Here is a 112,159-nt window from a genome sequence, read left to right as displayed (position 1 = left end):
CCAGGCCGGTGCCCTCCAGCGCGTCGGCCTCGATCGCGGCGTCGTAGCGGGTGGAGTTCATGTCTTCGGAGAAGCGGTCGAGGTCCTCGACACCGGCCTCGCGGGCGAAGTCGCGCAGCTTCTCGGGAGTGAGCTCGGGATGCCCTCGGTCGGGCGCGTCCGCGTGGACGGCGTCGACGAACTCCCAGAAGCGGTCCTGCTCGGCGGCGGCGTGCCCGGCCCTGGCGGCCAGTAACGACTGCTCACCGAAGATGGGCAGGTCCCGCCACTCCATCCGCAGCACGCCCGTCTCGACGTAGCGTTCGATGAGGGAGGGGGCGATGTCGCGGCTGAACTTCGCGCAGAACGGGCAGCGGTAGTCCTCGTACATGACCATGGTCACCGGTGCGTCCGGAGCGCCGAGCGCCATGGGGTCGCCGGGTTCGCGCCGGGGCAGGTCGGCCAGTGGGTCGGCGCCCGTCTCGGCGTTCGAAGCCTGCTGCCGGGGTTGCTGCGCGCCCGCGGCCGTGTCGTCGCCCGACCGTCCGTTGGCCAGGTAGATGATCAGCCCCAGGGCTGCCAGGACCAAAACGGCCACGAGGACGCCGTCGCGCTTGGACGTGTCCCGCCGCGTTCGTGCGGTCATCGGCTCTCCCACTCCACTCGAACCTGAACTACTATGCTGCTTAGTAAATCAGATCCCGAACGAGAGCGGAGACCCCATGGCCACCACGGTTCAACCGGCCCGGCGACACACCCGCAGATTCGTCCGCGCCGCCCTGATGGGCATGTTGACGCTGGTAGTGGTGGCAGTGCCGACCGACATCATCGACACGCCGGTCTTCTCCAGGGAGATTCCCGTCCGCTGGTGGGAGTACCCCGTCGTCGCGGCCACCGTCGTCCTCACGTTCACCTGGTTCGCGATTCAGGGACCACCACCGACCGACCGCGCTTCCCGGCGGCCTCTGGGGGGAGTGTTGCTGGCGGTGTTCGCGGTGGGCTGCCCGGTGTGCAACAAACTCGTGCTCGTCGCGCTCGGCACGTCCGGCGCGCTCGGTCTCTGGGCGCCGTTGCAGCCGTTCCTGGCGCTCATCTCGTTGGCGTTGCTCGCCCTGGCCGTTGTCCAGCGCCGCAGGCAGAGCGCCTGCGCCACCGGAGTCTGCGCCACGCCTCAGCCGACGACGGTCAGGCAGTAGAGAGTGACGAGCAGCGCGACGGTGGCGATGGACAGGATCGCGGGCACCGTGGTCAGGACCGCGGCGACCGCGTAGTCGGCTCGGACCGGCAGCCTCGGCGCCGGCAGGTGACCGCTCTCCAGCCACAACAACCGGGCGTCGACCGCGTCCCGCGACATGGCGAGCGCTGTGCGCGGCGCCTGCCCTGCCGACACCGACAGCAGAGCCGACCGGACCGGCCCCGGCCCGTGGCGCCGCGCGGCCGCCGCGTCGGCGGCCAGCTCCACCAGCACGCGCACCGCTCCGGGAGCCTGGCGGCACAACGGAACGAAGGGGAGCGCGGCGGCGACGATGTCGGCGGTCAGGACCAAGGCGTGATGCCGCCCTCGCAGGTGCGCCCGCTCGTGAGCCAGCACCGCCTCCCGCTCGCAGAATTCCAGTCGTTCGACACCGCGTGTCGCCACGATGGTGCCGTTCCGCCCGCCGACGCTGTAGGCGATCGGGGTCGTCTCCTCGAGCCACAGCACGGGACCGTCGGTACGGCCCAGCGACCGCAGCAGGGTCACGTGTTCCCGCCGGGACCGCCGGTGACGACGTACCCTCACGACCGCGACGGCGAGCGTCCGAGTGGTGAACGTCAGCAGGACCGCGGCCCCACCGAGCCGCATGACGTCGGCCCACACCACGTCACCGCGGGCGAGGAACACGTTCACGCAGCTGTCGGCCATGCCGATGAGACCGTCGAGCCCGGAACCACCCGGCAGCGCGAGCAGGAGGCCGGACACCGAGACGGCCAGCACCACCGCGAGCACCGAACCCGTCCAGCCGGCGAGAGCAAGTCCGGGGCGCAACCTGGGGGTGACCGCGATCCGCAGGTACGCGGGGGCGGCGACACCGATCACGACGGCCGCGGCCAGGAGTCCGAGAGCCAGTGTCACGACGACTTCCCCTTCCGCAGGGCGCGCCGCAGGATGTCCGACTCCTCGGGCGTCGCCGACTCGGCGAAGTGCAGCAGTACCTGCTCCGTGTCACCGCTGGAGTACAGGACCTCCCGCAGCAGGCGGGCGCCGACCTCCTCGCGTGACTCGGCCGCGGTGTACTCGTACGCGCGCCCGGCCTTGCTCCGTCGCACGTACCCCTTGCCGTGCAGGTTGTCCAGCACGGTCATCACCGTGGTGTAGGCCAGCGGCCTGCCCGTGTCCAACCGTTCGAGCACGTCCCGCACCCTCAGCGGTTCGTCCGCCGACCACAGAACGTCCATGACCTTGGCTTCGAGTTCCCCGAGCCCTCGCATACCGACCGTCCTTCCGCCGACTGCGATGATAGGGGCGCCCGTCAGTGCCGCCCGTAGGCCACGTAGCCGGGACCGTTTCCGGCGGTGCGTTCGGACGGCGTGGCTCCCGGCACCGGTGGCAACGGCGCGAGCAGCACGTCCGACGCGCCCGCCACCGGGACGGGCCAGTCGCCGTCGGACAGCGTGTCGCCGGTGCGGACGTCGACGGCGACCGAACGCCCGGCACGGGTGCCGTACCCCGTCCCCTCGTGAACCAGTGTGATCTCCAGTGACCCGACGCCGTCGTCGTCACGCCACAACTCCGTGCCGGTGCCGATGTCGAACGCGCGGGCCGTCCGGTACTGGTCGAGGCCGGAGGTGACGACCGTCCTCGTCTTGCGGTCCACGGTCGTCCGCAGCTCGGGCTGGTCACCCAGAGCCGCGATCAGCCTGCCGCTTCCGAGCTCGTGCAGGGCCGTCTCCCCGGTGTCGCCGTCCGGACGCGTCCAACGCAGGGCGACGACGTCACCGGTCGACGCCGTGGCGGCGTCGAGCAGCTCCACGTCGCGTGGACCGTCGCCGAACCCGGGTGGCGCCTGGAGCGTGCCGGAGTCCCACAACACGGCTCCCGTCGCGGTGTCGACGGCCGTGACCGTGCCGTTTCTGCCGAAGAGGCCGGTCCCGTGGTGCTCGTAGAGCGGAACCGCGTCCTCAGCGGGGGGCGGTACGGGGGCTCCCGAGTGGGCCGCGAGCATGACCCGCTCACCCTGGGCCCCACCGACGATCGACGGTGTGGCCTGTCCGAAGATCAGCCCGGGCCCGAGCATCGGCCCCGGCACCGGCGACGGCCCCCACAGCCGGCTGCCGTCGCGTACGTCGTAGGCGTTGGCCGTGGTCCGTGTGGCGATTTTGCCCTCCCGGTTGTCGGCGTCGCTCGCGAGCACCACCGCGGCCGCCGTCCCGGAGACGCTCGTCACCCCGTAGCCGACGCAGGAGGGATTCGTGCGCACGGCCCACCGCGTGCTCCCGTCCGCGGCCACGCCGGTGACGGACAGGTCGGCCTGGTCGTCGGTGGGGAACACCAGGCCGACGAACATTCCGCCGCCTGTTCGAGGGACGTCGTCGAACGGTGCCCTCCAGCGCGGTGTCTCCGCGTCCGGACCGGGACCTCGCACGTCGCTCGAAGGCGGTGTGGCCGGAGCCGACAGCGCCACCGGAGTCGGCGTCGGTAGGGCCTCCCCGGAAGGGGTACCGGTAGCACTGCCCAGTCCACCGCCACACGCCGTCAACGCTGCCGATGTCGCCAACACGGCGACGTACCTGATCCCGCGGTGCCGCATCACACCTCCCACATGGTTCTACTATGTAGTTTAGTAGATGCTGGTGCGGGGGAACGGCGGGCCTGCTCCCGTAAGGTGGCTCCGGTTGTCTCCTTCCCGGCTCCGTAGGCGCTCGCTGGGGCGGGGCCACTCGCGACGGGCGACAGACCTGCGAGGCCGTCGCAGGTGTCCGGGCGTCGGACTGGGAACGCGGCAAGGGGTCACCGTGGTCGGCGGCTGGGTGTGCCACGTCGCGCTGTCGTTCGGCGGGGTAGCAGGGAAAGCACGGTGCTCACCGCGAGGGCGGCCGCCAGCGTCAGATAGATGTCGTCGATCCCGGCCGCCACGGTGAGGGGCCCGATCGCCAGCGGGGTCGCGAACTGTGCCGCGAAGATCGTCGTGCCGGACAGTGACGTGGCAATGCCCCGGTGCTCGGGACTCACGGCGTCGGCCACCAGCACGGTCAGCGCGGGGAAGGCGATGCCCTGTCCGATTCCGAAGACCGCCGCACCGAGTGCCAGGAGCACGGGGTGCGCGGCCGTGCCCAACAGCAGGAAACCGCCCGCCCAGAGTGCCACCGACGTGCGGAGCAGCGTCGGGTACGACAGTCGTGCCCGTAGCCGCGCGTAGCCGAAACCGATCAGGCTCGCCGCCAGGTTCGCCGCCGCCGGGAACAGCGAGATCAGTGCTGGGGACGTCACCCCGGTCTCGTCGAGCCGGAGTGGCAGGTAGATCACTATGCAGTAGAGCAACACCGACAGTGCGGCCTGGAGGCCGAGGGCGGCGACCAGCCGCGGATGGTCGCGCAGCAGTGTCAGGGCGCGGCTCCGCGTTCGCGCGGGCGGCGTCGCGGTGCGGGGAAGGCACAACAACGTGGCCAGCCCGAGGGGAAGTCCCACGAGGTAGACGGCGAACGGCGCGTGCCACGTCAGCGTGCCGAGAGCGCCGCCCACCAGCGGCCAGACGATGCCTCCGAGTGAGGTGGCGCTCGATCGCCAGCCCATGACGCGGTCGCGGCGGGCGCCGGTGTAGAGGGTGGTCATGGCGACCGTGGTGGCCGAGAACAGCGCCGCGGCGCCGAGTCCGAACACGATTCGGCTCGCCATCAGTGCTGCATAGGAGTCGGTGACCATACCGACGGAGCCGGCGACGCCGTACACCAGCAGCCCGACGGCCAGCGGCATGCGGAACCCGTGGCGGTCGATCAGGCGGCCCACTACCGGGCTGGTCAGGGCGATCACCAGACTGTGCGCCGTCATCACGAGCCCGGCCGTGGTCGCGTCGAGGCCGAACTCGTCACGGACGGTGGGGAGCACGGGGCCGATCACGGCCCCCGCCAGCACGCTCAGGGTGGTGGCGAAGAGGAGGACGGTGAGCGCGCCCGGGCTGTCGGGTGGTGCGGTACGGCGGGTGGTCAGGACACCGGTCATCGGATATCTCCCCAGATTTGTTGGCTTTGCCAATGTTGACACAGCCAACGTTGGAACTGCCAACAGTTTTTACGGTCGGAGAGGGTCTCCTAGACTGCGAGGGTGCGTGAGGGACACGGTCTACGAGCGGAGTTGCTTCCTCCTGCGGAGTTGCGTGGCCGCATCAGCTGGCAGCTCGCCGAGGCCGGACGCAGGGCGCAACGGATGGTGGTGGACCGCCTCTCCGAAGCCGGGCTGACGAAGAACCACCACGGCGCGCTCGCGGTGTTGATCGAGGCCGAGGGCATCACGCAGGCCGATCTCGGACGACGGCTGGGGATCGACCGCAGTGACGTCGTCGCGATGATCAACGCGCTGGAGGAGGAGGGGCTCGTCCGGCGTACGCCGGACCGGACCGACCGGCGCCGCAACATCGTGGTGGCGACGCCCCGGGCGCACGAGGTGCTGGGCCGGGCGAGTGCCGTCGTCGACGAGGTCAACGAGATGTTGCTCGAAGGGTTGTCCGACGACGAGCGCGCCACGCTCCTCGCGTTGCTGACGCGCATCACCGGGATGCCCTGTCGGTGAGGGTGGTCAGCCCTTCGCCGGCGTGAGTCCGGCTTCCCGGAAGGTTTTCTGCTGTGCGGGTTCGAGCAGGAACTTCTGGAACGACTGGGCGGCGTGCTGCTGGGTCTCGTCGGAGTTCTCACTCGTCACCGCGAGGAACGGGTGATCGCCGTCCGGGCCGGAGGCGATGGTCAGCCCCGAAGAGCCGATCAGTTCCGGGCGTTGCCGCGCGAGGGCGTCGATCCGCTGCGGGGAGTCCGGTATCCAGGCCGTCGGGTAGCCGCCGATGGTATCGGGGTCGGCGGTTCCGGTGAGGGCGGCCTCGACGTCGGCCGACGGCGCGGTGCGGACCTCGACGTGGACGCAGTGTTCCCGGACGACGGTCTGAGCGCGGTTCCACCTGTCGGCGGCGCTCGTCACCGGGTCGTCGAGTGCGGGGTCGACCGTGACGCGAATGGTGGTGTCGCCCTGCTGGCAGCTCGCCGCTTGGGCCGCCGCGCGGCTTTCGAGCACGCCGTCGGCCCAGTTCCAGCCGAACCATCCGGCGACGAGGAGGCCGAGCAGTACCACGCACGCGATGGGCCACGCCGCGATGCCGCGTCGGCGGCCCACGGCCCGGTGAGTGCCGGTCGACGTCACCGAGGGCGCCGGTTCCTCCTGCTCCCGAACTCTGTGACGACCTCCGTGTCGCCCCATCTCACGTGACCCCCTCAGCGTCAACTCGGTAATTACTCCCCGTAGAAGAGATCAAAATGTTACCACCCTATCAGGGGGTGGTGTGATCAAAATGTGATCTGACTCAACACGAGGAGTGACCACCCTGGAGGGTAAGGAGGGAGCGGCAGAGTGTGATCAGCCGCTCTCGCAGTGGCCGTGCCCGGCGCGCGAACTCCGCCTGGGCCCGGGCGTAGGCGGCCCGCCCCTCGGCGGTCTCGATCGGGACGGGGGAGTAGCCGTAGTCCGAGAGGTCGTAGGGGCTGGCCCGCATGTCCAGCTCCCGGATGTCCGCGGCGAGAGCGAAACAGTCGCCGAGCAACTCCGAGGGAACGAACGGGTCGAGCTTGTAGGCGTGCTTGTACAGGTCCATGCCCACGTGGAGGCAGCCCGGCTGGTCGAGTTCGCGTTGACTCTCCCGGGTGGGGGTGAACCGGTTGAGCGGCCGTGCCTCCGGGGTGAAGAAACGAAACGCGTCGAAGTGACCGCACCGCACGTTCAGCGACTCCACCACCGCGTCGGTGCCCGAGTGTCCCAGCCTCAGCGGCACCTGCGCATGGCGCACCTGCTCCGGTGTCGTGCGGTAGACCATGGCCCATTCGTGCAGGCCGAAGCAGTCGACACGTGCCTGTCGTCCGTGCACGGCCTCCAGCAACGACAGGGTGTACCGGGCGGTGCGCGCCAGCCGGTCGGAGAAAGCCGAGGTGTCGAGCAGCACGCCGTCGGCCGTCTCCCGGTACCCGGGACGGTCGAGGAACCGGCGGGCGCCCGGGCCCGCGAGAACCACCGCGGGCCCGGGCTGCCACCGCTGCAGGCGCGCAGGTGGAAACGAGTAGTAGGTGAAGAGGAAATCCAGCACCGGGTGTTTCTCCCCGCGCGAACGGCGTTGCCGGTGCGGTTCCGTCCACGCCCGCATGCGGCGGGTGTGGACGGCCTCCCGGGCCCGCCACTCCTCCTCGGTGAGGACGTCGATCCCCGTCATGGCCTTCCCGCGATGTGCGTGCCGTCGCGCACGGTGCCGACGTACTCCTCCAGCAGGTCTTCCAGCGCCACGATGCCGACCACGCTGCCCTCGGCGTTGACGGCGATCGCGAGGTGGCTTCCCTCGCGGCGCATGGCCGACAGAGCCTCGTCGAGCTTGGCGTACAGGGCGAGCTGCGTCAGCCTGCGTGTCTTGGCGGAGGGCACCACCACGGAGGGGTCACCGTCGAGCTGGGCCAGGATGTCCTTGACGTGGACGTAGCTCGTCAACCTCCCGCCGGTGTCGCGCACCGGGAAACGCGAGAACCCGGTTGACGACACCGCCTGTTCGACGTCACCGACGGTGGGCCGCTCCGGTAGTGTCGACACCTCGTCCAACGGCACGAGCACGTCGGCGACGGTCTTCTCCACCGACGACAGGGTCTGGCTGAGCCTTCGGTGCTCCGACTGCTCCAGCAGCCCCTCCCTCCGCGACTCGCGCAGCAGCGCGGCCAGCTCGGCGGAGGTGTAGCCGGTTTCGACCTCGGCCTTGGGTTCGATCCTCCCCAGCCGCAGGATGCCGTTGGCGACGCTGTTGAGCAACCAGATGAACGGGTGTGTGATGCGCACCCAGGCCACGTGCAGCGGCACCAGCCACAGCGCGAGCCGCTCCGGTTCGGCGATCGCGAGGTTCTTCGGCACCATCTCGCCGATCAACACGTGCAGCAGCGTCAGCGCCACCAGCGTGACGGTGAAGGCGACGGCGTGCACCACGTAGGTCGGCAGCGGTATCCCGAGGGCGCTCACCGCGAGTTCGAGCTGGTGAGCCACCGCGGGCTCCCCGAACTGCAACAGCAGCAGGGAACAGACCGTGATACCGAGCTGGGCGCCCGCCAGCATCAGCGACACGTTCTTGCTGGCCTTGATCACGATCTTGGCGCGGGTCTTGCCCTGTTCGAGCAGGGCCTCCAGACGGTCCCGCCGGGACGAGATGAGCGAGAACTCGGCACCGACGAAGAAGGCGTTGGCGAGCAACAGCACCGCGATCAGCGAGATGGACAACCAGTCACTCATGAGGTCACCTCCCGGTGCCGCACGGTGACCTCGGCGATGCGGTGCCGGTCCATGCCGGTCACCTCCAGCCGCCAGCCGTCGATGTCGAGCGTGGCGCCGACCTCGGGGATCTCGCCGAGCCGGTCCAGCAGCAGGCCCGCGATCGTCTCGTAGTCACCCTCCGGCATCCGGAACCCCGTGGCGTCCAGCACCTCGTCGTCGCGGAGCTGCCCGGACACGACCCAACTGTCGGGGGTGAGCTGGTGCGACGCGGGTTCCTCGCGGATGTCGTGTTCGTCGCGGACGTCACCCACGATCTCCTCGACCACGTCCTCCAGCGTCACGAGTCCGGCCGTGCCGCCGTACTCGTCGACCACGAGCGCGAGCTGGAAACGGGAGTCGCGCAGCCGGTCGAGGACGGCGTCCCCGGGCAGCGACTCGGGAATGGTCGGCATGGGCCGCATCAGCGAGCCCACCGGGGTGGCCCCCCGTTCGGACGCCGGCACGGTGAACGCCTGCTTGATGTGCACGGTGCCCTGGACGTCGTCGAGATCCTCGCGGTACACCGGGAACCGGGACAGGCCGGTGCGGCGCGCGAGCGCCACCATGTCCGCGACCGTGTCGTCGACCTGCAGGGCCTCCAGCCGCACGCGCGGGGTCATCAACTCGCCCGCCGTGCGGTCGCCGAAGCGCAACGACCGGTCGAGCAGCTGGGCGGTGGACATGTCGAGCATTCCCGTCTCGGCGCTCGCGCGCACGATCGAGCCGAGTTCCTGCGGGGAGCGCGCCGAGCGCAACTCCTCCTGCGGCTCGACACCGAGTTTGCGCACGACCCAGTTCGCGCTGTTGTTCATCAGGTTGATGAGCCAGCGGAACAGCATCGAGAAGCGCGTGTGGTAGCCGGAGACGGCACGTGCCGTCTTCAGCGGCAGCGCCACCGCGAGGTTCTTCGGCACCATCTCGCCGATCACCATCGACAGTGAGGTGGCCAGCAACATGGCGACGATGAGCGAGGTACCGGCCGCGGCGGATTCGGACATGCCCAGCCCGGCCAGGACCGGGCGCACGATCCGGCCGAGCAGCGGCTCGGCCACGTACCCGGTGACCAGGGTGGTGAGGGTGATGGCGACCTGCGCACCGGAGAGCTGGAACGACAGCGTGCGGTGCGCCTTCAGAACGATTTTCGAGCGCTTGTCACCGACCTGTCGGACGTTCGACTCGACCGTGCTGCGCTCCAGCGTGGTGAGTGAGAACTCGGCCGCGACGGCCAGACCGGTTCCGACGGTGAGCAGGATGACGAAGCAGACGCCGAGAACTGTGAGCAGAATGTCCATCAGTGGACACCGCCGTTGTCACGGCAGACGGAGGGACAGCCGGGTTTGTCACCCGGCTCGGTACTGTCTCCGGGTGACTGCGCATCGCGCACGGGTGTGGTCACTCCTCCAAATCAGGTTGTGTTGAAGTGGCGCTATCTTAACCACGCTCAACGAGCGTCCGGGATGTTCTGTTCCTCATTCTCACCGGCACGCCGCTCGTCGGCAGCGGACGTGGTGCGGCCACGATGCCTGCGGACACTCTCCTCGACGACGTCGAGCACCGGTTCGAGGTCGTCGGCGGGCAGTCCCATGGCGAGGTGGGAGACCAGGCCTTCGAGCACGAGTTCGAGGTACGACGTAAGCACGTCGATGCCCACGTCGTCACGCAGGTTGCCCGCCTCCCGTTGCCACAGCAGGCGCCTGCGGGTCGCGGTGGTCAGTTGCTCCGAGCGTTGCGCCCAGCGAGCACGGAACTCCGGGTCGGTGCGCAGCCGCCGGGACACCTCGAGCCGGGTGCCGAGCCAGTCGGCGGGGTGCTCGCCGGTGTTCGACAGCAGGTCGCGCATGACCTGGACGAGCCCCTGTTCGGCGACGACGTCGGCCATCCGCCGGGCGTCGTCCTCCGCGAGGGCGAGGAACAGGGACTCCTTGTCGCGGAAGTGGTGGAAGATCGCTCCGCGGGACAGGCCGGTCGCCTCTTCGAGCCGCCGGACCGTGGCACCCTCGTATCCGTAGCGTGTGAAGCACACGCGGGCGCCGTCGAGGATCTGTCGACGGCGCGCCGCGAGATGGTCCTGGCTGACCCGTGGCATCCCACGATCTTGACACCGGCCCCCAGGGTTTGCAATCCGTACGTACGTACTGTGATGCTGCTCCCCTGGTCAGGGAATCGTGAGCACCTGATCAGGTGACGAGGGCGCCAGGTCCCGGGCCGCCACGAAGTCCCACGCCGTCCGCCGGGGCGGCACCCGCTCGGTGTTCCAGGCGGACAGTAGCAGCGCGACCTTCGCCTGCATCTCGTGGCGGAGTTTGGTGAAGGAGTCGGTCGGATCCGCCCCGACCTGTCCCAGGATCAGCCACCACGCCCACGCCGCGGCGCCCGCGTTGGCCACGAAGTCGGGAACCACCGGGACACCCCGTGCGGCGAGCATGGCCTCGGCCTCCGGCGTGGTCGCCGCGTTGGCCGCCTCGACGACGGCGGCGGCCTTCACGTCGTAGGAGTTGTCCGGGGTGAGCGCGTACGAGATGGCCGCGGGAACGAGGATGTCCGCCTCCGTGGAGACCACCGCCGAGCGCGGCAGGCGCCGGACGTGTTCGGGCACCCGGGTGCGATCGATCTCGCCGTAGGCGTCGCGGGCCGCGAGCAGCGCGGGCACGTCCAAGCCGTCCGGGTCGAGGAGCGTGCCCGCCGCGTCGGCGACGGCCACGACGCGCACCCCGGCCTCGTGCAGATACCACGCGGCGCCGCCGCCCATCGTGCCGATGCCCTGGACGGCCACGGTCGTGTCCTCGGGCGACCATTCCCACGCCGAAGCCACCCCGAGACACGCCTGCGCCACGCCGTAACCGCCGATGACGTCGCCGAGCAGCAGGCCGCCCGGAACGGGTGCGGCCAGCCCCGCGTGCACCCGGCGCAGCGTGCGTTCCGGATCGGCCGACCGCCGGATGGCCGCGTGGTACGACTGCCCGAGACCGAGTTCGGCGAACACCTCGTCGACGAGGTGCTGCGGCACCCCGAGGTCCTCGGCGGTCACCCAGTGCGCGTCGAGCCACGGGCGCATCGCCTGGCAGAACCGCGTCAGCACGCCGCGGGCGCGCGGGTCCTTGGGATCGAAGTCGATCCCACCCTTCGCGCCGCCGACGGGGAGATCGAACGTCGCCGTCTTGGCCGCCATGCCCCGTGCGAGGTCCTCGACCTCGGAGAGCGTGCAACCGGGGCGCATCCGCGTCCCCCCGGTCGCCAGACCCGATACCAGACTGTGCACGACGAGGTAGCCGTGCGCACCCGTCACCCGGTCGGTCCACGTCAACCGCAGCAGCGGCTCGTCGGCATGCTGAAGACCCACTCGACCCTCCTCGGAAACGCCCTGTCCGGTGGTTCGTGCTGTCCGCGCCGTGTCCGCGCGTACTCACAGGCTGCGGCCACATTCGCGGTCACGTCCAGTTAGGAACCGTGCACGATTCCGTTTACTGTTGGTGCATGGAGCTGTCGGTGCATCGGTTGCGGATGCTGCGGGAGCTGCACCGCCGGGGGACGGTCACCGCCGCCGCGGCGGCGCTGCACTACACGGCCTCCGCCGTGTCGCAACAGCTCGCACAACTGGAGCGCGACGTCGGTGCCAAGCTCTTCGAGCGACTGGGACGCCGGGTCCAACTCACCGAACTCGGCATGCTGCTGACCGAGCACGCCGAGGAGATCCTCGGCGCGGTGGAACGCGCCACCATGGCGCTGGAGGAGGCGCAGCAGACGCAGTCGGTGCGGCTGACCGCGGGAGTGTGGGCGTCGGTGGCCTCCGGCCTGTTGCCCACCGCGCTCGCCTCGCTCGCCGAGGACCACCCGGGCATCGAGGTCCGCACGCGCGAGCTGGCCCCGGAGGAGACGGCCGACGCGGTGCGGGACGGGGCGCTGGACTTCTCGTTCGTCATCGACTACACCGACGCGCCGACACCGTGGGACGCCGGGCTGGAACGGGTGGCGGTGGCCGTGGAGCGGCTGTACGCCGCGGTGCCCGCCGCCACCGCCCCGGCGAGCTCGGTGAGTTTGTCGGACCTGGCCGACCAGCCGTGGATCCTCGCGAGCCCGCGAAGCCACTTCGGCAGGGCGGTGCGCGTGGCGTGTCAGCGGTTCGGGTTCCAGCCCGCCATCGAGCACGAGGTCGAGGAACAGGCCACGGCGATGGCGATGGTGAGCGCAGGGCTGGGCGTCACCCTGGTGTCGGACCTGGGACTGACGCTGCGTCCGGCCGGGGTCGACATCGTGACGCTGGCGACCCCGGTGATGCGCACGGTGTCGGTGGCCTACCGTCGCGCGACCCAGCGCAGGCCCGCGTTGCGGCTGGTGATCGACGCCGTGCGGGCCGCGGCGGCCGAACTCGGGCTCGGTGCCTCGGCGACGGTTCCGGGCTGAACCAGGTTTCGCTCACCCGGAAGTGTCGTACCCCTTCGTTAGCGTTCGTGCTGGGTCCTCGACGCCGATGGGTGGGAGTGTGGGAATGACAGCGATACCCGTCGCCCGGCCGGGTCCTCGCGATCCGCGACGCCGCGACGTCCCCGACACGAGCACGGAGCCCGAGGAGATCGCCGCGCGAGTGGTCTCCGACCGGGCGGAGGGTGAGGCCTACGTCGCGTCGGTGTGTTTCAAACACGGTCCGCCGAGGCTGCTCGGCGTCGAGTTGGAGTTCACCGTCCACGACGTCGCCGACCCCGCCCTGCCCCTGTCCGCGACACGCCTCGCCTCCGCTCTGGGCCCCCACGCCCCGACCACCCTCGTCCCCGGCAGTCCCGCACTGCCGTTGCCGTCCGGCTCCACACTCACCCTCGAACCCGGGGGCCAGGTGGAGATCTCCACAGCCCCCGCCCCGTCGTTCCGGTCCCTCGTCGAGGTGGCCGATGCGGACCTCGCCCACGTCGGCGACCTCCTCGGCGCAGCGGGCCTGCGGTTGGGCTCGCACGGGATCGACGCGTTCCGCTCCCCGGCGCGGTTGCTGCCGACACCGCGTTACGCGGCGATGGAACGCCGGTTCGCCCCGCTCGGTCCCGGCGGCGTCACGATGATGTGCAGTACGGCGGCGATCCAGATGTGTGTCGACGTGGGTCAGGTGCACGAGGCGCCGCGCCGGTGGGCCGCCGCCCACGCGCTGGGGCCGGTGTTGCTGTCGCTGTTCGCGAACTCCCGGCGGCACGCGGGCGCCGACACGGGTTTCGCGTCGGCCCGCTGGCGGTCCGTGATGGACACCGAGCCGTGTCGCACCGTCGCCGAACAGCCCTGCGACGACCCGGCCGCGGCGTGGGCGCGGCGTGTGCTGGACACACCGCTGATGGTGCTGCGCCGTGACGGCGCCCGATGGGACGCCCCCGCCGGGCTGACGTTCGCCTCCTGGATCGAGGGACGTGGCCCCGGTGCCACGTTGCCCCGCCCCACCTTCGGCGACCTGGACTATCACCTCACGACGCTGTTCACTCCCGTCCGCCCGCACGGTTACCTGGAGATTCGCTACCTCGACGCGCAACCACCCGAGGGTTGGGTGCCGCCCGCGGCCCTGCTCGCCGCCCTCCTCTCCACACCATCCACTGTGGACTTGGCGCTGGAGCTCTGTGAGCCCGTCGCGGGACGGTGGGCCGACGCCGCGCGGTTCGGAACGGACGACGCGGCCCTCGGTGCGGCCGCCCGCGCCGTCGGTGAACTCGGTTGCGCCGCGTTGTCGAACCTGCACCTACCCGATCACACGATCGCCGACATCGCCGGTGCCGTCGAGCGCCGGTGGCGGCGGCGGGAAAGGGAGTGAAGCCCATGACCAGCGTCCACCGTGACGTCGACGACCGGATCGATTTCCGGGAGAGCTCCGACGGCGGGCCCCGTCGTCCGCTGCGGGAGCTGTCCGAACAGGACTTGAGAGCGCACACCGCCGAGGTGCTGGACCGGGCCCGTGGCCGGAGTGTCGCCCTGACCGACGCCGTGGACGACGAGGACCTCGTCAAACAGCACTCCAAGCTGATGTCACCCCTGGTGTGGGACCTCGCGCACATCGGGAGCCAGGAGGAGATCTGGCTCGTGCGTGACGTGGGGGGCCGCGAGCCGCTGCGCCCCGACATCGACGACCTCTACGACGCGTTCCAGCATCCCCGCGCCACGCGGCCGTCGCTGCCCCTGCTCGGGCCGTCGGAGGCCCGCGGTTACGTCGAGGAGGTTCGGCGCAAGGCGTTCGACGTGCTGGAGCGGACACCCCTTTCGGGCCGCGACGTGACCCGTACCGCGTTCGCCTTCGGCATGATCGCGCAGCACGAGCAGCAGCACTGCGAGACGATGCTGGCCACCCACCAGCTCCGCAAGGGCGACCCCGTGTTGCACGCGCCCGCTCCACCGCCCGCGCAGGTGCGCGACCTGCCCGACGAAGTCGTGGTCCCGGCGGGTTCCTTCGTGATGGGAACCTCGGTCGAGCCGTGGGCGCTGGACAACGAACGGCCCGCGCACGAGGTGTTCGTCGACGCGTTCGCCATCGACACCACCCCGGTGACGGGCGCGCGGTACGCGGAGTTCGTCGACGACGGCGGCTACGCCGACCCGCGTTGGTGGAGCGACGACGGCTGGGCGTACCGCAGCGAGCACGGAATCGTCGCGCCGCGGTTCTGGAGGCGCGAGGGCGGCCGCTGGTGGCGCACCCGCTTCGGTGTGTACGAACCGGTGCCGGACGACGAACCGGTGGTCCACGTCTCCTACCACGAGGCCGAGGCCTTCGCGGCGTGGGCGGGAAAGCGGCTGCCCACCGAGGCCGAGTGGGAGAAGGCGGCCCGGTACGACCCCGCCACGGGACGTTCGCGCCGCTATCCGTGGGGTGACGACGATCCCACGCCCGAACACGCGAACCTCGGGCAACGCCACCTCCGGCCCGCGCCGGTGGGGGCGTATCCGCGCGGTGTGTCCGCGCTGGGAGTGCACCAGCTCATCGGTGACGTCTGGGAGTGGACGAGCAGCGACTTCCGGCCCTATCCCGGTTTCGTCGCGTTCCCGTACCGGGAGTACTCCGAGGTGTTCTTCGGACCCGAGTACAAGGTGCTACGCGGTGGCTCGTTCGGCAGTGACCCCGTGGCGGTGCGGGGCACGTTCCGCAACTGGGACCTCCCGATCCGCAGGCAGATCTTCGCGGGCTTCCGCTGTGCCCGTGACGTACACCCCGGCGACGCCGGTGTGTAGGCACGTCGGGTACCTCGGACCGCCCGCGGCACCTGCCGGACCGGTGTTGCACGCGCCGCACTCGCTGGCGGTCCAGTCGTACGCGCCGAAGGACATGCGGGGCGGCGGCACGGTGAACGTCGACGGCTTCGGCATCGGCTGGTTCGCCGACGACGGCTACCCGACGCGATACCGCCGGGTCGGTCCGATCTGGACCGACCCCGCTCTGGAACGGCTGCTCCACCCGGTGCGGTCGGGTGCGTTCCTCGGCGCGGTGCGGTCGGGGACCGTGGGTATGCCCGTGACGGAGGGGGCGTGCGCGCCGTTCGCCGACGACGACTGGTTGTTCAGCCACAACGGGGTCGTGCTCGGTTGGCCGGAGTCCGTCGCCGGGCTCGCCGAGGAGTTGCCCGTGGTGGACCTGCTGCGCCTCGACGCGCCGACCGACTCGGCGTTGCTGTGGGCGTGGTTGCGCCACGCGCTGCGCGGGGGAGCCCACCCGGTCGACACGGTGACGGAACTGGTGCGCCGCGTCGCGGCCACGGCGCGGGGAGCGCGGCTCAACCTGCTGCTCGTGGGACGGACCGTGCTCGTGGCGACGGCGTGGTCCCATTCGCTGTGGGTGCGTTCCCCCGGAGCCGGAGTGCTCGTGGCCTCCGAGCCGTGCGACGAGGAGCCGGGCTGGCGGCCCGTCCCGGACGGCGGGCTCCTGGTGGCCCACACCACCGACGACGGCGCCTCGACGACGTACGAGGTCGGGAAGATCGCACAACCGGAAGAACGGAGCCAGGTGTGAGCGAGGTGTCGATCGACGTCCATCGCGACGGGGCGGAGGTGACCGAGGAACTGCGGCAGGACGTCCGTGAGGGGCTGTCGGCGGAGGTGAAGTGGCTGCCGTCCAAGTGGTTCTACGACGTCAGGGGCAGCGAGTTGTTCGACCGTATCACCACCTTGCCGGAGTACTACCCGACGCGCGCCGAGCGGGAGATCCTGCGGGCGCGCTCCGCCGAGATCGCGGCCGTGACCGGCGCGCGGACGCTCGTGGAACTCGGTTCCGGGTCGAGTGAGAAGACCCGGCTGCTGCTCGATGCGGGCACCGCCGGCGGGGCGCTGACCCAGTTCGTGCCCCTCGACGTGTCGGAGTCGGCGTTGTCGGCCTCGGCGGAGGCCATCGCCGCCGACTATCCGGGCCTGTCCGTTCGCGGTGTGGTCGCGGACTTCACCGAGCACCTGGACTTCCTGCCCGGCACGGCACCGCGGCTGGTGGCCTTCCTCGGTGGCACGATCGGCAACTTCCTGCCCGCCGAGCGGGCGAAGTTCTTCACCTCGGTGCGGTCGGTGCTGGCCGAGGGGGAGTGGTTGTTGCTCGGGACGGACCTGGTCAAGGACGCGGGCACGCTCGTCGCGGCGTACGACGACGCTCAAGGGGTCACGGCGGAGTTCAACCGCAACGTGCTGCACGTGCTGAGGACCCACCTCGGCGCGGACGTCGACCCCATCGAGTTCGACCACGTCGCTCACTGGGACGAACAGCAGGAGTGGATCGAGATGCGCCTGCGGGCTCGCCGCCCGCTGACGGTGAGGATTCCCGGCGCGGACCTCACGGTGCGGTTCGAGGAGGGCGAGTACGTGCGGACCGAGATCTCGGCCAAGTTCCGTCCGGAGGGCGTGCGCGCAGAGTTGGCCGACGCGGGTTTCGCGGTGCGGCACTGGTGGACCGACGCACAGCAGCGGTTCGGGCTGAGCCTGGCGCAGGTGCGCGACTGACATGTCCGCGCGCACGGCGACGGCGCGGTTTCTGGGCTCGCGCCGCTGGATCATGCGCCTGGCCCCGGCGATCGTGCGCGTCGACCGGCACCTGCATCGACTGACGGGCGGGCGCGTGACGCTGCTGCGGCTGGCGGGACTGCCGACGGTGCGGCTGACCACCGTGGGGCGTCGCAGCGGGGCACGGCGGGAAACGCAGTTGCTGTGCCTGCCGGTGCCGGGTGCTGTCGTGGTGGTGGGGTCCAACTGGGGCAGGCCACGCGACCCGGGCTGGGCGCACAACCTCCGGGCGCGACCCGACGCGGCGGTGACGGTCGACGGCCGGACCATCCCGGTGCGGGCGCGGGAGGTGAGGGGCGCGGAATACGAGCGGCTGTGGGAGCGGCTGCTGCGGTACTGGCCCGGCTACGGCGCCGAGCGCGAATGGGCGGGCCGGCCGCTGCCGGTGTTCGTGCTCGACCTCCGTCGATCAGCGTGACTCGCGGACGACTCGCGGCCGGGCGAAGTCGGTGTTGTCGATGACGACGTCGGCGAGCTGCTTCGGCCGCACCTCGCTCTCGTACAGCGCCATCGATGGCAGGTAGCGGTGGCGGTGCAGCGCCGTCGCGTCGGCCCCGGCCCACTCGGCGTCCCGTTCGGCGCCACGGCGCACGGAGAGCTCCGGGTCGATGTCCAGCCAGATGCGGAAGTCCCAGTGGCGGTCGATCTCGGGGCGGAACGCGAAGACGCCGTCGACGACCAGCACCGCGTCCGGCGGGGCCGTGGTCACGATCTTGGAGTGATCCTTCTGGGTCAGTGGGTCGATGCTGCACAGCACACACCGTCCCGTGCCGTCGGGCGCGGCGGGCTCCAGCAGGAGCCGGGTGACGGCGTCGTAGTCGTAGGCGTTGCGGTAGTAACCCTCGCCGGACTCGCGATCGTAGAGGTGGCGGTCCTTCCACGGCCGCTTGAAGTCGTCGAGGCACGCCCGCAGCACCGGCCGCCCGGCCCGAACGAGGTGTTCGGCGAGTTCGTGACCGAAACCGGTCTTGCCCGCTGCCGTCGGACCGTCGACGGCGACGCGCAGCCGGGTGGGGGCCAGCGTCAGGATGCGCTGGGCGAGGCGTTCCACCAACGCGCTTCGCTCGGGGGAGGCGGACGGTGGCGTGGGTTGCTGCCAAGTCGAAACCGAGAACTGCACGTCGGCCTGGGGAGTCATGTCCGGAAGCCTAAAGGCTGTCCTGTGAATGGCTTCGGGTGTGTTGGATGAGGTGCCCGGTCTGGCTCACTCGGTGAAGGTGAGGTTGTGCAGTCGGGCGGTGCCGAGTATGGCGTGGTGGGCGCCGTTGGCTTTGAGGCGGCAATTCTCATGCGGGGAAGGCGTGTTCGACGCGGGCGCGGACTGTGCGATGGGAGGCGTTGTGTTGCTGTTTCCAGGGCGGACAGTTCCTACAGACTTTGCAGTCGTCGCAGTCGGGCGGGGTATCGGCGTCGATGCCGACCTGGCGGTGGGTGGAGTACCGGTAGTTCTTCGACTGCTCGGTGGCGGTGTGGTCGCGGGTGGGCACCACGGCGACCAAGCGATGACCTTATCCAGAGGTTCGCTCGCCTGCAGACGTCGTCGCGTCCGCAGGCGAGCGTCACACCTCGAACCCTGCGTGCTTTCGTCGGAAACGACGGCTGAGCACCAGAGACAGCGGCCATGGAGCTGGAACGATTCGTTCGCTGGCCTAATCGGTGAATTCGACAGACTGCTGGCCGCTTTGAGCGCGAGGGCGTGGGCTCTCCGACATGCCAGCGATTGCGGACAGCTCCTACGGCCAGGTGGAAAGGGAGGGGCGTGAGCTGGGGACATGGTGTGCGTCCCCAGCGGCGAAGTTGTCGTGCCATTGCGTGGACGGTCCAAATGCGGTGCCGTCGGAGGTGGCTGTCCAGACGTTGGCGTTGTCTCCGCGTGTGTATGTCACGGCGTCGCTCTTGCCGTCTCCGTTGATGTCGGCGGCGCCGGCCCACTCGGGGCTTCTGCCGAAGCGGTCATGCCACAGTTCGGCTGTCTCGGTGAAGGTGGTGCCGGTGGAGAGAGACACATAGACCTTGCCCTCGGTTCCACCGAGGAAGCTGGCGATGTCGTCGAGTCCGTCATCGTTGAAGTCGCCGACGACTGGAGTTTCCCCGGGAAGGGCGAAGCTGGAATGCCATTGCTGATTCGGGTGCAAAAACTGTTCGCCGTCTGACAGAGAGACCCAGACGATGCCGTCGCCGTTTCCGCCGAAACTGGCGATGTCGTCCTTACCGTCGCCGTTGAAGTCCCCCAGCGAGGGTGCGCGGGTGCCACCGGCGAATTGCCCGTTCCAGAGTCGTGTGGCGCCGAAGCTACTTCCTGTCGACAGCGCGACAGCGACGTAGCCGTAATTGCCGCGGGTGAAGATGACGGCATCGTCCAGGCTGTCACCGTTGACGTCTCCAGCGAGCACACGGGTGCCCTCGGCGCCGCCGAGGAAGTCGTGCCAGCGTTGCGGCGAACCGAACTGCTCCCCGTCGGAGAGGGCCACGGTCGCTCTTCCACCGCTGAAGGTGGCGATGTCGTCGAGGCCGTCACCGTTGAAGTCGGTCACTGTGCTGGTCGGGCTTTCCGCATGCGCGGTGAAGGAAATCGCGACCTGGGTTCCTGACTGGTCGATGAGGGCGACACGGTAGGACCACGGTTGGCCTGAGGGCAGGGAGCCGTGGACGAAGTGGGATTCGGTGGTTTCGGCGAGCAGGTTCTCCGGGGCGATGGCAACGTGCTCGGATTGCGCCCCGTAGACCCGGTAGGTGAGGGACGGGTCGGGTGTGTCCCAGGTGAGGTTGATCGCGTTCTTGGTAGCGGGCGTGGCTTTCAGGTCGACGACCTGGGATGTGATCCATTTGGCGAGGTCGTCGACGCGTGCGGCGACCGCTCCGCGCTGTTCGGTGACTTCGCCCACGCAGCCCGCTTGGTGGGAGCCACCCGCGACAGCGACGAGTTCGCCGCCTCGGAGTACCGGGCCGCCAGCGTCACCCTTGCACACGCTGGTTTCTTCCGTGGTGCCTTGGAGGCTCAGCATGCTCGAGTCGACGGCTTGGACGGCAAAGTCCCCGGTGTGGGATTGACGGGGAATCCATTCTTCGGCGGTGCGACCGTAGCCGGAAATCTGGACGGTGTCTGACGGTGCGGGGGCAACGGCGGCGATCTTCAGCGGCGCGACACCAGTGACCGGACTTCTGAGGTGAGCCAGGACGAGATCGCGGTCCTCGCGCGGCACGATCCGGTCGACCGTTATCGACTTGCCGTTCACCATTGCGGTCGTCTCAGAGTGTGGTGCACCGGGCGCGGGGATTTCCGGCTGGCTTGGGATCTCAGCGAAGCAGGCAGCGGAGGTGGCAATCCACCGGGGTGCGATCAACGCACCGGAACACGAGGCAGTCGAACCGATGTCAATCTTGACCAGGAAAGGTTGGCCGTCGATATCGGTGGGCGTTCCGCCCGAGATGGCCTGCGCGGGAGCGGCGCAAACCGTGGCGGAGACTGCAGTTGCCATGATGGCTACCAACGGTCTCAGGCGTCGACGGACAGGGTGTTTCATGAAGCTCCTCGTCTAGACGATGATGGGGTTATGAGGCGTGCAGCTCGATCAAGGTCGCCGGGTTGCCGTCGTCGGATTCACCTACCGGTGTGTGTTCGCCGGGAGCGAGGTCGATGGCCTGGACCTCGTCGTCCACTGTGATCCGGCCTGCCACGTTGTGGTCGTCTGCCTGGACGAGATAAACGCGAGGAATCTCCATCGTGAGCCAACCACGTTCGCCGATCACCTGATAACAGGAACTGCCGACAGTGACACTGTCCACCCGGATAACGTCGACGTCGGTGGTGCAGTCGACCAAAACGATATTCCCGTCACCTTGAATAAGTCGAATTCCTCTATCGGAAAAGATCTGATCGGCGCCCGGATAATAGTAATCTTCGACCGCAGGTGGTGGGGTTTCAGAAATGGACTCCATTGTTGGACCATTGTCGTTTTCCGGTGTCGCGCCTGCCACGCCAGCTGTTAATGCGGCGGCAGTGGTCAATATTAGAGCTGAATGGAACTTCAATCGGTGTCTCATGTTACTCCGCATGATCTTCCCCAGGAACGGTTATGAACGCATCTCGACGTAGGTGTGCGCGCCAGTGGGAATGAGGGTGATCTCTATCACCCGGCTGTCCCCCATAAAGCCGATTGCTGTTGTTAAGGCTGCCCTGAAGTATTGGCGAACGCGATGGCAGTGCATTTGTTACGAAAGGGTCACGTTTTGAAAATGGTTACGTACCTGCGCCGAAGATCGCATGATGGGATTGGCGTGGGATTAATTTTCGGTATCGTTTTGAGTGTGTTGATGAGTAGCGTGGGCACCGCCCCGGCAGCCTTGGCGCAAGCGCGGGCGGTCATGCCGGAAGACCGGGCCGCGGTCATGCAGATGTGGCTTGAGGGTGGGGAAGCCATGCGCGAGGCGGCGGGTGCGGCTTTGGCGGGCAGCGATGCCGAGCTGCGGGAGTTCCTCGACAACGGGGCCGAGCAGGCGCATCACCAGGACCTTCGGGACCGGGTGGTGTGGATGATGGAGAACGGTGGCCCGGCCATGAAGGTTGCGGCCAATGACGTTCTCGAAGTTGACACGACTGAAGCTTTGGAGTCGTTCCTGCAAGAGGAGTTCCGGTCCTACTACCACAACGATCTTCGTTTCCGCGCCGCGCAGACGAAGGCTGCTGGTGGGGAGTTGGTGCAGCAGGCTGCCGAGGAGGCACTGGATGCCGACACGGAGGAGGCGCTCGAGGCGTTCCTGCAGGAGGGGTGGGTTCAGCCCCATCACACCGATTTGCGACTGCAGGTAGCACGCGCCAAGGCCACCGGCGGGCCCTATGTGCAGGACGCCGCTGAGGAGGCGCTGGACGCCGACACGATCGAAGCCCTCACACTGTTCCTGGAACATGACTGGGAAGTCGCCCAAGCTCGCGACGAAGAGACAGCTACGGTCACCGAGCTGGTCGAGCGCGCTGAGAAGGCTGGTGAGCAGGCCCACGAGCACACCGTCGCCGCGGAACAGGCCACCGAGCGTGCGGTCAAGGCAGCGGAGCAGGCCAAGATCGCTACGCAGCGAGCGAGAGATGAGACTGAGGCTGCGCAGGGTGACGCACGGAAGGCCTCCGCGGCCGCTGGCGAAGCCGCGAAAACCGCCCGGCAGGCAGCAGCCGCAGCACGCACCGCGATCAGCGCAGCGAACGCGGCGGAGAACGCAGCCAGGGTCGCGGCCCGCGCTGCCTCACATGCCGCCTCGGCCGCGAGCATGGCAGGCGGAGCAGCCGCACGTGCGTACTCGGCCGCCTCAGCAGCGGCTTTGGACGCGAGACAGGCTGAGGCTGCACGTAACGCTGCCCAAGTAGCCCGTAACGCTGCGGTAGGAGCGACGAGGGCCGCTGAAGCGGCCCGTTATGCCGGTGTCGCAGCACAGCAAGCTGCCACTGCAGGGCAGGAGGCGGCCAGCGCCGCTGCTAGTGCCGCAGCAGCTGGCAGCGCGGCAAGCGAGGCTAGTCACTATGCGAACGTCGCCGACAGACAATCTCGGTTGGCAGCGGCTGCAGGCGCGGAGGCCAACGAACAAGCGGCCCGCGCGCAAACCGCCGCCAATAGTGCTGCGAAACTCGCGAATCGGTCTGTTACTGCGGCCAATCATGCCGCGGAGGCAGCAGAATCCGCCGCTCGGCACGCCAACAGCGCTGCCGATGCGGCTGACGAGGCTGCTGACCATGCGGGTGAATCTTCCGACGCGGCTGGGGAAGCCACCGAGCACGCTAATGCTGCGATCGAAGCCGCCAACTCTTCAGTTGCGGCGGCTACGCAAGCTCAGGAGGTTGTTGAACTAGCTCGACAAGCTGAAGCGGCCAGAGTCGAACGTGACAAGCAAGACCTGATCGACACGGCCCAAGAAGCCAAGAACGTGTGGCGAGCCAACCAAGATCTCTTGGGTTGGGACGCTGAGGAACAGCAGCGCCTTTCCGACGAAGTCATACAGCTTCTCGCGGCAGCAACCGCGCCAGACGCCGACGACGACACTGTGTTGTCGAACGGGCGCCGGGCAGCCGTCATCATCCTCTCGACCGGGGGGCCTGGAGTCGTCAAGCGGCCAAACACGCACTGACCGGTACCGACGCCGACGTCCGCCAGTGGCTCGCGTCCGGACGCGAAGCAGCTGCAGCACAGGACGACCGTGCAACGGTGGCGACGCTCGTCGAACTTGGTGAACCCGAGGAACTTCGTCGAGCCGCCGAAGAGGCTCTCAACGGCACCGATGCCGACGTACGCCGGTTTTTGGCCGACCGGGACTACGAAAACCGTGACACATACGATCGTCTGGCCGCGGCCCGTATCAAGGCGAGTGCCATCGGACCGGCCACTACGGAAGCCGCTGAAGCAGCACTCGACGGTACCGTCGAAGACGTGCGGCAATTCCTCGCCGAAGGCCAGTACGCCGCACGTGACAATGACATGCGCTTCAACGCCGCTAGGGCCAAGGCCGATGGTGGACCGCGGACTCAAGCCGCAGCCGAAGCTGCGCTGCAGGGCCCGCCGGGATGGACTGAGCAGTTTGTGCTCTCGGGGCAGTATTTTTCCCAACAGCGTGACGCGCAAGCTGTAGCACACGCTGCTGAAATGGACCGGCTTGTCGCTCGTGGTCTGCAAGCGGCCAATCAGGCGGTTCAGGATGCCAGCCTTGCGGCCGAGGCGGCAGCCGAAGCTCGCGGAGCAGCACAAGAAGCCGCAAACTACGGAAGGCAAGCCGAGAGTTCGGCGGCCGAGGCCGCGAACTTCGCCAGCCAGGCTCAGGACTCGGCAGCCCGCGCGGCGACGTCTGCCCAGCGAGCACAGAAGGCGATGAGATCTGCGCAGAAGGCTGCCAACGAGGCGAAGCAGAGTGCGCGCGCAGCCGATGTATCGGCAGTCCAGGCATACCGTTCAGCGAGGGATGCCCGGGACTACGCCAACTACGCTTACGATGCGGCTGAGCAAGCACGCGCGGATGCCCTCGCCGCGGGGCTCGACGGCGCTGCTGCCGCCGCGGCGGCGGAGGAAGCGCGGCAAGCCGAGATCGCGCTCCGTCTTCAGGAGTTCCAGCAGAGACGACTGAATCGGCCAGAGATCACGGAGCAAGACATCCAACTGCTGGCGAACGAGGTATCGGACCTCAGTTCTCTCATCTCCTTCATGATGAAAGAAAACCCGAATTACGGAAGCTATGAAGATTGCTTCGCGAAGACGTACCTCAACGTTTACTGTGTGGGTGTTGCTGGTTATCCGAAAGAGATCTTGGAAGAGAGGAGACTTAAGGCGCTCATCAACGAGGAGGTTGAACGTAGGCTTGAAGAAGAACGGCCAAGCTGGTGGAGTTGCACGCTTGACTACGCATCCTCGGGGGCGGCAGCTGGTGCAGGTGGGGGGCTGCTGACCAGTCTTCTAACTGGCCCAGGGGTACTGCCGGCGACGCTCGGCGGCGGAATCGGAGGTCTGCTCGGCGGTGGAATATACGGCGGTTTCAAATGCTGATATCTAACTGGCAAGGCGGCGCTGGGTCCGTCTATAGGGCGATCTAGCGCCGCCGCCTTGCTTGCTCGCGACAAACTTGAAGCTGATGATGACAAACTGAGGCGGTTTCTGTGGCCCACTCCTACTTGAGGTTCCCCGAGAACTTCCTTCCGTTCGATGGAGAGAAAGTTCTGGTGACATACCTTGCGAACCGCAAGCAGAGTCCACTCCGGCTGGTTGGCGGAAGATTGTACTTGACGAGTCATCGAATCCTATTCTCGCCGAATAAGGCAGAACAGGTGCTTGCTGCAAAAGAATGGTGGGCGCTGGGGCAAGATGTGATCGACGTCAGTGTAGTTCCACGAAGGTGGCGCGAATATCTCGGAGGTGGGGGGCGAAAGAGGATGAAAGTAGACTTGCGCTCCGGGGCAAGTGAGTTCTTCGTGGTAAACGGCCCGGAAAAGATCGTGGAAGAAGTGCAACGATGGCGATCGACATTCGACAGTAACGGACAGGAGTAGCTCATGACGCACCTTGCTGCCTCGTTGTGCGAGGCAGCAAGGTGCGGCTTTGGCGGAGGCGCCTCACCCCACGGCGCTGCGGACGAGCAGGGCGAGCGCGCTGACGGCCGCGACGGTCAGCACGGCCACGCGCATGCGTTGTCCGTGAAGGAACCGGCGTGCGGGTCCGGAGAGCAGGAAACCCGCGACGAGGAACGGCAGCAACCACAGCACGGTCGTGAGCTGTGAGAAGTGGATCTGCCCCGCGAGCCCCAGCGCGAGTAGCGACAGCGACGACCCGGCCGCGAAACAGGCTGCGAGCGTGGCTCGGATACGGGGCCCGGACTCGTGCTGGTAGAGCAGGGCGATCGGTGGTCCGCCGATGGACGACGCCGTGCCGAACGTTCCGCTCGCCACGCCCGCGACCAGCAGCGCACCCGGCGTCGGCCTCGGCGTCCACGACACCAGCGACAGCAGCACGCACACCAGCACGGCGCCACCGACGATCGCCGAGAACGGGCGCTCCGCGAGCAGCGCCACCGCCAGCACGCCCAGCGCCGTGCCGGGCAGCCGACCCACCATCACGTACCCGACGCCGCGCCAGTCGACGTCGCGGTACTCCCGCCCCAGAGCCAGGGCCGCATGAGCCAGTGCGACCACCAGCAGCGGCACCGGGACCAGCCGGGGATCCACCAGGGCCAGCAGCGGTGCGGCGACGAGGTTCAGGCCGTAGCCGACGGAACCCTGCACCAACGCCCCGGCGAACACCGCCGCGCCCGCCAACAGGACCTCCGGCACGAACCCGTCTCCCTTCGACAGCACGGCGGCCCACCACGCGCATCACGTGGTGGGCCGCCGTGTCGACCGTTCCTACCGAGCTGTCGGATCAGGCGTTCGTCATCTTGCGCAGCACGTACTGCAGGATGCCGCCGTTGCGGTAGTAGTCCGCCTCACCCGGCGTGTCGATGCGCACGACCGCGTCGAACTCGACCTTGCTGCCGTCGTCCTTCGTGGCCGTCACGTGCACCGTGCTCGGGGTCTCGCCCTCGTTGAGCTTGGTGATGCCGCTGATGTCGTAGGTCTCCGTGCCGTCCAGACCCAGCGAGTCGGCGGAGGAGCCCTCCGGGAACTGCAGCGGGATCACGCCCATGCCGATGAGGTTCGAGCGGTGGATGCGCTCGAACGACTCGGCGATCACGGCGCGCACACCCAGCAGGCGCGTGCCCTTGGCCGCCCAGTCACGCGACGAACCGGAGCCGTACTCCTTGCCGCCGAGCACCACCAGCGGGATGTCCTGCGCGGCGTAGTTCTGCGCGGCGTCGTAGATGAACGCCTGCGGGCCGCCTTCCTGCGTGAAGTCCCGCGTGTAGCCGCCCTGCACGTCGTCGAGCAGCTGGTTGCGCAGACGGATGTTGGCGAACGTGCCGCGGATCATCACCTCGTGGTTGCCGCGACGCGAGCCGTAGGAGTTGAAGTCCTTGCGCTCGACGCCGTGCTCGGTGAGGTAGCGGCCCGCGGGCGAGTCCGCCTTGATGGCACCGGCCGGGGAGATGTGGTCGGTGGTCACCGAGTCACCCAGCTTCGCGAGCACCCGGGCACCGGCGATGTCGGTGACGGGCTCCGGCTGCGCCGTCATGCCCTCGAAGTACGGGGGCTTGCGGACGTAGGTGGACTCGGAGTCCCAGTCGAAGGTCTTGCCCTCCGGCGTGGGCAGGGACTTCCACCGCTCGCCGCCGTCGAACACGTCGGCGTAGTCCTTGGTGAACATCTCCTGCGTGATCGCCGAGTCGATCGTGTCCTGGATCTCCTGCGGCGACGGCCAGATGTCCCGCAGGTAGACGTCGTTGCCGTCCGAGTCCTGGCCGAGCGGCTGGTTCTCGAAGTCGAAGTCCATCGTCCCCGCCAGGGCGTAGGCGATGACCAGCGGCGGCGACGCCAGGTAGTTCATCTTGACGTCGGGGTTGATGCGGCCTTCGAAGTTGCGGTTGCCCGACAGCACCGACACGACGCTGAGGTCGTTCTCCTGCACCGCGGCCGAGACCTCCTCGGGCAGCGGACCGGAGTTGCCGATGCAGGTGGTGCAGCCGTAGCCGACCAGGTGGTAGCCGAGCTTCTCCAGGTACGGCCAGAGACCGGCCTTGTCGTAGTAGTCGGTGACGACCTGCGAGCCGGGGGCCATGGAGGTCTTCACCCACGGCTTCACCGACAGGCCCTTCTCCACCGCGTTGCGGGCGAGCAGCGCGGCGCCGAGCATCACCGACGGGTTCGAGGTGTTGGTGCAGGAGGTGATCGAGGCGATCACCACGGCGCCGTGGTCGAGCACGAACTCGCCGCGGTCGGCCGAGGTCACCTTCACCGGCTTGGAGGGGCGGCCGTTGGAACCGGTGGCCGCCGAGTGCACCGGCGCGCCGCCGCGGTCCTCCTGGATGCCGTCGGCGATGTAGCCGGGGGAGTCGCTGGCCGGGAACGATTCGGCGGACGCCTCGTCGACGAGCGACTGCGCACCCTCCGGACGCTCCTGCTGGGGCACCCCGGACTTCCGCTCGGCGGTCCCGGTCACCTCGCCACCGACGTAGTCGGGCAGGGTGGCGCGGAACGACGACTTGGCGGCGCTCAGCTCGATGCGGTCCTGCGGACGCTTCGGGCCTGCGATCGACGGCACCACGGTCGACAGGTCGAGCTCCAGGTACTCGGAGTACTCGGCCTCCCGGCTCGGGTCGTGCCACAGGCCCTGCTCCTTGGCGTAGGCCTCGACGAGCGCGAGCTGCTCGGCGGAACGGCCGGTGAGCTTCAGGTAGCGCAGGGTCTCGTCGTCGATCGGGAAGATCGCGGCGGTGGAGCCGAACTCGGGGCTCATGTTGCCGATGGTCGCGCGGTTGGCCAGCGGCACCGCGCCAACGCCCTCGCCGTAGAACTCGACGAACTTGCCCACCACACCGTGCTTGCGCAGCATCTCGGTGATCGTGAGCACGACGTCGGTGGCGGTGGCACCCGCGGGGATCTCGCCGGTCAGCTTGAAGCCCACGACGCGCGGGATCAGCATCGACACCGGCTGGCCCAGCATGGCGGCCTCGGCCTCGATGCCGCCGACGCCCCAGCCGAGCACGCCGAGCCCGTTGACCATCGTGGTGTGCGAGTCGGTGCCCACGCACGTGTCGGGGTAGGCCTGGCCGTTCCGGGCCATCACGGTGCGAGCGAGGTGCTCGATGTTCACCTGGTGCACGATGCCCGTGCCCGGGGGAACGACCTTGAACTCCTCGAAGGCGTTCTGACCCCAGCGCAGGAACTGGTAGCGCTCGCGGTTGCGCTCGTACTCGATCTCGACGTTGCGCTCGAAGGCGTCGGCGCGACCGAAGACGTCGATGATGACGGAGTGGTCGATCACGAGCTCGGCGGGCGCGAGCGGGTTCACCTTGTCCGGGTCGCCGCCGAGCTCGGTCACCGCCTCACGCATCGTGGCGAGGTCCACCACGCACGGAACGCCGGTGAAGTCCTGCATCACCACGCGCGCGGGGGTGAACTGGATCTCGATGGACGGGTCCGCCTTGGGGTCCCAGTTGCCGAGCGCGCGGATGTGCTCGGCGGTGATGTTGGCGCCGTCCTCCGTTCGCAGGAGGTTTTCGAGCAGAATCTTCAGGCTGTACGGAAGACGCTGCGACCCCTCGACCTTGTCCAGGCGGAACACCTCGTACGAGGCGTCACCGACCTGGAGCGTGTCGCGGGCGCCGAAGCTGTTCTTGCTGGCGGGTGCAGTCACGTTCACTCCAGTGGCGGCGGTTGTTCGGGTAGGAGCAGGTCGAGTGTCGCCCACCCCCATCACGCCCGCAGAGATGAGCTTCCCTTCAGCCCTGCCCACTAAACCGTACGCTTGTCCTTTTTCTGGTCATGGTCAGGATAGCTCACGGGCCCGGTACCGAGGTGTGGTAGCCGGGCCCGTGATCGTCTCGTCGGTCAGCCGGGCAGCATCGCCCTGAACTCCTCCGGGGTGAGTTCGCGGTAGAGGCCCAGGCCGAACTCGCCGTAGGTGCGCAGCGGGCTGACGTAGTGTTTGCCGTCGACCTCGGTGGTGACCACGCCGAGACCCTGTTCGGCCAGCACCTCCATGGTCCGCCCGATTCCGGCGACGGGGACGTCGGGACCGGCGTTCTCGACGATCGCCTGCGCCAGGTCGGCGCCGCAGAAGCGCTGGGAGCCCTCCGGGGCCGTGAGGTCGTAGCAGCCGCCGTCCTTGGTGACGGACAACCGTCCCTTGCCGGGGGCCTCCAGAGTCAGCGCGGTGAGCGTCGCCCGGGTGCCGTTGGTGACCGGGGTGTTCTCCGTCCGCAGGTCGACGACCTTGATGCCGGACGGCGTCGCGCCCTCGGAGGCGAGGGCGTCCACCAGCAGCGGGCCCACGTCGTGCAGGACGGCCATCTCGTCGGGCGGCAGCAACTCGATCACCCGGTTCAGATCGGCGTCGAAGGCCGCCTGCACGAGCTGGCGCACGGCCTCGGTGGGAGAGTCGGCGCCGCGGGCCGGGATCGACTCCTGCGGCCACGACAGTCCCTCCGAGGCGAGGGCGTTGTCGGCGATGGTGTGGAAGAGGCTCGGGTACCACTCGCCGTCCACGTTCACGGTCGCGATGCGGATGGGGGCACCCGACTGCCGGACGAGTGTGCCGATGTCGAAGGTCTGGCTTCCGGACGTCGCGCCCGCTCCGCCCGCGGCGGCGACCATCGCGTCGAGGTACTCCTGCTCCAGCGGTAGTTCCGCGAGGTTCGCCTCGACGGTGAGCGTGCCGCCGGTGAGCTTCGTGATGGCCAGGCGGTCGTTGACGCGTTCGGTGGCCTCGGTGTCGAAGACCAGGTTCTTCGCGGTGAGGCTGATGCCGGAGAACGCCGACGGATCGGCGTCCGGGCTCAGCATGCCGAGCCGCTTGAGCTCGTCCACACCGTCCTGCAGCTGGTCTCCGAGTGCGGAGGCCTCACCGGGAACCAGGGACTGCGCGACACCCAGCAGGTCACCGTTGCCCAGCGCGTTGATCAGTCGGCTCGCCGCCTCCTCGGGGGTGCTCGCGCCCGAGGCCACCGACTCGCGCTCCGACAGCACCCACCACGTCGCGCCACCGCCCAGGGCGAGCACGAGTGCCACGACGAGGCCCACCACCAGGCCTCGCTTGCGCCCGCGCTGCGGCGGTTGCGAGCCGGGCAGCACGACGCCCGGCTGAGGCTGCGTGTACTGGGCGCCTCCGTGGTGCTGGACTCCGTACTGCGGAGGCTGCACCGGTCCGGGCTGGCCGTACTGCGGGGCCGCGGGCGCCCCCGGTGAGCCCTGCGAGTGGGGGTCCGGTGGCGGCTGTGGCGGCTGTGGCGTCTGTGGGGGCCACTGTTGTCCGAACTCAGGCGTGCTCACTGCGTCACCTGTCCTGGATCTCGTTCTGGGTGTGTCGTCCTGCTCGACGGGCCGCGAGGAACAGTCCGAGTCCGCCGAGGAGCGCGAGGACCGAGCCGGTTGTCGCGGTCACCGGGCCGACAGGCGTGATCCTGATCAACCCGGCCACGTCGGGGACTTGGACGGTGACCACTGCCGCGACGGTTCCCACTGTGAGCCCGATCATCGCGGTGAGGACCGCGGCGGTGCGCCACAGAGCCAGCACGATCAGGGCCACGCCGAGCGTCGTGGCGATCACGACGCCGCTCCAGGCACGCAGCGCCAGTTCGACGGCGGGGCCTGGTACGAGCACATGCTCGATCACCGCGGCAGCCGCGTAGCTGTCGCGCTCCACGGAACCCGACGCCAGCCACGGCAGGAACGTGCCGACGACCGTGACGGCGAGGCCGACCACGGCGAGCGCGCTCCAACCGGCGACCGCCCGACTCGCCGCTCCCCACCGGGTCACTGAACGCATGTCGTTCCCCCTGTCGGTCGCTGTCGTGGCCGCCGGCCCGCCGTGTCGCTGGTTCTGGGTGACGATCGGACGGTGGAGGCCGTCGTTCCCGGGCGGCCCCGTCCGTGTCGTCCCGGTACGCTACGGCGAGCCGACACCCCACGTCACCCGGCTGGTGGAGTAGTGACCGACCCTCGATCCGAGCGCCCGCGACCGGCCGGGATCGTGCTCGCCGGAGGAGCGGCACGCCGGATGGGCGGGGTGGACAAGGCGATGCTCCGAGTCGGAGGGACCCCGCTGTTGCACCGGGTGGTCGAGGCTCTGCGTGACGTCGACCCGGTGGTCGTCGTCGGCCCCCGGCGCGAGGGACTACCGGGTGTGCGCTGGACGCGGGAGGAACCACCGGGCTCAGGTCCGGTCGCGGGGCTGGCCGCCGCGCTCGCCGTGCTCGAGCACCGCGTCGACACCGTCGCGGTGCTCGCCGCCGACCTGGCGGGTGTGACGTCGAACACAATCACTCGGTTGGTGGCCGCCCTGGACTCGGACGAGGAGGCGGACGGTGCCGTGCTCGTGGACGCGGACGGGCGAAGGCAGTGGCTCGTCGGTGTGTGGCGCAGGCGGTCGCTCGACACGGCCGTGCCGGCCGATCCCCGTGGCGCGTCGTTGCGTGGCACCCTGGGAGCGTCGTCCATTGTGGAGGTCCCAGCGCTCGCGGGCGAGGCCCACGACGTGGACAGCCCGGACGACCTGCGCCCCTGACCGAGAGCTTCACAGCCGTCACACCGGCGGAGGTGTTTGCTTGGCCTGACACGGTCGTGATCAGCCGAGCTCCGGCACCCGGTACGGTCACGGGGCACGCACCAAAGGTCGCCAGCGAGGAGGTAGGTGTGACCGAGCCCGGCACCCCGGCGCGGGACGCGCAGTTGCTGGAGCGCACCGTGTTCGAGGTGAAGCGCGTCATCGTCGGGCAGGACCGGCTTGTCGAGCGCATGCTGGTGGGTCTGCTGGCCAAGGGGCATCTGCTGCTCGAAGGTGTGCCCGGTGTCGCGAAGACGCTCGCGGTCGAGACGTTCGCCCGTGTGGTGGGCGGGTCCTTCTCCCGCGTGCAGTTCACGCCCGACCTCGTGCCCGCCGACATCCTGGGCACGCGGATCTACCGGCAGTCGAGCGAGAAGTTCGACGTCGAGCTCGGGCCCGTCGTGGCCAACTTCGTGCTCGCCGACGAGATCAACCGCGCACCCGCCAAGGTGCAGTCGGCGATGCTGGAGGTCATGGCCGAGCGGCACGTGTCGATCGGCGGCGAGACCTTCCCCATGCCACACCCGTTCCTCGTGCTGGCGACCCAGAACCCCATCGAGAACGAGGGTGTCTACCCGCTGCCGGAGGCGCAGCGCGACCGCTTCCTCTTCAAGATCGTCGTCGAGTACCCGTCGGCGGAGGAGGAACGCGAGATCGTCTACCGGATGGGTGTGACGCCGCCGGAACCCCAGCAGGTGCTCAGTCCCGACGAGCTCGTGCGGCTCCAGGACGTCGCCTCGCAGGTCTTCGTCCACCACTCGCTCGTCGACTACGTCGTGCGGCTGGTGCTGGCCACGCGCAAGCCGGGTGAGCACGGGCTCGCGGACGTCGCGGGCTGGGTCTCCTACGGTGCCTCGCCGCGCGCGAGCCTGGGCATCATCTCCGGTGCGCGGGCGCTGGCACTGGTGCGCGGACGGGACTACGTGCTTCCGCAGGACGTGGTGGACATCGTGCCGGACGTGCTCCGGCACCGGCTCGTGCTCTCCTACGACGCGCTGGCCGACGGTGTGCCGCTGGACCACATCGTCAACCGCGTACTGCAGGCTGTTCCGCTGCCTCAGGTGTCGGCCCGGCCGCAGGGGCCGGGCACGGGGCCCGCCGTGGCGGCAGGTGTGCCCGGCAGGTAACGGGCGGCCATGATCGAACGAAGCGACGTCAGAGGGGACCGGCCCGCGTGGGCGCCCCCGATCCTGCGTGGCGACCGGCTGGAGGCGGGGCTGCGCACCCTCGAGCTGGACGTGCGGCGGCGGCTCGACGGTCTCCTTCAGGGCAACCATCTGGGGCTCGTGCCCGGCCCGGGTTCCGAACCCGGGGAGGCGCGGCCGTACCAGCCCGGCGACGACGTGCGGAGGATGGACTGGGCCGTCACCGCCCGGACCACCACCCCGCACGTCCGTGAGACGGTCGCCGACCGCGAGCTGGAGACGTGGGTGGTCGCCGACCTGTCCCCGAGCCTGGACTTCGGCACGGCCGTGTGCGAGAAGCGCGATCTCGTGGTGTGCGCCGTCGCGGCCGTCGCCCACCTGACCGGAGGTGGTGGGAACCGGATCGGCGCGCTGCTGTCCAACGGTGCCGAAACGGTGCGCGTCCCGCCCCGCGGCGGGCTGGGCCACGCGCGTGACCTCGTGCGTCGCGTCGCGACGCTGCCACGTGCGGAGGAGGGCACGCGCGGTGATCTCGCCACGCTCGTGGACAAGCTGCGCCGCCCGCCACGCAGGAGGGGTCTCGTGGTCGTCGTGTCGGACTTCCTCGGCCCCGTCACCTGGGAACGGCCCCTGCGCGCGCTGTCGGCGCGGCACGAACTGCTGGCCGTGGAGGTGCTCGATCCGCGCGACGTCGACCTGCCCGAGGTGGGTTCGGTGGTGCTCGCCGACCCAGAGACGGGGCGGCAACGCGAGGTGCACGTCTCGGCGCTGCTGCGCAAGGAGTTCGCCGCCGCGGCGGGCGCCCATCGCGCCGAGGTCGCGCGGGTGATCCGGCAGGCGGGGGCGGGGCATCTGGTGTTGCGCACGGATTCCGACTGGATCGCCGACGTGGTCCGGTTCGTCGTGGGTCGTAAGCGAGGGTGGTCGGGGGCTGCCTCATGAGTGTGTCGGGATTCTCCGCGCCGTGGTGGTTCCTGCTGGTGCTGGTGATCGCGGCACTGGTCGCGGGTTACGTGCTCGCGCTGCGGTCGCGCCGCAGGCGCACCATGCGGTTCACCAACCTGGAACTGCTCGAAAGGGTCGCGCCGCGCAGTCAGGGGCGCGTGCGGCACGTGCCGGCCTCGCTGCTCGTGGTGTCGCTGCTGCTGCTGACGTTCGCGCTGGCGGGACCCACCGCCGAGGAGAAGGTGCCGCGCAACCGCGCCACGGTGATGCTGGTGGTCGACGTGTCGCTGTCGATGGAGGCCACCGACGTCCAGCCGACCCGGCTGCGGGCCGCACAGGACGCCGCACGCTCGTTCGCGCAGAACCTCACCCCCGGGGTGAACCTCGGCCTCATCTCGTTCGCCGGAACGGCGACCGTCCTCGTGGCCCCCACCACCGAACGCGAGGGCGTCGTTCACGCGATCGAGAACCTCAAACTCGCACAGTCCACCGCCACGGGCGAGGGGATCTTCGCGGCGATCCAGTCGATCGAGAGCTTCTCCGCCGTGGTCGGCGGCGCCGAAGAGCCCCCGCCCGCGCACATCGTTCTCATGACCGACGGCAAGCAGACCGTGCCCCAGGACGAGTACGCACCGAGGGGTGCCTTCACCGCCGCCGGGGTGGCCAAGCAGAAGAGCATCCCCGTGACCACGATCTCGTTCGGGACGTCGTACGGCAGCGTGGACATCGAGGGCAAGCGTGTCCCCGTGGAGGTCGACGACACGTCCATGCGGGAGATCGCCCGACTGTCCGGGGGTGACTTCTACAAGGCCGCCACCGCCGAGGAGCTCAAGAAGGTCTACGACGACCTCGGCGAGCAGATCGGGTACGAGACCAAGGAGGTCGACGCCAGCAGGCCGTGGGTGGCGCTCGGCACCATCGCGCTGATCGGCGCGGCCGTGAGTTCGCTGCTCATCGGCCAGCGCCTGCCGTAGGCCCCCTAACTCGCGGCGGGACCGGAGCCGCGGAAATCGTGCTGCCGCCATGCCTCGTACACGGCGATCGAGGCCGTGTTGGTGAGGTTGAGCGAGCGCGAGGTCGGCAGCATGGGCAGGCGAACCCGTTCGGTGATCCGCTCGTCGGCCAGCACGTCGTCCGGCAGGCCCACCGACTCGGGTCCGAACAGCAGCACGTCGCCCTCGGCGTAGGAGACGTCGGTGTGCCTGCTGCGCGCCCGCGTCGTGAACGCGTAGACGTGCACCGGGTCCAGAGCCTCCCAGGCGGCGGCGAGGTCGCGGTGGACCCGGACGTGTGCGAGGTCGTGGTAGTCGAGGCCGGCGCGACGGAGGTAGCGGTCCTCCAGCGAGAACCCGAGCGGCTCGATCAGGTGCAGTTCGCAGCCGGTGTTGGCAGCCAGCCGGATCGCGTTGCCGGTGTTGCCTGGAATCTCGGGGTGGAAGAACACGATCCGGAACACGGGCCGATTCTCTCGTGCCGCGCTCGTGCGGTCGCGCCGGGTGGTCCCGGCCGGCTCACCGGTCACCGGTCCCTGCCGCAGCGTGGCAGGAAGCGAGCGGATAACCTCGGCGCAGCAGGAACACGCATCGCGGCATGAGGAGTAATCACGTGGGACGGTCCGTTCTGGTCACGGGCGGCAATCGCGGTATCGGTCTGGCGATCGCGCGGGAGCTCGCCGACGCGGGCCACCGGGTGGCGGTGACCCACCGCGGTTCCGGCGCCCCGGAGGGGCTGTTCGGCGTGCAGGCGGACGTCACCGACACCGAGCAGGTGGACACCGCGTTCAAGCAGGTCGAGGAACACCAGGGTCCGGTGGAGGTACTGGTGTCCAACGCCGGCGTCACCGACGACACGCTCCTGATGCGCATGAGCGAGGAGCAGTTCACCCGGGTTCTCGACGCCAACCTGACCGGTGCCTACCGCGTGGCCAAGCGCGCGTCGCGGGGCATGCTGCGCGCGAAGTGGGGCCGGTTCGTGTTCATCTCCTCGGTCATCGGCCTGATCGGGGGAGCGGGACAGGTGAACTACGCCGCCAGCAAGGCCGGACTCGTGGGGCTCGCCCGCTCGCTGACCCGCGAACTCGGGTCGCGCAACATCACGGCCAACGTCGTGGCCCCCGGCTTCATCGTCACCGACATGACGAACGAACTGACCGACGAGCAGCGGGCCACTGCCCTGGAGCGGATCCCGGCGGCCCGTTACGGCGAGCCCGCCGAGGTGGCGCACGCCGTGCGGTTCCTCGCCTCCGACGAGGCCGCCTACGTCAACGGTGCCGTGCTGCCCGTGGACGGCGGCCTCGGCATGGGCCACTGAACTTCCCGCCTTTCCCACCACCCAACCCCGGAACTGGAGGACAGCTGTGTCCGGACTGCTCGAAGGCAAGCGCCTGCTCATCACGGGCGTGATCACCGACGCGTCGATCGCGTTCCACGCCGCGAAGACGGCGCAGGAACAGGGCGCACAGGTGGTGCTCACCGGTTTCGGGCGGATGTCCCTGGTCGAGCGCATCGCCAAGCGCCTGCCCGAGCCCGCGCCCGTGCTGGAACTCGACGTCCAGAACTCCGAGCACCTGGACACGCTGGCCGACCGGGTGCGGGAGCACGTCGACGGGCTCGACGGGGTGCTGCACTCGATCGCATACGCCCCGCCGACCTGCCTCGGCGCGCCGTTCATGGACGCTCCCGCCGAGGACGTCAGCACCGCGGTCGAGATCTCGGCGTACTCGTACAAGGCGCTCGCCGCCGCCGTGCTGCCGCTGCTGACCCGGGGCAGCTCGATCGTCGGCATGGACTTCGACGCCCGGATGGCGTGGCCCGCCTACAACTGGATGGGCGTGGCGAAGGCGGCGCTGGAGTCGGTCAACCGCTACCTGGCCCGCGACCTCGGTCCGCAGGGCATCCGGGTGAACCTCGTCGCGGCGGGCCCGGTGAAGACGATGGCCGCCAAGTCCATCCCCGGTTTCGTCGAACTGGAGGAGGGTTGGGGCGACCGGGCGCCACTCGGATGGGACACCACCGACCCCACCCCGGTCGCGAAGAGCATCTGCGCGCTGCTCTCGGACTGGCTGCCCGCCACCACGGGCTCGATGGTGTGGGTCGACGGCGGAGTGCACGCCACCGGACAGTGAGCCCCTGCTCGGGAGGGCGCCTCACAACGCGGTGAGCGCCCTCTCGACGACGTTCTCCATCGCCGTGCGGTCGAACCCGTTACGGGCGAGCACCCGCAGGCCACCGACGACGGCGTGCACGTACTCCGCCACCGCTTTGGGATCGGCATCGGGATCGATCTCGCCGTCGCGTTGCCCGCGCCTGACGACTTCGGTGTAGAGGGCGACCAGTTGCTCGCCGTGCCTGCGGAGGTCCTCGGTGATCACCGGGTCGCGACCGCCGAGTTCGCTGGCGGTGTTCACGGCGAAGCAGCCGCAGGCACCCGGTTGCGCCTCGTCCTCCACCACGCCCGCGAACACCGCGCGGAAGGTCTCGCGCGCGGACCTCTGCTCGTCGAACAACGCGCGGTAGTGCCGCATCGTGTCCTCGAAGTAGCGTTGCAAGGCGCGCCGGAACAGTGCGTGCTTGCTGCCGAAGGCGTTGTACACGCTGCTGCGACCGAGGCCGGTGGCCTCGCACAACTCCTGCGTCGAGGTGGCCTCGTAACCGGCGGTGCGGAAGGCGCGCAGCGCGCCTGCGACAGCCGTTCCCTCGTCGAACTCCCGCGGACGTGGCATACGACGACTTTACGTGCCCGGCAGTCCGGCCAGGCCGCGGTCCGCGGTGAGACGGGCGTCGCGACCGGTCGACCCCGCTCTGCGACGGCCGGGCGACGGCGGGAGGATGGGCGCGTGAACTACGACGCGTTGCTGTGGCTGTCGTTCGGTGGGCCCGAGGGACCGGACGACGTCATGCCGTTTCTGGAGAACGTCACCCGCGGCCGGGGTGTGCCGCCGGAGCGGCTCGCCGAGGTCGCCGAGCACTACCACCACTTCGGCGGGGTGTCCCCGATCAACCGGCTGAACCGCGAGGCCATCGCGGCGGTCGAGCGAGAACTGGCCGCGCAGGGGCTCGACCTGCCCGTCTACTTCGGAAACCGCAACTGGCATCCCATGGTGGAGGACACCGTGGAGCGGATGGCCGCGGACGGTGTCGAGCGCGCCCTCGTGTTCGCCACCAGCGCCTACGGCGGCTACTCGGCGTGCCGACAGTACGACGAGGACATCCTGCGGGCCCGCGCCGCCGTCGGGCAGAGGGCACCGCAACTGGTGAAGTTGCGTCAGTTCTTCGACCACCCGCTGTTCGTCGAGGCCGTCGCCGACGCCGTCCGTGCGGCGTACGAGCAGGTGGGCGACCCCGGGGCGCGGCTGGTCTTCACTGCGCACTCGGTGCCGACGGCGGCCGACGCCGCGTCCGGGCCGCCCGAGGAGGGCGGCAACCGCTACTCCCGCCAGGTCGCCGAGGCGTCACGACTGGTGGCCGAGCAGGTGGGCGCCGAAGCGTACGACGTCGTGTGGCAGTCGCGGTCCGGTCCGCCGCAGGTGCCGTGGCTGGAGCCGGACATCGTAGACCACATCGAGGCGCTGCACGGCGACGGCGTGCGCGCGGTGGTGTGCTGCCCGATCGGGTTCGTCTCCGACCACCTCGAAGTGATCTGGGACCTCGACAACGAGGCCGCGGACAAGGCCGCCGAGCTCGGTATGGGTTTCGCTCGTTCGGCCACGCCGAACGCCGACCCGAGGTTCGCGCGGCTCGTCGTCGAGCTGGTGCGTGAGCAGACGGAGAACGCACCGGTGCGCAAGCTGTCCACCCTCGTCGCGGGGGGCGACACCGCCAACGGAGCGCCTTGCGCGACCCGCTGCTGCGAACCCGCCAAGCGCCCCGTGGCGGCCGAACCTCAGAACGCGTAGGTCCGCGCCACCGCGACGACGTCGCCGTCCTCCCGCGTACCCGCGACCACGTGTGGTGGGCGCGGGAGGAACCCGGGGACCACGTCCAGACCGCGGGTTTCGTCGATGGCGGTGACCCGTAACTGGTCGCCCGGTGCGGTACGCACGGTCAGTTCCACCCCCGAGGGCGGCAGGTCGCGGAACCGTACCTCGCCTGGCCAGGTGTTCGCCCTGATGCCGGTGACCTGGACCGTGGCCGGTGGTGCGGTTCCGGTGCGTGCCGTGACCTCGGTGATCGGCCGGTCGAACCTGAGGATCACAGAGGTGGCGTCGCGGACCGAATCGACGTGCAGGGTGAGTGTGTCCGCCGTACGTCCGGACACGGTCACGTCCGGTCCTTCGACGTCGATCACGGGCGCCGGACCGGTCCAGAGTTCACCTCGGGCGTAGCCGGGCGGCAGCCCTGAGGGGCCACGCTCGGCGACGTGCCGGCGCGTCCAGTCCGTCGGCTCCTGCTCGCCGCTCACCCACTTCGCCACGTCCGCATCGGCGTCGAGCACGTACGCGAGGTGTGAGCGGACGGGGTTCTCGCTGCCCGGCTCGTTCTCCACCAGGCCTGCGGCGACCGAGGCGACGACAAGGGGCACCGCGACCGCCGGTACTCCCAGCCGGGTGCCGAGGCCGGGGCGTTGTCCCGATTGCCGCAGGAACCAGTCGGCGAGCGGGAGCAGAGTGAGACCCCACACGGCCAGGAGCACGGCGGGAACGCCCGCGAGCGCGTACCCCATTCCGAGCAGGGCAGTGTGGGCCAGCGCGACGAGCACGGCGGTCGAGACCGCCGCTCCGACGACGAGTGAGATCACCGACCACAACGGACGTTTCCCCACGGCGAGCGCGATGATCGCCGCGAGTGCCGACACGATCGCGGGCACGGTGAACACGTAGGCCGCGCTCGGCGCGAACCACCCGAAGCCCACGCCGAGCAGAGCGGGCCAGCACAGCGCCCCCACGGTGAGCGCCGAGGGGCCCAGTCTCCCGCGCAGCGGGACGTACCACGTGAACAGGCTCGCGGCGGTGAGGACCAGCAGGGTGGCCTCGAAGGCAACGGGTTCGTGGAGCAGCCCGCCCATCAGGCTGTATCCGGGGCGCAGCGACACCAGAACCAGCCACAGCGCCTGAGCGCCCACAGCGGCGGCGACGATCGGCACGATGGCCGAGGCAGCGCCGAGCAGCATCCTCGGCACTGTGGCCAGCCTTCGGCGCCGGACGAGCCAGCCGAGGAACACCACCAACCCGCAGGCCCCCACCGCGAGGGGGACCGCCACGGTGTCCGGATACCGCACCGTGGTTCCCAGCAGCGGGAAGTAGGTCACGTCGTGGGTGGCTTCGATCGTGGTGAGGTCGGCGTCACCCAACGCGCGAGCCAGCGAGAGCATGGTGGTGCCGTGGTGTTGCAGGCTTGCCGGGTCGAGACGTTCCACGGTGTCCTGTGCGGTGTGGTAGCGCGACGCCTCGTGGAAGAACGCGAAGTTCAGCCCGGAGAAGCCTGCCCGTGTCAACGGTGTGAAGTCGGTGTTGTTGGGGAGCAGCCGGTACAGTTGCACCAGCGTGGAGTTGCCGCGAGCGTGGGGGACGACCTCGTGCACGGTCTTCACCAAGGTGGCGTTGCCGTCCGACGTCTCGAACAACGTCGAAGGGCCGCCGACGCCCCGCGCCTCGAAGTTCAGTACTACGCCGTCGCGCCTGGCGAGCGCGTGGTGCCGGACGAAGGCGTCGGCGCCCAGCGCGCCGTCCTCCTCGCCGTCGGTCAGCAGGACGACGAGGTCGTTGCGGAGCGGCTCGCCGCCGTGCACCAGTGCTCGTGCGGTTTCGAGAGCGGCAGCCACGGCCGCCCCGTCGTCGGCGGCACCCGGCCCCATCGCCGCCGAGTCGTGGTGTGCGGTGAGCACGACCACGCCCGTCGAGTCCGTACCGGGCAGCGTGGCGATGATGTTGTCCACCCGTCCGAACGTCGCGAGTCCGGCGGCGCGGCGGGTGCCTACGGAGCGTTGCACCTCCACGGACAGTCCGAGACCACGCAGTTGCCGCACGAGTTCGTCCTCGGTCTGGCGGCTCGCCTGGCTCCCTATGGGTCGGGCAGCGGTGGCGAGGTTGTGCAGGTGGTGAAGGGCGCGCTCGGCACTGAACACTTCGGGCGGGGCGTCCTCGCCCTTCGGTGGAGGGACGCTGCTGTCCGCGGCGACGGACACCCATGCCGCGAGCACCACGGCGAGCACTGCAAGAAACCCGGCGGCGATCCGCCGGGGAACATCGACCAGTCGTGCGATCACCCGGGTGACGTTATGAAGATCGCGGGCTCACTCCCATGGGGCCGACCGCACAAAGGGGTGTGGTTTACCGCAGAAATCGCGCGGCTGCCGTGGTCCTAGGACGTCTCGGACGTTCGGGCGAACAGCCGGACCGCCTCGTTCACGGCGGCACAGCGGGCCCGCCGTACCGCGTCGCCCAGCGGGCGCAGGGCCTCAGCTCTGCGCGCCGCCGCCGACGCCGACACCGCACCGCCCGGCTCGTCGGCCTGCGCGAGCCCGAGAATCGCCCCGATCTCCTCGGCGCGCTGCAGCACCCGCAGTGCCCGGCCCGGCATCCCGGGCGGCCACTCGGGACGTGGGCGGGAGCGCAGCCGCGCCGACAACTCCGCCCGCACGCCAGGGCGGTCGCGTGCCACGTCGAGAGCCCGCAGGGTTCCCGCGCTCTCGCGCACCGCCTCGGTGAGCCCGTGCTCGGCCTCGCCGAGCGGCACGTACTCGGGTGCGGGCGTCCCCGACAGCGGGTGGCCGGTCAGGGTGAACACCGTCCAGCGCCACAGCCCTTCGGCGACGTGCTGCGGCACCACGCCGAAGCCGAGGTCGGCGAACACGAGAGCCTCACCCGCCCGCAGGGCGGCCGAGGCGAACGGCCCGCCCGCGCCGAGACCGCGCACGTCGCCCGCGACCGGCAGCACCAGGCGGCCGTCGGTGGTTCCGAGCCGTCGCAGCGCACCCAGCAGCCGCGCGGGCGGGGCGGGGACCTCACCGCTCACCGGCACGTCGAACACCTCGGCGGTGGCCTCGTCGTGAGCCACCACCTCGTGGGCCTCCCCCCACGCGCCGAGAGCGTCGAGCACGTCGTCGGAGGCGGCGGCGCCGGACAGCCAGGCGGAGGACCACACGGCGAGAGTCGCACTGGGACAACACACGAGGCCCGAGCCTACCCGGACCGGGGCCACGTCGACGTGTGGCGGAACCGGCAGTAGCGTCGTCGCTGTGACGTCTCAGGAGTCCCCGTTCCGTCCCCAGCCGCCCGCCGACCTGCCCCGCACCGCAGGAGAGCTGCGGGCCGCCGGGTACCGGCCCCGGAGTGTGAAGTCCGAGGTCCACGACAACCTGCTGGCCGCGCTGCGAGCCGGTGAGAACCCGTGGCCGGGAATCGTCGGCTTCTCCCGCACCGTGCTGCCGCAGCTCGAACGCGCGCTGCTGGCCGGGCACGACGTGATCCTGCTCGGTGAGCGGGGCCAGGGCAAGACCCGGGTGCTGCGAACCCTCGCCGGTCTGCTCGACGAGTGGACGCCCGTCATCGAGGGGTCCGAGCTCGCCGAACACCCGCTCGCGCCCATCACCCCCGTCTCGCGGCGCCGCGCCGACGAACTCGGCGACGAGCTGCCGGTGGCGTGGGTGCACCGGTCGGCGCGCTACACCGAGAAACTCGCCACGCCGGACACCTCCGTCGGTGACCTCATCGGCGACGTCGATCCGGTGCGCGTCGCCGAAGGCCGTAGTCTCGGCGATCCGGAGACGATCCACTACGGGCTCGTGCCCAGGGCCCATCGCGGTATCGTCGCCGTGAACGAACTGCCCGACCTCGCCGAGCGCATCCAGGTCGCCCTGTTGAACGTCATGGAGGAGCGGGACGTCCAGATTCGCGGTTACACGCTCCGGTTACCGCTCGACGTGCTCCTGGTCGCCACCGCCAACCCCGAGGACTACACGAACCGCGGGCGGATCATCACGCCGCTGAAGGACCGGTTCGGCGCCGAGGTGCGCACCCACTACCCGCTCGACGTCACCGCCGAGGTGGAGGTGGTGAAGCAGGAGGCCCGGCTGGTGGCCGAGGTCGGTGATCCGCTGCTGTCGGTGCTCGCCAGGTTCGTGCGGAACCTGCGCGCCTCGACTGTGGTGGACCAGCGGTCGGGCGTGTCGGCGCGGTTCGCCGTCGCCGCGGCCGAGACGGTGGCCGCCGCCGCACTGCGACGCTCCGCGCTCACCGGCGAGCAGCCCGCCGTCGCCCGGCCCGTCGACCTGGAAGCCGTACCCGGCGTGCTGCGCGGCAAGGTCGAGTTCGAACCGGGTGAGGAGGGGCGCGAGACCGAACATCTCACCCACCTGCTGCGGCGCGCCGTCGCCGAGACCGCCAGCGAGACCTTCGCGGGCCTTGACCTGCGTCCCCTCGCGGACACGGTGGCCGACGGGCACCTCGTCGCCACCGGCGAGCGGGTGACCGGAGCCGAGCTGCTCGCGGCACTGCCCGAACTGCCGGTCCTGCACGAGGTGGCGCAGCGGGCGGGCGTGTCGGCCGACGACCCCGCCCCCCGCATCGCGGCGGGCGTCGAACTCGCCCTGGAAGCGCTGTACCTGGCCCGCCGCGTCGCCAAGGACGCCGACGGTGCCACCACGGTGTACGGCCCGTGACCGAGGGGAGAGGGGCATGACCCTTCCCGAGTCCTATTCGTACGGTCCCTACCACGGCGGGCCCGATCCACTCGCCCCGCCGACCGACCTGCGCGAGGCGGTCGACGAGATCGGCTCCGACGTCATGTCGGGCGCGTCCCCACGGTCGGCGCTCGACGAGCTGCTACGTCGTGGCACCCGGTCGACCCCGGGCCTGGACGAGCTGACGCGGCGCCTGTGGCAACGCCGTTCGGAGATCCAGCGCAGGCACCGGCTCGACGGCACACTGCAGGAGGTGCGGCGGCTGCTCGACGAGGCCGTGGCGGCCGAACGGCGCGCCGCGTTCGCCGATCCGTCCGACGAGGCCCGGTTCCGGGAAGCCCAGCTCGACGCCCTGCCCTCCGGCACGGCCGCCGCCGTGAGCGAACTCGCCGACTACGAGTGGGTCACCGAGACCGGGCGACGCGACTACGAGCGCATCCGCGAACTCCTGGGACAGCAGTTGTTGCGGTCGCGGTTCGAGGGGATGGCCGAGGCGCTGCGGTCGACGTCCCCGGAGGACGTGGAGCGCGTCAACCGCATGCTGGCCGACCTGAACGCGTTGCTCGCCGCGCACGCCCAGGGCTTCGGCGACGTGGAACAGCGGTTCGCCGAGTTCATGCGCAGGCACGGCGAGTTCTTCCCGGAGAATCCCCGGAACATCGAGGAGCTGATCGACGTGCTCGCCGCTCGCTCCGCGGCGGCTCAGCGGATGCTGAACTCGATGACGCCGGAGCAGCGACAGGAGTTGGCCGAGCTGTCGCAGCAGGCGTTCGGGGACCCCCGCATCGCCCAGCAGCTGTCCCAGCTCGACGAGTCGCTCCGTGCCCTGCGGCCCCGGCAGGACTGGACATCGTCCGCCCGGTTCCGGGGGAACGACCCGCTGGGCCTGGCCGACGGCGCCCGGGCGATGACCGATCTCTCCGAACTGGACGCGTTGGCCGAGCAGCTCTCCCAGGGCTATCCCGGTGCGAGGCTCGAGGACATCGACGTCGAGGCGCTGCGACGGCAACTCGGCCCCGACGCCGCCGTCGCCGCGCGCAGGCTCTCCGAACTGGAGCGCGAACTGCGGGAACAGGGGATGTTCGAACACGCCCCCGACGGGGCACTGCGGCTCACGCCGAGGGCGCTGCGCAGGCTCGGGGAGACCGCGCTCGCCGACGTCGTCCGTTCCCTGCGCACCCGGACCGGTCGGCGCGACACCGCGTCGGCGGGTGCGGCGGGGGAGCCCACCGGGTCCACCCGGCCGTGGGAGTTCGGGGACAGCGAACCGTGGGCCGTCCCGCAGACGGTGCGCAACGCCGTGCTGCGCACGGCAGCGGCCGACGGCTCCGGACGAGTCCGGCTCGACGTGTCCGACGTGGAGGTCACCGAGACCGAACACCGCGCCAGGGCGGCGGTGGCGCTGTGTGTGGACACGTCGTGGTCGATGGTGGCGGAAGGCCGGTGGCTTCCCATGAAGCGAACGGCGCTGGCGCTGCACCATCTGGTCTCGACCCGGTTCCGCGGTGACGCGCTGGAGGTCGTGACGTTCGGCCGCTACGCGCAGTCGGTGCGGATCGGCGAGCTCGTGGGCCTGGAGGGCACCTGGGAACAGGGCACCAACGCCCACCACGCGCTGCTGCTCGCCGAACGCCACCTCAGGCGTCATCCCGGCGCCACGCCCGTGGTCCTGCTGGTCACGGACGGGGAACCGACGGCGCACCTCGAACCCGACGGCGTGGCCGAGTTCGCCTACCCTCCCAGTCCTCGCACGCTGGGGAAGACACTGTCCGAGGTGGACCGGATCGCGAAGCTGGGTGCGGCGTTCACCGTGTTCCGCCTGGGCGACGAGGAGAGACTGGCGGCGTTCGTGGACCTGTTGGCACGCCGGGCCGGCGGCCGGGTCGTGGCGCCCGATCCCGACGGCCTCGGCGCGGCGGTCGTGGGGGACTACCTCCGGCACCGCCGAACCCGCTGACCCCGTGTCCGCAGCCTGTGCACGCGTGCCCGCACTTCTCGTGCGCGTGTTCGCACTTCCCGGACGCGGCTTCCCGCTCGGTGCGTCAGCCGTGGACACCGAGGCGGGTGGCTGACACGAAATTCGAGTGTGGCCGTCCGGCAGCGCTTGTAGGGTGCACCGCGTGCCGATCTGGCTTCTCGTCCTGGGGGCGGGTGCGCTCGTCTTCTACACCGACGACTACGTCATCGCAGGCGTCATCCCGGAGATCGCCGGCGACCTCGGTGTGAGCGCCGCGAAGGCAGGGCAGTTGGTGACGGCTTTCTCGTTGACCGTCGCGATCGCCTCACCGGTCATCGCGGTCGGTGCCGCACGCGTTCCAGGCCGTGCGTTGCTGGGGGCGGCGGCGGTGGTGTTCACGGCCGCCAACGTGCTGGCCGCGCTGGCTCCCGGGTATCCGCTGCTGTTGGCCCTGCGGGTGCTCGCCGCTCTGGCGGCCGCCGCCGCGACACCGGTGTTGTTCGGCACGGCGGCCTCCCTCGCGCCGCCCGAGCGCGTGGGCCGTTACGTCGCGGTGGTGGCCTTCGGGGTGACCGGTGCGATCGCGGTGGGTGTGCCCGTGGGCACGTGGGTCGGCGGAGCGTTCGGGTGGCGAGCCACGTTCGCTCTCATGGCCGTCGCAGGGGCGGTCTTCGGGGCGGCGGCCGTTCTCGTGCTTCCGCGCCAGAAGGGTGTGCGGGAGGCACTGCCGGTGCGGCGCCAGCTCGCCATCCTGGCCCGGCCTGCCGTGTCCCTCGGGCTCGCCGCGAACCTCGTTCTCATGCTCGGCTCGATGATGGTGCTGACCTACCTCGCGCCGTACGTCGGGGCACTGGCGGACGCCGGACCGGGGGAGCGCGGCGTGCTCTTCGCGGTGTCGGGGATAGCGGGGATGGTCGGGATCTGGGCGGGAGGTGCGGCGACCGACCGATGGGGTCCTGACCGGACCCTGGTCGCCGGTGTGGCGGCGTTCGTGGCTTCGATGGCGGCGCTGCTCGCGCTGTGGCCGTGGCGCCCGGCCTCACTCGCGGTGTTGCTGCCGGTGGTGGCGGTGTGGGGCGGCGCGGCTTTCTGGAACTCCCCCGCGGTGCAGGCGCGTCTTCACATGTTGTCGGGTCCGGTCGCCACGCAGGCGCTCGCACTCAACACGTCAGGCACGTATCTCGGCGTAGCGGCGGGAGGCGCGATCGGCGGCGCCGTGCTCGGCGCCGGTGGCCTGGCCCAGCTTCCCGTGGTGGTGGCGGCAGCAGGGCTGGTGGCGTTGGGGTTGTTCGTCGCGGCACGGCGATCCGCGAGACAGACGTCAACTTTGGGTTGACGGACGAGTGGTCGTCAACCTAATGTTGACGCATGTCGGAAAACGTAGTCACCATCAGGCTCGACGACCTCATCGATGCGATCAAGAAGACGCGCACCGACGTGCTCGAGCAGCTGTCGGACGCCGTGCTGCTGGCCGACCATCTCGGCGAAGTGGCGGACCACCTCATCGGCCACTTCGTCGACCAGGCGCGGCGGTCGGGTGCGTCCTGGACCGACATCGGCAAGAGCATGGGCGTGAGCAAGCAGGCGGCGCAGAAACGGTTCGTCCCGAAGGCCGAGCCGCTGACACTCGACCCGTCCGAGGGGTTCCAGCGTTTCACTCCCCGAGCGCGAAGCGTGATCATGGCGGCGCACGAGGAGGCTCGGACCGCGGGCAACCTTGTGATCACGCCGGCGCACCTCGCGCTCGGGCTCCTCAGTGAGCCGAAGTCGATCGCGGCCATCGTCCTCGGTGAACAGGGCGTGACCCCTGAGGCCGTGCGCGAGGCGATGACCGCGGTACTGCCGGAGCGGCAGAGCGACGTCCCCGAACTCATTCCCTACGACCAGGACGCCCGCAAGATCCTCGAGCTGACGTTGCGGCAGGCCCTCCGGCTGGGGCACAACTACGTCGGCACCGAGCACATCCTGCTGGCGCTGCTGGACGGCGAGAACGGCACCGGACCGCTCTCCGGGCTCGGTCTCGAGAGGGAGTCGGTCGAGCAGGCCGTCGCTGCCCATCTGAAAGCCGCAACGGTGGCGGCCACGGACTGAGGGGCCCGGCGCAACGTCGCCCCTCCCGGTGTGTCCGCAGCCTGTGCGCGTGTTCGCGTCACACGCTGCGGACACGGCGTCAGGGGGCTTGCACCAGACCCGAGCCCACGTCGGTGGACGGCAGCGGCAGGCGGCGTGCCGACTGCCCGAGCCGGGCCCAGAGTTCCCAGGCGCGGGCACCGTGCTTCTCGGCGATCAGCGCCGCCACCCCCGCTACGTGCGGGGTTGCCATGCTGGTGCCGCTGATCGCCTTGTACTTCTCGGGCAGCGTCCAGCTCGAGTGGATGTTCACGCCAGGTCCGACGAGGTCGACGGCACCGTTCGGATCGACCGTGCCGCACGAGAAGTTGGCTACCGCCATCGAGGCGTCGACGGCTCCCACGGCGAGCACCGAGGGGCAGTTCGCCGGATGGCTCACCGGGGCCACGACCCCTCCAGCACGGTCACTCTCGTTGCCGGCCGCGGCGATGATCAGCGTGTTCCGCCTCATGGCGCGCCGGGCGATCGTCTCGAACGTCTCCGAGTGTGGTTGGCCGGGCCGGGTGGGGGAGCCCAGGGACAGGGACACCACCGCGCAACCGCTGCTGACCGCCCATGCGATCCCGGAGAGGATGTCGCCGTCGGTGCCGGTGCCCGCGTTGCTCAGTACCTTGCCGGCGTAGATCTCCGCCTCGTGGGCGACGCCGTAGCCCGGACCTTCCACGGCGGTGCGCGGCCCGCACGCCGTGCCGATGCAGTGGGTGCCGTGGCCGTGCCCGTCGGCGACGTCCTCACCGTCCACGAAGGACCGCGCCTCGACCTCCCGGTCGGCGAAGTCCGGATGGTCGACGGCGAACCCCGTGTCGAGCACCGCCACCCGGATCCCGGCGCCGGTGGCCGCGCTCGCCTGGGCTCCGACGGCCCGCACTCCCCAGGCCAGTTGGGCCTCGGCGAGGCTGGGGCCGCGAGCCTGCGTGGTGTCCTCGCCGCTCTCTTCCGGCTCCACCGGCGGAGCGGAGTAGGCCCTCACCCTTCGCTCCGGCTCCACCCGTGCCAGCGGTCCGCGTTCGGTGGTGGCGCGCAGCAGCGCGTCGGCCTGGTCGCGTGCCGCTGTGACCACCGCGACCCCGAGGTCGTGCAGCAGCAACCCGTCGGCGCCGCTCAGTGCGTCGGCGGTACGGAAGCTGGTGACGTCGGCCGTGCTGGCCGCCCGGACTCCCGCGACGCGCGCCATCGTGCGCAGCGCCGCCGCGGCGGAGTCCTCCTGCAACAACACCAGGTAGCGGCCGGTTTCCGTGCCACCGTCGCCGGCGGTGTTCGTCGTGGTCATGACGCACCCCTTCCTCTCGGCGGACCTCGGTGCCCGTGTGGGCTCCTCCGTCACAGCCTATGTGGGAAACGTCACCATGTCGTTACTCTATGTGGGTTGACTTGTCACTTTGTGTATTCACTCCGGGGTGTGGCGATGACCCGGGCGCCGCGTGCGGGCACCATCGTGACGTTGCGGGGCTTGGCGCGTTCAGGGCGGGGGCGGTCCGTCGTGATGTGGTGTCGCGCCAGTACCGCACGCAGCATGACGACCGACTCGAGCAGGGAGAAGCCCGCGCCGAGACACCGGCGGACCCCGCCGCCGAACGGGAACCAGGTGCCGGCCGCGGGTCCGTTGCCGAGGAACCGTTCCGGCCGGAACCGCCGCGGGTCGGGGTGGTGCCCGGGGTCGGCGTGGACCAGTGAGATGGACGGCATCACCGTGTGCCCGGCCGGGATGCGCACATCTCCGATCTGGATGTCCCGGGTGACCCTGCGAGCCACCTCCGAGACCACCGGATGCAGGCGCATGGCCTCCTTGACGACGGCTTCGAGGTACTTCTCGTCACCGTCGTCGGCCGCGCGGGTGGCCTTCGCGAGTTCGGCGGGGTCGCGGGCGAGTTCGTGCAGCGTCCACGCCAGCGCCGTGGCCGTGGTCTCGTGCCCCGCCAGGAGCAGGGTGACGAGCTGGTCGCGCAACTCGGCGTCGGTCAGTGCCCGCTCGTCCGGGCCGGTGGAGACGGTGAGCAGGCGGGAGAGCACGTCGCGACGTCGGTCGAGGTCGGTGGCGTGCCGGCGCTCGGCGATCTCCGCATACAGAAGCTGGTCGACCCGGCGTTGCGCGAGGGCGTAACTCCGCCACGGCCGCATGTTCTGCAGGCGAGGGTTGTACCAGCCGATCAGTTCGATGGGGCCGACGTCGACGACACGCCGCAGCAGGTGGCGCAGCTCGTCGAGCCGGGGCCCCTCGGCGACGCCGAACACGACACGCAGGATCACCTCCAACGTCAACGTCTGCATCCGCGCGTGTGCCGAGAACGGGTGGTTCGCGGGCCAGCGCCGTACCTCCGCCTCGGCCAGTTCGGCGATCATGTCGCGGTAGCCGCGCAGCGAGGCGCCGTTGAACGCGGGCATCAGCAGTTTGCGTGCCCGCAGGTGCACGTTCTCGTCGGTGAGCAGGACGGAGTGCTCACCCATCGCCGGTTTGAGGACGGCGTTGCCCTCGCCCGCGTGGAAGACGGAGGCCGGGCCTGCGAACACGGCGCGGATGTGTTCGATGTCGGAGAGGAGGACGACCGACCGCTCGGGGTAGATGCGCAGGCGGACGATGTCGCCGTACCGGCGTCGGAGGAGTGGGAGCCAGTACTGCCGGAACGCACCGAACAACACGGTCTGGACGGGCAGGGGGAGGCGGGGGCCGGAGGGTTCGCGAGTCGCCGCGAGGTCGTCGAGCCGCAGGACTGGCTGTGTGATGTCGGTCGCCATGGCGGTTTTATACGCCCGTATAGATCCGCTGTCCAGAGCATGTCGTACGCTCGCGGCGTGGGCCACCGGCAAGACCTGCTCGCCGCCGCGCGGCGGCTGTTACGTACCAAGGGGTACGCGCGTATCACGGCTCGTGACCTCGTGGCCGAGTCGGGTACCAACCTGGCCTCCATCGGTTACCACTTCGGCTCGAAGGAAGGGCTTCTCAACGAGGCCATCGGCGAGGCGGTCGAGGAGTGGACGGAGCAGCTCGCCCGTGTGGCGATGGCCGATCCCGCCGCCACCACCGCGGAACGCGGTTTCTCGGCGTGGTCGGCGATGCTCGGCGGGATGGGGGCCCGGCGCGAACTCGTCGTGTCGTACCTGGAGGCGCTGGCGCAGGCCGAACGTGATCCCGCGCTGCGGGCGCAGTTCGCGCGGCAGTACCGACGTTGCCGGGCCCGGGTCGCCGAGCTCGTCGCGGAGTCACTCGGTGACGGCACCACCCCCGACGACCCTCGGGTGAGGGCGGTCGCCGGATTCGTCATCGCCGTGTGCGACGGTCTGGCCGTGCAGTGGGTGCTCGACCCGGAGGAAGTGCCCGCCGGTGCCGAGTTACGGCAGGGTGTGGAGCGCGTCTGGGGGCCTGACCACCACGCGGAACGGTGACGGACGAGCGCGCATAGGGTTGAGGCTATGCAGACTTGGTCCTCGGTCGCCGTACCCCGTGTCCCCGGAACCCCTCGCCCCCTGCGGCTTCATGACACGGCAACCGGCCAGCTCCGGCCCACCGCTCCGGGCCGCCTCGCCCGGATGTACGTCTGTGGCATCACGCCCTACGACGCCACCCACCTGGGCCACGCCGCGACCTATCTGGCTTTCGACCTGATCCACCGGCTCTGGCTGGACGCCGGGCACGACGTGCACTACGTGCAGAACGTCACCGACATCGACGACCCGCTGCTGGAACGGGCCGAGCGGGACTCCGACGACTGGGTCGTGCTCGCGTTGCGGGAGACCGCGCTGTACCGCGAGGACATGGAGGCGCTGCGGGTGCTGCCGCCGCAGGACTTCGTCGGCGCCGTCGAGAGCATCCCGGAGATCGTCGAGGTGATCGAGAAGCTGCTGGCCAGTGGTGCCGCGTACCGGGTCGACGATCCGGAGTACCCGGACGTGTACTTCGACCGCTCGTACACGGGCCGGTTCGGCTACGAGTCCCGCTACGACGAGGAGACCATGCGCGCGCTCTTCCCCGAGCGAGGCGGGGACCCCGAGCGGCCGGGCAAGCGCGACCCGCTCGACGCCCTGCTGTGGCGTGCCGCGCGGCCGGGGGAGCCGTTCTGGGAGTCGAGCCTCGGGCGTGGACGTCCGGGCTGGCACATCGAGTGCAGCGCCATCGCGCTCAACCGCCTGGGCATCGGCTTCGACGTGCAGGGCGGTGGTTCGGACCTCGCCTTCCCGCACCACGAGTTCAGCGCCGCCCACGCCGAGGCGCTCGCGGGTGAGCATCCGTTCGCGCGGCACTACGTGCACGCCGGGATGATCGGGCTCGACGGCGAGAAGATGTCGAAGTCGAAGGGCAACCTGGTCTTCGTCTCGCGGCTGCGGGCGGACGGGGTCGACCCGTCGGCCATCCGGCTGGCCCTGTTCGCGGGCCACTACCGCTCCGACCGCGCGTGGACGGGCGAACTGCTGGCGCAGGCCGAGGCACGGCTGGCGCGGTGGCGGGAGGCGGTGGCCGCCGCGTCCGGCCCCGACGCCGAGTCCACGGTCGACCGCCTCCGCGACCACCTCGCCGACGACCTCGACACACCGAGGGCGCTGGCTGCCGTCGACGCGTGGGCCGACGAGACGCTGCGGCACGGGGGGCCGAGCGAGTCGGCACCCGCGCTGGTGCGGTCCGCCGTCGACTCACTGCTCGGTGTGGTGCTGTAGCGTTCGGCGGATCTGTTAACGCGTCCCCGCGAATCCGTTAGCGCACCGAGGTGGTCGCCGTTAGACCGACTCGGGGCTGGCAGCGCACCTGCTCGATGTCGACTCGGACATTCTGGCAGTACCGGGTAATTCCGCGGCCGGTGTGCTCACGGAGCCCTTCGTGTGCGCCGAGCTGCTTCGTCTCCTTTCGGCCAGCCGCCTCGGGGCTGCCACGGCGCTTGCCCACACGGCTACCGTGGGGCGCGTGCCCAACTTGTATGCGACCAGCGACCTGCACGTCACGCACCGGGGTAACGAGCTCTTCGTCGACCGGATCAGGCCGGAGAGCCCCGACGACTGGCTGATCGTCGCCGGTGACGTGGCGGAGCGGATGGGGGCGGTCGTCGACACGCTCGCGCGGCTGCGGGAGCGGTTCGCGACGGTGGTGTGGGTGCCCGGCAACCACGAACTGTGGACCACCGCCCAGGACCCCGACCAGCATCGCGGCGAGGACCGTTACCACGAACTCGTGCGCCGTTGCCGTGGCATCGACGTGCTCACGCCCGAGGACGCCTTCCCGGTGTGGCCGCACGCGGACCGGCCGCTGACCGTCGCGCCGCTGTTCGTGCTCTACGACTACAGCTGGCGGGCCGCGCCCGCGGAGGGCGTGCCGATGGCCGAGGCGCTGAGGCAGGCGCGCGAAGTGGGCATCGTGTGTACCGACGAGTTCCTGCTCCACCCCGACCCGCACCCGAGCCGGCAGGAGTGGTGTGCGCGCAGGCTCGAGTACACCGAGAAGCGGCTCGCCGAGATCCCCGGCGACCACGGCACCGTGCTGGTGTCACACTGGCCGCTCCACCGTCATGCCACCGAGCCGCTCATCTACCCCGAGTTCGTGCTGTGGTGCGGTACCGAGGAGACGGCCGACTGGCACGTGCGGTACCGCGCGGAACTCGCCGTCTACGGGCACCTGCACATCCCGCGCACCACCGAGGTCGACGGCGTGCGCTTCGAGGAGGTCTCGCTCGGCTATCCACGGGAGTGGCGACGCCGCGCGCGGGGCGCGGTGCCGGTGCGGCGCCTGTTGTGACGGGGTGGGCAGCGCTCACCGGCCCGAGGAGTCGCCGGGCCCCGAGGTGCCTCCGGGACCGTGCCTGCGCAGGTAACGCTCGAACTCGGCCGCGAGCTTGTCACCGCTGTTCTCGTCGAGCACGATCTCGGCGTCCCCGCGTTCCTCGAGGCTCCGCACGTACTCGCTGACCTCCTCGTCCTCGTTGGTCATCTCGGTGACCGTCTGCTGCCACTCCTCGGCCTGCTCCGGCAGCGCACCCAGGGGGATGCGCACGTCGAGCACATCCTCCAGCTTCCTCAGCAACGCGAGGGTCGTCTTGGGCGACGGCGGGTGGGCCACGTAGTGCGGAACGGCCGCCCACACCGACACCGCGGGCACGCCGGCCTTCACACACGCGTCCTGGAAGACACCGACGATGCCCGTGGGGCCTTCGTACCGGCTGCGTTCGAGGCCGAAGCGCGCTGCCGCGTCGGCGTCGTAGGCGGTGCCACTGACCGGAACCGGACGGGTGTGCGCCGTGTCGGCCAACAGAGCACCCAGCGTGACGACGGTGGACACCCCGAGGCGGTCGACGTGTGCCAGCAACTCGTCGCAGAACGCCCGCCAGCGCATGTTGGGTTCGGGACCGTACACCAGCACGACGTCGCGGTCATAGTCCTGCGGCCTGCACACCGCGAGCCTCGTCGTCGGCCATTCCACCCGCCGCGTCACGCCGTCGACCAACCGTACGGTGGGCCGGTTGACCTGGAAGTCGTAGTAGGCGTCCGGGTCGATCTCGGCCAGTGGCTTGGCGTCCCAGTTCAGCTGCAGGTGTTCGACCGCCGTGGTAGCCGCGTCCCCGGCGTCGTTCCAGCCTTCGAAAGCCAGGATCATCACCGGCTTCGGCTCGGACCGCTCCTGTGTCGTGTCGTCGAAGGGCGTGCTCACACTCACCAGCCTACGGCGCTGTCCGGGTGTACCCCGACTCCGTCGGTGCTCGGCGTGCTTCGCCGGTACGAACGCCGCGGCGGATCGGCCGATCGCTCACCGTAGGCTGTCGTCGGACGCTTGCGAACACCCCCGCGGTGTGCCGCGCGTCGTCGGCAGGCAGTGTGGCCGGTGCCGAGACCGATCGTCGAGGACCGAGGAGAAGACGTGGACCGACTGTCCGCTGTGGACGAAGTTGCCGGTGTGCTGTGGGACATGGACGGCACGCTCGTCGATTCGGAGAAGCTGTGGGACGTCGCACTCTACGAGGCGGCGGAATGGCTGGGCGGATCGCTTTCTCCCGAGCAGCGCTCCACGCTCGTCGGTTCGAACATGATCGTCACATGCCGGTACCTGCTCCGGGTGGTCGGGAAACCGGCCGACGACGCCGCTGTGGCGGAGGTCGCCGACTGGGTACGCGCCCGGACGAAGGAGATGTTCGCCGAGGAACTCCCGTGGCGCGCCGGCGCGCACGACGCCCTCGTCGCCATGCGCGCCGCGGGTGTGCCGTCCGCTCTGGTCACCTCGACCGAACGTGAGCTGACCGAACTGGCGCTGCGCACCATCGGAGCCGACAAGTTCGACGTGATCGTCTGCGGTGACGAGGTCGACGGGTTGAACAAGCCGCATCCCGAGCCCTACCTGAGGGCCGCGCGGGCGCTCGGGGTCGACCCGGCCCGTTGCGTGGCCGTCGAGGACTCGCCCGTGGGCGCGGACTCCGCCACCGCCGCGGGCTGCACGGTGCTCGTCGTTCCCAACGAGGTCCCGGTGCCGCCCGGGCGGCGGAGGGTGTTCCGCTCCTCGCTCGTCGGCATCGACGCGGAGGCGCTGGCGGAGCTGGTGCGCTCCGCCTGAGCCGCTGTCAGGACAGCAACTCGGCCGGGATGTCGGCCTGCTTCGTGCCCACGAGAGCGACGTAGTGCAGCGGTTCGCCGCGCACGTTGAGCCGGTGCCGGTACCGCTCCGACATGCGCACGTCCAGCAGGCCGGACTCCGTCGCGCGTTCGATCAGCCGCGCGAACCCGGAGGTGTCCTCGTCCGAGAGGAACCGATCCTTGATGGTGAACGCGATCCAGCCGCCGTCGGCGACGAAGTTGAAGGCGGTCCTGAAGGCTTCGGGAGGAATGTCGCCGTAGCCGAGTGCGGCCACGCACGAGAGCGCGTTGAACTTCTGGCCCGCGAGCCTCGACCGGTCCGGCTCGGACAGCCGGGTCATGTCGACCACGAGGTAGTCGTCGTAGACCTCGGGCCGGTCGCGCAGGGCCGCCTCCCTGGCTTCCGGAATGATGTCGACGCCGACGAGATGACCCAGGCCCACCGTGCGCAGCTGCGCACCGACGAGCCCGTTGCCCGCCCCGAGGTCCAGCGCCCGCAGTGACGAAGCACTCACGTTCTCCCGCTGGAGTTGCTCTTTCAGCAGCTTGCCCACGACGTCGGGAGAGCGGCAGTCGAGAATGTCGTGGAATAGTTGTTCGTAAAGGCCCGGAATGGCGAAGATTCGATCGTAGTCGTGAAAACGGATCTTCTGCCAGGAGCCGTCGACCAGGACGGAGCAGTATTCCATGTCCTGGTCGATGCGCTCGACATGATCGGGTAACCGCACCTCAAGCTGCCCCCGCCCGGGCTTGGAACCGATCATTTCGCCGGGTAGCCTCTCGTTCTCCATACCACGACCTTTCGTAGCCGCACGATCACGAGCGGAATTCAGCAAAGTGGATTCCGTCGGCTAAGTCAACTACGCGAACCACCGCGCTGTTCCCTCCGGTACCGGGTCGCCCGACGGGAAACCGGGGGCGGATGCGAGGATCTCTGTCGTGAAGACCTTCGACGAGCTGTACGCCGAGCTGACCGAGCGTGCCCGCACGCGACCCGAGGGGTCGGGCACCGTCGAGGCGCTGGCGGCCGGAGTTCATGCCCAGGGCAAGAAGGTGCTGGAAGAGGCGGGGGAGGTCTGGATCGCCGCCGAGCACGAGTCGGACGAGCGGCTGGCCGAGGAGATCTCCCAGTTGCTGTACCGCGTGCAGGTGCTGATGCTCGGCCGCGGTGTCACGTTGGAGGACGTCTACCGGTACCTGTGAGCGGCGTCTCGCCTCACCGGGTGGCGTCGGGTGCTGCGGAACCGGTGAAGTGGACGGTGCGAGCGTGGCCGTCGCGACTGCACGACCACGCCGTCGGATTCGATCGGTCAGTGAGGAAGGACACCAACATGCTGCGGGTCGCGGTGCCGAACAAGGGAGCGCTGGCGGGGCCGGCGTCGGACATGCTCGGCGAGGCGGGCTACCGGCAGCGACATGAGCAGCGCGACCTCACCGTGCTGGACCCGGTGAACGAGGTGGAGTTCTTCTTCCTGCGCCCCAAGGACATTCCCATCTACGTGGGTTCGGGTGAGCTGGACCTCGGGATCACGGGACGGGACCTCGCCCTCGACTCGGGTGCTCCGGTGGAGGAGACGCTGTCCCTCGGGTTCGGCGGGTCCACGTTCCGCTACGCGGCCCCCGCGGGCCGCGAATGGTCGGTCGCCGACCTGCGAGGCAAACGGCTCGCCACCTCCTACCCGAGGCTGGTGCGGGACGACCTCGCCCGGCACGGCGTCGAGGCGGAGGTCATCCGGCTGGACGGTGCCGTGGAGATCTCGGTGCAGCTCGGCGTGGCCGACGCGATCGCCGACGTCGTCGGTTCGGGCCGTACTCTGCGGCAGCACAACCTCGTCGCGTTCGGTGATCCGATCTGCGTGTCCGAAGCCGTCCTCGTGCGCCGGAGGGACGGCGAGAAGTCGGCGAGGATCGCCCAGCTCGCCGCGCGGCTCCAGGGTGTGGTGTTCGCGCAGCAGTACATGATGCTGGACTACAACTGTCCGAGGGACCTGCTGGAGAAGGCCACCGCCATCACCCCGGGCCTGGAGTCCCCGACGGTGTCGCCGCTCGCGCACACCGACTGGGTCGCCGTGCGGGCGATGGTGCCTCGCAAGCAGGTCAACGCGATCATGGACGAGCTCGCCGCGGTCGGTGCGCGGGCGGTCCTGGCCTCCGACATCCGGGCCAGCCGACTCTGACGCGATACCGGCAGCACGGTGCGGCACCGCCTCGCCCGATCAGGTGGGGCGGTGCCGTTTCGGCAGCAGGTCGTAGAGTCTGCGGCGAGCACCGCTGTCGTTGGCCGACCGCGCGCTCGACACCTCGGCGATGAACTCCTCGAACACGAACTCCTGCTCGGGCGGGTTCGGCGGGGTGGCCGCGGCCGCGTTGTCGGTGTCGAGCACCAGCGCGATCTCCCGGAACGCCGCCGCCTGCGCGGTCTCCGGCGCGAACGTGGTCACCGGCACGCCCTTGGACGCGGCCTCGTTCACGACGACGCCGAGCGGAACGTGCGCCAGTACCGGAATGCCGAGGCTTTCCAGCTCGCGCAACGCCGCCGCCGCGTACGCGGACACCGGCCTGCGGTAGAGGCCGGGGACGAGACCGTGGTAGACGAGGGGCGGGCGTCCCACGGCGGCTTCGAGGTAGCTGATCTGCTCCCGCATCAGCCGCAGCGCGCGGATGCTCGTGCGGTCGGGCTGCACGGGGATGAGCACGCCGTGGCTCGCGACGAGCGCGTTGTTGGTGAGGACGTCCAACGCGGGCGGGCAGTCGATGACGACGTGGTCGTAGTTGGCGAACTGGATCACTCTCGCGAGCTGCCACCCCGGTACGCGGAACTGGTCCAGTCGCCGGATCAGGTCGAACATGCCCGGTGAGGTGGGGATCACGTCGAAGGCCCCGCCCCGGCCGACGTTGCACCGGGGATGGGGGACCACCAGTTCCTCGATCGGCCCGCGCCACGCCTTGGTGAGTGCCTTGGCGAGACTCGGTGCCTCGGGCGGTGGTTCCGGCAGCCCCAGCATCTCGGTGGTGGCGTGTCCTTGGGGATCGAGGTCGATGAGCAGCACCCTCCGACCGCGTTCGGCCAGGGCGGCGGCGGTCCCGACGCTGAGCGCCGTCTTGCCGACCCCACCCTTCTGGTTGACCACCGAAGTGATCTGCACAGTGCCCAAGCTCCCGTCTCCTGGTTTGCGAGCAGGTTAGTGGATCATCGATGCGAAGTCAGCCACTGTGTCGGCGTGAGTCGGCCAGTGCGGCCGGCCGTCAGCGATGGCGTACCAGCAGTGCCTGCGCTCCTGACGCGACCGGACCCTCGACGTCGTGCAGGGTGCTGAGGGCGACGGCGGAGCCACGCGGACCGACGGTGGTGGCGGCGTCGAGGCAGATCCACTCGCCCACGGGTTCGCGGTGGATGTGCACGGTGAGTTCGGTGTTGATGAACAGCCACTGCCGAGGATCGAGCACGTTGGACACGCCACTTCCGGAGTCGGCGACGGTGAACACCCGTTGCAGCGGGCTGGGCTGCTCGTCGTCCACCAGGGCCACGCGCTGGCGCGCCCACACCGCGGCGGGTCCCGGAGTGACGACGGCTCCCCGTGCTCTGCGCCACTCCAGGGCGTCGAGGTAACCGCCGTGCCAGCCCTCGGGCCACTCGGCCTCGGGGCAGCCGGCCACGGCCGGCAGTGGATCCGTGCTCGTCGGGGTGGCGGCCTCGGCGGTGTCGGTGGCTGCCAGGCGCCACGCCGACGCGCGAGCCACTACCCGCCCACCCGCCGACAGGGACGCCGACAGCAGCTCCACCGACCGTCCGGGCCGGGTGACCTCGGCGGAGACGGTGAGTTCGGACAGCGGCGCGGGCCCCAGGATCTCCACGGTCACTCTGGCGAGTCTGCGCTCACCGTCGTGTGGAACGGACTCCAGCTCGCGGACCAGCAGCGCCGAGGGCGGGCCGAAGTGTTGCGCGTCGGGCGTCCACGGCCCCGCGGTGTGCTCGGTGGGCAGGTACCGCCCGCCGCCCTGGGAAAGGTAGAACGTCTCCGCCATGTGTCGTCCTGCTCCGTTCGTCAGACGCGGGATCAGTCCGCGCGGTCCAGTGCCGACTCCTCGCCGGCGTCCGGTTCGGGCCAGCCCGGGTATTCCGGCGGGGTGCCGCCGTAGGACGGGCACAGGTCCTTGTGCGAGCACCACCCGCACAGCCTGCTCGGGCTCGGCCGGAAGTCCCCCGTCCTGCCCGCACGCAGAATCGCCTGCCAGATGGCTTCCAGCGTGCGTTCGAAGCGGGCGAGCTCGGCTTCGTCGGGCGTGTAGGCCAAGGCCTGGCCGTCGCTGAGGTACAGGAGCTTGAGCTGACGCGGCACGACGCCACGAAGCCGCCACAGCACCACGGCGTAGAACTTCATCTGGAACATGGCCTTCGCCTCGCCGATCTCCCTCGGCGCGGCTCCGGTCTTGTAGTCCACGACCCGGATCTCGCCGGTGGGGGCGACGTCGAGCCGGTCGATGTAGCCCCGCAGCAGCACGCCGGAGCTCAGTTCGGTCTCGACGTGCAGCTCGCAGGCCTCGGGATCGAGGGTGCGGGGGTCCTCCATCGCGAAGTAGGAGTCGAGCAGCTTCTCGGCCGAGCCGAACCACTCGGAGAGTTCGTCCGCCGACTCGGGGTCCGTGAACAGCTCCCTCCATTCCGGACTCTCCTCCGAGAGCTGGGACCAGGTGGGACGGAGAAGTTCTCTGGCGGTGCCGGCGGTGCGTTCGGCACGCGGCAACGCGAACAGGCGTTCCAGCACCGAGTGGACGAGCGTGCCCCGCACCTGTGCCTTGGTCGGCGTCTCGGGAAGCCGGTCCACGGCGCGGAAGCGGTAGAGCAGCGGACACTGCTTGAAGTCGCTCGCCCTCGACGGGGACAGCGCCGGGCGGCGTACCCCCGCGTCGGGTGCCGCGGCGCCGGTCGTCGTGGCGGCGTGTGCGGTGCCGGTGGTCGTACTCCCGTTCGCCATGCGGGGCAGCGTAACCGGACCCCACGACAACGGTGTGCGCGTGGCGTCCCGGCGCGTCCGCCCGCGTGGTGAGGGGTGATGCTCGACACGCGGCATGTAACGGCCTCCTGACACGGTCCGTTCTACCCTCTACGGGTGCGCGCGACGAGCGAGTACGCAGCCGAGCGGTCCCGGGGCCCGAGCCCCGCGGACGGCGGCATGCTGCTCTTTCGTGTCGGGGGCGTGCCGGTGCTGCTCGCGCCGTCGTGGTGGATCGGGTCGCTGCTCGTCGTCGTTCTCTACACGCCGCTGGTGTCGAGGTTGCTGCTCGGTGCCGATCTGGTGCTGTCCGCCGTGCTGGCAGGGGCGTTCGCCGTGCTCCTCGGGCTGTCGGTGCTCGCGCACGAGCTCGGGCACTGTGTGGTGGCGCTGCGCCTGGGGGTGCCGGTGCGGAGAGTTCGCCTCTTCCTGCTCGGCGGTCTTTCGGAGGTCGTGCGCTCGCCGCGTCGCCCCGGTCAGGAGGCCTTGATCGCGGTAGCGGGGCCGGTGGTGTCGCTGGTGCTGGCTCTCGTGTGCGGCCTGTTGCTGCTCGCCGTACCCGCCGACGGTGCCGTGTGGTTGCTCGTGGCGCAGTGCGCGGTGGCCAACGCCGCGGTGGGCGTGTTCAACCTGCTTCCCGGCCTGCCGCTCGACGGCGGCCGGTTGCTGCGGTCGGGCGTGTGGGCACTCCACGGCGCCCGCGCGGTCGGCACGCGGGTGGCGGTCGTGGGCGGGGCGCTGGTGGCGGTGGGACTGCTGGGCTGGGCTCTGTGGGGCATGGCGCAGGGCAGTGACGACCGTTGGCTGCGGCTCGGTGTGGGCCTGGTGACCGCGTGGTTCGTGGCGGTGGGCGCCACCGCGGAGGTCTCGTCGGACAACCGGCGGCTGTGGCCCGAGGGGCTGTCCGTGACCGACCTCATGCGCCCCGTCCTGCAACTGCCCGCCGAAAGCCCGGTGTCGGCCGCCCTCGCCGCCTCAGCGGGGCGCGGTGTCGTGCTCGTCCGCGCCGACGGCGTCGCCGCCGGGCTGCTCGACTCGGAGGCCGCCGAGCGACTGGCGTCGTCCGCCCCGCAGTCACCGGCGGAACTGGCGGCGGAACCGATCCGTGCGGAGACGGTGCTGCTCGCCTCCGACTCGCCCGACGAGATCGCCGAGCATGTCAACGAGGTTGCCACCTGGCAGTTCCTCGTCGTGGACGGTGACGGCAGACCGACTGGTGTGCTGCGCAGGGACGATGTGCACAGTGCGCTCACGGCCCACGAGGAGTACGGCGCGGGCCCCACCTTCCGGACCGGGTGACGAGCCCGCTCCGCGGGTCTGCGACCATCGCCTGCGGTTCTCGTCCCGCGGACGCGGGGACGAGTGTGGACTGGAGGTGCGGTGTCAGCAGGGCCGTTTCGCGCGGGTGACCGGGTGCAGTTGACCGATCCGAAGGGACGGCACTACACGATCGTCCTGGCCGAGGGACAGGAGTACCACACACACCGAGGGGCGGTGTCGCACGACGAGCTGATCGGTGCGCCCGAAGGGTCTGTGGTCACCTCGACGCAGGGAACCTCGTACCTCGCGCTGAGGCCGTTGCTTCCCGACTACGTGCTCTCGATGCCGCGAGGAGCACAGGTGATCTACCCCAAGGACGCCGCGCAGATCGTGATGTGGGGGGACATGTTCCCCGGCGCGCGTGTGCTGGAGGCCGGTGCGGGATCCGGGGCGTTGACCTGTTCGTTGCTGCGCGCGGTCGGGCCGGAGGGCAGCGTCACGTCGTACGAGGTGCGGGCCGACCACGCCGAGCACGCCGTACGCAACGTGGAGAAGTTCTTCGGCGAGCGGCCGTCGAACTGGACGCTGCACGTGGAGGACCTGGCCTCGCACACCGGCGAGGTGGACCGCGTCGTGCTGGACATGCTGACCCCGTGGGAGGTCCTGCCGACCGTGTCGGCGGCGCTCGTTCCCGGCGGTGTGCTGGTGGGTTACGTGGCCACGGTGACGCAGTTGTCGACGTTCGTCGAGGCGCTGCGGGAGCAGAGGTGCTGGACCGAGCCGGAGGCGTGGGAGACGCTGGTCCGGCCGTGGCACGTGGTCGGCCTCGCCGTGCGTCCCGAACACCGCATGATCGGCCACACGGCTTTCCTCGTCACCGCCAGGCGGCTCGCCGAGGGTGTCACCCCGCCCCGGCCCCAGCGCAGGCCGAGCCGGGGCTGAGGCCCACCAGCGACAAACAGCGCGCCACGGCAGGAGCCTCACGAGGCTCCGACGTGATGGCTCGAACGATCGCGGTCACCGGTCGTCACGAGACCTCAAGGCACCACTCGCCGCCCTGCTTGCGGGCCCTGATTTTCCTGTCCTCGCTATGGCTCGAATCGCTCAACGTCACCGGGATCGTCGCCGTGTCGCCGTTGATCGTCGGCTGACCGCGCCGCTCCATCTTCACGCCGGCCGGAACGTTGCTGGGGTCACCCTCGATGGTGCCGCAGGAGATGTCGTTGAGCGCGTCGACGTCCCGCACGTTGAAGGCGGTCACCGCCCTGTCCGCGAGCTCGGTCACCTGCTCCTCGTCGCTCCCGCTGGCGCCGTTCAGCAGGAGGAACGCCGTGACACCACCGCCGATCACGAGCACGGCCGCGACGACGATGCCGATGACGAGGCCGGTCTTCTTGGGCGCGGGGCCTCCCATCGGTGCGCCGCCGGGCTGGCCGAACTGCGGGCCTGCGTTCCAGGCGCCGAAAGGCTGCTGGCCGGGCTGGCCCTGGTACGGGAACGCTCCCTGGTGGCCGGGATAGGCCTGTTGCCCGGGGAATCCCTGCGGCTGGGGGTAGCCCTGTTGCCCCGGAAGACCTTGCTGCTGTGGGTAGCCCTGCTGGGCCGGGTAGCCACCCGACGGATCGGGGTAGCCCGGCTGGCCGCCCGGATACTGGGGCGGTGGAGGAGCAGTCACGTCGTCCCCTTCTCGATCGTGCCGCCGACTGTCTCGACGGGTCCGGAGAATCCTAGGGAAGGGAGTGAACGGATTTTTTACACCTCCGGGTGTCTGGTTCCCGGTCGGCCTACGGCTGTCGACGCGGTTCGTCACTGGCCGTCACCGTCGTTGTGACATGCGGATGAGGTCGGCATGGCGGAGTCACTCCGAGCGCCAGCGGGTACTCCGCCGCAACCGGACGACGCGCCGATTCCGTGACACGGATAGGGCTTTTCATGTCGGTGATCGCCGGTACCGTGGAAAGAAATGCATTCCGAGGAGGTGCCGAAATGCAACACGACCTTCCCGGAGGTCGGCACGACGAGGCCGACTCTTCAGAGATGGGCGGAGCCGGAGGCACGGACATCCCGTCGAGTGAGCAGGCGCGTCAGATTCGCTTTCTCGAGGAGGAGGTGGCGCTGCTCCGTCGAAAGCTCACCGACTCGCCCCGCCAGAACCGGGTGCTGGAGCAGCGGCTGGACGAGGCGAACGAGCGGGTGAGCCAGCTCACCGAGCGCAACAACAAGCTGGTCGAGACTCTGCGCGAGGCGCGGAGCCAGCTGTTGGCGCTGCGGGAGGAGGTCGATCGACTCGCGCAACCTCCGAGTGGCTACGGCGTGTTCGTCGCCGCGTACGACGACAACACCGCCGACGTGTACACCTCGGGCCGGAAGATGCGGGTCGCCGTGTCCCCCGCCGTCGAGGTGGAGTCCCTGCGGCGCGGACAGAGTGTCCGGCTCAACGAGGCGCTGACCGTCGTGGAGGGCGGTGGCTTCGAGAGCACGGGCGAGGTGTGCACGCTGCGGGAGATGCTCGCTCCGGACACCGAGGAGGGCAGCGCCCGTGCGTTGGTCGTCGGTCACGCCGACGAGGAGCGTGTCGTCTGGCTCGCCGATCCGCTGGCCGAGCAGACGTTGAAGCCGGGTGACTCGATCCTGGTCGACTCCAAGGCGGGCTACGCGTACGAGCGAGTGCCCAAGGCGGAGGTCGAGGACCTGGTGTTGGAGGAGGTGCCCGACGTCCGGTACGAGGACATCGGTGGCCTGTTCCGGCAGATCGAGCAGATCAGGGACGCGGTCGAGCTGCCGTTCCTCCACGCCGACCTCTACACGCAGTACCAGTTGCGGCCACCCAAGGGTGTGCTGCTCTACGGGCCGCCGGGATGCGGCAAGACGCTGATCGCCAAGGCGGTGGCGAACTCGCTGGCCAAGCAGGTCGCCGAGGCCAGGGGAGCGGCGGACGCGAAGTCCTACTTCCTCAACATCAAGGGTCCGGAGCTGCTCAACAAGTTCGTCGGCGAGACCGAGCGGCACATCAGGATGATCTTCCAGCGGGCCAGGGAGAAGGCGTCCGACGGTACGCCTGTCATCGTGTTCTTCGACGAGATGGAGTCGATCTTCCGGACGCGGGGCAGCGGGGTGTCGTCCGACGTGGAGACCACGATCGTGCCGCAGTTGCTGTCGGAGATCGACGGTGTCGAGGGGCTGGAGAACGTCATCGTCATCGGCGCCTCCAACCGCGAGGACATGATCGACCCGGCGATTCTGCGGCCGGGACGCCTCGACGTGAAGATCAAGATCGAGCGGCCCGACGCCGAGGGCGCGAAGGACATCTTCTCCAAGTACCTGACGCCCGACCTGCCGATCCACGCCGACGACCTGCGGGAGTTCGGTGGCGACCGGCAGGCCACGATCGACGCGATGATCCAGCACACGGTCGAGCGCATGTACGAGGAGACGGACGAGAACCGGTTCCTCGAGGTCACTTATGCCAACGGGGACAAGGAGGTGCTGTACTTCCGCGACTTCAACTCCGGGGCGATGATCCAGAACATCGTGGACCGGGCGAAGAAGTCGGCGATCAAGTCGGTGCTGGAGACCAAGCAGCCCGGTTTGCGGGTGCAGCATCTGCTCGACGCCATCGTGGACGAGTTCGCCGAGAACGAGGACCTGCCCAACACCACCAACCCGGACGACTGGGCACGGATCTCGGGTAAGAAGGGCGAGCGCATCGTCTACATCCGCACGCTCGTCACGGGCAAGAACCAGGAGTCGGGCCGCGTCATCGACACGGCGACCAACACCGGCCAGTACCTCTGAGCCGAGACCCGGGCTCCCGCGGCGTACACCGCCGTGGGAGCCCTGTCGTGCGGGACGACACGCACCGCGCGAGCACTGGAGTAATACGTATAACGACCTATACGCTGGGGCTCATGGCAGAGGAGACACCACCCGCATCGCCGGAACCGCCGCGAGCGCCCGTCACGGCCGCCGACGTGCTGGCGTGGCTGGAGGAGACCGCTGAGGCGGTGCGTTCGGGAGAGTTGGACGCGCCCGCGCTCATCGACCTGCTGGGGCAGTTGCGGCAGGCGTCCACCGCGTGCGCGAACGCCTCCGACTGGGCCCTGCTCGCCGCCAGGGAGGCGGGGGCGAGCCTGCGCCAGATCGCGCCCGTGTTCGGCAAGGGCTACGTACGCGCGCCCGCGGCTCGCCTGGAGAAACTGCATCGTGAGGTGTTGTCGTCCGAGCAGTTCCTGGAACTCATGCGGCGGCGCATGGGCACGGGGTGACGACTACGGTGACGACCATGGAGCCTGTGGACACCGTGGCGCGCACGGCCGTGGGGCTCGCGGCGATCGGGAGGCCGGCCTACATCAACCTCGGCCGTACCGCGGCCCTGCCGGCCGATCGTGACGTGGCCGCCCTGCGCGAGCGCACCTTCACCGTGCTGGACGCGGCGTACGCCGCCGGTGTCCGGCGGGTGGACGCCGCGCGGTCGTACGGGCGTGCGGAGGAGTTCCTCGCGGCGTGGCTGGCCGACCGGCGCCCCGTCGACGTCGTCGTGTCGAGCAAGTGGGGCTACGCCTACGTCGGTGACTGGCGGCTCGACGCCGAGGTGCACGAGGTGAAGGAGCACTCCCTGGCCCGTTTCCGGGTCCAGTGGGAGCAGACGCGGTCGCTGCTGGGCGACGCCGTGTCGCTGTATCAGGTGCACTCCCTGACCCAGGACAGCCCGTTGTTCGACGACCGCGCGTTGCTGGAGGCCTTGGCCGCTCTGGCGGAGTCGGGGGTGCGGGTGGGGTTCTCCACCTCGGGACCGAAGCAGGCCGACACGGTACGCCGGGCTCTGGAACTGCGCGTGCACGGCAGTCCGGTGTTCACCGCCGTGCAGTCGACGTGGAATCTGCTGGAACCGTCGGTGGGCCAGGCGTTGCGCGAGGCGCACGAGGCCGGTGCTTTGGTGCAGGTGAAGGAGACACTGGCCAACGGCAGGCTCGCGGTGGACCCACCCGCCGCGCTGGTCGAGGTGGCCCGGCGGCACGGCGTGGGGAGCGATGCGGTGGCCCTGGCCGCGGTGTACGCCCAGCCGTGGGCCGACGTGGTCCTGGTGGGGCCCGCGAGCACGGACCAGTTGCGGTCGAACGTCGCGGGCGCGGCACTCACGCTGGACGCGGATGCCCTCGCTGAGCTCGGCGAACTGGCGCGGGCCCCCGAGCGGTACTGGGCGGAGCGGTCGGCGCTGGCGTGGCGGTGACCGGCCGTCGCGGTGTGGTCGGAAACGGTGTAATTCGCCCCGTACCGCTTTTCGGCGGGGATTTTGTGCGCGTGACCCGTAGGCTTGGGGTATGCGCCGGATCATGGGAACCGAGGTGGAGTACGGGATCGCGGTGCCGGGTGACGCGACCGCGAACCCGGTACTGACGTCCACCCAGGTGGTGTTGGCCTACGCGGCGGCCGCGGACATTCCGAGGGCTCGTCGTGCCCGCTGGGACTACGAGGTCGAGTCGCCGTTGCGTGACGCGCGGGGCTTCGACCTGGCCGGGCCCACCCAGCAGGGGCAGGACTCGGACATGGAGGATCTCGGGGCCGCGAACGTGATCCTCACCAACGGCGCCCGGCTCTACGTCGACCACGCCCACCCCGAGTACTCCGCGCCCGAGGTGACCAACGCCAGGGACGCCGTCATCTGGGACAAGGCGGGGGAGCGCGTGATGGAGGAGGCGGCGAGGCGGGCGGCGACGGTGCCGGGCCAGCAGGCGTTGCAGCTGTACAAGAACAACGTCGACGGCAAGGGCGCCAGCTACGGCACGCACGAGAACTACCTGATGGCGCGGTCGACTCCGTTCACGTCGGTCATCGCGGGGCTGACGCCGTTCTTCGTGTCGCGGCAGGTTTTCACCGGTTCCGGCCGCGTCGGTATCGGCCCGCAGGGCGAGCAGCCGGGATTCCAGCTCTCGCAGCGGGCCGACTACATCGAGGTCGAGGTGGGCCTCGAGACCACACTGAAGCGCGGCATCATCAACACGCGCGACGAACCGCACGCCGACGCCGACAAGTACCGCAGGCTGCACGTCATCATCGGCGACGCGAACCTGGCGGAGTACGCCACGTTCCTCAAACTGGGCACCACCGCGCTGGTGATCGACATGATCGAGCACGGGATGCGGTTCGACGAGTTGAAGCTCGACGAGCCGGTGCGCGCGGTGCACGAGATCAGTCACGACCCCACCCTGAAGACCACCGTCGAGCTGGCCAACGGGCGCAGGTACACCGGTCTCGACCTCCAGTTCGCCTACCACGAGCTGGCGGCACAGCATCTCGAACAGGTGGGGGCCGACGAGCAGTCCAAGGAGGTGCTGCGGATCTGGGGCGAGATTCTCGACGCTCTGGCCCGTGACCCTCAGGAGTGCGCTGACCGGCTCGACTGGCCCGCCAAGCTCCGCCTGCTGGAGGCCTATCGGGAGCGCGACTCGCTCGGGTGGGCGGCGCCGCGCCTGCACATGGTCGACCTGCAGTACTCGGACGTGCGGCTGGACAAGGGCCTCTACAACCGTCTCGTCACGCGAGGATCGATGAAGCGGCTCGTCGGCGAGGAGGAGGTGCGGGCGGCGATGACCACGCCGCCCGCCGACACCCGCGCCTACTTCCGCGGCCGGACGCTGGAGAAGTACGCGGCTTCCATCGCGGCGGCGTCGTGGGATTCGGTGATCTTCGACGTCGGCAGGGAGTCGCTCGTGCGCATCCCGACCCTGGAGCCTCTGCGAGGAACGAAGTCGCACGTGGGGCAGTTGCTTGACGAGGCCGAGACCGCCGAGCAGCTCGTGGACGCCCTGACTTCGGGCGGATAGGGTCCGTGCTCGCAAGTCCCGCGTCCGGCCGAACGGGGCCGGACGCGCATGGTCCGCGTCGTCCTCACGACCCGACTGGATCGGAAAAGATCATCAGCTGCTCGGCCACGCCAGTGACGAATGACCCGGATGTCGGCGACTCTGGGTAGGCTGAAGGCAAGCGGCCCGACACGGGAGGCGAACATGGCTCAGGAACGCATCGAGAAGCACGGCGGCGGGGACACCGACGACGACGTCGAGGCCGGTGCTCCCGCAGGCCAGGAGCGTCGAGAGAAGCTCGGCGAGGACGTGGACACGATCCTCGACGAGATCGACGACGTGCTGGAGGAGAACGCGGAGGACTTCGTGCGTGCGTACGTGCAGAAGGGCGGCCAGTAGCGGACGCACGGCCATCTTCTAGGCTTGTCGATCACGCAAGCGGTCGATGAGCACTGTTGTCCTGTTCATCCTCGGCGAGGGGAACCACGAGCACGCATGGAACACACGTCGCGTAACGCGGGCTTCACGCTGCCCGCCGCCTACCTGTCGTCCACGACGTCGTCGTTCATCGATTTCCTGAAGGTGCAGGCGCCGGAGCTGCTGCCCCGCACACGTGTGGACGCGGTGCCGGCGTCGAACACCCGGTTCGAGCCACCACACGGCACCACGATCGTCGCGTCGACGTTCAACGGTGGTGTGCTGATCGCGGGTGACCGCAGGGCCACCGCGGGCAACACGATCGCCAGCCGGGACCTGGAGAAGGTGTACGTCACCGACACCTACTCCGCGGTCGGCATCGCGGGCACCGCGGGGATCGCCCTGGAACTCGTGCGGCTCTACACGGTGGAACTCGCGCACTACGAGAAGATCGAGGGTGTCTCGCTGTCGTTGGACGGCAAGACCAACAAGCTCGCGACCATGGTGAAGGGTCACCTGGACGCCGCCATGGCGGGCTTGGCCGTGCTGCCGCTCTTCGTCGGCTACGACATCGACGCCGCCGACCCGAAGCGGGCGGGACGCATCGTGTCGTTCGACGTCACCGGTGGGCGGTACGAGGAGAGCGCCGGATACCACGCCATCGGCTCGGGTTCGGTGTACGCGAAGTCGTCGCTGAAGAAGCTGTACGACCCGGAGGCCGACGCCGACGCGGCCGTGCGGGCGGCGATCGAGTCGCTGTACGACGCGGCCGACGACGACACCGCGACCGGCGGCCCCGATCTCGTACGCAACATCTACCCGACGGTGGTGACGATCACCGCCGAACACGGTGCGGTGCGGTTACCGGAGTCCGAGACCGCGACCATCGCGCAGGCGGTGGTCCGCGAGCGGTCCGAACGACCGGGGCGGCTCGGCTGACGCCGTCGCCGTCTCCGACCGGCGCCGAGAAACCGTAGTCCTGTAGTCGATCGAGCAGAGCGGAGCCAACGCCAGTGACGATGCCGCTGTACGCCTCACCAGAGCAGTTGATGCGCGAGCGTTCGGAGCTCGCTCGGAAGGGCATCGCCCGGGGACGCAGCGTAGTCGTGCTCAAGTACCGGGGCGGTGTGTTGTTCGTGGCGGAGAACCCGTCACCGACGCTGCACAAGGTCTCCGAGATCTACGACCGCATCGGTTTCGCCGCGGTGGGGCGCTACAGCGAGTTCGAGAGCCTGCGCCGCGGCGGTATCCGCCACGTCGACCTCCAGGGGTACATGTACGACCGCCGTGACGTGAGCGCGCGGGCGCTGGCCAACGTGTACGCGCAGACACTGAGCACGATCTTCACGGAGCAGCTGAAACCGTTCGAGGTGGAGATCTGTGTGGCCCAGGTCGGCGACAACTCGGACGAGGACGAGCTGTACCGCCTGACCTACGACGGTTCGATCGTGATGGACGAGCCGAAGTACGTGGTCATGGGCGGCCAGACCGACGCCATCAACGCGAAGCTGAAGGACACGTTCTCCGACGGCATGGAGCTGAACGCCGCGCTGGCCGTGGCGGTGGACGCGTTGCGGGCGCCGTCGAGGAACTCCTCGGGCGGCGGTTCGACGGCCAACAGCGACCTGGAGCCGGGCAAGCTGGAGGTCGCGGTGCTCGACCGCGAGCGTCCCGGCCGGAAGTTCCGCCGGATCACCGGCGCGGCGCTGGAGGCGTTGATGCCGAGCGCGGAGCAGGGCGAGTCCTCGGCGGAGACCGCTTCGGGTGCGGCCGAGTCGTCCGCGGACGACGGCGAGACGAGCTGAGTCACGGTGGTGCGTGTCGCGGGTCTGTTCCACTACCCCGTGAAGGGGTGCGCGGGCGTCGAGCTGAGTGAGGGCGTCTTCGGACATGCGGGCTTGGAGCACGACCGGAAGTTCATGGTGGTGGACCCCGAGGGCGGGTTCCTCAGCCAGCGCCGCGATCCGCGTCTCGCAGTGGTGCGGCCCTCCGTCAGCGGTGACGGAGGGCGGTTGACGCTGGCCGCGCCGGATATCGAGCCGATCGACGTTGCCGTGGACACCGGTGAGGACGCCGGTCCCCGGATGGCCGTGCGGATGCACGGTGCTCCCTACCGCGGTGTCGACCAGGGTGAGCAGGCCGCCGAATGGTTGTCGACGGTGTTGGCACGCCCGTGCCGACTGGTGCGAGTGCCTCCGGAGCACGACCGGGTGACGGACGGGGAGACTCCGGGAACCTCGGGGTTCGCCGACAGCAGTGCGGTACTGGTGGTGTCGACGCGCAGCGTGGAGGAACTCAACGCCCGCTTGGAGGACAAAGGCCTGCCGGCGTTGCCGATGAACCGCTTCCGCCCCAACATCGTGGTCGAAGGTGAGCAGGAGCCGCACGTCGAGGATCGGATGCGCCGGTTCGAGGTGGGCCAGGCGGAACTGGGGTTCACCAAGGTCGCGATCCGGTGCGCGGTGACCACGGTCGACCAGGCCACGGGTGAGCGCCGGGGACCCGAGCCGCTGCGCACGCTGGCGGAATACCGGCGCATCGCCGGAGGCGTGATATTCGGGGCCAAGTTCTCGGTCGTCCGCACCGGCAAGGTTTCCGTCGGGGACGAGGTGCGGGTGACCCGCTGGGCCGCTTCCTGAGCGGCTTCGGGACGCCGCTACGAGGACCGCCTGCCGGGGCGGTAGACCGATAGGGCACTCGGCCGGGAGCGGAACCGGAACCGGTGGCCGAGCGGACCCACTTCGCCGTCGGTGGCGATGCGACGGTTGCCGTCGAGGATGGCCACGTCCAGCGCGGCCAGGTCGCGCTGCGTGTAGACGTGACTGGTACCCAGCGTGTTCGTGACGACGGCGAGCAGGAAGCGCACGCGGGAGTACGGCCGGTCGGCCCGCAGGTAGCGGACGTCGAGCAGACCCGTGTCGAGAGCGGGCCTCCGTGAGGGGATGACGCCTTTCGGGGCGTAGGTGCCGTTGCCGACGAACAGCATCCACACCAGCAGGTACTCGCCGTCCATCCGCACCCGCAGGGGGCGGGCGCGCCGGAGGGTGCGGACCATGGCGATGACGGCCGAGGGCCACTTCGGGTGACGGCGTTGGATGGTCTCGCGCAACCGCACCATCTCCGGGTAGCCCCCGAGGCTCGCCGTGTTGACGAACCAGCGGCGCACTGTGCCGTGGTCGCTCTCGATCTCCACCTCGCCGAGGTCAATTCCCACGGCGTCACCCGCGCGGGTCGCGGCGTCCGTGTCGGCGAGGTAGCGCAGACCGAGGTCGCGGGCGAAGTGATTGAGTGTGCCGGCCGGGATGAGCGCGAGCGGAAGACCGGTGTCGGCCGCGACCGAGGCCACGGCCGCGGCGGTGCCGTCACCCCCCGCGACACCGAGCGCCCGGACCTGTCCGGCACGACGCCGCAGCTCGTCGGTGAGCTGGGTGCGCAGATCGGCACCGGGCTCGGGGTGGATGACGGTGGCGCGCGGCCACAGGTCACGGATCTCGGCGGTCGGGTCGTCGGCGGGGTTGCCGGAGTTGGGGTTCACCACGGTGAGGACGTGTTCACCCTCGCGGAGCGCGGGGGCGTCGGCGGGGTGTGTGGTGTGGGCTCGTGCCTCGGTGTGCGGCGGCCACCAGTGGCGTGTGGCCAGGGCGACGAGGACACCGAGTGCGGCCCCCGCGCCGATGTCGCTCGGCCAGTGCACACCGGTGTGCACGCGCGAGTAGGCCACCGCGGCGCCCAGCGGTGCCAGCAGGGCGCCGAGGCGCGGCGACTCGAGGGCCGCGGCCGTGACGAATGCGGCGGCGGAAGCCGCATGGCCGGAGGGGAACGAGGAGGACGTCGGGCGTTTGCGCAGCCGCCGGATCTCGGGAACGACCTCGGCTGCGGGACGCCTGCGCGGCAGCAGCGGTTTGCCGATGAGGTTGGCGGTGACGCTGGCGCCCGCGAGCGCCACCAGACCTCGCATCGCCGCGCGGCGGGCCGGGCCCTTGCGCGTGGCGAGCCCCGCGGCGATGACCCACCACAGGCGGCCCTTGTCCGCGGAGCGGGTGAGCCGGGACAGCGCCGGGTCCATGAGCGTGTGGGGGATGGCGGCGCTGTAGCGCATGGCGAGACGATCGGCTGTGGTCACGTGGCGCAGTCGGCGCGCCAGGTGGGTGATGACGGCGTCGATGATTAGGCCACCCCGGTTCTGAAAAGCTTTCGTTCACCGTACCGTGGCGGAAAGCGCCTACCCTTGAAGGATGCAGCGGCGGATCTTTGGGATCGAAACCGAATTCGGGGTGACCTGCACCTTCCACGGGCAGCGCAGGTTGTCTCCCGACGAAGTGGCGCGGTACCTGTTCCGGCGGGTCGTGTCCTGGGGCCGGTCCTCGAACGTGTTCCTGTCCAACGGCTCCCGGCTGTACCTCGACGTCGGGTCGCACCCGGAGTACGCCACCGCCGAGTGCGACGACCTCGTCCAGCTGGTGACGCATGACAAGGCCGGCGAGCGGATCCTGGAGGACCTGCTGGTCGATGCCGAACGTCGCCTCGCCGACGAGGGGATCGGCGGCGACATCTTCCTCTTCAAGAACAACACCGATTCGGCGGGGAACTCGTACGGCTGCCACGAGAACTACCTCGTGACGCGGGCGGGTGAGTTCTCCAGGGTGGCCGACGTGCTGCTGCCGTTCCTCGTGACCCGGCAGCTCATCTGCGGGGCGGGGAAGGTGCTGCAGACGCCCCGCGGCGCGGTGTACTGCCTGTCCCAGCGAGCCGAGCACATCTGGGAGGGCGTGTCGAGCGCGACGACGCGGTCGCGGCCGATCATCAACACGCGCGACGAGCCGCACGCCGACGCGGAGCGCTACCGCAGGCTGCACGTGATCGTCGGCGACTCCAACATGGCGGAGCCGACGACGCTGCTGAAGGTGGGCTCGGTGAACCTCGTGCTCGAGATGATCGAGGAGGGCGTCCAGTTCCGGGACTTCACGCTGGACAACCCGATCAGAGCGATCCGGGAGATCAGCCACGACCTGACGGGCAGGCGGCAGGTGCGGCTGGCAGGCGGGCGCGAGGCCTCGGCGCTGGAGATCCAGCGCGAGTACTACGCCAGGGCGGTCCAGCACGTCGAGACGAACGGTGGTTCCCCGGCGACGCACCAGGTGATCGACCTGTGGGGGCGGGCACTGGACGCGGTGGAGCAGCAGGACTTCTCCGGTATCGACACCGAGATCGACTGGGCGATCAAACACCGGCTGGTGGAGCGCTACCGCAGCAAGCACAACCTGGTGCTCTCCGACCCGAGGGTCGCTCAGCTCGACCTCGCCTACCACGACATCCGGCGTGGTAGGGGTGTGTTCGACCTGTTGCAGCGCAAGGGGCTGGTGCGGCGGATCACCGACGACGGCGAGATCGAGCTCGCCAAGGACACCCCGCCGCAGACCACGCGGGCGAAGCTGCGGGGCGACTTCATCGCCGCGGCCCAGCAGGCCGGGCGTGACTTCACCGTCGACTGGGTGCACCTCAAGCTGAACGACCAGGCGCAGCGCACCGTGTTGTGCAAGGACCCGTTCCGCTCGGTGGACGAGCGGGTGGAGCGGCTGATCAGCTCGTTGTGAACAGCTCGCCGGGCCGGGTGAGAAGGGGCCCGGCCGTGGGAGGGGCTTGCCGGGTGGGCGATAGGGTTACAAGGTGTCCACCGCCCGTGCCGAGCGCCTGGTGAACCTGGTGCTCGCTCTGTTGTCGACTCGGCAGTACCTGACGTCCGAGCGGATCCGCGGCATCGTGCCCGGATACGTCGACGCCACGAGCGACGAGGCGTTCTCACGCATGTTCGAGCGCGACAAGGCGGAGCTGCGAGAGCTGGGCATTCCGCTGGAGACCGGGCGCAACTCGGTGTTCGATCCCGTTGAGGGGTATCGCATCGCCCGTCGCGACTACGAGCTGGGGGACGTCGAGCTGGCGCCCGACGAGGCCGCCGCGGTCGCGCTCGCGGTACGGCTGTGGGATTCGCCCGAGTTGACCGGGCAGGCGCAGGGCGCGCTGGTGAAGCTACGGGCCGCGGGGGTCGAGGTCGACGAGAACGCGGCCACTCCCGTGGAGCCGAGGGTGCACGCCGAGCCCGCGTTCGCTCCACTGCTGTCGGCCGTGCAGCAGGGCAGGGTGGTGCGGTTCGACTACCGGCGCTCCTCGTCGCCGGAGCGGCGAGAGCGCACGGTGGAGCCGTGGGGCGTGGTGTCGTGGCGGGCGCGTTGGTACCTCGTGGGCCATGACCGGGACCGGGACGCGCCACGGTGTTTCCGCCTGTCACGCGTCACCGGGCCGGTGCGGGCCCTGGGCCGGGCGGGAGCCGTGACGCGGCCCGGCGACGTGAACCTGCTGGAGTTCGTCGCGGGCGTCGGTGGCGAGCGGGACCCCCAGCCGGTGATGCGGGCGCGGTTGTGGCTCGCGGAGGGGCGCGCGGCCGGCATCCGCCGTCATGCCACGGTGGTGGGTCGCCGCACGGTCGCCGACGTCGACGGCGACGTGGTGGAGCTGGATCTCTGGGCGCCCGAGAGCGCCGCCGACTGGATCGCGGGCCACGGCCCCGACGCGTTGGTGCTGGAGCCGGACGTGTTGGCCAAGGCGGTCGCCGATCGGTGGGAACGAGTCGCGCAGGAGGTGTCGAGGTGAGTGGATCGGGTGATCGGCTTCCCAGGCTGCTCGCGCTCGTGCCGTACCTGCTGGCCCGGCCGGGGATCCGGATCGACGAGGCGGCCCGCGACTTCGGTGTCACGCCGCGGCAGTTGCGCAAGGACCTGGAACTGCTGTGGATGTGCGGCCTGCCGGGTTACGGCCCGGGCGATCTGATCGACCTGTCGTTCGACGGTGACACCGTGTCGGTGACCTACGACGCGGGCATGCGCCGTCCGCTCCGGCTCACCGGTGCGGAGGCGAGCGCGCTGCTGATCGCGTTGCGGGCGTTGGCCGAGACGCCGGGTGTGGTCGACGCCGACAGCGTGCACAGGGCCATCGCCAAGATCGAGGCCGCGTCGGGCGACGCCCGCCCCTCCGGTGTGGTGGTGGGCAGCGGTACCCGCGAAGCGGCGGCCACAACGTCGACGCGTGAGACGTTGCGGCAGGCGTTGCGGGGCGGTCGTGCGGTGTGGCTGCGTTACTACAGCGCGTCGAAGGACGCGATCACCGAACGCACGGTTGACCCGATGCGGCTGCTGATCGTGCAGGGCATCAGCTACCTGGAGGCGTGGTGCCGCAGGGCCTCCTCCGTCCGCCTGTTCCGTCTCGATCGGATCGACGAGCTGGCGGTGCTGGACGAGCGGGCCGCCCCGCCGGAGACCGCGACGCCGAAGGATTTGTCCGAGGGCGTCTTCCCGCGGCGATCCGAGTATCCGGAGGCCGAACTCGTGCTCGAGCCGGACGCGCGGTGGGTGGCCGAGTACTACCAGTGTGAGGAGCTCGACGAGCTCGACGGCGGTCGTCTGCGGGTGCGGATGCGCTACGCCGACGAGTCGTGGCTGGTGCGGCTGGTGCTCCGGCAGCACGGCCAGGTGACGGTCGAGAAGCCCGAGTGGGCCGCACAGGCTGTGCGACAGCGGGCGGCCGAGGCGCTGGCACGTGCTCGTCACCTCACCGCAACCTCGGCTGGCTAGGGTGGGTCCGTGTTGTACGTGGTGAGTGCCGCGCTCGTCGTGGCCGCGGTAGCCGGTTTCGGCCTTGTCGCGTTTCGTGTGTTCCGGCTCTTGCGCACGTTCCGTGAGGCAGCCAGCATGGTGTCGGCTCGCACCGGTGATCGGGTCGGGTTGCTGCGGGCTCGGTCCGCAGCGGTCGGTGTCGCGATCCGCCAGGGTCGCCGCCACTGACGCGACACCGCGGCAGCACAGTACGATCGACCCTGAACGAGTAAGGAGGCCAGGCGATGAATGCGTTGCAGCCGTGGCATTTGATCATTCTGGTTCTTGTCGTGGTCCTGCTGTTCGGCGCCAAGCGCCTGCCCGACGCTGCCAGGTCGATCGGCAAGTCCATGAAGATCTTCAAGGCCGAGACCAAGGACATGCGCGAGTCCGGCCAGACCTCCGACTCGGCGACCACCGCGCAGACTGTGGCTCCGGAGCCTTCGGTGACCGAGCCCGACACCCGACAGTTGCCGTCGTCGACAACCACGCCTCCGGCGGCCACCCCGGCGCCCAGCACCGACGACCAGGTCGAGCAACTCCAGCGTCAGCTCGACGAGCTGAAGCGGCAGCAGGCGGCTCAGCAGTCGCAGAAGCACGCGGGCTGATGCCCTCGGCGGCGCCGAGGGCGCTGCCCGCTCAGGCCTGATTCGTCAACACGGGATGGAAACGGACACGGTTCGTGGCGGATTCCTCGAACGACCGCACCAGCAAGCGGCGTAAGCGCAGCCGTCGGCACAATCCCGACGGCACCATGACGCTGATCGAGCACATCTACGAGTTCCGCCGTCGCCTGGGTTTCGCTCTGATCGCGCTGGTCGTGGGTGGCATCCTTGGGTTCCTCTGGTTCGCCAACCGGGTGGGGCCCATCCCGTCGCTCGGTGACATCGTCACCGGACCGTACTGTTCGATCCCGGCCGAGCACCGGTTTCCGAAGGAGCCGCCGTGCCGGCTGCTGCAGACCGTTCCGTTCGAAGCCTTCATGATCCAGTTGAAGGTGGGTCTGACGGCCGGTGCGGTGCTGTTCGCCCCGGTGTGGCTCTACCAGCTCTGGGCGTTCATCGCTCCGGGGTTGTACACGCGGGAACGCAAGTACGCGCTCACGTTCGTCGGGTTCGCGAGCGTGCTGTTCGCCGGAGGAGCGGTACTCGCGTACGCCATGGTGCCGTTCGCCCTGGAGATCCTGGTGAACTTCGGCGGTGGCTCGTTCGACACCTGGTTCACCGGTGACAAGTACGTCTCCTTCGTGCTGTCGTTGCTGCTGATCTTCGGGGTGAGCTTCGAGGTTCCCCTGCTGGTGATCATGCTGAACCGCGTGGGTGTGGTCAGCTACGCCCAACTCAGCAAGTGGCGCCGAGGTCTGATCTTCATCGCGTTCGTCTTCGCGGCCTTCGTGACGCCTGCCGATCCGTTCTCCATGCTCGCGCTGGCGGGTGCGTTGACCGTGCTGTTGGAACTGTCGCTCCAGATCACCCGTATCCACGACAAGCGCAAGGCCCGGCGCCGCGGCGAGGAGAACTGGGACCAGCTCTCCGACGACGAGGCGGCCCCGTTCCACTACACGCCGAGCACGATCGACGAACCGCGTACCGGGGACGGTAGGTCACGCACCGAGGACGTCACCTGACGTATGGGGTGGCGACTGGCTCTGGCCGTGCATCCCGACTCGGGTCAGGGCACGGCCGCGCGGATGGCGGGCACGGTGGCCGCACGGCTGCGCGCCGAGGCGGCCCACCTTGAGTTGATCACGCCCGCCTCACCCGAGCGGTTCCGGCAGCGGGTGGCCGACTGCCGGACGTCGGGTCTGGACGCGCTCGTCGTGCTGGGCGGCGACGGGGCCGCGCACCAGGCTGTTCAGTGCTGTGCGGGTACGGACGTGTCACTCGGCCTCGTTCCCTGCGGTACCGGCAACGACTTCGCCCGCGCACTCGGAATTCCCCGTGATCCGCGCGCCGCTCTGGACGCGCTGGTCTCGGCGTTGCGGCACGGACGTCGGCGCCCTCCACGCCGCCTCGACCTCGGCCGTGTGGACGGCGCCGACGCGGCGGCGGCACGCTGGTTCGGCACGGTGCTCTGCACGGGTTTCGACGCGGCCGTCAACGCTCGCGCCAACAGCATGCCATGGCCACGCGGACCACGCCGCTACGACGTCGCGCTGCTCCAAGAGCTGATGTCGTTGCGCCCACGGCCGGTGGTGGTGGACACGGACGCCGGGCGGTTGACGTTGCGGGCGACGCTGGTGGCGGTGGGCAACACCGCGTTCTACGGCGGCGGCATCCCCATCTGCCCGTCCGCGGTGTACGACGACGGGGCGTTCGACGTGACGGTCGTCGGCCCGGTGAGCCCGCTGCGGCTCGCCCGAATCCTGCCGAGGCTGCGTACCGGCACCCACGTGCGCCACCCTTCCGTGCACACGCTGCGTGCGTCGCGCGTCCACGTGGCGGGCGCTCCGGAGTGGCCGGTGTTCGCCGACGGCGATCCCGTCGGCGCGCTGCCGGTGAGCGTGACGTGCGTGCCGGGTGCGTTGTCGGTGCTCGGCTGACCCGCCGGGTCAGCGGGTGGCGGGACCGCCGTTGGCCGCGACGGTGTCTTCCGCGGCCTGAACGAAGGCGCGCACGCGGGCGGTGACCGAGGCGGTGCGCCAGACCACGGCCACGTCGGTGGGTGGTACCCCGTCCAGCGGGACGAACACGACGTCGGGCCGGTTGTGGTATGTCCGTACGGACGCCGCCAGCGGGGACACCCCGCGTCCCGCGGCGACGAGTGCGAGCAGTTCCTGGAAGGTGCTGACCGACTCCCGACGGTGGATCGGCCTGCCGTCGGCCGTCGCGGGCGGCACATGGAAGTCCCACCAGTAGCCGGGTGCGGACCCGGCGACGCCGAATGTCGTCTCACTGGCCAGCTCGTCGAGGGACACGCGTTCGCGCCGGGCGAGCCGGTGTCGGGTCGGCACGGCCAGCACCCTCGGCTCGGACAACACGACCGGCCCGACCGTCAGGTCCGGCTCTTCCACGGGCAGTCGCGTGAGCAGAAGGTCGACCTCGCCGGAACGCAGTGGCCCCAGTGGATCGCTGAAGTGCGTCTCACGCATCACGACCTCGCAGCGCGGGTGACGCTGTGCGAACGTGTCCAGCAGTTCGGGGGTGAGTTCGCCGGCTGCCAGACCGAGGAACCCGACGTGCAGGCTGCCGTCGACTCCGCGAGCGGTGGCCTGTGCCCGAGCCAGCGCGTCCGCGAGTCCTTGGTGCAGGGGGGCGAGGTCGTCGCGGAATCGCTCTCCGAGTGGAGTGAGGGTTACCCGGCGACTGGTGCGCTCGAACAGCGGTGCCCCGATGCGGCGTTCGAGCTTGCGGATCGTCTGGCTCACGCGCGCCTGGGTGAGGTGCAGGCGCTCAGCGGTGCGCCCGAAGTGCAGTTCCTCGGCCAGGACGAGGAACGCGTCCATCTCGTGCCGCTCGGGCACCGCACCAGGAACCATAAGTGCAGATTATCGAATGGTGCGCAGCGCGTCGTTGTTCCGGCTCCAGCGCGGAGTGATCGTTTCCAGTGTCCGAAACGGCACGGCGAGGAGGCGACGATGAGTGCGGAGACCGAACTGCGGACCGTCCCCGCAGGACGGCGAGCGCGGACCGAGCGGAGCATCACCGGACGTGGCTGGTGGGTCCTCGGGGTCGCGCTGGCGGGGACCTTCCTCGCGATCATGGACTCGTTCGTCGTGAACGTGGCCGTTCCGTCGGTGCGTTCGGAGCTGAACGCGAGCTTCGCGCAGATCGAACTCGTCGTCGGTGGCTATGTGCTCGTGTACGGGTTGTTGCTCGTGCTCGGGGGCAGGCTCGGTGATCTCCACGGGGCCCGGCGCATGTTCGTGGCGGGGGTGGGTGTGTTCACCCTGGCCTCGTTGGCGGCCGGACCCGCACCGGACGCGACGTCGTTGATCGTCGCCCGGTTGGTGCAGGGCGGCGGTGCCGCGTTGTTCTACCCCCAGGTGCTGGCGGTCCTGCGCATCGGGTTCGACGGCCGGGCCAGGGCGACGGCGTTCGCACTCTTCGGCGCCACCATCGGGTTGGCCTCGATCGCCGGGCAACTCGTGGGAGGGCTGCTCCTGCACCTGGACGTGTGGGGACTGGGGTGGCGCCTGGTTTTCCTGGTCAACGTGCCCGTGGGCGTCGCCACCGTCGTGGGCGCACTGCGCTTTCTGCCCAGGGGTGAGCGCGCGCCCGGCCGCGTGCGGGGTGCGCTCGACGTGACCGGCGTCGTGCTGCTCTCCGCGGCGCTGCTGGCGCTGTCGGTGCCGTTGGTCGAAGGCGACCACGCCGGATGGCCGTGGTGGACGTGGGTGTCGCTGGCGTCGTCGCTGCCCCTGCTCGCGGCGTTCGTGGTGTGGGAGCGGCGCCTGAAGAGGCGGGGTGGATCGCCCCTGGTGGACCCCGACCTGCTGACACTGCGTAGCTTCGCGGCGGGAAACGGTATCGCGGTGGTGTTCTTCGCGGGCAACGCCGGATTGTTCTTCGTGCTGACGCTGACGCTGCAGGACGGGCTCGGCTACTCGCCGCTGACGGCGGGGTCGGTGTTCGCTCCGCTGGCGGTGGCGTTCGCGGTGGCGTCGCTGATCGGTCCCTGGTTGTCCGCTCGGTGGGGCCACCACGTGCTGACGCTCGGGTACGGCGCCAACGCCGTCGGCACGGCCGTGCTGCTGACGACGGTGTGGCTGGATGGCGCTGAAGTCACGGGCTGGGCGCTCGTGGGGCCGCTGGCGATCGTCGGGTTCGGTCAGGGGCTCGGGGTGAGTCCCCTGTTCGGTGCGGCCCTGGGTGAAGTCCCCGAGCGTTCCGCCGGTGCCGCAGGCGGTGTGCTGGAAACCGCGGGCCAGCTCGGCATGTCGCTGGGTGTCACGGTGCTGGGACTGGTGTTCTCCACATCGCTGGGTGACGGACCGTTCGTCACGGCATCGCATCTGAACGCGTTCACGACCGCGCTCGTGGGGAACCTGGCGCTGGCCGTGGCCGCGCTGGTGCTGTTGCGTTTCCTTGCCCGGTCCCGTATTCAACCGAACGGTTGACTACCGAGTCCGAGGAGGCTACGGTGATATTCAACCAATTGGTTGAGAAGCAGGAGAGGTTCGGTGGCTGACGATCAGCTGTCGCGCATGTTCGCCGCGCTCGGAGACCCGATCCGTCGTGACATCGTGGCCCGGCTCGCCGCCGGGGACGCCACGGTGGCCGAGTTGGCCGAGCCCTACGACGTGTCGCTGCAGGCGGTTTCCAAGCACCTGCGCGTGCTGGAGGACGCCGGGCTGATCAGCCGCAGCAGGCAGGCCCAGCGCAGACCGTGCCACCTGGAGGCGGACGTGCTGGACCTGATGAGCAAGTGGATCGAGCGTTACCGGCTCGCCGCCGAGGAACGGTTCCGCCGCCTCGACGCCGTGCTGGAGGAACTCACCGACACCGACGCCGGGACCCCCGGCGACGCCCAGCAGGAGGCATCATGACGACCAAGACCCGAGACACCCTGATCGAAGCCGTTCCCGACCTGCCGTCGATACGGATCGTGCGCGAGTTCGACGCCCCGCCGGACAAGGTCTTCCGGGCCTGGACGGAACCGGAGCTCGTTGTCCGCTGGCTGGGTCCGAAAGACCTCGAGATGCGCATCGACGCCTGGGACGTCCGCACCGGCGGCAGTTACCGCTACACCAACTGGCGTGGCGGCGAGCTGGTGGCGGAGTTCTACGGCTCGTTCCACGAGGTGCGCACCCCCAGCAGGCTGGTGCAGACGTTCGGTTTCACCGCCATGCCCGACGCCGTCAGCCTGGAGACCGCCACGTTCGACGACCTCGGCGGCGGCCGGACTCGCGTCACGATCCTGTCGATCGTGGACACCCTGGAGTCCCGCGACGCGATGCTGGCCAGCGGCATGGAGACCGGCGTCGTCGAGGGCTACGAGAAACTCGACGCGCTACTCGCCTGACCCGGCGGCCAGCCGCTCACGCCGGTACTTCGGCAACCCCGCCACCACCAGGTCGTACGACTCGTACACCAGGTCGGTCACCAGGTCTTCGGGCACGGAACCGTCCAGCACCACCGTGTTCCAGTGGCGCTTGTTCAGGTGGTAGCCGGGGGTGATCGCGGGGTAGGTGTCGCGCAGGTACAGTGAGTGCTCCGGGTCGCACTTCAGGCTCACCGTGAGCGGTCGGCCGTCCAGCGCCGACAGCGCGAACATCTTCTCCTCCACGAAGAACACGCTGAGTTCGGGCGAGAACGGGAACCGTTCCCGGGTCCCCGGCAAAGACAGGCACAGCGACCGTAACCGTTTCGCACTCCACACTCCCATGTCGCCGCAGCGTAGCGCCGGTCGCCGACAGTTCGGGTGCTCGAACCGACTGCCGCGGCCGGTTCGCGGCGCCGCGGTACCCACCCCGTGCACGCGCACGGTCGGGTGTGAAACCCTGGCGATCGTGGACTCCTCCACTTCATCCCCGAGCCCGGCCGAGGCCTACGCGGCGGCGCGGCGCCGCGGAAGGTACCCACAGCTCGCGCGATTCGCCGCTGACGTGGCGTTCGACTTCGACGACTTCCAGATCCAGGGCTGCGAGGCCCTCGAGGACGGGCACGGCGTGCTGGTGTGCGCGCCGACCGGTGCGGGGAAGACCGTCGTCGGCGAGTTCGCCGTGCATCTGGCCCTGGCCGAGGGGCGCAAGTGCTTCTACACCACGCCCATCAAGGCGTTGTCGAACCAGAAGTACGGCGACCTGGTCGAGCGGTACGGCCCCGACGCCGTCGGCCTTCTGACCGGCGACACCTCCGTGAACGGCAGTGCGCAGATCGTGGTGATGACCACCGAGGTGCTGCGCAACATGCTGTACGCGAACTCCGCCGCGCTCGACGACCTCGGCTACGTCGTGATGGACGAGGTGCACTACCTCGCCGACCGGTTCCGTGGCGCGGTGTGGGAGGAGGTCATCCTGCACCTGCCGGCCTACGTGCGCGTGGTGGGCCTCTCGGCCACGGTCAGCAACGCCGAGGAGTTCGGTGAGTGGCTGGTGGAGGTGCGCGGTGACACCACCGTGGTGGTCGACGAGCACCGCCCCGTGCCGTTGTGGCAGCACATGTTCGTCGGTGGTCGCATGCTCGACCTGTTCGCCGCCGACGCCGCGGACACCGGTGAGGCCAAACTGAACCCGCAGCTCCTGCGCCGGGTCGAGGACACCGCGCGCATGCACGCTCCCGCCGGGCTTCGGGGCCGCGGCCGACGCGGAGCGCCCTACCGGGGACCGCGCTACCGGCCACCGTCCCGCACCGAGGTCGTCGACCGTCTCGATGCGGCCGGACTGCTGCCCGCGATCGTGTTCATCTTCTCGCGAGCGGGTTGTGACGCCGCCGTGGCCCAGTGTGTGCGTAGCGGACTGCGGCTCAACACTCCCGAGGAGGTCGAGCAGGTACGCCGCATCGTCGACGAGCGCACCGCCGACCTGCCGCAGAACGACCTCGCCGTGCTCGGCTACTGGGAGTGGCGCGAAGCGCTGGAGCAGGGCATCGCCGCCCACCACGCGGGGCTGCTGCCCGCGTTCAAGGAGACCGTGGAGGAGTTGTTCGTCCGCGGGCTCGTCAAGGTCGTGTTCGCCACCGAGACCCTCGCTCTGGGCATCAACATGCCCGCCCGCACCGTCGTGCTCGAACGGCTCGTCAAGTACAACGGCGAGGCGCACGTGGACCTCACTCCCGGCGAGTACACGCAGCTCACCGGCCGTGCGGGCAGGCGGGGGATCGACGTCGAGGGGCACGCCGTGGTGGTGTGGCAGCCGGGGGTCGATCCAAGGCAGGTCGCCGGGCTGGCCTCCACACGCACGTATCCACTGCGGTCGTCGTTCCGGCCCGGCTACAACATGGCCGTGAACCTGGTGGGTCGGTTCGGGTCGGCCAAGGCTCGGGAGCTGCTGGAGCAGTCGTTCGCCCAGTTCCAGGCCGACCGCTCGGTGGTGGGGCTGTCCCGCCGCATCGAGCGCAATGCCGAGGCGTTGCGCGGGTACGCCGACGCGGTCACCGGTGACGTCGACGAGCTGCGGTCGTACCTGGCTCTGCGCAAGCGGGTGTCCGACCGGGAGAAGGTGCTGGCACGGCAGAACACGACCGCCCGGCGTGCGCAGACCGCCCGGTCGCTGGAGAAGCTCCGCAAGGGTGACGTCATCGCCGTCCCGCAGGGGCGGCGTGCGGGGCTGGCCGTGGTGGTCGATCCCGGGGTGGACCAGTTCGACGAGCCGAGGCCCGTCGTGGTCACCGAAGACCGCTGGTCCGGTGCCCTCTCGCTGTCCGACTTCCCGGCGCCTGTGGAGCCGCTGGGCAGGTTGAAGCTGCCCAAGCACGTCGAGCTGCGCTCACCCAAGACCCGCCGCGACATCGCCTCGTCGCTGCGTAACCTGGGCCTGCGCCCGCCCCGGCGGCAGAAGTGGCGTTCCGACGCCCACTCCGACCCGGAGCTGGGAGAGCTCCGGCGGGAGCTGCGCTCCCACCCGGTGCACGGGACGCCCGACCGGGAAGCCAACCTGCGGTGGGTCGAGCGCTACCTGCGCCTGGAGGCGGAGACCGAGCAGCTCAAACGCAAGGTCGCGGCGACGACCCACTCACTGGCCCGCGCGTTCGACCGCATTCGCGGGTTGCTGTCCGAACGCGGCTACCTCGACGACGGTGGTGACACTGTCACCGAACACGGGCGACTGCTGGCCCGCCTGTACAGCGAGTCGGACCTGTTGGCCGCCGAGTGCATCCGCCAGCGGTTGTGGCACGGGCTCGCCCCCGCCGAACTCGCCGCAGTGGTCTCCACGCTGGTGTACGAGGCGCGGCGGGATTCCCCCGCCGAGTCGAAGCTGCCCTCGGGACCGGTGTCCGAGGCCTGGCAGGAGACCGTGCGAGTGTGGACGGACCTTGTCGACGACGAGCGCAGGCACCGCCTCGACCGCACTCGCGAACCTGACGCCGGGTTCGCCTGGCCTGTCTACCGGTGGGCGCGCGGGGAGAGTCTGGAGAAGGTGCTGACCACCGCTGAGGTGAACGGCCAGGAACTGTCGGCGGGCGACTTCGTGCGCTGGTCGCGGCAGGTGGTGGACCTGCTCGACCAGATCAAGGACGTGCTCGGCAGGGAACATCCCGTTGGCGGCGCGGCGGGCAAGGCGTCACGCCTGCTCCGGCGGGGTGTGGTCGCCGCGGGAGAGGTCTGAGGAAGCGCCGGGCAGACGTGTCGGTGACATCGCCGGTGTGGTTGGATTCGGCAAGAGGCAGACCGCAGCGCGGGAGCTGCCGTGACAGTGCGACGTCCATGGCTGTGACACGCGGAAGGGCAACACGATGAGCGCGCCGTACGGAGGCAACAACCCCGCGCAGTGGGGTCAGCAACCGCCCGCGGACCCAGCGTCCGGTGGGTTCCCCCAGTCCGGTGGATACGGCCAGCAACCCACCTACGGCCAGCCCGCCTACGGCACTTCACACGGTCAACAGCCGCAGTACGGTCAGCAGCCCGCCCCGAACCCGTACGAGGGAGCGGGTGCGGGCGCCTATGGCCAGCAGGCCGCGTATCCGCAGCAGGGTCAGCAGGGTCAGTACGGCGCCTACGGGCAGGGCTACGGCCAGCAGCCCACGTACGGTCAGCAGCCTGCCTACGACCAGCAGGCCGCCTACGGCCAGCAGGCCAGCTACGACCAGCAGGCCGCCTACGGTCAGCAACCCGCCTATGGTCAGCAGCCGGGTGGCGCGCAGCCGGGCAAGTCCGGCGGCGGCAAGAAGCTCTGGATCGGCATCGGGGCGGCCGTGGTCGTGGTCGCCGCCGCGGCCGTGGTGTTGTTCTGGAAACCCGGCCTGCTCAACACCAGGACCTTCGACGAGCAGAGCGTCGAGCAGTCGGTGCAGGACCTGTTGGTGAAGGAGTACGGCTACCCGGACACCAGCCAGGTCGACTGCCCGGACGGCCAGCCGGTCGAGAAGGACCACACCTACACCTGTGGCGTCACGGTAGAGGGCGAACAGCAGACCGTGAAGATCACGGTCACCAGTGACGAGGGGCACTACAACGTCGACAGGCCCACGCCGAAGGGCTGACGCGGAATAACCTGTGGTGCGCACCCCGCCCCGCACGACAGGATCGACCCATGAACGATGTTGTGGTCCGCGCCCTGCGCGACGACGAGTTCCGTGCGGCGCACACGCTGTTCCGTGCCGCTCTCCACGCCGGTCCGGCGACCGACGAGCAGTGGGAGCGCGTCCGGGGTGTGTACCAGCCGGGCCGGGCGCTCGGGGCGTTCGACGAGCACCTGATCGGCACCGCGAGGTCGACCGACGCTGAACTCGTCGTGCCCGGGGGAACCCGCTTACCGATGGCGGCGGTCACCGGGGTCGGGGTCCGCGCCGACCGCACCAGGCGCGGGGTGCTGACAGCGTTGATGCGTCACCAGCTCACCGAGTTCGCCGAGCGCGGAGTCACCGCCGCCGTCCTGTACGCGACGGAGGGCGTGATCTACGGCCGGTTCGGCTACGGCATCGCCAGCCGGATGCGTGACTGCACCGTGTACCGGGAACGTGCGCGGCTGCGGCCCGGTGTGCCCGAAGGCGGCGAGGTGGAACTGCTCACCGTCGACGAGGCCGAACGGCGGCTGCCCGACGTGTACGCGCGGATACCGCTGCGGCCGGGCATGATGACCCGGACCGAGCGGTGGTGGCCCGGTATGTTCTCGCACCTGCGCCAGAGCGAGGGGAACGTCGTCACGGTGGTGCACCACGGTACGGACGGGCCGGACGGGTTCGCCGTCTACCGGGTCGACCGTGACTCCGGCATGTCCGGGACGATGAACGTGATCGATCTACACTACGCCGACGCCTCCGCCTTCGCCGGTCTGTGGCGATTCCTGCTCTCGGTCGACCTGGTCGGCGAAATCACCGTGCGGAACCGCGGCCTGGACGAGCCGCTGGAGTTGCTGTTCACCGATCCCCGGGCCTGCGAGACGAGGACGGTCGCCGACGAGTCGTGGCTGCGGCTCGTGGACGTCGAGGCCGCCCTGACGGCCCGCACCTGGCACGGTGAGCCGGTGGTGCTGGAGGTCACCGATCCGGTGCTGGAGAACAACACGGGCCGCTACCGCGTCGGCCCGGACGGCGTGGAACGCACTGACTCGGCCCCGGACGCCTGCCTCGACGTGGACGCTCTTTCGATGGTCTACGCGGGCGGGTGGCGTCCGTCGGCGCTGGTGGCCGCGGGGAGGATCGGGGCCGCGGACACCGTGACGGCGGAACGGCTCGACGAGCTGACCCGGACGCGGTACGCGCCATGGTGCGGTACGTTCTTCTGATCGGTGTCGACGTCGAATGTGGTGGAGTGTCCTGTCGTGCGGGTGCGCGGTGTCGTAGGGCTGTGGTGGGTCACCGTGTCGGTCTGCGCGGCGCTGGCGTTGACGGCCTGCGGCGGTGACGGCGGGGCCCGTGGCGGGGAGGACGCCCCCGCAGCCGTCACCACCGAGAGCTCGGAGCCGCTGTCGATCTCGACGTCACCCAGCTCCTCTCTCTCGTTGACGCCGGTACCTAAGGCGCTCGACGGAGACGCCGTGGAGGAGGCGGTGCGGGCCGTGCTCGCTGGCAGCTACGGCATCGCCGACGTCGAACGCGTCCGTTGCCCCCGGCGGCCTGCCGTGCGCGAGGGCGCCACGTTCGACTGCACCGCCGTCATCGCCGGTGAGAGCCAGCGCATCCCCATCGAGATCCTCGACGACGAGGGCCGCTACGAGGTGGGACTGCCCGTCTGAACGTCGGCCGGACACCGGCCGCATCGCCCCTCAGCCGGGCAACGCGGCCAGCAGGCGGTTCACCGATCCGCCGAGGTTGTAGCGCTCGACCAGTTCGGCCACCCGCTTCGGGTCGGCAGGCGTGGCCGGGACGCGGTCGTCGGCCGACCCGGTCACGGGCGCGCCGGTGGCCACCCGCACCACCAGGGGAGCGGCGGCGAGGTAGTCGGCGGACTCGGCGAGCCTGGTGCGCGTCTTCGGCGGTACGTCGCGGTCGGCGTCGCGTGCCGCGCTCAGCAGCCCCTCCAGCGACCCGAATCGCGTGATGAGCTTCGCCGCGGTCTTCTCGCCGATGCCCGGCACTCCGGGCAGGCCGTCCGACGGGTCGCCGCGCAGTATCGCCATGTCGGCGTAGGCGGCACCCGCGTTCTCCACCGGCAGTGCGTAGCGCGTGGCGACCTCCTCCGGCCCCATCACCTCGGCTCTGGCCCAACCCTTGCCCACGTAGACCACGGACACCGGGCTCGGGTCGTGCCGTACGAGCTGGAACAGGTCACGGTCGCCCGTGACGACCTCGACGGGCCGCTCCGACTCGCGTGACGCCAGCGTGCCGATCACGTCGTCGGCCTCGTAACCCTCGGCCTCGGCGACGGCGATTCCGACCGCCTCCAGCAACTCCAGGATGATCGGTACCTGAGGTGTGAGGGTGTCGGGCACCTCCTCGGTGTCCGCGCCCGTGTCCGTCGTCTCCGCGACGCGGTGTGCCTTGTAACTGGGCAACGCCCGCACCCGGAACTCGGGCCGCCAGTCGGCGTCCAGGCACGCGACCAGACGCGCGGGACGGCGATCGGTGAGCACGCGCGCCACGGTGTCGGCGAACCCGCGTACGGCGTTCACCGGGGTGCCGTCCGGGGCGGTCATCGACTCGGGCAGCGCGAAGAACGAACGGAAGTAGAGGCTCGCGGCGTCGAGCAGCACCAGGGGGGCGGTCACGCGCCAAGCCTGCCACACCGGGCCGGTGGGGGTGCGGGCGCTCGACCTGCCACAGGGCTAGGCTTTCCGCCATGTCGCGTCGTTCACTGCACACCCCCGCTCCCGATGCCGCCACGTTGCGCGCGCGAATCGACCGTGCCCGTGCTGCCGCGGCCGACGCCGCCACGGACGCACTGTTGATCGGGCCCGGATCCGATCTGCGGTACCTGATCGGGCAGGCCGGCGGTTCGTTCGAGCGCCTGTCCGTGCTGCTCGTCCCCGCGACCGACTCGATCCCCACGCTGGTGCTGCCCGCGCTGGAGGCTCCCGGTTACGCCGACGTGCCCACCGACGACCTCGGGGTCGACGTGGTGACGTGGGTCGACGGGGAGGACCCGTACCGGATCGTGGCCGACCGGCTCGGCAGGCCCGGCCGGGTGGCGGTGAGCGACACGATGGCCGCCCTCCACGTGCTGCGGCTGCGCGACGCCGTGGCCGGTGCCGAGCAGACGCTCGCCGGTCCTGTGCTGCGGGAGCTGCGCATGTGCAAGGACGCGGCCGAACTCGCGGCCCTGCGCCGAGCCGCCGAGGCCATCGACCGGGTACACGCCCGCATGGGCGAGTGGCTGCGGCCCGGCCGCACCGAAGCCGAGGTGGGCGCCGACATCACCGAGGCCATCGTCGCGGAGGGCCACACGCACGCCGACTTCGTGATCGTCGGTTCCGGTCCCAACGGCGCCAGCCCGCACCACGACGTGTCCGACCGTGTGATCGAGCCCGGCGACGTCGTCGTGGTCGACATCGGTGGTCCGATTCCCGAGGGCTACAACTCCGACTCGACCCGCACCTACGCGGTCGGGGAGCCCGCCGCCGAGATCGCCGAGGCGTACGCGGTGCTCCAGCGCGCCCAGGAGGCAGCGGTGCGGACGGTACGGCCCGGCGCCACGGCCCACGAGGTGGACGCCGCGGCACGGGACATCCTGACCGAAGCGGGGCTGGGCGAGCTGTTCATCCACCGCACCGGTCACGGCATCGGCCTCGACGTGCACGAGGAGCCCTACATCATGAGCGGCAACGATCTGCCACTGCAGCCCGGTATGGCGTTCAGCGTCGAGCCCGGGGTGTACCAGGCGGGGAAGTGGGGCGCGCGGATCGAGGACATCGTCGTGGTCACGGCGGACGGAGTGGAGCCGTTGAACACGCGGCCGCACGAGCTCGTCGTGCTGCCGGCATGACCAGCGGGGGACTGGAGCCGCTCGACCGGGCCATCGTGCGGGAGCTGTCGGCCGACGGTCGCCGCAGTTTCACCGACCTGGCCGAGCGGGTCGGACTGTCGGTGTCGGCCGTGCACCAGCGGGTGCGCAGGCTGGAACAGCGTGGCGTCATTCGCGGGTACACCGCTCGGCTCGACGGGGAACAGATCGGACTGCCGCTGACGGCGCTGATCTCGCTGACGCCGAACGACCCCGCGGCCCCCGACGACTACCCGCAGCGGCTGGAGCACATCTCCGAGATCGAGTCCTGCTACTCGGTGGCCGGTGACGAGTCCTACGTGCTTCTCGTGCGGGTTGCGTCGCCCCTGGCGCTGGAGGACCTGTTGCGGCGAATCCGGGAAGCGGCCAAGGTCTCCACTCGCACCACCGTCGTGCTGTCCACGCCGTTCGAAGGGCGCTCGCCGACCCTGTGAGCCTCCCCCACCCAGGGGTGTTCCGCGCTACCATGGTCGCCATGGCAACGCGGAAGGTGACGGTGTCGCTGGACGACGGTGTGCTGGCGTTCGCCGAACAGGCGGCCAAGGCCCACGGGGTCTCGGTGTCGGCATGGCTGTCCAGAGCCGCGCGCCGCGAGGCCGTACGCACCGGTTTCCGGGTGCCCGACCTGGTCGGGCACCGTCGGGCTGCCGAAGAGGCGGCGTCGCGGGACGAGGCCGAGCTGGCCGCCGCGCTGGAGGACCTGCGTGCGCAGGGGTGAGGTCTGGACCTACCATCCACCTTCAGAACAGGCCCGAGCACGGCAGATGGTGCTGCTGTCGTCCGACGGTGTCAACGACTCCGACCGGCCGTGGTTGCTGGGTACCGAGCTGCTGGACCGCGACCCCCACGACATCCTCGGGGTGGCCGTCGACGGGCGCTACTGGGTCTCGACGGTCAACGTGACGCGGCTGTACCGGCCGTGGCTGCGGGAGTGTGTCGCCGAGATCGACACCGAGGTTCAGGAGCAGATCGACAGCGCGTTGCGAGCCGCCCTCGACCTCTGACGGCGTGTCCGCAGCCTGTGAACGCGTGTCCGCACCTTGCGGACGCGTGTTCGTAGTTCGGGCACGGATGTCCGCGGTCACTGCTCGCTCAGCTCCCCGCGAGCGACTGCAGCGACGGTGCGGCGTGCAGGTGGCCGTCCGCGCCCTCCAGACAGGCGGCCTCCCGGTCGTTGGTGGCGAGGAACTCGCTCATACACCGGGCCACCTGCGCGTGTCCGGCGGCGTTCGGATGGAACGACTCCTGGAGTGCGTGGCTCGCGCGTTCCGCTTCCTCCAGGTCGTCCCAGCGCACCGTGAACCGGGTGAACCACTCGTCCTCGGCGTCGTCGCCGCCGCTGCACGCCTCGTGCCCGACACCGGCACGCGACAGGTCGAGGAAGCGAACGTCGGCCTGCCGGGCGGCGCCTCGCAGCGCCTCCGACAGCTCGACCGCACCGGTCTCGGCCACCCACCGCAGGTCGTCGGTGCGGAACGGGCAGCCGTTGAGGTTGCGCCACTCCTCCGGGATGCCGGGTCCGATGGGGGAGGCGTACGACTGGAGGACGAGTTCGTAGTCCGACCGCTCGTAGCCCGCCTCCTTCAGCACCTGCTTGACGTCGTCGAGCGCGGCCACGACCTTGGGCACCATGGCGTCGAGCCGCTGCTGCCAGTCCTGTTTGATCCTGGCGCTGCACGGCGAGCCCTGTTGCAGGAACCACGAGGTGAAGCACTCGGAGATCAGTCGGGAGAAGTGAGGTTCGTCGTTGGCTCCGATCGCGACGACCACTGCCGTGACCCGGTGGTCGTCGAGCAGCTCGCGTAGCCGGCCTGCCTGGGACGGTTCGGTCCACTGCTCGACGTCGCCGAGCGCGACGTGGCCCGACGGTGCTCCGGAACAGGCGAGGTTGACCGACTCGGTGACGCCGGTGAGCTCGATCTGATGCACCATCGCATGCGGGGAGCGGTGGCACCAGTTACCGCCCCTGCCGTCGGTGTCGGGTGTGTAGTCGCCCGCACCTTCGCCGGACAGCGTGCTGTCACCCAGCGAAACGACGGTCAGCGGGCCGGTCCCGGGAGGCCCGGGCCGCTCGACGGGAGACTCAGGACCAGGGCCGGTGAAGACGAACACGGCGACCAGAACGGCGACGGCCGCGAGTGCCAACGCGCTGAGCACCCACCGAGACCTGCGCACGGTCGATCATTCTACGCGAAAAGGGTTCGCTCGTGCCGGGGCCGGCATGGCAGCATTCCGGCGTCCACGCCCGAGTCCATGTCTGGGGGATGCGCCGTGTTCGACCGCCGACCCGTGCTGGTGTTCGACGCCGACGACACCCTGTGGGAGTGCAACGTCGTGTTCGAGCGGGCCATCGACGACTTCTGCGGCTGGCAGGCACGGCCCGGACTCGACGCGGCGGACGTGCGGGAACTGCTCGTCGAGGTCGAGCGCGCCAACACGGCCCGGCACGGCTACGGTGCCTCGGTGTTCCTGCGCAGCCTCGGTGACTGCCTGGAACGGATCCACCAGCGGCCCGCCACCCCGGAGGAACGCGACCACCTGCGGCGACTGGCGGAAGCGGTGCTGGACTGCCGCATCGAACTGATCCCCGACGTGGCCGAGACCCTCGGGACGCTGCAGGAGCGGTACCCACTTCTGCTGCTGACCAAGGGGGCCACGGACGACCAGTGGCGCAAGCTCGACCATTCCGGGCTGCGCGGGTACTTCCAGGCTGTTCACGTGGTGCGGGAGAAGGACGCCACCACGTACTCCTGGCTTGCCGAGCGGTACGGGTTGGATCCCGCGTCGACGTGGATGGTGGGCAATTCGCCCGCCTCCGACATTCTGCCCGCACTGGCCGTCGGCATGGGCGCGGTGTACGTGCCGAACGACAACACGTGGGTGTTGGAGCACGCAGAGCTGGATCCCGATGCGGAACGTCTCGTGACGTTGGAGCGGTTCGGTCAGCTGCTCGACCACTTCTGACCTGCGCGGGAAGCCACGCGGAGTGATCGCCTCGCGGTCACTCGCCGCAGTGTCGACGGCTTCGCGAGCGGGATGCGGTCCGGGACGGCTCAGAGCCAGGTGAGGGCGGCGACGATCAGGGAGGCGAGCACCACCGGGTCGACCGCCGACTGCGGCATGGACCCGTGGGCACCGCGCCCGTGCACGGTGATGCGCATGCTGTCGCCTGCCGCCAGCGTAGGGCCGGAGTTGGTGGCCGCCTGACCCGCCGGCAGCGGCAGGACGTGCTTGCCCGAGCGCGACATCGGGCCGAGGAACGAGCCGTTCGAGGCCATCCTCGACCATGCTCCGCGCTCCGTCGGCGGCCTCCTCGGCGGGTTGGAACACCGCGATGACGGTGCCGTTCCAGTGGTCGGTGCCCGAGGCCAGCAGGCGAGCCGCGCCCAGGAGGCAGGTGACGTGCACGTCGTGGCCGCAGGCGTGCATGACGGGAGTCCCGTCGGCCGTCACGGTGCTGGCGTTGGGCAGGCCGGTGGTCTCCCGGACTGGTAGGGCCTCCATGTCGGCACGGAGCAGGACCGCGGGCCCGTCACCGTTCGCCAGCACTCTCACGACACCGGTGCCGCCGACTCCGTCGTGGACTTCGTAGCCGGGCTCGCGCAGTCGCTTGGAGACCTCCGACGCGGTGCGGTGCTCCTGGTGCGGCAACTCGGGGTGGGCATGCAGGTCCCGGCAGACGTCTTCCTGCCGGTCCCGGACACTCTCCAGGCCGGTGAGGATGGCCGGTACACGAGAGTCGACCGGCATGTGCCCTCCCGCGGAACGGCCCGAGCCGGGCGGGTGGTTGGGGTGCTCATGCCGCACCACGTCCAGCATGCACTCGGGGCTGCCGATGCGCATCGCGGTGCGGTGTCGCCTGCCTCAGGTGCCGGTTTCGTCGCCGTCCTCGCGGCCGCGTCGTCTACGCCGCCACGTTCCGAAGTCCTCGGCGCTGGATCGGAAGCCACGTTCGCGGGTGCGGGGCACCCGCAGGTTGTAGCGGACGCCGAGCAGCCGGATGACGAGAGCCACCGCTGCCGGGACGAGCGAGCCGACGAGGCCGTGGACTCCGATGCCGATGGCCGCTGCCGTGAGGACGGCGCCGACGAGAGCGGGAACGGCGTAGAAGTCACTGGTCAGGACCGAGGGGATCCGCAGGACGGCCACGTCCCGCAGCGTTCCGCCGCCCACGGCCGTGATCACGCCGAGGAGAACCGCCTGCACGCTTCCCAGCCCGGCGTCGAGGGCCTTGCTGGTGCCGGTCACACAGAACACGCTCAACCCGACGGCGTCGAAGATGGTGATGAGCCGGGTGTAGCGCTCGAGTTCCACGCTCAGCAGGAACGCGACGAGCGCGCCGCCCGCGGCCAGTGCGAGGTAACGCACGTCGCCGAAGGTCGCCGGGGGGACGTTGATCAGGATGTCCCGGAGGATCCCACCGCCCAGTGCGGTCATCATGCCCAGCACCAGCACGCCGACCAGGTCCAGCCGGGCGGCCCGCGCGGCGGTGAGGGCGCCGTTCAGGCCGAACGCGAACGTGCCTAGCAGATCGAGGGTGAGGATGACGGGCGATTGGAGCATACCGCCAGTCTGGGGGCCGGCTCTGCCGCGTTGCCTGCGGGCACCGGCTTCGGAGTCCACAGCACGGCTCGGGACAGTCGTGTTCCGCTGATCACTGTCCGCACCGGAGCGGGTGCCGTCAGCGGCCGCGGAGCTGCGGACCGTGCTGGAGGTTCAGCGCGGACACGCAAGTGGGACGACCTACCCGCCTACGCCGAGGCCGACGAGACCTCCATCGGCACCATCGTGATGGTCGGTGGTAACGCGCTGTTTCCGCGTTTCTACGCGGCTCCGGCCGACAGACAGCGGCGGACGAGCAGGTACGCCCTCATGCCGGTCCCGGAACAGTCGCCCGTGGTGCTCCGTGAGCACGCCGAGCGGCAGGTCGAGTTGGTCGGCTGGACCAGCACGCCACCGAGTATGTGGGCGGCTGGGTCGGGCGGGTTCCACGCCCGTCACTCGGGGCGGCAGCGCTCGCCTGCACGGTCCTCACCTGGCGTGACACCCGGGAAGGTTCGAAAACGACGTGACGGGTACTCGTCGCGCACGAGTGCCGGATCGACCGGGGAGAAACATGGCCGACCGCATCGCGGACATCTGGGGAACACGCACGCCACACGCGAAGGACACGCCGTGGCCGGTCCGGGTGGACCTCCACCTCGACGAGGGGCTGGCCCCGTCGGACGTCGACGCCTGGGTGCAGTCGGCGTGCGTGTTGTGCAGCAACGGTTGCGCGTGCGACATCGCGGTGAAGGACGGCCGCATGGTCGGGATTCGCGGCCGCGCGGGCGATGTGGTCAACCACGGACGGTTGGGCCCCAAAGGACTGTACGGATCCTGGCAGTGGAACCGGACGGACCGGTTGACCCGTCCGCTCGTGCGGAGTGACGGGCGGCTTCAGGAAACGGACTGGGACACGGCCATGAGCCTGATCGTCCGCCGCTCGCGTGAGCTGCTGGACGAGACAGGGCCCCTGTCCCACGGGTTCTACACCAGCGGTCAGCTGTTCCTGGAGGAGTACTACACCCTCGGCGTGATCGGCAAGGCCGGTCTGGGGACGCCGCACATGGACGGCAACACGCGGCTGTGCACGGCGACGGCCGCCGCCGCCCTGAAGGAGACCTTCGGCTCCGACGGGCAACCCGGCAGCTACTCCGACATCGAGTCCTGCGACGCGCTGTTCCTCTTCGGACACAACATGGCCGAGACGCAGACGGTGTTGTGGGCTCGGGTACTGGACCGGCTCCACGGAGCCGACCCGCCCGTCGTCGTCGCCGTCGACCCCCGGCGCACACCGGTGACCGAGGCGTGCGCGCAGAGCGGGGGAGTGCACCTGGCCCCGTTGCCGGGGACCAACCAGGCCCTCATGAACGGCCTCATCCGAGAGATCATCACACGCGGGTGGATCGACCACGACTACGTCGCCGCGCACACGCTCGGCTACGACGAACTCGCGGCCACCGTGGAGCCGTACACGCCGGAGCACGTGGCGCGTATCTGCCGGATCGATCCTCATGACGTGCGGCGGGCGGCCGAGGTGTTCGGCACCTCCGACCGTGTGCTGTCCACCGTGCTGCAGGGTTTCTACCAGTCGCACCAGGCCACGGCCGCGGCCTGCCAGGTCAACAACCTGCACCTGCTCCGCGGACTCCTCGGCAGGCCGGGGTGCGGGATCCTGCAGATGAACGGGCAGCCCACCGCCCAGAACACCCGCGAGGCCGGTGCGGACGGTGACCTGCCAGGCTTTCGGAACTGGGACAACCCGGAGCACATCCAGCAGCTCGCCGAGCTGTGGAACGTGGACCCGCTGACCATTCCGCACTGGGCTCCACCCACCCACGCCATGCAGATCTGGCGTTACGCCGAGCAGGGCTCGATCCGGTTCCTGTGGATCTCCGCCACCAACCCGGCTGTGTCGCTCCCCGAACTGCCGCGGATCCGGGAGATCCTCGCCAAGGAAGACCTGTTCGTCGTCGTTCAGGACGGTTTCCTCACCGAGACCGCCGAGTACGCGGACGTGGTGCTGCCCGCGGCGCTGTGGGGGGAGAAACAGGGCACGTTCACCAACGTCAACCGCACCGTGCACCTGTCGGAGAAGGCAGTGGAGCCACCCGGAGAAGCACGCTCCGATCTCGACATCTTCCTCGACTACGCCCGTCGTATGGACCTGCGAGACCGCGACGGCGACCCGCTGATCAAATGGAGCGACCCGGAGAGCGCGTTCGAGGCGTGGAAGGAGTGCAGCCGAGGGCGGCTGTGCGACTACACAGGCCTGTCCTACGACAGGTTGCGCGGCGGCAGCGGTATCCCGTGGCCGTGCAACGACGAGTACCCGGACGGCTGTGACCGCCTGTACGCCGATGCCGTGTTCCCCACGCACGCGGACGTGTGTGAGAGCTACGGTCGTGACCTGCTCACCGGCGGCACCACCTCACGGTCGGAGTACCACGCGCTGCGCCCGGAAGGCCAGGCGTTGCTCAGGTCCGCGGAGTACGTGTCTCCGCCCGAACAAGCGGGTGGGGACTACCCGTTCGTGTGCACGACCGGGCGTACCGTCTACCACTTCCACACCCGCACCAAGACCGGCCGCTCCCGTCGGCTCCGCCGCGCGGCGCCGGAGCCGTGGGTCGAGTTGTCGGAGCGCGACGCCGCCGAACTGGGTGTCGCCGAGGGGGACGTGGTCAGCGTCGAGTCCCGGCGCGGCCGCGTGGAGCTGCCCGTACGCGTCGGCCGGGGACGCGACGGAGTGGTGTTCCTGCCGTTTCACTACGGCTACTGGGACAGCGGCGCGGACGGACACACCCGGGCGGCCAACGAGCTCACCCTCACCGACTGGGACCCGGTGTCCAAACAACCGCTCTACAAGCTCAGCGCCGTGCGCGTGACCAAGCTCGCCGACGGCGCCGGACCCGCTCCCGCCCCCACCACCACGGCCTCCGCGCCACACGATCCGGCCGGTGTCACGGCGACCTCGGGAAACGACGATGTGGCAGAAGACGTGGCGGTCACGGAACCGCCGCCACCAGCGCCGACACCCGACCGAACCCCCAACGTGCCGCACCACTCGTGAACGGGCGAACCTATGCACCTGGCTACCTACCTGGGTCTGCTCCACACGTCGTTGAACACGCTCGCCGACGCGTTCCGCGAGGTCTCACGCGGGCACGGTGAGGAGCCCGACGTGTGGCACCTCTGCCGGCTCCTCGCCGGGCGGACCGACCGGCAGGCAGAAGCTCTGAAACCGCTCGTGGAACGCTATGGCGAACACCGCGAGGCCGAACCCGAGCGCCTGCACGCGGCGGGGCTGGAACACACGCGCAGCGGACCCGTCGGGCTGCTGCGCGACCTGCAGGACCTTCACATGCTGGCCAGCCTCACCGACATGACCTGGACCGTCGTGGGGCAGGCCGCTCAGGGGCTGCGCGACCGGGAACTGCTCCACGTCATCGACACCTGTGAACCGGAGACCAGGCGCCAGCTCGTCTGGCTGCGCTCACGGATCAAGCAGGCCGCGCCGCAGGCCCTCATCGCGGCGAGGTGAAGACCGTGCACGACGAACCCGGCGGTGCCCTGGGCGCCGCGCAACGCCGAGCCGGGCGGGGTGGTGCCGCTGCCTACGCGTTCGCGACGTGTCTGGCGGTGACGAGCGCCGTCGGCGCGATCGCGCTGGTCGTCAAGCAGCCGTACCTGTTCCCCAGCCTCGGTCCCACCGTCATGCTGTTCTTCGAGTCCCCCCTGCAGAAGTCGGCCGCACCGCGCAGCACCCTCGTCGGTCACGGCGTAGCGATCCTGGCGGGCATCGGTTGCCTCGCGCTCCTCGGCCTGACCGCACATCCCTCCGTGACCGAGGAAGGGGTGACGGGACCACGGATCGTGGCCGCGGCGTTGTCCGTGGCGCTCACCGCGTTCGTCCTGCGGCTGCTGGACTGCCCGCATCCTCCGGCCGGCGCGACGACCCTCATCATCAGCCTCGGCTTGCTGACGTCGGTCGTGGACATAGCGGTGGCCGTGGTGCTGGTGACCGTACTCGGGGTGGCCGTCAACCGGGTGCTGGGAGTCGGACAGTCACTGTGGCGATGACACCGGGGTGATGACGTTGTCGCCGGAGCGCTTCGCGGCCACCGGCCACGATCCGGCAGCGGCGTGAGCAGCCGGCGTCGGGGGAGGCAGTTGTGGGTAGGCAGTCGTGGATGGGTACAGGAAGGACGTTCGGCCGGTGGAGGTGGGAATGCTCAAGAAGAACGTCGCGGACGGCATTCACTGCGTCGAGGATTCCCATGTCAACTGGTTCATCGTCGAGGCAGGGAACAAGCTGACCATCGTCGACGCCGGGTTGCCCACGTCGTGGCGTTCACTGCAGCAGGCGCTCGGCGAACTCGGACGCCGACCGCGGGACATCGAGGCGCTGGTGCTGACCCACGGTCACTTCGACCACCTCGGGTTCGCCGAACGGTTGCGTTCCGAGGTGGGCGTGCCCGTCTACATCCACGAGAACGACCTGCCGTTGACCCGGCACCCACGGCAGTACGGTCGTGCCCGCCCACTGACGTGGTACCTGCTGACCCAGTTCAGGGCGCTGCCCTTGGTCGCCGGATTCGTGGCCAACCGGGCATGGTGGCCCAAACCGATCAAGCGGGTCCACCGGATCCGTGAGGACACGCTGCCGGTGCCGGGCGAACCACGAGTGCTGTTCACTCCGGGGCACACGTTGGGGCACTGCGCGTTCCACTTCCCGGATCGCGATACCGTCATCGCGGGAGACGCCGTGGTGACGCTCAATCCGTATCGAGGTACGAAAGCACCGCAGATCGTCTCCGGAGCGGCCACCGTGGACCCGGAACGTGCCCTGGAGTCGCTGGGTGTGATCGCGGAGACCGGGGCGGGCACGGTGCTCGTCGGACACGGCGAAGCCTGGACCGACGGGGCCGAGCGGCTGGTCGAGCTGGCCCGGCGAAGAGGCCCCTCCTGAGATCCCCTGCCACCTCGGCTGTTCGGTTCGCGGCGGCCGGACGGGCGCGGCGCACCGCTGTACCGGCAGCGGTCCCCGCCCGCGTCGATCCCCGCCGAGGTGCTTGATCGGTTCTTCCAGCGGTGGGAAGTGGCCCGGCCGCGCTCTTTCTCGCCCGCGTCGGCACCACGCGAGGGTCGCTGCTCACAATGGCAGTGACCTTCGGTCGCCGCCGTCTTATCCTCTGTCGATCTCGCCACCAGAGCTGACGAAGGAGTCGATATGGAGGAGTTCCTCGCCGAGGTCAGCAGTGTGGTGTGGGGGCCGTTCCTCCTCATCCCGCTGCTGTTGGGCACGGGCCTGTACCTGACGGTCCGGCTGGGCGGGGTCCAGTTCCTCAAACTCGTTCCGGCGATGAGGCTTGCGTTGTTCAAGCGCCGGGACGAGGGCGCGGACGGTGACATCTCCCATTACCAGGCGCTCACCACCGCCCTTGCCGCGACGGTCGGTGTCGGCAACATCGCCGGTGTCGCCACCGCGATCTACTGGGGTGGTCCCGGCGCGCTGTTCTGGATGTGGGTCACGGCCCTGGTGGGCATGGCGTCGAAGTACTCGGAGGCCTTCCTCGCGGTGCGGTTCCGCACCAAGGACGCCCGCGGTGACATGTCCGGCGGCCCGCAGTACTACCTGGCCAAGGCGATTCCGAACCGGTTCGGGCTCGTGCTCAGTATCGCGTTCGCGGTGTTCGCGGTCCTGGCGAGCTTCGGCATCGGCAACATGACCCAGTCCAACACCGTCGCCGTCTCGCTGGAGAGCTCCTTCGGCGTGCCGGCCTGGACGGTGGGCGTCGTCATCACCGTCGCCGCCGGTGCCGTCCTCGTCGGTGGCATCAAGTGGATCGGCAAGGTCACCGCCGCGTTCGTGCCCTTCATGATCATCGTCTACGTGCTGGGCGCGCTGGCCGTGCTCCTGCTCAACGTCACCGACGTTCCGGCGGCGCTGGGGATGATCTTCACGGACGCGTTCACGGGAACTGCGGCCACGGGTGGCTTCCTCGGCTCGGCTTTCATCATCGCGCTGCAGTACGGCGTCGCCCGGGGGATCTTCTCCAACGAGTCCGGCCTGGGATCGGCGGCCATCGCGGCCGCCGCGGCACAGACCCGCCACCCGGTGCGCCAGGCCATGGTGTCGATGACCCAGACCTTCATCGACACGATCATCGTGGTGACGATGACCGGCCTGGTCATCGTCACGACCGGTGCCTGGAAGCTGGGCACCGAGGGCGCGGAGATGACGGCGGAAGCCTTCACACGAGGGCTGCCAGGCGAGTGGGGTCACTACCTCGTGACCGTGAGCGTGGTGTTCTTCGCCTTCTCGACCATGCTGGGCTGGGCGTACTACGGCGAGCGCTGCGTGGAGCGGCTCGTCGGAGTCAGGGGAGTCATGCCCTACCGGCTGGTGTTCACCGTGGTGATCCTGGTCGGAGCGACCACGGAACTGAGCCTGGTCTGGACTTTCTCCGACGTGATGAACGGTCTGATGGCGTTGCCCAACCTGATCGGGCTGGTGTTGTGCGCCGGGCTGATCGCCCGGGAGACCAGGCAGTACCTCGCGGTGGATCCCGACCTGCTGAACCAACCGCTCGAATCGACCCTGCACGGCACGGACGTCCTGCGTGGTCCCCGTCGCGATCGCGTGGAGTGACCGGCTACCGCAACACGCTGAACCGTGAGGAGCGGGTGCGTGCGGTGAGCCGCAAACCGGCACCGCACGCACCCGCCGAGGACCCGGAGTCCCCGAGTGGATCGCCGCCGACCGGCGAGACACGCCCAACCCGGCACGGCCGTGGGGTGCGTACACGTGACTGACGTGCAGCACGGGTTCGGTTCGCGATGGTGAGTTCCGCGGTGAAGGGTCCCAGTCGTGGGTCTCGGCGCTGTTGCCGGCGCCGACCCTGACCTGTGGTTCCACGACGACGGTCACCGCCTCGGTGTCGGCCACATGGTGGGCGAAGTCACCCGAGGATGCGTTTTCCAGCTGTTACCGTGACTTGTCGACCAGCGTGAACACGGCGGCGATCTCCTGCCGATCCGCTCACGTGGTCGCTCCGCGACGTAGTAGTGAGGTTGCTTACCGTGCCCGCCGACCTGCCCGCCGTCATCGCGGCCACCACCCGATGGCTGCTCCGCGCGTATCCACCCGCTCGGGGAGCGTTCAGCACGGCCCTCGCCGAAGCGCAGGCCCGCCAAGCCGTCACGGTCGCCGCGTGGCTGCGTTATCCGACATCCCTGGACGCTTCTCTGGTGACCATGGTGGGGCCGGGCGGTTCCGCCCACCTGGACCGGGTGACCGGGGTGTCCCCGTCCGACACGGCGGACGAGGACACCGCGTGGCGCACCTGGGTCGACGAGGTGCTCACCAGCTGGGCCGCGTGCCTGCTCGCTGACGGTCGCCTCGCCGCCATGGCGGCCGGGGCTGTGTCCGACTCCGAGCACGTCGCCGGGTCGCAGTGCGACTTCCGCCGTTTGACGAAGCCGGACGAGCGAGACCGGCAAGCCGCTGTTCTACTGCGTCACCCGGACCTGCTCGCGCCTATCGCGGACCTGCACCGGGCGTCACTGCTCCGGCGACTCGACCTGGATTCCGCGGAAGCCGCCTGACCTCCACCGCGGCCGCCGAGTGCCCTCAGCCGTTGAGCGAGCGTCGCGCCACGGGGAAGTCGAAGTAGGTGTCAGGGAACGGCTCGTCGCGCAGGGTGTAGTGCCACCATTCGTTCGGGTAGTTCTCCATTCCCACCGCGGCCAGGGTGTCCTTGAGCAGGGTGCGGTTACGCATGGCCTCGTCGGTGATCCGGGGATCGTCCGTGTGCGAAAGGGTGTCGAAGCAATCGAATCCGGTTCCCATGTCGACACTGTTGTCCCCGAACCGTTCGCCTGCCGGGGCGAAGCACGGGCGCAGCGGATCGCCGGGACGGTAACGTTCCTGTGGGTGCGGTGGGATCCGTACCAGCGTCAGGTCGACCGTGCTGCCGCGACTGTGTCCGGAGTGCTCCGCGATGTAGCCGTCCTCGAACAAGGACGATTTCTCGACACGTGGGTAGAACTCGTTCTTCATCCGGTCGTCGTCGAGTCGTTGTGCCCAGCGGACGAAGCTGTCGACCGCGCGCTGCGGGCGGAAGCAGTCGTAGACCTTGAGCGTGTAACCCTGGGCCAGCAGCCTTCGCTGAGCCTCTCGCAGCGCCAGCGCGGTCGGTCGCGTGACGATGCACAGTGGTTCGCGATAGCCCGTTATCGGCCGACCGACGAAGTTGTGCGATCCGTGGTAGCGGATCTCTTCGATGATCGTCGGGGCGACATCACGCAGCGCGACGAACTCCTGCGGTGCTTCCGGATGCCCGGTCGATGTGGCGGCATTGGCGACCGGGGTGGGAGTGACGAGCGCCGTGACGGCGGCGAGGGTTGCCAGCAGGGTCCGACGGAACACGAAACGCATTGCACCGTCTTACCTGTCGGATCAGGGGTGGGCAATGCGCCGTAAGTGTGTTTCGTGGGTTCGTACGCATGTGGACGGACTGCTTCACAGGCGGAGGTGAGGAGTCGGTAGGCCACCGTGAACAAGCGTGGGCGCTGCGCCTCGAACTCCCGCAAGTCCTCTGGCTGGAGCATGAGCCGGGTATGTGGAGTCCGCCGTGGACATACGTCCGGATTCGCCGTACGAGCCCTGGAAGTACGCCCGACCGGGCGGGAGAGCGGGCTCGCGACCCTCCCGCCCGGCGACGTGCCTACCTGACGGCGGCGAGAGCGTCCACGAGCCCGTGGCCGTAGAACGAGTTGTACGAGGTGGGGCCGGTGCACTCGTCGGCGTCGCCACAGGGCACGCTGTCCGCCTTGGCCCGCAGCAACGCCGAGACGGCCTGCGGCGGGATGCCGGGGTGCCGGCTGGCGATCAGCGCGGCCACTCCGGCGGCGTGCGGCGCGGCCATGGAGGTGCCGCACTTGGTGCCGTACTGTCCGCCGAACACGCTGGACAGCGTGCAGCCCGACTCCGCGCCCGGCGGCAGTTGGGCACGGTCACCGCCAGGAGCTGTCACGTCGATCTGGCGGGTGCCGTAGTTGCTGTACGAGGACTTGGTGCCTTCGTAGCCGACGGCCGAGACGGTCACCACCCCGTCGAGCCCCTTGGGCAGGATGGCGCAGCTGGAGTCCACCGGGTGCTGCCGGTTGGGGTCGCTCGCCGGGGGATCGGCGAGGTCGAAGCCGCTGTTGCCTGCCGCGGCGACGTTGAGCACGCCCTGCCGCTGGGAGTAGGAGACCGCACGCCGCACGGCTTCGTAGGCCGCGGAGTCACCCGGCTGCTCCGGGCAGTAGAACATCCCGGGGTCGACGTAGTAGCTGTTGTTGGTCACCTCGAAGCCCTGTTTGGCGGCCCACATGAAGCCGCAGACCGCCGCCTCCGGGAAGATGTAGCCGTCGTCGTTGACGACCTTCACCGACGCCATCCGTACGCCGGGAGCGACACCGGTGAAACCACGGGTGTCGTCCTTGCCCGCGATCGTGCCCGCGACGTGCGTGCCGTGGTCGGACGTCGTCGGGGCCCACGCGGCGGGGTCGGTGTCGGGTGCGCCGGTGTTGCAGCCGGCGGAGGCCGCCGGATCGAGTGAGTGGGCCAGCGCAGGGTGGGTGGGTTCGATGCCGGAGTCCAGTACGCCCACCGTGACCGACCGGCTGCCCTCGTTGATCGCGTTCGCCTGCGGCGCCTTGATCATGCGCATGTCCCACTGCTCCGCGGCGAGGTCAGTGGTCGTGACCACCTCGGTGGTCTCTTCGTTCTCCAGCTCGGTCCGGGCCTGCGCACGCGCTGCCGCGGCCCCGGAGGTGGCCGGTTCGGCGACCTCCCGGGAACCGGAGTAGGCGCGGTAGACGCCGATCCGGTCGGCGAAGTCGGCGTTCCGGGAGCTGGCCACGGCCACGCCGATCTCCGGGTAGTAGGCGACCCGGCTCCCACACTTCGCTGTCAGCTCGGCATCGACCCTGGCCTGTGGCGTGCGCGGCTGGTACAGCACCACGTAGTTGTACGGGGCGCTCGTCGTGTCGCACTCCGCCGTCGCGGCAGGCGCGTCGGGTGCGGCGGCCGCCACGGGAGCGGCCAGCACACTGCCGACGCCGACCGCCAGGGCGGTGGGCAGCAGCAAGGATCTGAAGCGGGACATGCAACCTCCGGCTCTGGTTTCGAACAGCGATGTTCGAACTCACACATTCGGGTGCACTTTAGACAAAAGCGGGCCGGTTGCCTGCCATCGAAAGTCGTAGGCCGAATGGCCTATGCGGGGCGCGAACGCCCCGCCGAGGAGTGGCCGTTGCCGGTCCTGGCGGGCGTTCCTCGCGTTCCGGTCGTCACTGGGCGAGCCGAGGGGCGAGCGCTGCCGCCCTGACCGCGAGCGTCTGCACGCTGGGCGCGACGAACGACGTGCCGCTTTCGAAGGCGCCGAGAACGAAGATCCTTTCGTCACGAGGGGTGAGCCCCCCGTCCTCACCGGTCACGGCCACCCCGGACTCACGCAGCGACGCGACGAGCACCTCCGAACGTTGCGGCACGGAGTGGGCCACCGGGTTGACGGCGTTGACGACGATGTCGGGCGCGAACTCGTCAGCCCCGTGCACGCGGAACCCGTGGGTGGCCGGCTCGATCTTCACCGTTCCCGCGAGCAGGCGCAGGCGGCCGGAGTCGAACAGCCGCAGCAGGATCTCCGCGTTCCCGGGCACCATCGGTGAGGCGAGGCTGTTGACCGTGCGCAGCGCCTCGTCACGCAACCACGCGCGCTCCTGTGCGGGCAACCGTTGCCACGCGGCGGAGCCGAACATGTGGATTCCGGTGGCGAGCAGCCGCCTCCCCAGATAAGGTGAGTCTACTTCGGACAGTTGTCGGCGAAGGCGATCCACCGGATCCTCGGTGGACGTGAGCTCGGCCGCCAGGGGCGCGAGGTCCTGCCCGTGCTCGGCCAGTTCCGCCTCCATCGCCGTCACGAGACCGGCTACGGTGTCCGGCATCCGTTGATGCGCGAGGTGGTGGAAGGTGAGTGGCATGAGAGTCTGCTGCACCGCGGGCAGCAGGCCGCGTCGCGACAGCATCGTGATCGGCCCGGTGTGGCCGCGATCGGCCAGCGTGACGACGATGTCCACGGCCGTGAGTCCGCTGCCGATCACGGCGATCGACGCCTCCGGTGGAACATCGGCCAGGGTTCGCGCCAGCGGATACGGCTCCAGCACGAAGCCGGGGGCGCCGAGCAGCCCGTAGTGGTCGCGAGGGTGCCCGCCCCCGGCACACAACACCAGTCGATCCGCCGGATACACGCCGCCGCCGGCGGTGCGTACCGTCGCGCGGGCGGCGTCCCACCCGGTCACGCGGTCGGCCACCAGCTCGACCCGCCGGCCGTGCGACCGCAGCCGGGCGATCGCGTCGTCGGCGGACGCCGCGAGGTAGGTGCCGTAGTGCGCCCGCGGCACGATCGGCACGCCCAGCAGTCGGTCGACGTGGTCGTGGCCGCCGTGTTCGGTCAACCAACGGGCGTAGTGCTGCGGGTCGGAGGCCCGCACGGACATGAGCGTCGGCGGCGCGTTGACGCGCACGGCGTCGGCATCCGGTTGGTACGCCCTTCCACGCCACCACGAGGGCGAGTCCTCGAACACCGTGATGCCGCCGGGGCGGTGCTGTGTCAGTGACAGGGCGTCGAGCAGGCTCACGGCCGCCGCGCCCGCTCCGATGATCGCGATTTCCATGCCGACGAGCGTGCTGCGGCTTTACTCGACGTCACCATCCCTCGTTTTCGGGGTTGTCCCCCGTGCGTGCCGCCGGTGAGGATCGACGCATGACACGGGGATCGCGGTGGTCGGCACTGGCGGAGGCGGCACCGGACGCACTCACGTTGTTCGCTCGCACGTCGGCCGCCCTACGTCGCATCGTGCCGTTCGACGCGGCGGTCTGGCAGGCGACCGACCCGGACACCGGACTCGTCACCGCGCCGATGCGGGCTGAGAATCTCGGCGAGGACGGCTGCGCCGCATACTGGGACAGCGAGTTCCTCGCCGAGACGGTCACCACGTTCCGCGAACTCGCGCACGCGCCGGTGCCGGTCGCGGGGCTGCGGGAGACGACAGGAGGCGAACCCGACCGCAGCGCCGTCTACCGGAATTTCCTCCGGCCTCGTGGGCTCGACGACGAACTGCGCGCGGTGCTGCGGGCCGACGGACAGTGGTGGGGCCAGCTCAGCCTCTACCGCGCGGCCGGGCGGCGGCCGTTCGGCCGCGCCGACCTCGTCACCGTCGCCGGGCTGACCACCGCGCTGGGCACACGGCTGAGGTCGTTCGCCACGCCACCGGGGTCGTCGCCCGTTGACCGGGGACCCGGGCTGCTGCTGTTCGACTCCGCGGGCACCCTGCTGTCCATCAACGACGAGGCTCGCGCGTTCCTCTCGGAGCTACCAGCGGGCCCGTCCGCGCCGACGGCCTTCGACATGGCCGTGCCCGCATGGATCCACAACACGGCTGCGCGCGCGCTCGCCGGAGACACCGCCCGGGTGCGGGTGCGCGACCGCCAGGGCCGGTGGCTCGTCGTCTACGCCTCCGCGCTGCGCGGAGCGTCGACCACACCGACCCAGTGCGTGGTGGTCGTGGAGCCCGCGAAGGCCGGTGACGTGGCGTGCCTGATTGCCGCGGCGTACGGGCTGACCGATCGTGAGCTGGAGGTCACGCAACTGCTCGCCCGCGGGCTGTCCACCGCGCAGGTGGCGCGGCGACTGGCGGTCTCGCAGCACACCGTGCGCGACCACGTGAAGTCGGTCTTCGCCAAGACCGGGGTGTCGAGCCGGGGCGAGCTGGTCGCCATGCTCTACACCGAGCACTACCGGACCCTGAACCCCGACACCCGCGTCCGGGTGTGGGACGCGCTGCACGAGCGCGCGTGACGGAGGCGGCGGTGAGCGTCCCGTCCGTCGGGCTGCCGGCGGTACCCGGTACGCCGACCGCATAGCCGACCAGGACGGCGGGTATCGCTCACGCGAGTCGTCGAAGGGAGGACGCGATGAGGTATCAGGACTTGGTCGAGTCCGTGCGGGACCAGGCGGAGCTCGACACCAGCGAGCGTGCCAGAGAATCGGTCACCGCGGTGCTCGCCACCGTCGCGCACTGCGTCACCCCGGACATGCGGGCCAGAATGGCCGAACGGCTGCCCGGTGCGCTGGAGTCTGCCGTGGAGGTGCCTGGCGAGACCGAGATCCGGGACGGCGACGCTCTGCTGATCGAGATCGCCCGCAGAACCGACGACACCCCGGAACGCGCCCGTTACGTCGGGCAGGCCGTGTTCACCGCCCTGCGGGCGGGCGACCCCGACCTCGTTGACGAGTTGCGGGGCGAACTGCACTCCGACCTGATGGAGCGGCTCGAACCCGCGGCGGAGCCGCCCGGCCGGGCGCGCAGTGTGGACCCGCAGGTGCCCACCCAACTCTCCGACGCCGACATCGAGCGCGCGTTGCGGCGGCTGACCGACTGGACGGGTGACGAGAACGGCCTCCACCGTACGGTCGCGTTGCCGGAGGACCGCCTGACTCCGCTGATCAACCGCGTGCAGGCCGAGGCCCGCGACGTCAACGACCACGTTCGGGTCGACCGGGCCGGTGACAGTGTGACCTTCACCTTGAGCACGGGGCGCCGCGGAGCGGTCACGGAGCCGGATGTGGATCTCGCCGAACGCATCGACCACGTCGTCGCCGAGGTCGGTTCCGGCGGCAAACCAGGACGTTGACGGTGGAGTCCCCGGCGACAGCGTTTGCGGGCGGGGCGCGGTAACCGAACTCGTGAAGCACGGTCGGCTTCAGCCGGCGTGAGGGAAGGCGGTTCGTCCGAGTGGGCGAAACCCTGGTGTGGTCGGTCCGCTGCGGCCGTGCCCAGGGGCTCCTAGTCTGCGGGTGAGGCAGCGTTTCGACCCCAAGCGAGGTCCCGCGATGACCACCGTTCCAGTCGGCTACACCTACGACACCCAGCTCGCGGCGTCTCCCGTCAGCGAACAGATCCTGACCGAGCTACTCACCGACGTCATGTGGACCGAGGGCGACGCCCGAGCGTTGCGGCGGGCCGGCGAGATCCTGCTGCCGCGGACCTCGGAGATCCTCGACGCGTGGTACGACTTCATCGGGTCCACGCCACATCTCGTCACCGTGTTCCGGCGCCGTGACGGGGAGCCGGACCCGGAATACCTCGCGAGGGTACGTGGCAGGTTCGAGCGGTGGGTCGTGGACCTGTGCACCCGTGATTTCGACTCGCAGTGGCTCGCCTATCAGGAGGAGATCGGCCTGCGGCACACCCCGGCGAAGAAGAACACCACAGACCGGGCCGACTCCCCGGCCTCCCACGTGCCGATGAGCCACCTGATCGCGCTGATCGTCCCGGTCACGGTGACGATCCGGGAGTTCCTCCGGCGGGGCGCGTCCGAGGCCGACGACGTGGAAGCCATGTACCAGGCGTGGTTCAAGGCTGTCACCGTGTCCGTGACGTTGTGGACCCGGCCCTACGCCCCAGACCTGTGGTGATCCTGCCGACCGCCCCCTGACTGCCGGCGTGTCCGCAGGCTGTGCACGCGTGTCCGCGGGTTAGGGACGGGTTTTCGCACCTGGTGTCACCGTGTCCGCAGGTTGTGTACGGGTGTTGGCAGTTCTGGTACGTGGGGTTCGGTGTTCGCGCCGTAGGCTGCGGACACGCGTGCGGGAAGTGCGGACACGCCGGGGAGTGTACGTTCGTACGTTCCGGTCGATATGGTGTCGCGCATGACTGCTGACGTGCTGCGTCGGCCCGCCCTGGCCGAACGACAGGCGCGTATGGCCGTCGCCCTTCTGTTCTTCACGAACGGTGCCCTGTTCGCCAACCTGCTGCCGAGGTACCCACAGATCAAGGCGGATCTCGGCATCGGAAACGCCGCTTACGGGCTGGCCGTCGCAGCGTTCCCGGCAGGTGCCATCGCGGCGGGACTGACGGCCGGGGTGCTCATCCGCGGGTTCGGCTCGGCGCGGGTGGCGGTCGCCTGCACCCTGCTGACCGGTGTGGGCATCCTCGTTGCGGGGGTGGCCGACTCGGTGCTGCTGTTCGCCGGCGCTCTGTTCCTGGCGGGAGCGATGGACGCGATCACCGACGTCGCGCAGAACGCTCACGGCCTGCGGGTGCAGCGTCGCTACGGACGTTCCATCATCAACTCCTTCCACGCCATCTGGTCGATCGGTGCCGTCACCGGCGGGGCCATGGCCGCTGGAGCGATCGCGCTCGGTCTCTCGCGGGGGCAGCACCTGTCGATCTCGCTGGTGCTGTTCGTGGTCGTCGCGTGCGTCGCTCTACGGTTCTGCCTGCCCGGCCCCGACGCCGATCCGGCTTCGGAACCCGTCCTGGACGGTGACGCGGGGAGGCGGAAACCGCGTTCGGTGGGAGGACTGCGCACTGCCTGGATGCTCGCCGCGCTCGTCGTCATCGCCACGGCGGGCACACTCGTCGAGGACGCGGGCAGTTCCTGGGCCGCCCTCTACCTCTCCGACTCGCTGCACGCGTCGGTGGTGCTGGCGGCCTCCGGATACGTCGCCCTCGTCGGGGCCCAGTTCGTCGGGAGGCTCGTCGGCGACCGGCTCGTCAACCGTTTCGGCCAGCGTGCGGTGGCCCGTGCCGGCGGCCTGATCACCGCGGCCGGTATGGGAACGGCGCTGGCCGTCCCCACGGTGCCCGGAACGATCGCCGGTTTCGCCGCCGCGGGGCTGGGAGTCGCCACGCTGGTTCCGGCGGCGATGCACGAAGCCGACGAGCTACCCGGGCTCAAGCCGGGGTCCGGGTTGACCGTCGTCTCCTGGCTCATGCGCCTGGGCTTCCTGCTCTCCCCGCCGATCGTGGGGCTGGTCGCCGATGCGACGAGCCTGCGCGTGGGGCTGCTGGTGGTGCCTCTCGCCGGGCTTCTGGTGCTGGCGCTCGCCGGCGTGCTCCGGGCCAGGCCACGATGAGGGGCGCTCCCGGCGACGCCGTGGTCGCGACGAAGGAAGCCCTCTCCGTCGGAACCCCCGCACGGTCGGTGCGGAACCTGTGAGCCGCCATGGTCACCGGACGCACGGACCCGCAGCGGCGTGAACGCATCATCGCCGCCACCCTCGACCTGATCGCCGAGGAAGGCATCGCGTACGTCTCCCACCGCAGGGTCGCCGCGCGCGCCGGTGTCCCGCTGGGCTCGATGACCTACCACTTCACCGGCATGGACGAGTTGCTCCGCGAGGCGTTCCGGAGCTTCACCGACCACATCGTCGCCGTCTTCGACGCGCACCTCGCCCCCGCGGCCGACCGTGCGCAGGCCCGGGTGGCGGTGGCCGACTGTCGCGCGTCAGACTTTGTGGCTCAGGGGTTATGTAGGTTCCTGAGCAGGAGGTATGACGATGAGCCGTCCCCCGGTGTTCCCGGTGGAGGACAAGATCCGGATCGTGCTGAGCGTGCTGTCCGGGGAGATGACGATCGCCGAGGCCGCTCGGCGGAACAAGGTCTCGGAGCAGTCGGTGTCGCGGTGGAAGGCCCAGTTCCTCGAGGGCGGCCGGGCCGGGGTTGCCGAGGGCGGTAAGGCCGGTCCCTCGAGTCGTGAGGAGCAGTTGCAGGCCCAGATCGACGAGTTGACCACGGCACTGGGCGAGGCGCATGTCGAGCTGCGGGTGTGGAAGCGCTCCGCGGAGCGGCTGGCCCCTTCGAGGACCTCGAGGTGATTCGCCAAGACGCGGCGATGCCGGTCTCGAGGTTCACGGCCTTGATCGGCATCCCGCGCCGCACCTATACCCGCTGGATCAGCAAACAGCGCGCCGGGAACCCGCCGAAGGGCCCATGGCCGGCACCGGCGGTCGAGGCGTTCGAGCCGGTCGTGGAGAAGTATGCCCAGGCCTGGCCGGCGTGGGGACACCGCAAGATCCACGCATTGATGCGCGCCGATGGACACGAGGTGTCCGTTTCGACCGTGGAGCGGGCGATGCGGCGGCGGAATCTGTTGCAGTCCACGAAATATCAGGCTGAACGACGAGAGCTAGCCAAGGCCCGTAAG

The 112,159-nt window shown here is 69.8% G+C and carries 109 protein-coding genes and 2 pseudogenes (2 of these 111 cut by a window edge); 69 read left to right on the top strand and 42 right to left on the bottom strand.

Annotated features, from left to right (window positions below):
- A protein-coding gene (locus SACCYDRAFT_RS14550; RefSeq protein WP_005457204.1) for a DsbA family protein crosses the window boundary here: on the bottom strand, positions 1-625 show its 5' portion. 107 nt of this gene lie to the left of the window's left edge; the window shows 625 of its 732 coding nt (coding positions 1-625); its start codon is at positions 623-625; its stop codon lies off the left edge, out of view.
- 76 nt (positions 626-701) lie between these two features.
- Between SACCYDRAFT_RS14550 and SACCYDRAFT_RS14545 the strand changes: the two genes are divergently transcribed.
- On the top strand, positions 702-1,175 hold the full coding sequence (locus SACCYDRAFT_RS14545) for a hypothetical protein (RefSeq protein WP_005457202.1): 474 nt from the start codon (positions 702-704) through the stop codon (positions 1,173-1,175).
- Here SACCYDRAFT_RS14545 and SACCYDRAFT_RS14540 read toward each other — a convergent pair.
- The 4 genes from SACCYDRAFT_RS14540 to SACCYDRAFT_RS14525 all read right to left on the bottom strand — a co-directional run bounded on the left by SACCYDRAFT_RS14540 (position 1,151) and on the right by SACCYDRAFT_RS14525 (position 5,176).
- Complete coding sequence (locus SACCYDRAFT_RS14540; protein WP_005457200.1) at positions 1,151-2,092, bottom strand: M56 family metallopeptidase; 942 nt, start codon at positions 2,090-2,092, stop codon at positions 1,151-1,153. The two genes, SACCYDRAFT_RS14545 and SACCYDRAFT_RS14540, sit on opposite strands and share 25 nt — an antisense overlap.
- The gene (locus SACCYDRAFT_RS14535; protein ID WP_005457197.1) at positions 2,089-2,448 is read right to left on the bottom strand and encodes a BlaI/MecI/CopY family transcriptional regulator; all 360 of its coding nucleotides are present in this window, start codon (positions 2,446-2,448) and stop codon (positions 2,089-2,091) included. The genes SACCYDRAFT_RS14540 and SACCYDRAFT_RS14535 overlap by 4 nt, the downstream gene beginning before the upstream one ends.
- A gap of 41 nt (positions 2,449-2,489) precedes the next feature.
- Positions 2,490-3,524, bottom strand: coding sequence for an outer membrane protein assembly factor BamB family protein (locus SACCYDRAFT_RS14530; protein WP_232283679.1), 1,035 nt, complete (start codon positions 3,522-3,524; stop codon positions 2,490-2,492).
- A gap of 443 nt (positions 3,525-3,967) precedes the next feature.
- On the bottom strand, positions 3,968-5,176 hold the full coding sequence (locus tag SACCYDRAFT_RS14525) for an MFS transporter (protein WP_005457194.1): 1,209 nt from the start codon (positions 5,174-5,176) through the stop codon (positions 3,968-3,970).
- Positions 5,177-5,278: 102 nt separating this feature from the next.
- On the opposite strand from SACCYDRAFT_RS14525, the gene SACCYDRAFT_RS14520 reads away from it, so the two are divergent.
- Complete coding sequence (locus SACCYDRAFT_RS14520) at positions 5,279-5,743, top strand: MarR family winged helix-turn-helix transcriptional regulator (RefSeq protein WP_052309120.1); 465 nt, start codon at positions 5,279-5,281, stop codon at positions 5,741-5,743.
- Positions 5,744-5,749: 6 nt separating this feature from the next.
- On the opposite strand, the gene SACCYDRAFT_RS14515 is transcribed toward SACCYDRAFT_RS14520, so the two are convergent.
- The 6 genes from SACCYDRAFT_RS14515 to SACCYDRAFT_RS14490 form a co-directional block, all read right to left on the bottom strand.
- Positions 5,750-6,418 carry a type 2 periplasmic-binding domain-containing protein gene (locus tag SACCYDRAFT_RS14515; RefSeq protein ID WP_005457191.1) on the bottom strand — a complete coding sequence of 223 codons (669 nt, stop codon included), beginning with the start codon at positions 6,416-6,418 and terminating at the stop codon, positions 5,750-5,752.
- A gap of 103 nt (positions 6,419-6,521) precedes the next feature.
- The gene (locus tag SACCYDRAFT_RS14510) at positions 6,522-7,418 is read right to left on the bottom strand and encodes a hypothetical protein (RefSeq protein WP_005457190.1); all 897 of its coding nucleotides are present in this window, start codon (positions 7,416-7,418) and stop codon (positions 6,522-6,524) included.
- A complete protein-coding gene (locus SACCYDRAFT_RS14505; protein WP_005457189.1) occupies positions 7,415-8,470 on the bottom strand; it encodes a hemolysin family protein in 1,056 nt (351 codons plus the stop codon). The genes SACCYDRAFT_RS14510 and SACCYDRAFT_RS14505 overlap by 4 nt, the downstream gene beginning before the upstream one ends.
- The gene (locus tag SACCYDRAFT_RS14500; RefSeq protein WP_005457188.1) at positions 8,467-9,783 is read right to left on the bottom strand and encodes a hemolysin family protein; all 1,317 of its coding nucleotides are present in this window, start codon (positions 9,781-9,783) and stop codon (positions 8,467-8,469) included. The genes SACCYDRAFT_RS14505 and SACCYDRAFT_RS14500 overlap by 4 nt, the downstream gene beginning before the upstream one ends.
- 149 nt (positions 9,784-9,932) lie before the next feature.
- Entirely contained in the window at positions 9,933-10,577 is a 645-nt protein-coding gene (locus SACCYDRAFT_RS14495) for a TetR/AcrR family transcriptional regulator (RefSeq protein WP_005457187.1), read from the bottom strand.
- A gap of 69 nt (positions 10,578-10,646) precedes the next feature.
- On the bottom strand, positions 10,647-11,831 hold the full coding sequence (locus tag SACCYDRAFT_RS14490) for a Glu/Leu/Phe/Val dehydrogenase dimerization domain-containing protein (protein WP_005457186.1): 1,185 nt from the start codon (positions 11,829-11,831) through the stop codon (positions 10,647-10,649).
- A gap of 134 nt (positions 11,832-11,965) precedes the next feature.
- Here SACCYDRAFT_RS14490 and SACCYDRAFT_RS14485 point away from each other — a divergent pair, with 134 nt between their 5' ends.
- From SACCYDRAFT_RS14485 to SACCYDRAFT_RS14460, 6 genes are all read left to right on the top strand, one after another.
- Entirely contained in the window at positions 11,966-12,892 is a 927-nt protein-coding gene (locus SACCYDRAFT_RS14485; protein WP_043536505.1) for a LysR family transcriptional regulator, read from the top strand.
- 85 nt (positions 12,893-12,977) lie between these two features.
- The gene (locus SACCYDRAFT_RS14480) at positions 12,978-14,270 is read left to right on the top strand and encodes a glutamate-cysteine ligase family protein (protein WP_005457184.1); all 1,293 of its coding nucleotides are present in this window, start codon (positions 12,978-12,980) and stop codon (positions 14,268-14,270) included.
- Positions 14,271-14,275: 5 nt separating this feature from the next.
- Positions 14,276-15,676, top strand: coding sequence for an ergothioneine biosynthesis protein EgtB (gene egtB, locus SACCYDRAFT_RS14475; protein WP_005457183.1), 1,401 nt, complete (start codon positions 14,276-14,278; stop codon positions 15,674-15,676).
- The gene (gene egtC / locus SACCYDRAFT_RS14470) at positions 15,669-16,451 is read left to right on the top strand and encodes an ergothioneine biosynthesis protein EgtC (RefSeq protein ID WP_043537299.1); all 783 of its coding nucleotides are present in this window, start codon (positions 15,669-15,671) and stop codon (positions 16,449-16,451) included. The genes egtB and egtC overlap by 8 nt, the downstream gene beginning before the upstream one ends.
- Positions 16,448-17,422 carry an L-histidine N(alpha)-methyltransferase gene (egtD, locus tag SACCYDRAFT_RS14465; RefSeq protein ID WP_005457181.1) on the top strand — a complete coding sequence of 325 codons (975 nt, stop codon included), beginning with the start codon at positions 16,448-16,450 and terminating at the stop codon, positions 17,420-17,422. The genes egtC and egtD overlap by 4 nt, the downstream gene beginning before the upstream one ends.
- A 1-nt stretch (position 17,423) precedes the next feature.
- Positions 17,424-17,900 (top strand): nitroreductase family deazaflavin-dependent oxidoreductase, encoded by a 477-nt coding sequence (locus tag SACCYDRAFT_RS14460; RefSeq protein ID WP_005457180.1) that lies wholly within the window; start codon positions 17,424-17,426, stop codon positions 17,898-17,900.
- Here the strand turns inward: SACCYDRAFT_RS14460 and SACCYDRAFT_RS14455 are convergent.
- From SACCYDRAFT_RS14455 to SACCYDRAFT_RS26400, 4 genes are all read right to left on the bottom strand, one after another.
- Positions 17,892-18,620: a nucleoside/nucleotide kinase family protein gene (locus SACCYDRAFT_RS14455; protein WP_005457179.1), complete on the bottom strand. Its 729-nt coding sequence runs from the start codon at positions 18,618-18,620 to the stop codon at positions 17,892-17,894. The two genes, SACCYDRAFT_RS14460 and SACCYDRAFT_RS14455, sit on opposite strands and share 9 nt — an antisense overlap.
- Before the next feature lie 148 nt (positions 18,621-18,768).
- Positions 18,769-18,981 carry a hypothetical protein gene (locus SACCYDRAFT_RS14450; protein WP_052309119.1) on the bottom strand — a complete coding sequence of 71 codons (213 nt, stop codon included), beginning with the start codon at positions 18,979-18,981 and terminating at the stop codon, positions 18,769-18,771.
- Between the two features lie 234 nt (positions 18,982-19,215).
- Positions 19,216-20,961, bottom strand: coding sequence for an FG-GAP-like repeat-containing protein (locus SACCYDRAFT_RS14445; RefSeq protein ID WP_198284929.1), 1,746 nt, complete (start codon positions 20,959-20,961; stop codon positions 19,216-19,218).
- A gap of 73 nt (positions 20,962-21,034) precedes the next feature.
- Positions 21,035-21,490 (bottom strand): hypothetical protein, encoded by a 456-nt coding sequence (locus SACCYDRAFT_RS26400; RefSeq protein WP_157606513.1) that lies wholly within the window; start codon positions 21,488-21,490, stop codon positions 21,035-21,037.
- Positions 21,491-21,667: 177 nt separating this feature from the next.
- Here SACCYDRAFT_RS26400 and SACCYDRAFT_RS25930 point away from each other — a divergent pair, with 177 nt between their 5' ends.
- Both SACCYDRAFT_RS25930 and SACCYDRAFT_RS25925 read left to right on the top strand, forming a co-directional pair.
- Complete coding sequence (locus SACCYDRAFT_RS25930; RefSeq protein WP_157606512.1) at positions 21,668-23,596, top strand: ALF repeat-containing protein; 1,929 nt, start codon at positions 21,668-21,670, stop codon at positions 23,594-23,596.
- A gap of 77 nt (positions 23,597-23,673) precedes the next feature.
- Positions 23,674-24,999 (top strand): ALF repeat-containing protein, encoded by a 1,326-nt coding sequence (locus SACCYDRAFT_RS25925; protein ID WP_005457174.1) that lies wholly within the window; start codon positions 23,674-23,676, stop codon positions 24,997-24,999.
- Positions 25,000-25,562: 563 nt separating this feature from the next.
- On the opposite strand, the gene SACCYDRAFT_RS14430 is transcribed toward SACCYDRAFT_RS25925, so the two are convergent.
- The 4 genes from SACCYDRAFT_RS14430 to SACCYDRAFT_RS14415 all read right to left on the bottom strand — a co-directional run bounded on the left by SACCYDRAFT_RS14430 (position 25,563) and on the right by SACCYDRAFT_RS14415 (position 31,365).
- On the bottom strand, positions 25,563-26,300 hold the full coding sequence (locus tag SACCYDRAFT_RS14430) for a sulfite exporter TauE/SafE family protein (protein WP_005457172.1): 738 nt from the start codon (positions 26,298-26,300) through the stop codon (positions 25,563-25,565).
- A gap of 64 nt (positions 26,301-26,364) precedes the next feature.
- On the bottom strand, positions 26,365-29,235 hold the full coding sequence (locus tag SACCYDRAFT_RS14425; protein WP_005457170.1) for an aconitate hydratase: 2,871 nt from the start codon (positions 29,233-29,235) through the stop codon (positions 26,365-26,367).
- Between the two features lie 194 nt (positions 29,236-29,429).
- Complete coding sequence (locus SACCYDRAFT_RS14420) at positions 29,430-30,869, bottom strand: hypothetical protein (RefSeq protein WP_005457168.1); 1,440 nt, start codon at positions 30,867-30,869, stop codon at positions 29,430-29,432.
- A gap of 4 nt (positions 30,870-30,873) precedes the next feature.
- The gene (locus tag SACCYDRAFT_RS14415; protein WP_005457166.1) at positions 30,874-31,365 is read right to left on the bottom strand and encodes a hypothetical protein; all 492 of its coding nucleotides are present in this window, start codon (positions 31,363-31,365) and stop codon (positions 30,874-30,876) included.
- Between the two features lie 162 nt (positions 31,366-31,527).
- On the opposite strand from SACCYDRAFT_RS14415, the gene mobA reads away from it, so the two are divergent.
- From mobA to SACCYDRAFT_RS14395, 4 genes are all read left to right on the top strand, one after another.
- A complete protein-coding gene (gene mobA, locus SACCYDRAFT_RS14410) occupies positions 31,528-32,103 on the top strand; it encodes a molybdenum cofactor guanylyltransferase (RefSeq protein WP_043536503.1) in 576 nt (191 codons plus the stop codon).
- Positions 32,104-32,231: 128 nt separating this feature from the next.
- Positions 32,232-33,269 carry an AAA family ATPase gene (locus SACCYDRAFT_RS14405; RefSeq protein ID WP_005457163.1) on the top strand — a complete coding sequence of 346 codons (1,038 nt, stop codon included), beginning with the start codon at positions 32,232-32,234 and terminating at the stop codon, positions 33,267-33,269.
- Positions 33,270-33,278: 9 nt separating this feature from the next.
- Positions 33,279-34,229, top strand: coding sequence for a DUF58 domain-containing protein (locus tag SACCYDRAFT_RS14400; protein ID WP_005457161.1), 951 nt, complete (start codon positions 33,279-33,281; stop codon positions 34,227-34,229).
- A complete protein-coding gene (locus SACCYDRAFT_RS14395) occupies positions 34,226-35,206 on the top strand; it encodes a VWA domain-containing protein (protein ID WP_005457159.1) in 981 nt (326 codons plus the stop codon). The genes SACCYDRAFT_RS14400 and SACCYDRAFT_RS14395 overlap by 4 nt, the downstream gene beginning before the upstream one ends.
- A gap of 5 nt (positions 35,207-35,211) precedes the next feature.
- On the opposite strand, the gene SACCYDRAFT_RS14390 is transcribed toward SACCYDRAFT_RS14395, so the two are convergent.
- Positions 35,212-35,688 (bottom strand): tRNA (cytidine(34)-2'-O)-methyltransferase, encoded by a 477-nt coding sequence (locus tag SACCYDRAFT_RS14390; RefSeq protein WP_043536501.1) that lies wholly within the window; start codon positions 35,686-35,688, stop codon positions 35,212-35,214.
- Positions 35,689-35,837: 149 nt separating this feature from the next.
- Between SACCYDRAFT_RS14390 and fabG the strand changes: the two genes are divergently transcribed.
- Positions 35,838-36,542, top strand: a complete 705-nt coding sequence (gene fabG / locus SACCYDRAFT_RS14385; RefSeq protein ID WP_005457156.1) for a beta-ketoacyl-ACP reductase — start codon at positions 35,838-35,840, stop codon at positions 36,540-36,542.
- Positions 36,543-36,588: 46 nt separating this feature from the next.
- A complete protein-coding gene (gene fabI, locus SACCYDRAFT_RS14380) occupies positions 36,589-37,356 on the top strand; it encodes an enoyl-ACP reductase FabI (RefSeq protein ID WP_005457155.1) in 768 nt (255 codons plus the stop codon).
- A 21-nt stretch (positions 37,357-37,377) separates the two neighbouring features.
- Here fabI and SACCYDRAFT_RS14375 read toward each other — a convergent pair whose 3' ends face one another.
- Entirely contained in the window at positions 37,378-37,953 is a 576-nt protein-coding gene (locus SACCYDRAFT_RS14375) for a TetR/AcrR family transcriptional regulator (protein ID WP_005457153.1), read from the bottom strand.
- 114 nt (positions 37,954-38,067) lie between these two features.
- On the opposite strand from SACCYDRAFT_RS14375, the gene SACCYDRAFT_RS14370 reads away from it, so the two are divergent.
- Entirely contained in the window at positions 38,068-39,126 is a 1,059-nt protein-coding gene (locus SACCYDRAFT_RS14370) for a ferrochelatase (RefSeq protein ID WP_005457151.1), read from the top strand.
- Here the strand turns inward: SACCYDRAFT_RS14370 and SACCYDRAFT_RS14365 are convergent.
- Both SACCYDRAFT_RS14365 and SACCYDRAFT_RS14360 read right to left on the bottom strand, forming a co-directional pair.
- Positions 39,114-41,435, bottom strand: a complete 2,322-nt coding sequence (locus SACCYDRAFT_RS14365) for a M20/M25/M40 family metallo-hydrolase (RefSeq protein WP_043536498.1) — start codon at positions 41,433-41,435, stop codon at positions 39,114-39,116. The genes SACCYDRAFT_RS14370 and SACCYDRAFT_RS14365 overlap by 13 nt on opposite strands.
- A 95-nt stretch (positions 41,436-41,530) precedes the next feature.
- The gene (locus tag SACCYDRAFT_RS14360) at positions 41,531-42,340 is read right to left on the bottom strand and encodes a hypothetical protein (protein WP_005457148.1); all 810 of its coding nucleotides are present in this window, start codon (positions 42,338-42,340) and stop codon (positions 41,531-41,533) included.
- A gap of 67 nt (positions 42,341-42,407) precedes the next feature.
- Between SACCYDRAFT_RS14360 and SACCYDRAFT_RS14355 the strand changes: the two genes are divergently transcribed.
- The 4 genes from SACCYDRAFT_RS14355 (at position 42,408) to SACCYDRAFT_RS14340 (ending at position 47,898) form a co-directional block, all read left to right on the top strand.
- Positions 42,408-43,829, top strand: a complete 1,422-nt coding sequence (locus SACCYDRAFT_RS14355; protein ID WP_005457147.1) for an ATP-binding protein — start codon at positions 42,408-42,410, stop codon at positions 43,827-43,829.
- Positions 43,830-43,845: 16 nt separating this feature from the next.
- On the top strand, positions 43,846-45,807 hold the full coding sequence (locus SACCYDRAFT_RS14350; RefSeq protein WP_005457145.1) for a VWA domain-containing protein: 1,962 nt from the start codon (positions 43,846-43,848) through the stop codon (positions 45,805-45,807).
- 163 nt (positions 45,808-45,970) lie between these two features.
- Positions 45,971-47,143: an MFS transporter gene (locus SACCYDRAFT_RS14345; protein ID WP_005457143.1), complete on the top strand. Its 1,173-nt coding sequence runs from the start codon at positions 45,971-45,973 to the stop codon at positions 47,141-47,143.
- 32 nt (positions 47,144-47,175) lie between these two features.
- The gene (locus SACCYDRAFT_RS14340; RefSeq protein ID WP_005457142.1) at positions 47,176-47,898 is read left to right on the top strand and encodes a Clp protease N-terminal domain-containing protein; all 723 of its coding nucleotides are present in this window, start codon (positions 47,176-47,178) and stop codon (positions 47,896-47,898) included.
- Positions 47,899-47,977: 79 nt separating this feature from the next.
- Here the strand turns inward: SACCYDRAFT_RS14340 and SACCYDRAFT_RS14335 are convergent, their stop codons facing one another.
- Positions 47,978-49,207: a S8 family serine peptidase gene (locus SACCYDRAFT_RS14335; protein ID WP_005457141.1), complete on the bottom strand. Its 1,230-nt coding sequence runs from the start codon at positions 49,205-49,207 to the stop codon at positions 47,978-47,980.
- 104 nt (positions 49,208-49,311) lie between these two features.
- Entirely contained in the window at positions 49,312-50,670 is a 1,359-nt protein-coding gene (locus tag SACCYDRAFT_RS14330) for a cytochrome P450 (protein WP_005457140.1), read from the bottom strand.
- A 57-nt stretch (positions 50,671-50,727) separates the two neighbouring features.
- Here SACCYDRAFT_RS14330 and SACCYDRAFT_RS14325 point away from each other — a divergent pair, with 57 nt between their 5' ends.
- The 3 genes from SACCYDRAFT_RS14325 (at position 50,728) to SACCYDRAFT_RS14315 (ending at position 53,653) form a co-directional block, all read left to right on the top strand.
- Positions 50,728-51,318: a TetR/AcrR family transcriptional regulator gene (locus SACCYDRAFT_RS14325; protein WP_043537296.1), complete on the top strand. Its 591-nt coding sequence runs from the start codon at positions 50,728-50,730 to the stop codon at positions 51,316-51,318.
- Between the two features lie 27 nt (positions 51,319-51,345).
- Entirely contained in the window at positions 51,346-52,584 is a 1,239-nt protein-coding gene (mshC, locus tag SACCYDRAFT_RS14320; RefSeq protein ID WP_005457138.1) for a cysteine--1-D-myo-inosityl 2-amino-2-deoxy-alpha-D-glucopyranoside ligase, read from the top strand.
- A 244-nt stretch (positions 52,585-52,828) separates the two neighbouring features.
- A complete protein-coding gene (locus SACCYDRAFT_RS14315) occupies positions 52,829-53,653 on the top strand; it encodes a metallophosphoesterase family protein (RefSeq protein WP_043537295.1) in 825 nt (274 codons plus the stop codon).
- A gap of 15 nt (positions 53,654-53,668) precedes the next feature.
- Here SACCYDRAFT_RS14315 and SACCYDRAFT_RS14310 read toward each other — a convergent pair whose 3' ends face one another.
- Complete coding sequence (locus SACCYDRAFT_RS14310) at positions 53,669-54,562, bottom strand: PAC2 family protein (protein ID WP_005457136.1); 894 nt, start codon at positions 54,560-54,562, stop codon at positions 53,669-53,671.
- Positions 54,563-54,769: 207 nt separating this feature from the next.
- On the opposite strand from SACCYDRAFT_RS14310, the gene SACCYDRAFT_RS14305 reads away from it, so the two are divergent.
- On the top strand, positions 54,770-55,456 hold the full coding sequence (locus SACCYDRAFT_RS14305) for an HAD family hydrolase (protein WP_005457132.1): 687 nt from the start codon (positions 54,770-54,772) through the stop codon (positions 55,454-55,456).
- A 7-nt stretch (positions 55,457-55,463) separates the two neighbouring features.
- On the opposite strand, the gene SACCYDRAFT_RS14300 is transcribed toward SACCYDRAFT_RS14305, so the two are convergent.
- Positions 55,464-56,267 carry a class I SAM-dependent DNA methyltransferase gene (locus SACCYDRAFT_RS14300; protein ID WP_005457130.1) on the bottom strand — a complete coding sequence of 268 codons (804 nt, stop codon included), beginning with the start codon at positions 56,265-56,267 and terminating at the stop codon, positions 55,464-55,466.
- Positions 56,268-56,415: 148 nt separating this feature from the next.
- Between SACCYDRAFT_RS14300 and SACCYDRAFT_RS14295 the strand changes: the two genes are divergently transcribed.
- Together SACCYDRAFT_RS14295 and hisG are read left to right on the top strand one after the other, a co-directional pair.
- Positions 56,416-56,679 (top strand): phosphoribosyl-ATP diphosphatase, encoded by a 264-nt coding sequence (locus SACCYDRAFT_RS14295; protein ID WP_005457128.1) that lies wholly within the window; start codon positions 56,416-56,418, stop codon positions 56,677-56,679.
- A 128-nt stretch (positions 56,680-56,807) separates the two neighbouring features.
- On the top strand, positions 56,808-57,653 hold the full coding sequence (gene hisG, locus SACCYDRAFT_RS14290; RefSeq protein WP_005457127.1) for an ATP phosphoribosyltransferase: 846 nt from the start codon (positions 56,808-56,810) through the stop codon (positions 57,651-57,653).
- Positions 57,654-57,692: 39 nt separating this feature from the next.
- On the opposite strand, the gene SACCYDRAFT_RS14285 is transcribed toward hisG, so the two are convergent.
- The 3 genes from SACCYDRAFT_RS14285 to SACCYDRAFT_RS14275 all read right to left on the bottom strand — a co-directional run bounded on the left by SACCYDRAFT_RS14285 (position 57,693) and on the right by SACCYDRAFT_RS14275 (position 60,452).
- Complete coding sequence (locus SACCYDRAFT_RS14285; RefSeq protein ID WP_043536493.1) at positions 57,693-58,622, bottom strand: ParA family protein; 930 nt, start codon at positions 58,620-58,622, stop codon at positions 57,693-57,695.
- A gap of 100 nt (positions 58,623-58,722) precedes the next feature.
- The gene (locus SACCYDRAFT_RS14280; protein ID WP_005457125.1) at positions 58,723-59,502 is read right to left on the bottom strand and encodes a thioesterase family protein; all 780 of its coding nucleotides are present in this window, start codon (positions 59,500-59,502) and stop codon (positions 58,723-58,725) included.
- Between the two features lie 32 nt (positions 59,503-59,534).
- Positions 59,535-60,452: a RecB family exonuclease gene (locus tag SACCYDRAFT_RS14275; protein ID WP_043536491.1), complete on the bottom strand. Its 918-nt coding sequence runs from the start codon at positions 60,450-60,452 to the stop codon at positions 59,535-59,537.
- A gap of 198 nt (positions 60,453-60,650) precedes the next feature.
- On the opposite strand from SACCYDRAFT_RS14275, the gene SACCYDRAFT_RS14270 reads away from it, so the two are divergent.
- The gene (locus tag SACCYDRAFT_RS14270; RefSeq protein ID WP_005457123.1) at positions 60,651-61,769 is read left to right on the top strand and encodes a site-2 protease family protein; all 1,119 of its coding nucleotides are present in this window, start codon (positions 60,651-60,653) and stop codon (positions 61,767-61,769) included.
- 81 nt (positions 61,770-61,850) lie between these two features.
- The gene (locus tag SACCYDRAFT_RS14265; RefSeq protein WP_005457122.1) at positions 61,851-62,672 is read left to right on the top strand and encodes a tRNA (adenine-N1)-methyltransferase; all 822 of its coding nucleotides are present in this window, start codon (positions 61,851-61,853) and stop codon (positions 62,670-62,672) included.
- Between the two features lie 85 nt (positions 62,673-62,757).
- On the opposite strand, the gene SACCYDRAFT_RS14260 is transcribed toward SACCYDRAFT_RS14265, so the two are convergent.
- Complete coding sequence (locus SACCYDRAFT_RS14260) at positions 62,758-63,405, bottom strand: Rv0361 family membrane protein (RefSeq protein ID WP_005457121.1); 648 nt, start codon at positions 63,403-63,405, stop codon at positions 62,758-62,760.
- 311 nt (positions 63,406-63,716) lie between these two features.
- Between SACCYDRAFT_RS14260 and arc the strand changes: the two genes are divergently transcribed.
- The 8 genes from arc to SACCYDRAFT_RS14220 all read left to right on the top strand — a co-directional run bounded on the left by arc (position 63,717) and on the right by SACCYDRAFT_RS14220 (position 71,589).
- Positions 63,717-65,525: a proteasome ATPase gene (gene arc / locus SACCYDRAFT_RS14255; protein ID WP_005457115.1), complete on the top strand. Its 1,809-nt coding sequence runs from the start codon at positions 63,717-63,719 to the stop codon at positions 65,523-65,525.
- A gap of 113 nt (positions 65,526-65,638) precedes the next feature.
- A complete protein-coding gene (locus tag SACCYDRAFT_RS14250) occupies positions 65,639-65,995 on the top strand; it encodes a hypothetical protein (protein WP_043536489.1) in 357 nt (118 codons plus the stop codon).
- A gap of 17 nt (positions 65,996-66,012) precedes the next feature.
- Positions 66,013-66,960 carry an aldo/keto reductase gene (locus SACCYDRAFT_RS14245; protein ID WP_005457110.1) on the top strand — a complete coding sequence of 316 codons (948 nt, stop codon included), beginning with the start codon at positions 66,013-66,015 and terminating at the stop codon, positions 66,958-66,960.
- Positions 66,961-67,051: 91 nt separating this feature from the next.
- Positions 67,052-68,554, top strand: a complete 1,503-nt coding sequence (gene dop, locus SACCYDRAFT_RS14240; protein ID WP_005457109.1) for a depupylase/deamidase Dop — start codon at positions 67,052-67,054, stop codon at positions 68,552-68,554.
- 183 nt (positions 68,555-68,737) lie between these two features.
- Complete coding sequence (locus SACCYDRAFT_RS14235) at positions 68,738-68,932, top strand: ubiquitin-like protein Pup (protein WP_005457107.1); 195 nt, start codon at positions 68,738-68,740, stop codon at positions 68,930-68,932.
- Between the two features lie 96 nt (positions 68,933-69,028).
- On the top strand, positions 69,029-69,889 hold the full coding sequence (gene prcB, locus SACCYDRAFT_RS14230; RefSeq protein WP_005457105.1) for a proteasome subunit beta: 861 nt from the start codon (positions 69,029-69,031) through the stop codon (positions 69,887-69,889).
- Between the two features lie 74 nt (positions 69,890-69,963).
- Positions 69,964-70,755: a proteasome subunit alpha gene (gene prcA / locus SACCYDRAFT_RS14225; protein WP_043536488.1), complete on the top strand. Its 792-nt coding sequence runs from the start codon at positions 69,964-69,966 to the stop codon at positions 70,753-70,755.
- Positions 70,756-70,761: 6 nt separating this feature from the next.
- Positions 70,762-71,589 carry an MOSC domain-containing protein gene (locus tag SACCYDRAFT_RS14220; protein WP_005457101.1) on the top strand — a complete coding sequence of 276 codons (828 nt, stop codon included), beginning with the start codon at positions 70,762-70,764 and terminating at the stop codon, positions 71,587-71,589.
- 17 nt (positions 71,590-71,606) lie between these two features.
- Here SACCYDRAFT_RS14220 and SACCYDRAFT_RS14215 read toward each other — a convergent pair whose 3' ends face one another.
- A complete protein-coding gene (locus SACCYDRAFT_RS14215; RefSeq protein WP_005457099.1) occupies positions 71,607-73,049 on the bottom strand; it encodes a bifunctional phosphatase PAP2/diacylglycerol kinase family protein in 1,443 nt (480 codons plus the stop codon).
- Between the two features lie 136 nt (positions 73,050-73,185).
- On the opposite strand from SACCYDRAFT_RS14215, the gene pafA reads away from it, so the two are divergent.
- The 7 genes from pafA to SACCYDRAFT_RS14180 all read left to right on the top strand — a co-directional run bounded on the left by pafA (position 73,186) and on the right by SACCYDRAFT_RS14180 (position 79,138).
- Positions 73,186-74,544 (top strand): Pup--protein ligase, encoded by a 1,359-nt coding sequence (gene pafA / locus SACCYDRAFT_RS14210; protein WP_005457098.1) that lies wholly within the window; start codon positions 73,186-73,188, stop codon positions 74,542-74,544.
- Between the two features lie 73 nt (positions 74,545-74,617).
- Complete coding sequence (locus tag SACCYDRAFT_RS14205; RefSeq protein WP_005457097.1) at positions 74,618-75,598, top strand: helix-turn-helix transcriptional regulator; 981 nt, start codon at positions 74,618-74,620, stop codon at positions 75,596-75,598.
- Positions 75,595-76,575, top strand: coding sequence for a helix-turn-helix transcriptional regulator (locus SACCYDRAFT_RS14200; protein ID WP_005457096.1), 981 nt, complete (start codon positions 75,595-75,597; stop codon positions 76,573-76,575). Before SACCYDRAFT_RS14205 ends, SACCYDRAFT_RS14200 begins: the two co-directional genes overlap by 4 nt.
- A 9-nt stretch (positions 76,576-76,584) precedes the next feature.
- Positions 76,585-76,785: a bacteriophage holin gene (locus SACCYDRAFT_RS14195; RefSeq protein WP_005457095.1), complete on the top strand. Its 201-nt coding sequence runs from the start codon at positions 76,585-76,587 to the stop codon at positions 76,783-76,785.
- A 56-nt stretch (positions 76,786-76,841) separates the two neighbouring features.
- The gene (gene tatA, locus SACCYDRAFT_RS14190) at positions 76,842-77,204 is read left to right on the top strand and encodes a Sec-independent protein translocase subunit TatA (protein WP_005457094.1); all 363 of its coding nucleotides are present in this window, start codon (positions 76,842-76,844) and stop codon (positions 77,202-77,204) included.
- 74 nt (positions 77,205-77,278) lie between these two features.
- On the top strand, positions 77,279-78,223 hold the full coding sequence (tatC, locus tag SACCYDRAFT_RS14185; protein WP_005457093.1) for a twin-arginine translocase subunit TatC: 945 nt from the start codon (positions 77,279-77,281) through the stop codon (positions 78,221-78,223).
- A 3-nt stretch (positions 78,224-78,226) separates the two neighbouring features.
- Positions 78,227-79,138 carry a diacylglycerol/lipid kinase family protein gene (locus tag SACCYDRAFT_RS14180; RefSeq protein ID WP_005457091.1) on the top strand — a complete coding sequence of 304 codons (912 nt, stop codon included), beginning with the start codon at positions 78,227-78,229 and terminating at the stop codon, positions 79,136-79,138.
- Positions 79,139-79,147: 9 nt separating this feature from the next.
- Here SACCYDRAFT_RS14180 and SACCYDRAFT_RS14175 read toward each other — a convergent pair whose 3' ends face one another.
- Positions 79,148-80,074: a LysR family transcriptional regulator gene (locus SACCYDRAFT_RS14175; protein WP_198284927.1), complete on the bottom strand. Its 927-nt coding sequence runs from the start codon at positions 80,072-80,074 to the stop codon at positions 79,148-79,150.
- Positions 80,075-80,173: 99 nt separating this feature from the next.
- Between SACCYDRAFT_RS14175 and SACCYDRAFT_RS14170 the strand changes: the two genes are divergently transcribed.
- The 3 genes from SACCYDRAFT_RS14170 (at position 80,174) to SACCYDRAFT_RS14160 (ending at position 82,560) form a co-directional block, all read left to right on the top strand.
- Positions 80,174-81,655 carry an MFS transporter gene (locus SACCYDRAFT_RS14170; RefSeq protein ID WP_005457089.1) on the top strand — a complete coding sequence of 494 codons (1,482 nt, stop codon included), beginning with the start codon at positions 80,174-80,176 and terminating at the stop codon, positions 81,653-81,655.
- A 63-nt stretch (positions 81,656-81,718) separates the two neighbouring features.
- Positions 81,719-82,084, top strand: a complete 366-nt coding sequence (locus SACCYDRAFT_RS14165) for an ArsR/SmtB family transcription factor (protein WP_005457088.1) — start codon at positions 81,719-81,721, stop codon at positions 82,082-82,084.
- A complete protein-coding gene (locus tag SACCYDRAFT_RS14160; protein ID WP_005457087.1) occupies positions 82,081-82,560 on the top strand; it encodes an SRPBCC family protein in 480 nt (159 codons plus the stop codon). Before SACCYDRAFT_RS14165 ends, SACCYDRAFT_RS14160 begins: the two co-directional genes overlap by 4 nt.
- Here SACCYDRAFT_RS14160 and SACCYDRAFT_RS14155 read toward each other — a convergent pair.
- On the bottom strand, positions 82,549-82,923 hold the full coding sequence (locus SACCYDRAFT_RS14155) for an MmcQ/YjbR family DNA-binding protein (RefSeq protein ID WP_005457086.1): 375 nt from the start codon (positions 82,921-82,923) through the stop codon (positions 82,549-82,551). The genes SACCYDRAFT_RS14160 and SACCYDRAFT_RS14155 overlap by 12 nt on opposite strands.
- A 124-nt stretch (positions 82,924-83,047) precedes the next feature.
- Here SACCYDRAFT_RS14155 and SACCYDRAFT_RS14150 point away from each other — a divergent pair, with 124 nt between their 5' ends.
- From SACCYDRAFT_RS14150 to SACCYDRAFT_RS14135, 4 genes are all read left to right on the top strand, one after another.
- Positions 83,048-85,804: a DEAD/DEAH box helicase gene (locus SACCYDRAFT_RS14150; protein WP_005457085.1), complete on the top strand. Its 2,757-nt coding sequence runs from the start codon at positions 83,048-83,050 to the stop codon at positions 85,802-85,804.
- Positions 85,805-85,931: 127 nt separating this feature from the next.
- Positions 85,932-86,678: a DUF4333 domain-containing protein gene (locus tag SACCYDRAFT_RS14145; RefSeq protein WP_005457084.1), complete on the top strand. Its 747-nt coding sequence runs from the start codon at positions 85,932-85,934 to the stop codon at positions 86,676-86,678.
- 50 nt (positions 86,679-86,728) lie between these two features.
- Positions 86,729-87,922, top strand: a complete 1,194-nt coding sequence (locus SACCYDRAFT_RS14140; RefSeq protein ID WP_005457083.1) for a GNAT family N-acetyltransferase — start codon at positions 86,729-86,731, stop codon at positions 87,920-87,922.
- Between the two features lie 36 nt (positions 87,923-87,958).
- Complete coding sequence (locus tag SACCYDRAFT_RS14135; protein ID WP_005457082.1) at positions 87,959-88,372, top strand: DUF4333 domain-containing protein; 414 nt, start codon at positions 87,959-87,961, stop codon at positions 88,370-88,372.
- A 30-nt stretch (positions 88,373-88,402) separates the two neighbouring features.
- Here the strand turns inward: SACCYDRAFT_RS14135 and SACCYDRAFT_RS14130 are convergent, their stop codons facing one another.
- A complete protein-coding gene (locus SACCYDRAFT_RS14130) occupies positions 88,403-89,344 on the bottom strand; it encodes a 5'-3' exonuclease (protein WP_005457078.1) in 942 nt (313 codons plus the stop codon).
- Positions 89,345-89,415: 71 nt separating this feature from the next.
- On the opposite strand from SACCYDRAFT_RS14130, the gene SACCYDRAFT_RS14125 reads away from it, so the two are divergent.
- From SACCYDRAFT_RS14125 to SACCYDRAFT_RS14110, 4 genes are read left to right on the top strand one after another with little or no spacing between them, the layout of a single operon-like run.
- Positions 89,416-90,558: a M24 family metallopeptidase gene (locus SACCYDRAFT_RS14125; protein ID WP_005457077.1), complete on the top strand. Its 1,143-nt coding sequence runs from the start codon at positions 89,416-89,418 to the stop codon at positions 90,556-90,558.
- A complete protein-coding gene (locus SACCYDRAFT_RS14120) occupies positions 90,555-91,010 on the top strand; it encodes an Lrp/AsnC family transcriptional regulator (protein ID WP_005457076.1) in 456 nt (151 codons plus the stop codon). Before SACCYDRAFT_RS14125 ends, SACCYDRAFT_RS14120 begins: the two co-directional genes overlap by 4 nt.
- Positions 91,011-91,051: 41 nt before the next feature.
- A complete protein-coding gene (locus SACCYDRAFT_RS14115) occupies positions 91,052-91,294 on the top strand; it encodes a hypothetical protein (RefSeq protein WP_043537294.1) in 243 nt (80 codons plus the stop codon).
- Positions 91,281-91,580, top strand: a complete 300-nt coding sequence (locus SACCYDRAFT_RS14110; RefSeq protein WP_005457074.1) for a hypothetical protein — start codon at positions 91,281-91,283, stop codon at positions 91,578-91,580. Before SACCYDRAFT_RS14115 ends, SACCYDRAFT_RS14110 begins: the two co-directional genes overlap by 14 nt.
- Before the next feature lie 88 nt (positions 91,581-91,668).
- Here SACCYDRAFT_RS14110 and SACCYDRAFT_RS14105 read toward each other — a convergent pair whose 3' ends face one another.
- Positions 91,669-92,733: a GDSL-type esterase/lipase family protein gene (locus SACCYDRAFT_RS14105; protein ID WP_005457072.1), complete on the bottom strand. Its 1,065-nt coding sequence runs from the start codon at positions 92,731-92,733 to the stop codon at positions 91,669-91,671.
- 96 nt (positions 92,734-92,829) lie between these two features.
- Here SACCYDRAFT_RS14105 and SACCYDRAFT_RS14100 point away from each other — a divergent pair, with 96 nt between their 5' ends.
- Entirely contained in the window at positions 92,830-93,540 is a 711-nt protein-coding gene (locus tag SACCYDRAFT_RS14100; RefSeq protein ID WP_005457071.1) for an HAD family hydrolase, read from the top strand.
- Between the two features lie 89 nt (positions 93,541-93,629).
- On the opposite strand, the gene SACCYDRAFT_RS27270 is transcribed toward SACCYDRAFT_RS14100, so the two are convergent.
- The 3 genes and pseudogenes from SACCYDRAFT_RS27270 to SACCYDRAFT_RS14090 form a co-directional block, all read right to left on the bottom strand.
- The gene (locus SACCYDRAFT_RS27270) at positions 93,630-93,854 is read right to left on the bottom strand and encodes a peptidase dimerization domain-containing protein (RefSeq protein WP_332306948.1); all 225 of its coding nucleotides are present in this window, start codon (positions 93,852-93,854) and stop codon (positions 93,630-93,632) included.
- 19 nt (positions 93,855-93,873) lie between these two features.
- Positions 93,874-94,080 (bottom strand): annotated as a pseudogene (locus SACCYDRAFT_RS27265) (M20/M25/M40 family metallo-hydrolase); the annotation flags it as partial.
- A 360-nt stretch (positions 94,081-94,440) separates the two neighbouring features.
- Positions 94,441-95,139 (bottom strand): trimeric intracellular cation channel family protein, encoded by a 699-nt coding sequence (locus SACCYDRAFT_RS14090; RefSeq protein WP_043537293.1) that lies wholly within the window; start codon positions 95,137-95,139, stop codon positions 94,441-94,443.
- 553 nt (positions 95,140-95,692) lie between these two features.
- On the opposite strand from SACCYDRAFT_RS14090, the gene SACCYDRAFT_RS14085 reads away from it, so the two are divergent.
- The 6 genes from SACCYDRAFT_RS14085 (at position 95,693) to SACCYDRAFT_RS14060 (ending at position 102,726) form a co-directional block, all read left to right on the top strand.
- Positions 95,693-98,188: a molybdopterin oxidoreductase family protein gene (locus SACCYDRAFT_RS14085; RefSeq protein WP_005457069.1), complete on the top strand. Its 2,496-nt coding sequence runs from the start codon at positions 95,693-95,695 to the stop codon at positions 98,186-98,188.
- A gap of 12 nt (positions 98,189-98,200) precedes the next feature.
- A complete protein-coding gene (locus SACCYDRAFT_RS14080; protein WP_005457068.1) occupies positions 98,201-98,659 on the top strand; it encodes a hypothetical protein in 459 nt (152 codons plus the stop codon).
- A 5-nt stretch (positions 98,660-98,664) separates the two neighbouring features.
- Positions 98,665-99,198 carry an HPP family protein gene (locus tag SACCYDRAFT_RS14075; RefSeq protein WP_005457066.1) on the top strand — a complete coding sequence of 178 codons (534 nt, stop codon included), beginning with the start codon at positions 98,665-98,667 and terminating at the stop codon, positions 99,196-99,198.
- A gap of 148 nt (positions 99,199-99,346) precedes the next feature.
- Positions 99,347-100,087, top strand: a complete 741-nt coding sequence (locus tag SACCYDRAFT_RS14070; protein ID WP_005457065.1) for an MBL fold metallo-hydrolase — start codon at positions 99,347-99,349, stop codon at positions 100,085-100,087.
- Positions 100,088-100,348: 261 nt separating this feature from the next.
- A complete protein-coding gene (locus SACCYDRAFT_RS14065) occupies positions 100,349-101,770 on the top strand; it encodes an alanine/glycine:cation symporter family protein (RefSeq protein WP_005457064.1) in 1,422 nt (473 codons plus the stop codon).
- Positions 101,771-102,201: 431 nt separating this feature from the next.
- A complete protein-coding gene (locus SACCYDRAFT_RS14060) occupies positions 102,202-102,726 on the top strand; it encodes a hypothetical protein (RefSeq protein ID WP_005457063.1) in 525 nt (174 codons plus the stop codon).
- 25 nt (positions 102,727-102,751) lie between these two features.
- Here the strand turns inward: SACCYDRAFT_RS14060 and SACCYDRAFT_RS14055 are convergent, their stop codons facing one another.
- The 3 genes from SACCYDRAFT_RS14055 to SACCYDRAFT_RS14045 form a co-directional block, all read right to left on the bottom strand.
- Positions 102,752-103,558: a M15 family metallopeptidase gene (locus SACCYDRAFT_RS14055; RefSeq protein ID WP_005457062.1), complete on the bottom strand. Its 807-nt coding sequence runs from the start codon at positions 103,556-103,558 to the stop codon at positions 102,752-102,754.
- Positions 103,559-103,847: 289 nt separating this feature from the next.
- Positions 103,848-105,275: a S8 family peptidase gene (locus SACCYDRAFT_RS14050; protein ID WP_005457061.1), complete on the bottom strand. Its 1,428-nt coding sequence runs from the start codon at positions 105,273-105,275 to the stop codon at positions 103,848-103,850.
- Between the two features lie 184 nt (positions 105,276-105,459).
- Positions 105,460-106,842, bottom strand: a complete 1,383-nt coding sequence (locus SACCYDRAFT_RS14045) for an FAD/NAD(P)-binding protein (protein ID WP_005457060.1) — start codon at positions 106,840-106,842, stop codon at positions 105,460-105,462.
- 89 nt (positions 106,843-106,931) lie between these two features.
- On the opposite strand from SACCYDRAFT_RS14045, the gene SACCYDRAFT_RS14040 reads away from it, so the two are divergent.
- The 7 genes and pseudogenes from SACCYDRAFT_RS14040 to SACCYDRAFT_RS14015 all read left to right on the top strand — a co-directional run.
- Positions 106,932-108,026, top strand: a complete 1,095-nt coding sequence (locus SACCYDRAFT_RS14040; protein WP_005457058.1) for a helix-turn-helix transcriptional regulator — start codon at positions 106,932-106,934, stop codon at positions 108,024-108,026.
- A gap of 116 nt (positions 108,027-108,142) precedes the next feature.
- Positions 108,143-108,862 (top strand): DUF2267 domain-containing protein, encoded by a 720-nt coding sequence (locus tag SACCYDRAFT_RS14035; protein WP_005457056.1) that lies wholly within the window; start codon positions 108,143-108,145, stop codon positions 108,860-108,862.
- A 199-nt stretch (positions 108,863-109,061) separates the two neighbouring features.
- Complete coding sequence (locus SACCYDRAFT_RS14030; protein WP_005457054.1) at positions 109,062-109,646, top strand: protoglobin domain-containing protein; 585 nt, start codon at positions 109,062-109,064, stop codon at positions 109,644-109,646.
- A gap of 234 nt (positions 109,647-109,880) precedes the next feature.
- Positions 109,881-111,089 carry an MFS transporter gene (locus tag SACCYDRAFT_RS14025; protein WP_043536483.1) on the top strand — a complete coding sequence of 403 codons (1,209 nt, stop codon included), beginning with the start codon at positions 109,881-109,883 and terminating at the stop codon, positions 111,087-111,089.
- Positions 111,090-111,178: 89 nt separating this feature from the next.
- Positions 111,179-111,346, top strand: a pseudogene (locus SACCYDRAFT_RS25920) (TetR/AcrR family transcriptional regulator); the annotation flags it as partial.
- 166 nt (positions 111,347-111,512) lie between these two features.
- The gene (locus SACCYDRAFT_RS14020) at positions 111,513-111,830 is read left to right on the top strand and encodes a helix-turn-helix domain-containing protein (protein WP_005456432.1); all 318 of its coding nucleotides are present in this window, start codon (positions 111,513-111,515) and stop codon (positions 111,828-111,830) included.
- Between the two features lie 17 nt (positions 111,831-111,847).
- A protein-coding gene (locus tag SACCYDRAFT_RS14015; RefSeq protein WP_198284920.1) for an integrase core domain-containing protein crosses the window boundary here: on the top strand, positions 111,848-112,159 show its start. The gene runs 606 nt beyond the window's last position; the window shows 312 of its 918 coding nt (coding positions 1-312); it begins with the start codon at positions 111,848-111,850; its stop codon lies off the right edge, out of view.

Origin of the sequence: Saccharomonospora cyanea NA-134 (assembly GCF_000244975.1) — a bacterium.
In the GTDB taxonomy this organism is placed as follows: Bacteria; Actinomycetota; Actinomycetes; order Mycobacteriales; family Pseudonocardiaceae; genus Saccharomonospora; species Saccharomonospora cyanea.
This window is presented reverse-complemented; position numbering and strand designations above follow the sequence as displayed.

Bases quoted from the DNA above. Each gene is read 5' to 3' on its own strand.
- SACCYDRAFT_RS14545 (WP_005457202.1), top strand. From the start codon at position 702: ATGGCCACCACGGTTCAACCGGCCCGGCGACACACCCGCAGATTCGTC.
- SACCYDRAFT_RS14535 (WP_005457197.1), bottom strand. From the start codon at position 2,448: ATGCGAGGGCTCGGGGAACTCGAAGCCAAGGTCATGGACGTTCTGTGG.
- SACCYDRAFT_RS14530 (WP_232283679.1), bottom strand. From the start codon at position 3,524: ATGTTCGTCGGCCTGGTGTTCCCCACCGACGACCAGGCCGACCTGTCC.
- SACCYDRAFT_RS14525 (WP_005457194.1), bottom strand. From the start codon at position 5,176: ATGACCGGTGTCCTGACCACCCGCCGTACCGCACCACCCGACAGCCCG.
- SACCYDRAFT_RS14515 (WP_005457191.1), bottom strand. From the start codon at position 6,418: ATGGGGCGACACGGAGGTCGTCACAGAGTTCGGGAGCAGGAGGAACCG.
- SACCYDRAFT_RS14510 (WP_005457190.1), bottom strand. From the start codon at position 7,418: ATGACGGGGATCGACGTCCTCACCGAGGAGGAGTGGCGGGCCCGGGAG.
- SACCYDRAFT_RS14505 (WP_005457189.1), bottom strand. From the start codon at position 8,470: ATGAGTGACTGGTTGTCCATCTCGCTGATCGCGGTGCTGTTGCTCGCC.
- SACCYDRAFT_RS14500 (WP_005457188.1), bottom strand. From the start codon at position 9,783: ATGGACATTCTGCTCACAGTTCTCGGCGTCTGCTTCGTCATCCTGCTC.
- SACCYDRAFT_RS14495 (WP_005457187.1), bottom strand. From the start codon at position 10,577: ATGCCACGGGTCAGCCAGGACCATCTCGCGGCGCGCCGTCGACAGATC.
- SACCYDRAFT_RS14485 (WP_043536505.1), top strand. From the start codon at position 11,966: ATGGAGCTGTCGGTGCATCGGTTGCGGATGCTGCGGGAGCTGCACCGC.
- SACCYDRAFT_RS14480 (WP_005457184.1), top strand. From the start codon at position 12,978: ATGACAGCGATACCCGTCGCCCGGCCGGGTCCTCGCGATCCGCGACGC.
- egtB (WP_005457183.1), top strand. From the start codon at position 14,276: ATGACCAGCGTCCACCGTGACGTCGACGACCGGATCGATTTCCGGGAG.
- SACCYDRAFT_RS14460 (WP_005457180.1), top strand. From the start codon at position 17,424: ATGTCCGCGCGCACGGCGACGGCGCGGTTTCTGGGCTCGCGCCGCTGG.
- SACCYDRAFT_RS14455 (WP_005457179.1), bottom strand. From the start codon at position 18,620: ATGACTCCCCAGGCCGACGTGCAGTTCTCGGTTTCGACTTGGCAGCAA.
- SACCYDRAFT_RS14445 (WP_198284929.1), bottom strand. From the start codon at position 20,961: ATGGCAACTGCAGTCTCCGCCACGGTTTGCGCCGCTCCCGCGCAGGCC.
- SACCYDRAFT_RS14415 (WP_005457166.1), bottom strand. From the start codon at position 31,365: ATGCGTTCAGTGACCCGGTGGGGAGCGGCGAGTCGGGCGGTCGCCGGT.
- SACCYDRAFT_RS14400 (WP_005457161.1), top strand. From the start codon at position 33,279: ATGATCGAACGAAGCGACGTCAGAGGGGACCGGCCCGCGTGGGCGCCC.
- SACCYDRAFT_RS14395 (WP_005457159.1), top strand. From the start codon at position 34,226: ATGAGTGTGTCGGGATTCTCCGCGCCGTGGTGGTTCCTGCTGGTGCTG.
- SACCYDRAFT_RS14375 (WP_005457153.1), bottom strand. From the start codon at position 37,953: ATGCCACGTCCGCGGGAGTTCGACGAGGGAACGGCTGTCGCAGGCGCG.
- SACCYDRAFT_RS14350 (WP_005457145.1), top strand. From the start codon at position 43,846: ATGACCCTTCCCGAGTCCTATTCGTACGGTCCCTACCACGGCGGGCCC.
- SACCYDRAFT_RS14340 (WP_005457142.1), top strand. From the start codon at position 47,176: ATGTCGGAAAACGTAGTCACCATCAGGCTCGACGACCTCATCGATGCG.
- SACCYDRAFT_RS14335 (WP_005457141.1), bottom strand. From the start codon at position 49,207: ATGACCACGACGAACACCGCCGGCGACGGTGGCACGGAAACCGGCCGC.
- SACCYDRAFT_RS14330 (WP_005457140.1), bottom strand. From the start codon at position 50,670: ATGGCGACCGACATCACACAGCCAGTCCTGCGGCTCGACGACCTCGCG.
- mshC (WP_005457138.1), top strand. From the start codon at position 51,346: ATGCAGACTTGGTCCTCGGTCGCCGTACCCCGTGTCCCCGGAACCCCT.
- SACCYDRAFT_RS14300 (WP_005457130.1), bottom strand. From the start codon at position 56,267: ATGGAGAACGAGAGGCTACCCGGCGAAATGATCGGTTCCAAGCCCGGG.
- hisG (WP_005457127.1), top strand. From the start codon at position 56,808: ATGCTGCGGGTCGCGGTGCCGAACAAGGGAGCGCTGGCGGGGCCGGCG.
- SACCYDRAFT_RS14280 (WP_005457125.1), bottom strand. From the start codon at position 59,502: ATGGCGGAGACGTTCTACCTTTCCCAGGGCGGCGGGCGGTACCTGCCC.
- SACCYDRAFT_RS14275 (WP_043536491.1), bottom strand. From the start codon at position 60,452: ATGGCGAACGGGAGTACGACCACCGGCACCGCACACGCCGCCACGACG.
- SACCYDRAFT_RS14270 (WP_005457123.1), top strand. From the start codon at position 60,651: ATGCTGCTCTTTCGTGTCGGGGGCGTGCCGGTGCTGCTCGCGCCGTCG.
- arc (WP_005457115.1), top strand. From the start codon at position 63,717: ATGCAACACGACCTTCCCGGAGGTCGGCACGACGAGGCCGACTCTTCA.
- SACCYDRAFT_RS14250 (WP_043536489.1), top strand. From the start codon at position 65,639: ATGGCAGAGGAGACACCACCCGCATCGCCGGAACCGCCGCGAGCGCCC.
- SACCYDRAFT_RS14245 (WP_005457110.1), top strand. From the start codon at position 66,013: ATGGAGCCTGTGGACACCGTGGCGCGCACGGCCGTGGGGCTCGCGGCG.
- dop (WP_005457109.1), top strand. From the start codon at position 67,052: ATGCGCCGGATCATGGGAACCGAGGTGGAGTACGGGATCGCGGTGCCG.
- SACCYDRAFT_RS14235 (WP_005457107.1), top strand. From the start codon at position 68,738: ATGGCTCAGGAACGCATCGAGAAGCACGGCGGCGGGGACACCGACGAC.
- prcB (WP_005457105.1), top strand. From the start codon at position 69,029: ATGGAACACACGTCGCGTAACGCGGGCTTCACGCTGCCCGCCGCCTAC.
- SACCYDRAFT_RS14215 (WP_005457099.1), bottom strand. From the start codon at position 73,049: ATGCGCTACAGCGCCGCCATCCCCCACACGCTCATGGACCCGGCGCTG.
- pafA (WP_005457098.1), top strand. From the start codon at position 73,186: ATGCAGCGGCGGATCTTTGGGATCGAAACCGAATTCGGGGTGACCTGC.
- tatA (WP_005457094.1), top strand. From the start codon at position 76,842: ATGAATGCGTTGCAGCCGTGGCATTTGATCATTCTGGTTCTTGTCGTG.
- SACCYDRAFT_RS14180 (WP_005457091.1), top strand. From the start codon at position 78,227: ATGGGGTGGCGACTGGCTCTGGCCGTGCATCCCGACTCGGGTCAGGGC.
- SACCYDRAFT_RS14175 (WP_198284927.1), bottom strand. From the start codon at position 80,074: ATGGTTCCTGGTGCGGTGCCCGAGCGGCACGAGATGGACGCGTTCCTC.
- SACCYDRAFT_RS14170 (WP_005457089.1), top strand. From the start codon at position 80,174: ATGAGTGCGGAGACCGAACTGCGGACCGTCCCCGCAGGACGGCGAGCG.
- SACCYDRAFT_RS14160 (WP_005457087.1), top strand. From the start codon at position 82,081: ATGACGACCAAGACCCGAGACACCCTGATCGAAGCCGTTCCCGACCTG.
- SACCYDRAFT_RS14155 (WP_005457086.1), bottom strand. From the start codon at position 82,923: ATGGGAGTGTGGAGTGCGAAACGGTTACGGTCGCTGTGCCTGTCTTTG.
- SACCYDRAFT_RS14145 (WP_005457084.1), top strand. From the start codon at position 85,932: ATGAGCGCGCCGTACGGAGGCAACAACCCCGCGCAGTGGGGTCAGCAA.
- SACCYDRAFT_RS14140 (WP_005457083.1), top strand. From the start codon at position 86,729: ATGAACGATGTTGTGGTCCGCGCCCTGCGCGACGACGAGTTCCGTGCG.
- SACCYDRAFT_RS14125 (WP_005457077.1), top strand. From the start codon at position 89,416: ATGTCGCGTCGTTCACTGCACACCCCCGCTCCCGATGCCGCCACGTTG.
- SACCYDRAFT_RS14120 (WP_005457076.1), top strand. From the start codon at position 90,555: ATGACCAGCGGGGGACTGGAGCCGCTCGACCGGGCCATCGTGCGGGAG.
- SACCYDRAFT_RS14115 (WP_043537294.1), top strand. From the start codon at position 91,052: ATGGCAACGCGGAAGGTGACGGTGTCGCTGGACGACGGTGTGCTGGCG.
- SACCYDRAFT_RS14100 (WP_005457071.1), top strand. From the start codon at position 92,830: ATGTCTGGGGGATGCGCCGTGTTCGACCGCCGACCCGTGCTGGTGTTC.
- SACCYDRAFT_RS27270 (WP_332306948.1), bottom strand. From the start codon at position 93,854: ATGGCCTCGAACGGCTCGTTCCTCGGCCCGATGTCGCGCTCGGGCAAG.
- SACCYDRAFT_RS14090 (WP_043537293.1), bottom strand. From the start codon at position 95,139: ATGCTCCAATCGCCCGTCATCCTCACCCTCGATCTGCTAGGCACGTTC.
- SACCYDRAFT_RS14085 (WP_005457069.1), top strand. From the start codon at position 95,693: ATGGCCGACCGCATCGCGGACATCTGGGGAACACGCACGCCACACGCG.
- SACCYDRAFT_RS14080 (WP_005457068.1), top strand. From the start codon at position 98,201: ATGCACCTGGCTACCTACCTGGGTCTGCTCCACACGTCGTTGAACACG.
- SACCYDRAFT_RS14070 (WP_005457065.1), top strand. From the start codon at position 99,347: ATGCTCAAGAAGAACGTCGCGGACGGCATTCACTGCGTCGAGGATTCC.
- SACCYDRAFT_RS14065 (WP_005457064.1), top strand. From the start codon at position 100,349: ATGGAGGAGTTCCTCGCCGAGGTCAGCAGTGTGGTGTGGGGGCCGTTC.
- SACCYDRAFT_RS14055 (WP_005457062.1), bottom strand. From the start codon at position 103,558: ATGCGTTTCGTGTTCCGTCGGACCCTGCTGGCAACCCTCGCCGCCGTC.
- SACCYDRAFT_RS14050 (WP_005457061.1), bottom strand. From the start codon at position 105,275: ATGTCCCGCTTCAGATCCTTGCTGCTGCCCACCGCCCTGGCGGTCGGC.
- SACCYDRAFT_RS14045 (WP_005457060.1), bottom strand. From the start codon at position 106,842: ATGGAAATCGCGATCATCGGAGCGGGCGCGGCGGCCGTGAGCCTGCTC.
- SACCYDRAFT_RS14040 (WP_005457058.1), top strand. From the start codon at position 106,932: ATGACACGGGGATCGCGGTGGTCGGCACTGGCGGAGGCGGCACCGGAC.
- SACCYDRAFT_RS14035 (WP_005457056.1), top strand. From the start codon at position 108,143: ATGAGGTATCAGGACTTGGTCGAGTCCGTGCGGGACCAGGCGGAGCTC.
- SACCYDRAFT_RS14030 (WP_005457054.1), top strand. From the start codon at position 109,062: ATGACCACCGTTCCAGTCGGCTACACCTACGACACCCAGCTCGCGGCG.
- SACCYDRAFT_RS14025 (WP_043536483.1), top strand. From the start codon at position 109,881: ATGACTGCTGACGTGCTGCGTCGGCCCGCCCTGGCCGAACGACAGGCG.
- SACCYDRAFT_RS14020 (WP_005456432.1), top strand. From the start codon at position 111,513: ATGAGCCGTCCCCCGGTGTTCCCGGTGGAGGACAAGATCCGGATCGTG.